The sequence below is a fragment of the Halobacteriovorax vibrionivorans genome (assembly GCF_003346865.1).
GTDB classification, from domain to species: domain Bacteria; phylum Bdellovibrionota; class Bacteriovoracia; order Bacteriovoracales; family Bacteriovoracaceae; genus Halobacteriovorax_A; species Halobacteriovorax_A vibrionivorans.
Genome location: NZ_QDKL01000003.1, coordinates 115,343 through 230,685, shown reverse-complemented (window position 1 = coordinate 230,685; position 115,343 = coordinate 115,343). Strand labels below are relative to the sequence as shown.

Genomic DNA, 115,343 nt, shown 5'->3' with positions numbered 1-115,343 from the left:
GTTTTAGATATTGTCTTTGGACTACTGGCAATACCAATAACAATGTGGTTTTCACGCTTTCGCGAATATAGGGCCGATGCAGGAAGTGCGCGCCTTGCTGGACGTGAGAAAATGATTGCTGCTCTTAGAAAGCTGCAACAAAGTACTAAAATGGTTGATAATAGCAACCCTAATATGAGTGCTTTTAAAATCTCTAGTGGCACAACAATGGCCGAGATTTTTAGTTCTCACCCTACATTAGAAAAGAGAATACACGCTCTTCAAAGCCGTTCTAACATTTAATAACACTATTTGTGCAAAATCTCCTCATGGCGGATAATTATATAATTAACACATGAGGAGTTATAATGAAGAAGTTAATCTTGGCAGCATGGATGCTGTCTCAAGTGACTAGCTATGCCCATAGCAGTTCTACAAAAGCATCAAAAGTACTTACCATCAACGCTAAATCAAATTACGCTAAAACTCTTAAAAGCCTGCAAGAAAATGGTTTTGATGTTCTTGGTGTGGATATTAAAAATGAGCTAATTGATGTGGCCCTAACGAAAGACGAATTCATTGAATTTAAAAAATATAATTTCAAAATCAACGAATCTCGAAATGATCTTCTTACAAGCTCTATTGATGAGCGCTATTTAAACTCTGTAGAAGTTGAAGCGCTTATGACTGAGTATGCTGAAAAATACCCCGCAATTGCAAAGAAAATCAAGATTGGAGAGACTCTAGAAGGACGCTCGATTTATGCAATGAAGATCTCAGATAATGTAGATGAAGATGAGGTTAGTGAGCCTTCTGTTTTATTTAATGGTATGCACCACTCACGTGAGATTATGACAGCAGAAGTAACGACAGACATTATTAAAGAGCTTTTAACGAAGTATAATAAAGATCAAAAGATTACTCATTGGGTAGATTCGAATGAGATTTATGTTCTTCCTATTGTGAATATTGATGGAAATATCAAAGTATGGGAAGGTGAGAATATGTGGCGCAAGAATGCGAGAGGTGGCTACGGTGTAGATATCAACCGAAACTATCCAACTAATTGGAATGCTTGTCGTGGTTCAAGTGGATGGAAATTCTCACAAACATATCGCGGAAGTGAAGCCGCAAGTGAGCCTGAAACTAATGTTCTTATGAACTTTGTCTCACAGATAAAACCAGTATTTAATATTTCTTATCACGCCTATTCAGAACTTGTTATTTACCCATATGGTTGCCGTGGCCAAAGAACTCTTAATCGTGAGGTTGTAGAGGGAATTGGAAAGGAGCTTGGACGTGTTTTAAATTATACTCCAGGGACTGCTTGGGAAACGCTGTATTCAGTAGATGGATCAGATATTGATTGGATGTATGAAGAAGAGCAAGTCATCCCTTATGTTATTGAGGTTAGTCCTCGCTCTGATGGCTTTCAACCATCTTATGATAAAAGAGATCCAACAGTTGCCCATAATCGTTTGGGTTGGCAGCTTCTCCTAGATCGTCTTGATGGCCCAATGGTAAGAGGAATTAATAAGAATGCAACAACGATAAAAGTTGAAAATGAAGATTTCTCAACAGAGTATCGTATTAATCCTGACGGAAGCTACTTTATTGTTCTGCCAGAAGGTAGTAAGGCTTCAGACTTTAAGCTTAGCTTTAAGAAGTAAAATTTGTAAAGGCCTCTAATATATTCATGCCCCTTTTCACATTTGAACTTGGGGCATGATTTATGACGATGCCATCAACTGGGGCCAAAATAGGGGTTATGACCTCTTCTGGCCTCTCCATCTTATCAAAGTGGTATAGACTCATAATCTTTTCACCTTTTTTAAAGAATTCACCAGGTGACTTATGGTATTCCACAAAACCTGACTTTGGTGCAAAGAATGATTTGTAGTCTTTAAGTAAGCAAAATGTTGCTTCATTTTTTGGACATTCTATTTCTTTATCTTCGATGACACCTTTTTTAACTAGGTAGTTAAATATATTGATCGCATCGGCCTTGCCTGCTTTAGAATCGATGATCTCTTCACTTCCTAATTCGAGAGTGTAGGATTCAAATGTATTTTCACTCTTATGAATTTCATGAAATTTTACCCATGGATAAAAAGTTGCCTCATCCATGGCCCCACCAAATTCTGGAGGAATAACTAGGTTAAATGGAAAGTTTAATTCTTTCATTTGTTCTTTCAAGTAATCTGGGCCATAGACATAACGACATCCAACACCGGCCGTGTGAAGATCTAGGACAATGTCGGCATCACTGGCAAGTTCCTGGAGAGTGATAAAGAGATTCTTATTCTCATTTATTCCATACTCTTGGTGATAGCGACGATACTCATTAACTTTATTTTTTATAAGAATTTTATAATCTTGTTTTGATTTGCACTCCTTGATTTCATCATCACTTATAAGGCCTTGTCCTTGTGACTGTGAGAAGAAGTCCAAATACATGCGATTCCAATTATCACCGGTAATAGGGTTGAATCGTCCATAAGTGTAGGTTCCCATTTTTACAGAAGTTGCATAAGGATTAGCATTTGGAATTAGGGTGATCTTACTATTAATCTTTTTGTCTTCTAAGAGATTTAAAAGTTTTAATATGGCCATATTCCCTTGAAGTTCTGCGCCGTGAACATTTGCTTGTATATAGACTATCGGTGCATTTTCATTAATTTTTTCTGGTGTTAATTCATAGATATTGAGTGCGTATTGCCCTTGATTGGTTTCATCAATAATTTGAGATCTTTTCGTTAACATCATCTTTCCTTTTTACTCATAGCCAATTATTTAAGCCGCTGTTTTCACACCCTAATTAGTATAAGTTATTGAATACAGAAGAGGGGATTTCCTAAAATTTAGTACTATTATAACATACTAATAATATTAATATCTTCAGTAATATTTATTAAGTATTAAGAAGAAATTACCGATAAAACTACTATGAGAAAGCCTTGCCTTAAAAGCGTCATTCATCTTGTTTTTTGTACTGTTGTGTATTTAACGGCAAGTAGTGCGTTTGCAAGTAATTTTGTCGTTAAAAATAAAACAAAGAAGGCCGTCATTACAGGAGATGTTCCTAAGGACTGGCGTTTTGAAGAAAATATCTTAGGCTTCCCATATGTTCTAATGTCAAAGAAGCATGCAAGTGGCCATCGAAGTATCATTTCATTTACACCAACTAAAATTAAAAGCAAAAGTCTTGATCGCCAGATGATTAAATCTCAAGTTAACGATTATAAGAAAGGAAGACTGAGTTGGGTTGAGAAATATGAAGGTGAAAGCGTAAAGTTTTTAAAATTTCGTGAGAATTCTATACCTAAAATAAGCTCATTTTCTGTCGGTCATCAATACATTGTTTCTAAAAAACATTTTGAAGAAAAGAGTATTTATGCCAATTGTAGTGGAGAAGTATTCCACATAAAATATTTAATGAATATGACTGATGAAAAATCAGATCGTCAAATAATTAATAGTGTCCTTCAAAGTCTATCGTGTAGACGTGGAGGAGAGTCTTGATTAGAAACTCAGTTAAAACAATATTCACTAGTTTATTATTACAACTTACTTTAATTGTTAATTCATATTCATTTGCGCAATTATCACTACAAGCTGAAAACTCAGTGCCAGATGAAGTCGTTGTTGAAATCACTCAATTATACTTAGCTTCCGCTAAGTCTCTCTGTACAGATGCATCTGGCCGTTGGCGCTCTGATGCTGTTGCACTACCATCTAGTATTGTTGAAAGTATTGAGAGTTCATCTGAGCGTAAATTGGGTGACGATGAAAAAGCGATAAATTGTCCTGATTTTCTAGCACTTGAAGTCGCATCAATTAAAGATGGCGCTCAAGGTTTAGAGGCAGAAGAGTTTTATGCTTGTGCTACTCAAGACTGGAACGTGATGGATCAGCTAACTCTTGCAAGAGATATGGATCTAGTTTTAGAAGAGATTTATGAGTGTAAGGGTAAGTCACAACCAACTTCAGAATGTGTAAACGATCTAATTTGTAACGCTGCAAGTACAGTTTCATTTGGTCTTGGCGACGTTATAACTGAAAAGCTTGGAATGGAATGTCCAAAGTCTACTGATACAAACTGCCTTTCTACTGCATGGAATGGCCTTGTTAAAAACTTAATAGGTACAGCGGAATTCTTTTGGGATGTCGCTGCTGGTGGTTTCAGTTGGATTGGCAATAAGATAGGAAATTTCTTTAGTGGGTCTGAGGAAGCTGAAGATGCAGCTTCAGACAAGCTCCACTTACTTTCTTCTGCTGAAGAATCATTTGTTGATAAGCTCTTAGATGATCCAGTGAATACATTAAAAGATGGTTTTGCCAATTTAATGACTGGTATTGGAAATTATATTACTGAAAGTATTTATGATAATTTTGCATGTGCAAAATTTGAAAAAGATGCAAATGGTGAAGATACTTGCGTCGAACCAGTGACAAGTTTTGAATGTGCAACTTGTGGCCAAAAATTGAATATGGCATGTGGTATTGTCGGCGTTGTAGGCGGCGAAGTCCTAATAGGTTTATTAACTGCTGGTACGATCAATGCTGCAAAAGTTGCAGGTAAAGGTATTATGGTCGGAGCAAGGGCCGTATCAAAGTCACGTTTATTTTCTCCAATGGGTAAGGCGATTAAGATTGCTGGTGTTGCCGGGGCCAAAATCGTTCAAACAGGTAAGGGATTCGCAGTTAAAATAGGCCCGCGCGTAGTTAATCTACAAAAAAATAAATTAGTAAAAGCCTTCTCTATGGCCGCTAAATTAACAGGTAAAACTGCGATGTATGGTGGTAAAAAAGTAGCACAAGCTGTTCAAGCATATGGTTGGGCCGCTGATAAACTTACTGCTATGACAATGAGAGGTGTGGCAAATCAACTTGATAATATTCCAACGGCCTTTAATGGCTACCTTGGTAAAACTCTTGATTTTGCGACAAAAAGACGAGCTTCAACTGCACTGGCCACTTCTTCAGATGCACTAAGACGAGGAGCTAATTACTTTGATGGTGCCTCTAGCGTTTCTTCTCAAGCCTCAAAAGCAAGTGATGCAACTGATAGCACTGCAAGCGCTTCACGAAATGCAGATGATTCTCCTAAGCAGGGGGAGTTATTTGATGAGAATGGTAAGGCAACAGCACAGGCCGATAATGGTGGAGTACAAGCAAAAGAACCAGAACAAGGTCGTCTTTTTGATGAGAATGGTAAGGTTACTGCACAAGCTGATAATGGTGGTGTACAAACAAAAGCACCAGAGCAAGGTTCATTATTTGATGAGCATGGTAACGTTACAATGGAAGCTGATAATCGTCTCTCAAGACAATCGTCTAACACTTCTATTACATCTAGCTCTAGGCCAATAAGTGAAAATTTCAATGGTGTCGACGACTTTAGAACAATGGTATCACGTGATGATGTTGTTAATCCAAATATTGACTTTCATTTCACTGATGATTTTCCAATGGATATGATGGCCGTTAAGGATGTCCGTTATACTGCTGATGGATCAGGTATTATGATTAGTAAGTCATCACATCCTGAGCATTATAAATTATTAGAAGAAAAAGGCTTAAGTCCAAACTTAAACGGTGATATTGTTCTTAAGTTTGGCGATGATATTGACAGTTCAATTGTCCGTCATCAAAGTACACCTGGAGCGGCCAAAGATAATGCAAGAATACAAAGGGCGTACCAATTTAATAAACCAGATAAGAGTATTATCGAACGATTAGATGAAACACAACCGACAATGGCAAGGCCTGTTCAAGATCGAGCAAGATTGGATTCTGTTTTAAGTGATATTGATAATATGACACAACGAGAGCTAAATGCATTTTATGCTCGTGTTGATAACAAGATTCAAAATGGTGTTCGCCTAAGCGATTATGAAGCGGCCGGAGCTCTTTTTAGAGCAGACTTAATTAATCCTAGCGTAAGATTTAATGGAGCGGCCGGCAACCGCATTTCTCCACAAGCATATGATAGTGCATTAGATGTTATTAGAAATAGATCACAATCTTCTTTAACGGCCGATGAAATTGCTCGTGGACCAAGTGGTAAATCTCAATCAAGAAGGGCCGCTATTGAAGAAATAATGGATAACGATAGAAGAAGCGCAACTGTTGCTGCTACAGATAGTGTTCGCAATACAAACCCTCGGCCATCTCCTACTGAACAAATTGGATTATTCGATAATGTAGATGATGCTGTTAAGCAGAGTGATAATGCAACTTCTGCTTCCACAAATACGAATAACCCGCCACGACAACTTGATATGTTTGAAGATGGTACAGATGCACTAAGACAATCAGATAATAGCGCTACTAATGGAAGTGTTGGCCTTTCAAGAAATCGAAACACTCCTCAAACTTCAACTACTAGAAACAGAGGACTTGAAGATAATATTAGGGCAACAGTTGTGGCCGCACCTGCTATCAGTGTGAATACGACAACATCTAATAATGAAAACGTTGCAGTCGTTGAACCTGAAATTCAACCAGTAGGGCCAACAAATGTTGATGAAAACCCTGATAATAATTCAGATGAAGATGCTGAATTCAATATTAAAATTGAATATAGCGACAATATTATAAAAGTAACACATGTTGAACCTGTTACGGCCTGTCGACTTCAAAAGAATATTCCAGCATCAGTTGATGATGATGGTGAGGAAGTTGACGCTAAAACAACAACTCTTGGTGCTGTTGAAAATGGCGAAGAAATGGAAGTGGCTAAAGAAAGATTTAATTTTACAGTAAGCGTTGAATGTAAAACTGATGGTGATTACAAACTTGCAACGACAGCTTCATCAAACTTTCCAGATCTAAAGATCAGTGGAGAAGCAAGAATTCCTATCTATAAATGTGATGGAGATGAGTGTGAAACGGAAACTGATGCGAGTGGGAAACCATTCCAGCTAAGACTTAATCCAGCACCTTTAAGACAATTTGCTCCACCACAAGGAAATATTCCAGGGGCCCCTGTTTTAAATACACTTTAAGGATTTACTCAATCCAATCTGCACTAGTTTTAATTGTACGTGGGATCATGATATCACCTTTGTACTTAACAACTTCTGCAGGTAGGTTATGGCATAGGAAAAATGGCATACTTTCAGTAAAACCGTATGCTCCGCATTGGGTGAACACTAACCAATTTCCATAATCGCAATCTTTTGGAAGATCAAATACGCCAAGCTTATCTAGAGATGTACACAATGGACCATGTACATGAAATTCTTGATTCTGCTTAGATTCACATTCTTCAAGAACTTCGCAGGGAAAGGCCTGATTTGTGAGTGCGGCCCTTGCAATATGATTTATTCCACCATCAAGTACGAGAATTTCTTGTCCTCTAACGTTTTTGCGATCAATAACTTGGCTTAGGTATAGTCCACACTCACCAACGGCGTAGCGGCCAAGCTCCATCCAGATCTTTTCAAGTTTATGCTTTTTCTTAAGGCGCACTAGAGCTGCATTAATATCCTTGAAATCAATTCGCTCACTTTCGTTTTGGTAAGGGATACCAAGTCCTCCGCCGAGATCAATAACTTGAGGTCTTACACCCATATCTTGAGCTAGTTTGTTAATTCGAGCACATGTGTGATCCCAAATTTCTTCAAGCTTTGATGCACTTAAAATATTCCCCCATTGGAAGACGTGGTAGCCAATCACTTCCACATTTTCATACTCGCTTAGATCTAGTGATTTCCACCCTTTTTCATCTAGGCCAAATGCGGTGATGTCATCGCCACCAAGAACAGATTTTTCCTTGCTATCCCACTCTAGTTGAACTCTTAATAGAGCGCGTGCCTTTATTCCCATCTCACTGGCCTGTTCATTTAGCCATTTTAATTGATAGATACTTTCAACCACAACGCAATTGATTTCATGTTCTAAGAGAGTTCTTATATAGCCGCGAGATTTACTTGGGCCTGTTGAGATAATATCGCTAGATTTAACTCCACTTGCAACAACTTGAGTTAATTCACCCTTTGATGCCACATCAATTCCAATTCCTAAATTTCTAATGAGCTTTAAGATAGATGATAGGGGATTTGCTTTACATGCATAGTAAAGTTTAATGCTCTCATCTTTGTTCTCTACGATGTAGCGTAAGTGATCTTCAAGTTTGTCTAAATCATAGAAGTAAAACGAAGAGTCGATTCTCTTCGTTAACTTCTTTAATTCTTTTGTGATATTTTTATCTAACATTATAATTTATCTATCTTAAAAATGATTCGAGTTCTAGTGATGCATCTGATTTCTCATCACGGTATTTGATAATCATGGCACAATTCATTGAAAGGCCCTGATCCTTTGCCCAGGCAAGTTTATCGTTTACCGGTCTTGTTCCCGGTACAACAACTGCACCTTCTGGAATAGGCTCACCTGGTTCAAGTCTTCTCTCATTTACACAGTCATAAATAGGTACACCTTTTGAAAGGATAACACCTGGTGCGATTACAGCGCGTTTTAAAACTTGAATACCTTCAACGATAACAGCACCTGCTCCAATAAAAGCATCGTCTTCAATAATAACCGGAGCTAGTCCAATAGGCTCTAGTACGCCACCAATTTGTACTCCAGCACTTAAATGGACGTTCTTTCCAATTTGAGCACATGAGCCAACGAGAGCGTGTGAATCAACCATTGTACCTTCGTCAACATAAGCTCCAATATTGATGTATGCAGGAGGCATGATAATAACGCCTTTTGAAACATAAGCTCCTCGGCGAACACTTGAGCCACCTGGAACGATTCTTACACCGCGATCAGTATCAAATTTTTGAGCTGGAATATTGTGTTTATCAACAAATCCTTCATAACCAAATTTTGATTGTTCAACATTCTTTCCGGCCTTAAAGACCTCAAGAATCATTTGCTTAACTTCTGTATTTGCTTGCCACTTACCATCAACTTTTTGTGCTGATCTAAGTGTTCCACTTTCTAGGCCTAGTAGTATTTCATCAACTGTCATTTTTATTTTCTCCAATTCTTAATTTTATCATTTGCTGATTTTACGATTGATTCTTTTGTCATATCTTTTAGTGATAGTGGTGGCCTAAGAACGGCCGTCTCAATTTGTCCCTGCTCTTTCATGAGCCACTTTGCCGGCACAGGATTTGAACAAACAAACATCGTGTTACTTGCTTCAATCCACATTTGAGCATCGCTTTCATTTAATTCACCATTTAGGCAGTCTCTTACATATTTATTAGTCTCAGCTGGCCATGGGTTTGCTGCTACAGAAACTAATCCCTTTGCACCTAAAGGCGTAAAGGCCGGCAGCATTGCATCGTCACCACTATAGACTCGTCCACCATTTGCGGCCTCAACATATTTGGCAAACATCTCAACTGAGCCACTGGCCTCTTTTATTGCCCAAAATGCACGGTGCCCATTAAGTCTTTTAACTGCCTCCAGAGACAGTCCAATACCTGCACGAGATGGAACATTATAGAGCATAACCGGCTTATTTGAGACATCCATTAGTGTTTTAAACCAGTGGTATTGTCCCTCATCACCAGGCTTTGCATATAAAGGTGTAACAAGAAGGTAAGCATCGATATCAAGGCCATCAAGATAAGAGACCCATTCACATGTCTCGTTTAGATTGATACCACCAACACCACACATAAGTGGAACCTTAAGGTCTAGATCGATTGTGAAATTTAGGATATTCTTTCTTTCTTCTAAATTTAGATTAAGGGCCTCTCCCGTTGAACCTAGAATTAGTATCCCATTTCCGGCTTCTTCTTGAGCTCTTAAAATACGCTCTAATGAGTCCAAATCAACTGTTTGATCTTCATGTAAAGGCGTAATTACGGCCGTCCATAGGGGAGTTGAGTTTAAAAATTCAAGGTCTTTCTCATTTATATTATTCATTTAATCTCCAGTTATTATTCATTTTCTTTCATTACTTGAAGGGCAACTTCACTAAAATCATAGAGTCCTGGCCCAAGAGTTTGCATTTGCTTTACTGCCCACAATGCTCCAGCGGCAAATATTCTTCGATCTTTTGCTTCATGTTTAATTGTAACAATTTCGTTAGGGGTATCAATAGTTAATTCATGAATTCCCACGATATCTCCAGTTCGCTCAGAGCTGATCTCGGCGTCATGATCTAACCATTCTTTCCATGAGAGGGCAGTACCACTAGGAGCATCAAGTTTCTTTGTATGGTGAATATCGTTGATGTGGAAGCTTAATTGTTCTTCATTAAAAAGAGAATTAGCTTTGGAGGCAATCTTAATCATCTCTTTGACCAGATTCATCCCAAGACTAAAGTTCGTGGCCTTTATCCAGGTTCCACCACCAGTCTTTATTTTATCTAGCATTTCTGGTTTCCATTCAAATCCAGTTGAACCACAAACTACGCAGATTCCTGAAGTGCTTAATAAATCAAAATAATGCTCTAAAAACGTATCCCCATTTAAAAAAGAGAGAACCATATCAAATCTATTAAGATCATCTTTCTTTAAAGGATTTTTTGAATCAAAAACACTTAATTCAATATCACTATATTCGCCATTTTTATTTTCTTCACAAAGCTCAATAACTTTAGAACCTGTTTTTCCTTTCCCTAGTAATGCTAATTTCATTGAATGAATTCCTGATGTAGTTTTTGAATTGCTGAATCCGCTTGATTCTTATCCACTAAAAAGCAAAAGTTATGCTTACTGGCCCCTAGACAAATCATTCTAACGTTGATTCCTTCTACAGAGTTAAAAATTCGCTTTGCAATATCTGGTGTATGGTTGATTTCATTTCCGATTAGACTTACTAGTGTTAAGTCAGTTTCAACTTTTACGCTACATAACTCCGATAACCGACTAATTATCTTCTTATTTAATAGGGCGCTATCGTCTAATGTAAGTGCTACTGAAATCTCAGACGTTGTAATTGAATCAATACTTACTTTAAAATCATTAAATATTTTAAAAATCTCAAATAAGAAACCATGTGCATGAAGCATTTTTGGCGTTGATAATGTCACAAGGCTTTGTTCTCGACGTAAGGCCATTGCTCTTATTAATGGTGCTGAATCAGTCTTATCAACAATCCAAGTCCCTGGAGCATCAGGTTCATAGCTCGATCCAACAAAGACCTTAATACCTGCACGTAATGCAGGTGTTAAGGTCGTTGGATGAAGTATTTTTGCACCAAAAGTTGCCAGCTCGGCCGCTTCAGAAAATGTTATTTCATTTAATAATTTCGCTTCTTTTACAATACGCGGATCTGTTGTGGCGATACCTGCGACATCTGTCCAGATTTGAAGTGTGTCAGCACCCATGGCCTCTGCAACAAGTGCAGCGGAGTAATCTGAACCTCCACGCCCTAGTGTTGTAGTTAAGCCTTCAGAGGTCGATCCCATAAAACCTTGAGAGACATATACGACATCTCCATACTTTGCGTTAACTAGATGTTGCTGGGCCTTTTCCTTTGTTGCAACAAGATCAGGTGAAGCTTTTGTAAATTGATCATCAGTTTTAAGAACTTGTCTAATATCAAATAACTCAACATTCTTCTTTTGATGGATTCCTGCTAGAACTTGGCTAAAAATTAATGAAGACATTCTTTCACCAAGACTTACAAGTGAATCGTATGCTCGGTCTGAACATTCTCTTAATAGAAGCATTCCATTGGCAATCATATTTACTTCTGAAAGAAGCTCAGAAACATCTTCTTTTAGTTCTTCTGTTGCATTCATATCAATTAGTATTTGATTATGTTTATCAGCAATTTCTTCAACTAGTGCTTCTACCTTTTCACCTTCACCAAGTGGTGCCTGTTTAGATATTTCTACTAAGAGATTTGTAACACCGTAAACGGCCGATACGATAACCATATTAGCGTTCTTGGTAGCACTGATTTGAGCACTTCGAGTCATGGCCTCTAGGTTTGCCATAGATGAGCCGCCAAATTTTGCAACAATGATTTCTGAATTTTCATTACCCATACTTAAAATCCTATATGTGATTCAAATAAATAAGGTAATTGTATGAAGGAGTGTGTTTAAATGCAAAAAAGAATTGTGAAATATAACCGACTTAAACAGTTGTATAACATAGGATTTGCATTCGAAGCTCTCCACATAACAAAGCAAACTTATTTGAAGTTAATAATTTGTTAAGCGACAGTCCTAAGGCTTCTCCCTTAGTGACCAATAGTAAGGCTTGCGCTAAACCAAACTATTTCGGCAATGCTTCCATCGTAGTGATTCGTAACGGACTTATTCGTTGCGCACCCTGACCACTAGTTACTAAGCAATGCTCCTCTTCGTAATCTTACAAGGAATATTCTAGTGGATAGACACATTGATGTCTATACTTTTATAATTTGTGTGAATTTAAAATTACATCCTAGGGGTATAAAATGAAAAAAGTTGGAATTATCGGTTGGCGTGGAATGGTCGGATCTGTTCTTTTAGAAAGAATGGAAATGGAAGGAGACTTTGCAAAAATTGATCCATACTTCTTTTCAACTTCTCAAGCAGGGCAAAATGGCCCATTAATTTATAATAAAACACATACCTTAAGAGATGCTAATGATGTAAATGAACTTGCTGATATGGATATTATAATCTCATGTCAAGGTGGTGATTATACAAAGAAGGTTAGACCGGCGCTAGATGAAGTGAGCTGGCAAGGGTATTGGATTGATGCGGCTTCCGCAAAACGAATGGATGATGACTCACTTATAATCCTAGATCCTGTTAATAAAGATATTATTGATAAAGCACTTAATGATGGAGTTAAAAACTTTATTGGTGGTAATTGTACCGTTAGCCTTATGCTTATGGGGATTGGAAGTTTATTTCAAGAAAACTTAGTAGAGTGGATGACATCGATGTCATATCAGGCGGCTTCTGGTGGTGGTGCTCGTCATATGAAGGAGCTTCTAACGCAAATGAAGGTCATTGGCGATGTGGCCAATCCGATAATGGAAGGGCCGATTCTTCAGCTTGATACAGATATTTCTAATTTACTTAAAAGCGAAAAACTTAATGCTGATTGTTTTGGTGTTCCGTTGGCACTTAATTTGATTCCTTGGATTGATAGCGCTGTTGAAAAGGGGCAAACTCGTGAAGAGTGGAAGGCCTTTAGTGAGACAAATAAAATTCTTGGCAGAAAAGACAATCCAATACCTATTGATGGTACTTGTGTAAGGGTTGGTGCACTGAGATCTCATTCACAGGCATTAACGATTAAATTGAATAAGTCTGTCGACATTAAAACGATTGAAGACATGATTAAGAACTTTTCAGAATTTACTGAATTTGTTGAAAATACTCCTGAGGCCACACGAGAAAAACTTAATCCACGTTATGTGTCTGGTACCCTCAAAACAACAGTCGGACGTGTTAGAAAAATGAATCTAGGTGATGAATATTTAAATATTTTCACATCAGGTGATCAACTTCTTTGGGGAGCTGCAGAACCTCTTCGTCGCATGTTAAATATTGTGTTATAGTCATTATATGGAATTAGATTACGATAAATTAGTAAAAGATTTTTATCAACAAGGCTATTGTGTAGTCGAAGGACTTTTTGATCCCAAAGATCTTAAGAATATTGAAAAGTCTTTTGATAATTTATATCAAGCAAGTCTCTCTCTTGATGAGACACAAATGTTAAAGCTAGCTCAATTTGTCTTTAATGAAGATGCACTAAATCGCATTGTTTGGTGTGGTGGTTACGATGAATTTCTTCTTGATATAGGTGCTGATAAACGAATACTGAATATTGTATCAAGAATCCTTGAATCTAATGAGATGGTTCAATTAATTAATCAGGCCCACTTTAAACTACCTGGTCAAAAAGTAGAATTCAAATGGCACCAAGATAGTGAACACCGTCGCTATGGAACACATATGTGGGAAGATGTCGATGGCCGTGGAAGTTACGTTCAAACTCTTCTTGCCATTGATGATATGAATGCGGACAATGGCCCTCTTAAATTTATCCCTAATTCCAATCAAGAAGGTCATCTTAATTATAAAGAAGATCCTAGTATTATCGATGAGATGCTTGAGAAATATGAGGCCGTTGATGTGATGCTAAAAGCAGGTGACGTCGCATTCTTTGGGCCATATGTTTTTCATTCTTCGAGCTTAAATAAAACCGATTCTCCTCGCCGTGTCCTTATTAACGGTTACGCTCAGCCAGGTGCTAATAAAAGAGAGTATCCAGGTGTAGGCCTTGGAAGACACTTGAAACTAAACTCTTAAGAGAGTTTCTTTACCTTTATTCACGATATTTAAGAACATGTCTTTGATAGATCCTCTAAAATTAATGCATACAGTCGTTAGTCGAGGAAGATTCTATGTCAGATAAAAAGAAATCAAATTATGGAAAGTATCGCTATCCTGCTGTTGCAGTAGCGGTGTTATTAACATGGGTTTTTTCTGTAACCTATCTTGTTCAAAGTAATACTCCAGAGGGACAAGTTACCAGGCTTCCTGCTTCTGCTACTCAGAAAGATGGTGTTTCTAGAGGTGTTGCTTCAATTGCTCCTGCTGACGATCCTCTTTTAAAAGAAACATATGCGTTAGGTATAAATGCATATTTATGGGGATCGACATTGGTTCGAATGGAGCAAGTTTCAAGGCAATACACAGAAGTTTCTCAAAGTGAAAAAGATACAAGTTATCGTGCACCTGTTGGAGAGTTTGGTCATGCAAGAAGACTTCCTGGCCCAGAAGATGCTGATATGCCAACACCTAATCAAGACACTTTGTACTCAAGTGCTATTCTTGATCTTTCACAGTCTCCGATGGTGTTATCTGTTCCGGCAGTGAAAGATCGATACTATGTTATTAATGTATTTGATATGTGGCATAACCTTATCCAATATGTTGGTACGAGAGTTACTGGTACAGATGCACAAAATTTTCTTATTGTTCCACCAAATTGGAATGGACGAAGTAGCGAGAAGTTAAAAGGCCTTAAAGTTGTTCGTTCACCAACAACAAAAGTTTGGCTCTGGGGCCGTACTGAAGTATTAAAAAAGACAGAGCAGGATCTAAAAAAAGTCCATGAAATACAAGATCAATATAAGTTAACTCCATTAGCAGAATACACTGATGGTAAGAAAGTACAATTATTTGGTTTATCAAATCGCCCAGGAGATGAGAAAGATCCATTGAGATTTTTTACTGAACTTAATGAATATCTCTTAGATAATGTATTAAATGATATTGATAAAGCGCAAATGCAACAATTAGAAAAGATAGGAATTACATCTGAAGGCTTTAAAAAAGAGATGCTAACTCCCGCTCAACAAGACATCTTAAAACAAGTTCTAAAAGATGGCGTTGAAATCGCTAATGCTCAAATTTACAATCCCGCACATACAAAAATAGTAAATGGCTGGAGCTATGTATTTGATTTAGATAATTTTGGACAGGATTATGCATTAAGATCAATGGTTGCTCATCCCTATTTGGGAGGTCAAGGAGAGAAAGAGGCCATATATCCAATTCGTTATAAAGATTCTAAGGGTAATACACTTGTTGGAAGTAAGCAGTATCGTATGAAGTTTAATTCAAATCCACCTAATGATGGTTTTTGGTCAATAACAGTTTATGATGCTGAGACTAAGCTTCTTGTATACAATGCCTTAAAACGTTATTCTCTTGGCGGTGAAAGTGATTTAATGAAGAATCCAGATGGATCATTTGAAATTACTTTTTCTAATCAAATGCCATCAGACTCAAAAAAGCGTGCTAACTGGCTGGCCGCACCTGTTGGAGCATTTTACATCATTACTAGGATATACATTCCCCATGAGGATGTATTAAGTCTTAAGTGGAAGCTGCCAGAAGTGGAACCAGTTGAAACTAAAGTCCTTTCAATGGTTTCAAAATAAATAGTCTGTTCTAACTTTTTACACCTTTTGAATCTTTACAATAGGGGCCTAGAAATAGGCCCTTTTTTGTTACATTGATAGATATGAAATATCTTATCTTTCTCATATTTATCGCAATAATTGGCAATCATTCTGTCAATGCACAGGAATATGGTTTTCTAAATATTGCTGATGGAAAGGTTTCATATAAAAAAATTGAGAATTACCTACGTCCATTTAAAACAGATGGCTGCTCTAGTGTTTCACCAGATGGAACGATTGGCAGGCCTACCCTATGGCAACATTGTTGTGTTGAGCATGATATTGCTTATTGGTATGGTGGAACTCTCCAAGATAAGAAAGATGCAGATAGTGCTTTAAATCAATGTGTTTCAGAAGTTTTTTCTGGAATCTTTGGAAGAGCAATGGAAGTGGCCGTTTATATTGGAGGTGGCCCTGATCTTCATACTGGTTATGCTTGGGGCTATGGTTGGAATCATATCCGAGGCTATCATGAATTATCACAACAAGATCAAGATGAAATTCAAAGAATGATGCCAGCAGATCCTCATGGACAAGAAATAGAAGAAATTGAGTTTGATAAAGAAGTAATTCCATCTAGAAATAAAAATATTTGTTTAGATGAGATACAAGATCATCTCGAAAAGTCTTTTAAAGAAGATGATGTTGAAATCTTGAGATCAACTGAAGCATTAAGTTTCTTAAATCGTGTTTATGTTGTTGAAACTAGCTCATGTGAAGGACAAATAAAAGTAATATTGAATAATTTTGTCAGCTTTAATGATTGTGAAGAGCTTCCTTATAAGAATGAGTGGGAGCAAAAAATAAAGAAAGTTGAAGCTTTCGGTGAGTGTGCCGATAAGTTTGAGAGTAAGGAATAAGAGAGGTAAGGCATGAATAGAGTATTTATCCTAAGTGGAGCATTTCTTGTATTAGCAGCAATTCTGTCTCTTAATGTTGAGCATGACGATCTTAAAAGCCTCAAACTTCAACATAAGAAAGCTCGTTTAAGTCGAAATACATGTGGAATGCAGGATCTAAGTTGCCACCGCCACTATTTAAACCTTATTAAAAGACTCGAGGGGCGTATTGATCTACTTGAGAAAAAAGTCATTAATACGAAAGAGGGCTAAGCTGCACTCTTTCGAATATACTTCTCATAATATTCATCAAATTTATGCTTAACCTTAGGCGCTAGTGCAATAGTGGCAATCATATTTGGTATGGCCATCAAAGCAAATCCGATATCCATTGCATTTACCATGTCTGTAGGAGCAGATACGGCCCCTAGTAGTACTGTCGAAGCATAGAATAGAGCAAAGGTAAGCCTTGCTCCCATTATTGGTACGCCACCAAATAAGAAGTCCCAACATTTCTCACAGTAGTTAGCAGATCCAATGACAGTGGATAAGGCAAAAAGAATAATTGAAATTCCTAGAAGATGCGATCCGGCCATTCCAAAGTTTTTCATAAAGGCCATTTGAGTAATCAGTACACCATTTGATTCTTGTAGCTCAGCAGGAGAAAGTGAACTTAAAATTACTATTGAAGTCATTGTACAAACGATAATTGTGTCAATGAAAGGGCCAACCATAGCAACTAGACCTTCGGCCACGGGTTCACTTGTTTTTGCGTTTCCATGGGCCATTGGAGCAGAACCGACACCTGCTTCATTAGAATATGTTGCTCGTTTGATTCCTGTTTTAAAGATATGGATTACCGCTAGACCAGAGACTCCACCCACTGCAGCTCGCCCAGCGAATGCTTCTTTGAAAATTAAAGCAAATACATCGGCAACGTTACCAAAATTCATAATGATAATAATAAGAGCACATCCAATATAAAGAGTACACATTGCCGGCACTAGTTTAGAAGTGGCCTCTCCAATTCTTTTAACACCACCCATTAGAATATAGACAAGAAGAACGGCCGCCAATATACCTGTGATATGTGTAGGAATGCTATAATTAGAGGCCATGAATGTTGCCATTTGATTTGTATTAAAGACACCTAATGAACCTATTAAGCCTGCTCCAGCAAAGAAATAAGCAAGAAAGTGCATATACTTTGGTAGCGCTTCGATAATCGTATACATAGGGCCACCTTGAATTTCTCCGTGGTGATCATTGCGTCGATACATAACGGCCAGAGTACACTCGAAAAACTTCGTATTCATCCCAATTAGGGCCCCAACCCACATCCAAAAAATAGCACCTGGTCCACCTTGTGATATTGCAACTGCAACACCTGCAACATTTCCCATTCCTACGGTAGAGGAGAGGGCATTTGTTAAGGCCTTAAAGTGAGAGATCTGTCCCTTACTTTCATTGTCGTTCTTGTGATGGAATTTACCTGAAATGAGTCGAAAAGCGTGAAAGAAACCTGCTAATGTTTTTAAACGTGAAATGGCAACGAGATATATCCCACCACCAAGTAATAAGATAATAAGTGGCAGGCCCCAGACGATCTCGACGGCTTCCGCAAGAAATGCAGAGAAATTCATGTAAATCCTTTGTAATTAATTGAATTATCAATAATTTTTCCATAGCTTCGTCGAAATTACAACAAGGTGCGCTTTGAATATTCTTATAGACAATAATTGGCATTTAGATTGCAACCTATATCTACAACATACAAATGAGAGAGGTATAAAGTGCTTAAATCAAGGATTCTGTTGGCCATATTTTTGACACTGTCGATATTTTCGACACAAGTTCACGTCTACGCTAAGCGTACACACAGCGGGGCTATCTATAAAGCTGCCGATGAGGAATTTGGAAATGAAGAGGCCCTTGTTTCACTAAAGTTTCCTTTAAAGTTTTTAAGACAAGACCTTCAAGATGTTCTAGTTAAGCCAGAAGATTCTTACTTTAAAGAGATCAGCAAGATTGATTTAAATCCTATTGATCGCACTCTTCATTTAGATGCCACTATAATCATGCCAGATTCGATGCTTTTGAGTATGGAAGATAAGGCCGGTGATAAATTATTAAACGAGCACACAATCTCTCTAGTGCTTGGTTTTCCTTCGTATGTTCGCGGCCAGTATATTGAATTAGAAATTAAGAAATTTGTCCTTGATGACGTTGATTATACAAATGGTATGCACATGGTAACTAATGTTACAGCTGCACTATTAAAAAACCGAAGCCTATTGAATTATTTTCTAGCAGATCATAAAGCTCCAACTGATTATTCTGATGAAGACTTATCAAAAATGATTCGTGAATTATTCGACAATCAAGATATTGTGATTAAAGACAACCGCATACGTGCGCGTTTTAACTTTACAAAAATTACTGGATTCACTCGTTATAGTGACTTAGAAGATCTACAGATTTGGTATATTGGACCAAAGAAAATGAAGGGAACAGCTCAAGGTGCTGCCTTTATGGTGGAGGCCGGAATTGGTAATCCATCAATTAGCTATATTAAAGGGATTCGTGATGCTGGAAAAGTTGCCGCTAATGAATTGCTTAAATTAAGAGAACAAGAATATATTACTTATGGTTTTAATAAAGACGTTGAAACGAGATTAACAAAGCTTCACTCACGCTTGATGGAAGCAACAGGTATTTTTAATTGGAACGTGCGTGAAGAGAGAATTATTGATGAAATCCGCTCAACTCTCATCTCAAAAGCTCGCAAGGCCCTTTCTAAAGACGACTTGTACTTTATTGATGAGCCACAAAAAGCAAATATTAACTTCTTTGTCGCAGCTGAAGAGTTTTTAAGAGTATCCATTGCTGACTTGAAACTTAGACATGTTATTGACATGGAAAATAGAAATGGTGGAAGCAAGGCCAAGACAATGCCATTTGTTGAAACTCGTGTTTCTCAAAATGCTGTATCACAATTCACAAACTTTTTTAGAGATTTTAAATTAATCGAAAAAGAACCATTGTTTAAAGAATTAAATGTTGTGTTAGCACCACACTTACCAGGTGTTGTTTTAAAAGGGAGAGTTAATCTAGAGTTAAATTCTCTTTTTGAGATGGGACTTGAAGGTGAAGGAATTGATTTTAATAATCCAGATATAAGACTTGATAGTAAGACATATGGGGACTCTGTTCCATTTGAATTATCACTATATGTATATATGAGAGATAATGGTGTCTTAGAGCTTGATATTAAGGAGGCCGTACTAGGTGAAGGAAGCCAAGGCCGAGTTCATTTAACACCTAAGACAGATAAAGGATACTTTCTAGAAGAGTTCACAAAACTTGCAACTGCAAATATCTTAAAAACATATTTAATTAGTGATCCTCTTGCATCAAAAGAAGGTGATGAGCAAAAAACTGATCCAAAAGAGATTAAAGAAGATCTAATTAGAAAACTTGAAAGCTTTAAAAATAACTTTGCTTCTATTAACTCTGTAAAAACAGTTGATAAACTAATTGAAGTTAAAAAACTTGATCTACAAGGGCCGTTTACGTCGATTCCTGAAGAAATGACTGAAGAGAATCTTGTTGAATTCTTTAACAATATATTAGGTATCGATCGTCATACAGGACGTTTACAAATTAACCTTGATCCAAAGATATTGAGTGAGAAGATCCTCTATGCTCAAAACAATATTCAGGTTTGGAATATTGAGCCAATATTCGACAAGTTAATGGATAAGACATACCTAGATCTAGCGATAGGTAATGGAGTACGTAGTAAGGAATTTTTAAATACAATTTATAATCGCCAAGAAAAGAAAGATAGTCTGACTTTTGTTGGAACAAGCGGAAATGTTAAGAATGAAGGCCCTGTTGATTATTCTTTTAAAATTAAATTAAGAGAGTTTGAATCAATGGTTAATTCGATTTTAACAGCTTCAATAGCGCCACAAGTTAGAGATGCAAAAGCACAACTTGCAACACTTGAGGAAGGTAGCGTTAATATTCTTGAAGACCTGACTGTAAGAACACAAGGAGATAACCAACTTTATCTATCGATTGCATTAAACCAGATTGAAAAGAAGAAGAATTGGTTTGGCCGTAGAGTATTTGACAGTATTTTTAATCGAGATGCTAAGAATTATAAAATTATTAATAATCGTTCATCAATTACAGCACGTATTAAATTGCATGCTGTTGCCTTGGATGAGAATAAGAAGGAGCTTCTTGAAAAGAATGCAGATGAAATCTTTCTAGGAAATACTCTACTAAAGATTGAACTTGAGTCTATTGGACGATCGGTTAAGAACCCAGGACTGTTTGGGTCTATTCTTAACGCTATGATAGGGGATGTTAATCTTAAGAATGGACTAATAGGTTCAAACTTAAAGAAGCTTGTATTGAAAATTGCAGGGCCAAAGCTAAATCCTGTTGGTAGAGAAAACGGAAGTGCAACTCTTGCTGGTTTTGCTCTTAATAATTATTTAAAAGTATTTACTACTAAGAATGATATCTTACTTCAACTTAACCCACGTCTTGCTGGACCTGTCTGGGATTTACTACTTGTTAAAGACCAAAACTTTAAGGGAAGAAAAGTTGGTGTAGGAATTGATTACACAAAGAAAACAATTAACTTTGATTTTAAAATGGTATTTAACCCATCTACAGTTGATAAGCATGAGCTATTTTTAATTATGAATGAGGCCAATGCAATCGTTAAAGATGTAAAAGCTGGAAACGTTAAGACAGTAAAAGATTTTATCACAGTTTATGATCGCTTATATTACAATAGCGATGTAACGAAGAGATCATTAGTTCACCGCTTAAAGAAAGTTGTAACAAATTATGACTCTCTTGCACTATTAAATGAGAATAAGTCTCATTATGATAATTACTCAACAACAGGTGCAGAAATTATGCAAATAGCGACAGCTGCTAAAGTTATTGCTGATGCAATTGATTCGGTTGTAGCTCTTAAACAGCCTAGTGGTGTAAATTATAAGCAACGTGCTAAGCAAATCGTAAACGAGCTTAATGAAGCATATATTGGTCCGTTCTCACGCTATTATGCAAAGAGATACCACACAAATAATTTAAAGATTATTAATGGTGAAATTAGTGATTGGACTTTATATATTCTACCAGATGCTCTTTTTGCTCATAAAGCATACGAGTTCTTAAAGTAATTTCTTACTATCTGGTAGACTTGCCTAAAATATAATTTAACCCAAAAAATATACTTGAACGATAGCCTCTTTTAGTTAAGGGGCTATCTTCTACGGCCGAAGAAAATACCGTATACGAATAAAATGTATTTAAAACATATTTTTCAGTAATAGGGTAGTTACCTATCAATCGTAATGTCCATTGGTGAGAATCTTCAGGTGTATACTTCGGTCGGTCTGCCCTTGCTTCAGTGTCAGTAACTCCAAAATAATAACGACTCCATTCCTTAGAGTGTTGAGAATATGAAATACCTGGCAGCAGGCTAATCTTTTCACCTTTCCAAGGTTCAAATTGGAAGGCCTTAGAAACTGAGACACTGTATTTATTTGCTTCAGAGCGACCACTGATATCTCTTTCATAAGAAAATCTTGTCATAAACCACTTAGAAGGCAGTAAGAAACTTAGACCTAGATCAAGTGAGCGATTTCTCTCTCTTAGTCCTTCATTATAAGTTCCTTTTTCGGCCTCTACTTTATTAAAGTCTGGCTTTAGAGTAAGTCTTGTTAGAGGAAGTAGCTTAAAACTTGCGGCAACTCCACGAAAAGAGAAGCGTTTGTAATTATAAGTGATTGAAGGAACAACTGGAATATCGAAACTATCACCAACTTTATATAGAGATGTCGAAATACTTGAGCCCAGACCTATCTGATTAGTTGGCTCAGGCCTTTTTGATCGTTGCTTTTCAAGATTATCGATGCGATCAGTGCGACCATTGGAAAAGACTAAGGCCTGTCCAAAGAGAGCAGGCCCTATAATCAATAATTTTATGAATTTGAAAAGTGTTTCTTTACTACTTGGCAAACATATTCGCATTCTTCTTCCGTGATATAAGCGTAACAAGGTAGGTTTAGTACGGCCTTACTTATATAGTCCGCATTTCCATTATCAATTGATCCGGCCATATACTTTGGAGCAGCTTCTTGCTTACTCATTGCACCTGGATAGATTGTTCCAAAACCGACATTGGCCGCCTTTAGTGATTCAATTAATGGTCCTCTAAGATCTGGATCAATTAAGGCCACACTACAATATCCATTCTCTTCAACGTGAGAAGGAACTTCTTGTATTTTTAAAGGTAGGCCTTGTAAGTTTTCTTGATAGTATTTAACTGCTTTTCGTCTTGAATCTAGTCTTGCATCAATGTGCTCAAGTGACATATTTAGAAATAGTGACTCGTAAGCACCAATTCTAGAGTTCCAACCAATAAGTCCATGTGAGTAATGGCTTGTACGACCATGATTGATTAGAGTACGACAAGTATTAATAATTTGCTCATCTGTTGAAAAGATTGCTCCCGCATCACCTGAAGCTCCCAGGACCTTTGCAGGATAGAAACTTGTTGTTGCAACTTTTGCGCTTCCTAGTAGAGACTCGCCATGAACTTTAGTTCCAAAGCACTGAGCACCGTCTTCTATTAGAATAACTCCGTTATCTTCCGCAATTTTTCTTATTTCCATCGTGTCTGGACAACCCCATCCATATAGGTGAACAAGAATAGCAGCCTTTGGTTTAAATTTTTCAACAGCTTCTTTAAAAGTTTCTTTATCCCAGTGAAGTGTCTCACGACTTACGTCAACTGTAACAGGTTTGGCATTAACATTAACAACAGCTTCAAATGTTGCCCAAAAAGTCATATCTGGAATTAGAACAACATCATCTTTATCAATACCGACACCACGTAATGCAATTTGAATTGCATCTGTACCGTTAGCACAACCAACGACATGTTTTGCTTCTGTTTTCTCTTTTAGTTTTTCTTCAAGTTTTGCAACTTGAGGTCCACCAATAAATTGTGTGTTATCAAATAGAGTTTCTACTCCAGCTAAGAATTCTTCACGAAAGCCATTTTCGAAACGATTTAGGGTAATAAATGGTACGCCGTTAATTGACATATTTCCTCGCAATTTTATGTGTTTAGCACATTATATGACAAAGAATATGACTTAGGAATAGCGTAAATGGTATTTTTTAAGCAATAGGGGAGCGTATAACTCTCCTATTGCTTAATATCAAATGTCCAGGGCACAGAAACTAACTTTTTAAAGCTTACCTTTACCTGTGCGGGAACGTCATCGTCATCTAAATTTATTGTTGCTCGACGAGGTGTAATTCGTAAATTTCCAATAACAGGGAAGTTCCCTTCGACTTTAATCCCGTCGATTTCTACTTTCTTATATCGTCCAATATGACCATCAGACTTTTCATAAATAAGTGTTGCTCCATCTTCTATTTCTGCATAGTGGAGAGTTTCCGCAAGGGCCTCTCGCTGCTCTTGTGTATTCATTGGTATATCTTCTGATCTGATTTTTATATCACCATTGAAAGTATTCAATTTAACGACAGTATTTCCCTTGCGATCTTTTTTAAATTCTATATTATCGATTTGATTAACAATATCTTCTAAGAGCTCAAGCTCCTTTGGTTTTAATTGGTCTTGAAAAGTTCCAACTAAGTAGGCGAGTTGTGTATTTGAAATCTTCTCGACTCCCATAAGAGATATTTTCTCTAATAAGATCAGTGGTAGGGCCATTGAATTTGCCTGGGATCTTTGCGGGTTCATATTGGCAAACATATCAAGCATAGCTCCTTGAAAGTTAGCAATCTGCTCATCATTAAATCCGGCCATATGCTCAAGAATATCCCCAATTTCATTCATTGTTGGAAGCATAAACATAGTAGGTGTACTTGTGTTAGTTACATCACAAATACAGCCATCATTCTTATCACTTTTTATACTAGAAATAGCTTCTTCAGATGAAAGGTATACCTGACTCGTTCCTCTATTTGCACTTATTAAGGCACAGGCATATCCACCTAATTCGATATCAAAATAACGATTCTTACTTTGTGATGCCCATAAAAGCATCTCTTTAATTGACTCTTGTGTTGGTGTTAATTGTTGTGCATTATTAAAGACTAGTCCTGACTTGTCTCTAAGGTTCTCAAATCCAATATAAAGCTTCCCTTCATGCTCTTGAACGTAATTAACTCTCGCATTATTGATATGGCAGCTTGATCCAAATGAAGCGAGACTATTAGCAGGTGAAAAAATAAGTAGAATTAGTGAAAATCCTAGTAATAGCTTGATGTTGTTTAACATTTGGTCGACTCCTGTCGTTTTATTAGACAAAATGGCCATAAATTGGCCTTATAAACGTTTTATACTGTTATATTTGCAAGCTACATACCAAAGAGGGGATTTTGGTGATAAAAAGCATTTATGAAAACACTTATTCTTATGCTTTTAATTTTGCCATTTAGTATCCAAGCTCAAATTTCTCAAGGAGAGTTTGCACAAACAATTAATAAATTAATTGAAATCTATGATAAGGATCTTCCAACTCAAAGAGTTGTGGATATTAACTGGGAATCAGAAACTGAAAATGCCTCTGTCTCATACAAGAATGGTAAGCACAATTTAGCTTTCATGGTGGCTTTGCTCGTAATTTAAACTTAAGTACGGATGCTTTGGCCCTTGTTACTTGTCATGAAATCGGACACCTAATAGGTGGATACCCAAAAGTAATGCCCACACAAAAGTACACAAGTGAAGGCCAGTCAGACTATTTTGCAACAAGAACATGCTTAAAGAAATACTTTGTAGAAACTGATGATAGCAATTATTCACTAAGTTATATCAAGCAAGAGTTAATTGAAAAATGTGATAATAATAGATTTTGTCTAAGAGGTTTAGCGGCCATAAGAGATGCATCTGTAATCTATTCAGAAAATGCTCATATCAATCATAAGACGGCCCATATAAGTCCATATACGATCTTTAATGATTATCCAAAAGGGCAGTGCCGTGTTGATACGTTAAGGGCCGGCCTATTTAATGAAAAAAGGCCTTCATGCTGGTTTAAAGACTTTCAAAGTGATCGATACGAATACGATGAAGAATATATTTATGAAGAAGCACAGGCCGTTGCTGATATCACAGAAGTGACAATGACTAGCTTCGGTTGTCATGTACGCACAGCATATCCAAATGCATGGATGGGAAGTTACTTCAATCCATTATCTGAGTCTGAATTAATGATGAAAGGAGTAAATGTTGTCGGTGCTTGTCCATATAAGAAGGGACAGGTTATTAGTGGCTCAATGACGTTATTTCGAGGATCTCTATACTTAAACTTAAGAAATACAGATAAATAAAGAAGAATTTTTACTTTTTTTTAAGTGTTAAGTCTCTCCTATTTCCGATAAAAATTGTTAAATAATTTTTATAGTTGGGGGAGTTATGAGAAATCTTACAAAGTTTGGGATATTTGTTTCTATTTGTCTTTTAAGCGCAACAGCTTATACAGCAACAATCGATTTTGGAACGACAAATTATATCTCGTTTCGTTGCCAAGTTGATATCTTTGAGAAAAAAGTAAATCCAGTCACATATCGTGCGTATGCTGGGCGTCTTTTAAATACAGTATTTCATGAGCAATACAATGCCGTATATGGCCCTGATATAAAGTTATTAATTGATTTAGACAATGATCGCTCATTGTTTTCAAATGTCTTTATTGGTGGCAATGGATACCTGAAATGGTCGGCCGTTGAAACAGATCACGATGCAACTACAATTGATGATGCAACATGGCCTGTCACACCACGAGTTATCTATAGTCCAAGAGCATATGATAACGCTAATAATAGAAAAACATTTGGAGAGTCAGATCATTACTTATTTCGTATCGAATGTTTTGAAGTTAAAGAATTTAGCGATGATTATTACTATAATAAGAAATAATCAGATTTGATGAAAAATTTTGTAAATTTTAGCCGTAGTACCCACGGGGCAAAATTACATGATATGTAGTAAAAATTCACTATGATAGTAATTTTTCAAATTCTGGGGGGAACTTATGAAAAATCATCTAAAACTTGCCGTAGTTAGCACGCTAATTTTATCAAATCATGAGTCTAGAGTTACTGCTGTAAGCTTGGTTTGTGACAAGATTTAGCATTTCAACACGTTAACATATGCCTTACCCGATATAACTGATATTATTAAAGCACATATTTTAGCAATTTTCTCAATTTGTTAAAATTGCTAAAGCTCTAATGATAATAGGTGATTCAAGTGTTCTTCAATCGTTGAATTATTTCTATATTTTCTATTATTCCTCATAAAAGTCGCACGAATAGTCGCATCAGAGCAAGATTTAGATTAATGTTAAGCTTGTTATAAATTATGAAAGAAACAGTGGCACTATCATGTAAAAGTATTTGCTGAGCTATGACGAGAAGACCAAGGATTCGTAGTTGAATTGTAATAATTAACATTGATTCAGATTGAAGGCTAAGCTTATTCTATTGACATGCATAGCGATACTTGCTATGAATAGATGTTTTTAACAAGGAGGTTCATCTTGAACGCCATGTTTAAATACCCAAGCTTAGATACGAGATTGAGCTACTAAATCAATCAGTTCTGTTTTTAAAGGGTTAAGGGATAAAAGTAGCCGAATTCCATGGTAAGGTTATTAACTAAGTTCTTGTTTAGTAGCTAGATCTTAAGTTTGTAACATTAAATATTCATAGGCTACTGAAACGTAAAAATAGACTGTAGAGTAACTTTTAAGTACCTTTTCTAAGGCTAGACTTTTAAGCGAAACCAGTAAAGCTGAGGCGTTTCCCCTTTTTTGTATTTTTGGAACTATAGATTTCTGCTAACGCTTCTCTATTTACCCAATATTAATATTCATTATCCTTTGGTGTGCGACAAAGGCACTACAGATGGCTCTAGTTTTCTTCCTAGTGAAGAGGTTGTTATGGATCGAGTTGTAGAGCTGTTTAAGTGCACTAAGTAATTACAGATAGTTAGGTTTCTAGTCCCTGTAGTTTTATTCTAACAACTATGAAAGTAGTTGATTTCACATGTCTATGATTAAGTATTTATATATTTATGACGATATGCTATAATGTTAGGTGAGGTAAACCATGAATGAAAAAGTGTATACACTAGTGTTCAAAAATATTGAGATTGGCTATATCCGTGAGGATGTAGATGGTGATCTAGTATTTGAATATTCGGATGCCTTTAAAAGCTCAAAAATGCGTGCTTTGCCACACTTTCCGAATGTGAATAAAAAATACAAGAAATCATCAGTATTAAACTTTTTACTGAATCGAATTCCATCAAAAGCTTTTAAGTCACAAAAGTTTACTTCAGCAAGTGAGCTAATTGGTTTTGGTCGTAAGGTTGGCCATAGCCCTATTGAACTGGTTGGTTAGGTAGCACCTTAAGTTTGTTGAAAATTTCTTTATGTATTTCTTAATATTCACGTGACTTTGCTTAGTCGAGACAATTTGATCTAAGGTTTGTATTCTATATTCCAAAATCTCTTTAATGATTTTTATTCTTTTTGTGCAAATGCTAGTGCTAAGTAGAGGGTCATTAGAAATTATTGAATTAGTATCTATTAATTTGAACTCTTTAATTATTCTTATATAACTATTGATAATATTAGGATGAGAATCTAGGATATGTTCAACTAACTCAAAATGATTACATTTTTTTCCATGTATAAACCCAATGTGAGGAGTGCTTTTTATACAATACTTTTCAACTTGATTTGATTGTAGCTTTTCATCTGTCTTATTCCACATAAAAGATCTGGCAGTATCGTAGATTGGAGAGAAGTACGGATAGTGGTCGCTTTTAAGCGAGGTTATAATACCCCAGTTTTGTAAGTGACGGTCATTATTTCCAATGACCGCATCCCATAAGCACATATTTAAAAAGTCTTGGTATATTTCATAAGCTTCCTTCTTGCTTAGACTTTGAGATTTTAAAAATTTATAGAGATGTTTTTTGATATTAGATAAAATATAAATAGATGGATATCTTTTGTGTCTTGGGCTTTCGAGGTCGTCAGATGCATATGCTTCAGAAAAAAGTTCCATGCCATGGAATAAGTTTTCATGACTTTCAAGAAAGCTTTCTGAAAATATTCTTAACATTTTTTTATGTTTGCCTATATAGTATTTACATATTTTCAAAGATGGTATTTGTGTTCCGATAAGAGATATTAAGTACTCTGTAAGAATATCATTTATAATTTGCTGCTCTTGAGGAGAACCTTGTGCAATTAAACCAATATCTTCTTTTTTAGATTTTTTTATAAAGTAATACTTGTCGTTTGCTGGGTCTTTGTACATACCCAATGCAGAGTCTCCAAGAGACTCCTTTTCTTTTTCAAAACTTTGTAAATCATGTTGTATTTTATTTAATAAACTTTGCACTTTATTAGTTTATATCAAATATTAATATTTTCAATTAGGCACAGATGTTTACACTTATTTAAAGGATGATGAAGCTTGTGAACGACTCTAGGCGGAAGGAATTCTTTAATTAAATATTCTCTATATTTATTATATATAATTAATAACCTACTCTTGATAAGAGTTTAATAAATGAGGATTTTTATTTAAGTACTGCCATGCCCAAGGTTGAATGTTAAATTCAAAATAAGGTCCTCTAATTGTTACATTTGTTGATATTGATCCTGATCGATATATAATTTTATGTGCAACAAGACCTTGAACGACACCACTATTCAAGAGAAACGATTTAGATTTAGTGTTTCCGTATATAAATTCTTTCAAAAGCTCTTTTTCTTCATCTGATAAAGTTTTTAAATACCCTGTTAATTTCTTTTTAAGACTTATATTTTTAAATTTATACTTACATTGAATTATTATCTCAACTGCTAGTTTGCACAAAGCGATGGCACCAAAAACATGCAAAAATGAATCATAATCTTTAAGGATTATATATAGCTTATAGTTTTCTGGAACAATCACATAAATAATATAAAACAATGCAACTACAGAAGATGTCTTTGTATTAGAAGAGAATTCTTTAATGAGATTAATTATTGAGTCCATCTTTCTCTTGAAGTTTAGTTACCCACCAGAACCGTCACCAAGTAATCTGCGATTAGATATCCCACCGCCTAAGTCACCACCAGACTGGATAAGATCAGAGAATCCACCTCCGCCATCAACGCCTTTTCTAGCTCTATCAATTAGAATTTTACTAATTTCTGAAGCATCAATAATTTGGCCGTTTTTTAGAGTTGCTTCTTTAATGAAAGGATATTGCTTAACTACTTTTAATTCTTTGATGTCTTTTTGGATATTGAAGACTTCAGCATTAAAAGTTGTGAATGATTTAATTGCAAGTTTATCTGTCGCAAATGAACTTGCTGAAGAGATAAGTGCTAATGTAAATAATATGTTTTTCATCATTACTGTAACCCCTCGTTTTCCGTGTACGGTAAGAACGTACTTGAGATTGAAGCAGTATATGCTTTGATATCACCTTTGTACATTGGATTGTCGAAGATTTGATCTTTTCTTTCATTAAAATGCTTTTGATTCAATTTCTTCAAAGCCTGTAAACCATCAGAATTTATAGACTCAGTTTGAAAGCTCATCCAGTTATTAATTGACCCTGCCTCTTCAAGTCTATAGTGATTCATCGAGAGCTTGATACGCTTCTTTGTCTCGGCAAATGTGAGCTTATAGTTTTGTGTAGAGCCAAGGTAGCGGCCTTTTGTGTCTTCGATTATGAGGCCTTGCTCTACAAGGTGATCTAATCTTTCAAGTCCAACCATTCCAAGTTGATAAGAGACTTCATCTCTTGTCGTTCCAGACCTTGTAGAGGCCAGATTCAATATAAGAAAAAAGCTTTCGTTAGAATAGTATTCTCTATTTTGGTCTTCAATAAATGTGTATTCTTCATTGTGGCTGAATGAATTATTTATTACCTTAGCGATGTCTGGGTGAAACTCTTCCATGTACTTTCTAAGTAGATGGTCTTCTCCAAGTACATTTAATATCTTAATCACTGTTTCTGGTTGTGGGTTACCCTTGAGAGTTGTAAGTCTTCTTACAGTCGAATAGGGGACAGATGATTTATCTGCAATAGTCTGAAGATTAAAGGCCTTTCTCGTTGAAAGAAAGTTATCAATAGCATTCTTAATAAGAATGCATTTTCTTTCTTGAATATCGCCAGTAATAGTCGTTTCTATTTCAATCTCACTTTTTGAATTTATTTAGGCAATACGTATCAATTTTCGGCGTGTAATGTCAAATTTTGTTCACAGTTTTTGTGAAGTTGTTAACTGTCTTATAAGTGCCTGAAAACATGAATGAAGTTATTACCTCCTTAAAGCTAATAAGTTGAATAGGTGTACACTTAGTGGTACACTAATTTAAAGTGAGGTATTTATGGAAACAACAAACCCTAAAAAACTAAGAGCTGAAATGAAAGATTACTTAGAGCTTGCTAAGAATGAGCCTGTAAGAATTCAAAGACGTTCGGGTGAGAGTTATATACTTTTAAATGAACACGACTTCACGAAGATGCAGGCTGAGATAATTTCTTTACAAAGAAGATTGCTTTCGATGAGCAATGTATTAGATGACGAAGTTTATGATGAGCCTTCAACGGAAGATCGTTTAAGTAGATTTAAGGCTTAGTAGTGATTAATATAAAAGTAACTGCGAATTACCTTAAATCACTTACTGAAATAGAAGACTATATTTTTAATTTAAATAATTTAGTTTATGATGTAGAGCAATTTCATTCAGAGCATGACAGAGTAAAAGACTTCATAAAGCAAAACCCAACAACTCCAGCACCTCACCCCTTAACTGGTGATCAATCTTGGCCATTTGCGAATGGCCGCTATCGTATATTTTTTAAGTTTCTGACAACTAAAAATTCTAAACTAATATATTTACTCGATATTATCGACAACCGTATGCTTAACGATAAGTACTACCCACATAACTCAATTCCTACTTATAAAATTACAGATTAACGAAGAATGTTGTTAAAGGGTATAAAACCTTGATTAAAGAGATATGCCAAGCAGTTAGTTGCTTGGCATTTATGTATTAGAAGTTATTAATCATGTACAGGTAGTCCACTCGGTACACTTGTTGGAATTAGCTTTGATGCATTTGTGAACTTTGGATCTGTTAATGTGTGTAGGAAGTCAATTATTAAATTGATTTCTTTATTTGAAAGATCAATGTCTACTGTATCTTTAGTTGCTAAAATTTTACCTTTAATCTCATCTGATAAACACATTACATCAGTTTTGTCTAAGTCACTACGACTTTTCAATAGGCCCATTTTAATATTATAGTTGTATAACATTCTTTCACCGTCGACATGATGTTTGATTATATCCTTTAGTGAGTCATATGCTCCATTGTGGCCATATGGACCTGTGAGAGCAATGTTTCTAAGGATTGGTGTTTTAAACTTGTAAAGGTCCTCTTCTTTTCCTGTTACGCCAAATCTTCCAAAGTCTTCTAGCATATTTGAACCATGTCCTTTACCTGGGCCAATTTGAGGGAGTGCAATTGAATGAAACTTGTTATCACTGAAGTTTGTTCCATTGTGACAACTGATACACTGTCCTTTCCCTTTGAATAATTCATATCCTTTTTTTGCTCGTCTGGAGATTGCCGTTTCATCACCTCTGATAAATTGATCAAATGGCGAATTTAAAGATAAAAATGCTTTTTCTTCAAAAGTAGCAATGGCGTTTGCAATGTGAACTTCTCTAATGTCATTTGCTGTTTTAATTTCTCTAAATGACTTCTTAAACATATCAACATAAATACTATTATTACGTATTCTTTTTACAAGGCGATCCCAAACACCGTTTTTACCAAACCAATTTTTATTAGTTGCTGCATGACCAATTGGGTTTTCATTATGGTTACCTGCCATTTCAGTATTAGATGTAGGTGGAAAAAGAGCTTGAACAGCAAGAATACTATTTAAGCCCTCTGGAAGATCATGGCCTGCTGGAGACTTGAATCCATTAGGGTATTCAGGATTTACTTCAACACGTCCGTCATGAAATACAGTCGTTACATATTGATCTGTAAGGTTAAATAAATGTGGTGCATTTCTAGGAACTCTTTCATGAATTGCGTTTTTTTTAGTTCCTAGTGTTCTGGAAAATCCTAAACCAGTTCCACCTTCTCCAACACCTAGTGAAAGCCAGTCAGTACTTCCTGTAAACGGATGGTGGCAAGTTGCACATGAAATATTTTTATTTCCAGATAAAATTTTATCAAAGAAAAGAGCCTGGCCAAGTTTATAGCGGGCAACTTGGGGCCTTGCATAGACATCGAATGATAAAAGTAATGATAATAAAATAATTGCTTTCAAAAAAAACTCCCTTTTCTCTCATGTAAATTAATTGACAACTTTTAATGTTGATCATAGTCTTTTTGTCGAGTTAAGAAAAGTTTAAATTTGGGACAAGGAACACACACAATGTTTAAATTTCTATTAATGCTACTAACAGTAGTATACGCAAACACGTCTTTTGCAATGCCAACGATTGATATTCAGGATCATTATTCAGTAGTTGCAGGTGATTTAGTCACTATTACAAACAATCATGATGTTACTGACGACTATGACTGGACAATTGTTTCAGCACCTAAAGAGAGTCAAAAGAGCATCGAGGTAATTGAAAATAACTCTATTCGATTTTTAGCCGATCGAGTAGGTCAATATACCTTTCTTGTTAAAGTTACAAACTCAATCGGTGAAGTGTCTAAGAAGGTATTTAATATTGCAGCAAGATTACCGCAGGGAAATATTGTGTATGGGCCAAATGATTATTTAATAAAGCAAGAATGTGTAGGAGCAAGTTCAAAAACGAAATCATGCAATAGTACATTTGTTGACTTTGATGTGCTCAACCCAAATGCATCTCATAAAATGATCATCGAGAATAATAGTGTAAATTATGCGCAAATTAGTCTGAACGGTAGTCAAATTACTAACTCTTATGACTTTTCTGGCGAAGAATCAATATTAGTAAAAAACATAGATGTATTACAATCAAATAACTTAGAAGTACTACTGGGTGGTCGCTTGAACGACTCTCTAACAATCACGGTCGTGGAATATTCATCAATACCTGACTCTAATACACCTCCTACTTTGGCAGTTAATGATTTAACTTATTATGGTGACAGTGGTGCTTCGGCAGTTGTTGCTGTTAGTGATAATGAGAACCATGAAGTAACTCTAGAAGTACTTAGCCAACCAGTAAATGGTGTTGTCACAATTGAGAATAACCAAAAAATTATTTTTAGGCCATATTCTGGAGTCTATATTAATAGTAGTTTTGTTTTAGGTGCTCGTGACAATGGTGAACCATCAAAACAAACATCAACTTTAGTTGATATTAATTTTTCTAATGGTAATAGAGCACCAGAACTTGATTATAGTGTTGATGTTTCACATGGTGAAATTGTTTCAGGCGAAGTCGTAATTAATGACAATGTTGGACAATCTCATCAAGTAGAAGTCATGACTGCTCCAACAAATGGTTCTGTTAGTATTAATAATGAAGGGATATTTGCCTATCAGCCAAACGGTGGTTTTGTTGGTGTCGATACATTTTTAGTAAAAGTTACAGATGACCAAGAACCTGCCCTCTCTAATGAGATACAAGTTGAAATAACAGTTTTAGAGAACAATTTACCGACGATTTTTCCAATTGAGGATATAATAGTTGAGCAAGGTGTTTCTACATTTAGAGTGATTGAGTCAAATGATCTAGATATCAATCAAGAATTAAGATTCTCTGTTAAGGAGCAACCGCTTAGCGGTTCCGTGTCGATAAATCAAATTACTGGTGCATTCACTTATACACCAAATAGTGACTTTTCTGGTGATGATCAGTTCGAAATAGAGCTCCGTGATAATTCGATCATAAACGGCGTTGCAACTAAAGTTATAAGCACAACTGTCTTAGAGAATGATGCTCCTGTTATAAGTATTAGAGGGGATAGGAGAACATTAAAAGAAGTTACGCCTGGTCAAAGTGTTAGTTTTTTCTATCGTTTTGAAGATGCAAATGAAAATCAAGTCCATGATGTTAGTGTTGTAAATGAACTAGTTGGTGGTTCTGTATTAATTACTGGAAGCCAGATTGTTTATACAGCAAGAGAAGACTTTCTAGGGATAGAAACAATCATTGTCGAAGTAAAAGATAATGGATATCCTGTAAAGTCTGGACTCGTTACACTGGAAGTTGTTGTTAAAAATAATCAACCTCCTGAACCAGTTGCACATTTCCCTGACGAGGTCACTTTTTCTAATGATTATACAATAAGTATTGATCCTAATGATATTGATTCTACTATAGACTTTAGATATGAGGTAATAGAAGGCCCTTCTTTTGGTGAGCTAAACCAACTAACAAGAGATAATAGATTTAGGTATATTCCAAGGGCCGGAGAGTATGGGCAAGAACGTATTGTAATTCGAGTCTGGGATAATGGTTCTCCTTCGATGTTTGGCGATGTTGAAATCCTTTTTAATGCGGTAGAAAATGTTGAAGCTACTATGGCAGATGCTACCTTTGAATTCTTGCCTTTTTCTCCTAAGAATTTCTTGCTTCGATGCCAAGATCCTGATAGTAGAAAAAACTGTAACTTTGAATTTTTAGATACTCCAGAATATGGAACCTTAGAAAAAGTTTCAGACAGATATTTTAAGTATACTTCGAATGTACAAACTCCTGTTCAGGAAACTTTAAGAGTTCAGTATACTGATGCTGGTTATCCTCCTGTTTCAAAGATTGCTAATATTACTTTTGTAACAATTGCAAATACACAACCTGTTGCACAGGAGTTTAACACAACAATAAGTTCAGGACGTGCTCAACACTTATTCCTACGATATACTGATGTTGACAGAGATCAAGATCACGTTGCTAATATTATTACTCCACCAAGTAACGGTAGTCTTCGCCGTAGTTACAACGACACTACTTTTCAATATACACCAAACTTAGGCTTTTCTGGCCTCGATACTTTTACATTTGAAATTTGTGATAATGGAACACCTGTACTTTGTAGTACAAATGTTGCCAATATTGCAGTTACTGCCAATAGGCCACCAAATGTATTTGCATCTGATATTAGATTACTAGAAGGAAAGAGTTCTACGATAAGAGGGGTAGCAAATGACCCAGATAACGATAGTTTAAGTCTTTCTCTTCTTGTAAACCCTGTTGGTGGAAACGTAAGAAGTTTTCGTTGGCGCTGGAATCAGATAAGTGCCATCTACACTCCAAATGAAGGCTTTGTCGGTAGTGATAATATTGTATTTAGAGTAAAAGAATCTAATACTCGTGACGAGCTGTTTTCTGATTTAACGATGAATATTCAGGTTGTTGAAAATGTTGCACCTGAGTTCTCAATCGCTAATGAAGTCTTTGTTCTTGAAGGTGAAGTCGTTGACTTTGAAGGCCTATTATTTGATGAAAATGATGAAGAGTTTAATGAAAATTACAATGTTCAAGTAGTTGCAAAACCAAATTATGGTACGCTTGAACTTGATATTGAGCAAAGCTTCGCTGAAAAAAGAAAGTTTAAATATCAGTCAAGTATTGGTTTTGTCGGAACTGATTATTTTACAGTCTCTGTGAGTGATTCAAATGGATACGCTTCTAAAACATCAAATTTTACGATACCGATCAACGTTATTAAAAATAGTGTGCCAGAGTCTACAGCACAACCAATTTCAGTTATTGCAGGTGATACTGAATCAACACAGATTAATGTTGCTGATCCAAACATTAATCAATCACATACGTTTACTATCAAGGTTCAAGCTGAGAAAGGAGAGGCCGTTGTAAATGAAGATGGTTTTGTTACTTATGCCTCAGATGTTGGCGCTACTGGTTTAGATTCATTTGTTATTACAGTAAAAGATAGTGGTGTTGTAAGTGAAAGCTTCGACTTAACTATACCTGTAGAGATTATTGGAAATGAGCCACCTTCTATAAGTATTTCAGATATAAATACATTTGAAGGTGAAATGAATAATGTGCCATTTACACTATCTGATCCAAACGAAGGGCAAATTGTCTCAGTTGAAATTTATGAAGGGCCAAGTCAAGGAACATCAAGTATCTGGGAAAATAGTCTACTTTATCGTTCTAATCTAGTTGGTCAAACTAGTGATTCCATTGTACTAAAGGTAACAGATGACGCGAATCCTCCGCTAGAAACTTTTCATACTGTAAATATTACGATTAATGAGAATCATCCACCATCAGTCTTAGCAAACCCGTCTAGCTTGAGTATTTTCCAAAGTGGTGTCGGCAGTTCTGAATTATCGTATTCAGATATCGACGGTCATAATGTCACAGTCGGTATTGAAGAAATAGGAGAAGGGGTTAAAAGCGCAATAATAACTGATAATAGTTTAAATATTGAGTTAGTCGAAGGTTATGTTGTTGATACATTTGTTGATGTATATGCTCTAGACTCCTTATCCCTCCCTAAAAAGTCTATTTTAAGAATACCTATTTCAATTGTTGCCAATACAGTTCCTGTAATTTCTCTTGAGGACTTTAGTGTTTTAGAAAATTTAAGCTATAGCACTAATATCGATATCGTTGATCCTGATGTTGGACAAACACATTCCATTTCCATTGTTGAAGGAACCAGTTTAGGTTCATTGAACATTAGCGATAATAATCTTCATTTTCAAAGCAACGGGGTCATCGGCGAAGATACAATAACTCTGGAAGTTAGAGATAATGCACTTCCTGCAGGAGTATCAACTAAAACGATAAATATTTCTGTATACGAAAATACCCCACCAACCGCAGGTGACTATAGCCTTAGCTTTAACTGGCTGGATCCTGAAAAAAATGTAGATATTGTCGTTATTGATCCTGATCCAAATCAATCCCACTATATCTCAGTTAAAAGCAGCACTGGAGGATATGCTTGGGTATCGGAATCTAAATTGTATTACACTCCATCTTATCAAGAGGTGGGAGACTTTGAAGTAGTCTTAGAGATAAGTGACAACGCAAATCCTCCAGGGGTTTCTGAGTCTACTGTAAATATTAATGTTCAAAACCATATGCCATCAATCTCAGGCCCTTCTGAAGACTCTACTCCTTGGGGCGTTGCTGTTGAGCACATTTTTCAGGTATCTGATCTTGATGTAAATCAGGAACACGAGATTTTTATTGATACACATCCTACTAATGGCCATTTAGATCTTGATTATCAAACAAATATTGCTACTTATACTCCGTTTTTAGACTATAGCGGGTCCGATAGTTATACAGTTTCTGTTTGCGAAAGTGTGCCATCAACTTTTTGTGCTGAACAGATTGTTCAAATTGCGGTTACTGAAGGTAATCACGCTCCTAGTGTAAATGCTGATGATATTAATCTCATTGGTTCAAAAATTGGAACAACACAGATTAACGTCACTGATTATGAGTTTGGCCAAGAGCATACTTTTGAAGTTATAAGCCAGCCTGACCAGGGGGTTTTGACTGTTGATGAGAATGGACTTGTTACGTTTGACGGTACAAGTGCTGGTGACGGATATTATTATGCCTCTATTAATGTTACCGATAACGGAACACCAAATAGATCAGCGACTGCATTTATTAATATTCTTCTTCAGTCTAATACGGCACCTATTGCAAACGATATTTTTACAAATGGTGTAGAGAATACATCAATAACTCTTGATGCTGATTTTGATGATCCAGATATCGGACAAACACATCACTTAGAGGTTATTTCTTCACCTTCAAACGGTAGTGTAGAGATGTCTGAGACATCATTTACATACACTCCAAACTTAGGCTTTACGGGTTATGAAAATATAACATTAAAAGTTATTGATAGTGCTGTGCCTGCTGGTGAAGGCATGTTTTCAGTTGAAATCTATGTTGATCAAAATTATCCGCCATTTATTTCAACTAGTGAGTTGAGTGGTTTAAAGAACTCATCTTCATCTACTGTAGTTGACTATTCAGACCCTAATGGCGATTTACAGGAATTAACTCTTTCGATTGTAGAGGCACCGGTTAATGGAACTGCAAGTCTAGATGGGGATAATTTAACATATATACCAAATTTAGATTTTGTAGGAACTGACTTTGTCACTCTTTCAGTATCTGATAACGCCAACCCATCTTTAAGCTATCAAAAGCAAATAATTATAAATGTTGAAGATGGTGATGCTGTTCCTGAAATTGGATTTATGTTCTTAGAGTATCATAATAATTCTCTTCCGTTTGAGTCTTTATTATTCTTAGAGGAATTAGTTAATGCTGATCAAATTTCTAAAGTCGAGATAGATTTTGGCGATGGATCTGAGCTTATTACTATAAATGGACCGATTTATGACGAAAGCTTAGAGATATTTAATTACTATTTTTCAGAAGATGATTTTACTGTAAATATCGATCTCTATGATTATTTTGGCCAGAAGTATAACTATACGATTGATACTTCAACAATAAGTTTAGAAGTTCCTGTCTCTAAACCTTTTGTGTCGACAAATACATTTAATCTTGGTGAATCAGTTACATTAGATGGTTCAGGCTCTTTCTCTGATTCAAATGATATTGTTCTACAGGCTTGGGGAATTTATTCTGATTTTGTCGACGAATGGATTGAACAGCCTATTGTGAACTTCACTTTTAATAATTCTGGACCTGTTGAGTTATGTCACCTTGTCCTTACATCTAAGGATGTTATAAACGAGAAATGTATTGAAGCATATGTTGACATGGAGCCTGAGAACTCTGATTTTTTACCTATCGTTAATATTGGTGGAAATAATCATTTCACTCAAGTAGGTACTAGCGCAACTCTTGATTTCAGTAATACTTACTCAATTAACTCTACAATATCTTCAATCTCACTGAAGAAGAAAAACCAGTATGAGCCAGGCTTAGCAGGTGAGTTAAATAATGTAGCGTTCGACTACCCTGGTGTTCATTCTGTTATTGCTTCTATCGTTGATGAAAATGGCCTACGAAAAACCGTCGATAAGAAGGTATATGTCGGCGACAAAGACACAATCGATAATTTTGATTTCTACGTCTTAGACAGTGGTGGAAGCTGGATGAACATAAGAATGGCACATTCTAATGCTCTTTATATGACACCATCTCTATATTGGGAGACAGATAATGACGATGACGATGGTACTGATCGCCCTATCTTTTATCTACCGTTTGGCCAAAATGATGTACGTTTAGAAGGTCAAGACTTTAATAATAATAGATTTGAAGTAGTGAAGACTGTTGATACTGATAGAGCACCATTTGTCGGCGTTATTACATCGAACCTTAATGAGGTTCTTCCATCACAGGAATTTACAGTTTCTTTTAGTACAAGCTCTTTAAGTCGAAGCGAATATGATCTTGTATTTGATTTTGGAAATGGCGATTGGAAAAAGATGGTAGGCACAGAGTCCTCGACTTCATACTCATTCTCTAGTCCTGGGTACTATGATGTGACGGTGTATGCTACGGTCCATGCAACAAATCTAACTTATACATATGATACAAATATATATGTTAGAGGAGTAAATGCTCCAAGTGTAGTGTTTGACAGTATTTCTTCGGATTCAGTTATTCCATACAACTTATTAAATAGTCTTTCGGCTTCAACTGATGATCAATCAATTGTTCAGTACAAATGGAGGATTGAAGGGCCTGAAGGTGAGTTCTATGTTGTTGATGGGCCGAATATTGATGTTCAGTTGTTAAACGTTGGTTGGTATGAAGTCCTTGGTTTTGTTTGGGATAATGAAGGTAACGTAAATGCCGATTACTATCAGTTCTACTTAGGTGAATCAGACCCTCTGATAGGCAAACAAACTCAAAAGATGAAGCAAGATAAGATTGTACCGTTTAGGTATCGATCTAAAAGCTCATTTCGTAAAGTAAGTAAGAAAGTAAACATGTTAAATAAGAAGGTTAAATAATGAAGTCTGTGATTAGCTTAATCCTAGTGTTGTTAACAAGTATCTCAGTTTATGCTGAGTGTAGTGTGCCAGATAATTATGATCCAAGTGTACGATGTCGATCTAACAGTGTCGTTGTAACAAATACTCAAGAACTAAATGATTACCTTAATGATTTTGGTCGAGATAAAAACCGATATCAGGCTTTAACAATTGATGGGATTATTGTTGCAAGCCAGCTCAATATTTTCTCGCCTTGTGGGATCAAGATTAAGAGAAACTCAATTATTCAAGCAAATAACCTCTGTGTAAAATCAGGAAAAAAATTAACTCTTGAGGATCAAGTTAATGTCATGTCCAACGTTATTGATTTAAGTAGTAATGTTCAAAAGCTTACTATTGGTAAATCAAATACATTTCAATCGGGACAAATGAATATCTCTTCAAATGATATTATTAGCGTTGGAGACTCAACATCACTTCAGGTTTCTGGCGAACTTTCAATAGCAACCACGAGCAAACAAATTGCTTTCGGTAGCTCAAATATAATAAAAGTAGGTACATTAAAAATAGTATCTGGTGACAATATTTCTTTTAATAAAAGTGCAAATATAGATGCCTCTGAGGATATTGAACTAATTGCTGACGTGGAAGATAATGCATTCATTAAAATTAAAAATGATGCAAATATCAAATCAAAGAATTTTACAATGAAGTCAAATGGACTTGCGGTAATATCAAATGATTCACACTTTACAATCGAAGATTCAATTCTAATCCAGTCACTACAAAGTTATGACTCTTCTGCTGTAAGACTTCATCGAGGCGTTGAGTTTAACGCGAAGAAGATTTCATTACTATCAGACGTTGAGGTTAATCTCGGAGCAGGTCTTGTTATAACAAGTGATATTGCTCACCTTGACGCTGAAAAATGTGTCATAAGGCCAACAAGTATTATAAACGCAGATGTAAAAACAGGGAGATGTTTTGGCGTTGTTGATATAAATTCCAAACCTGTTGCAAAGCTAGGATTTGATAAGAAGCTTATATTAAATAATAAATACATCTTAGACGGTAGTGAGAGTTACGATTTAGACTCAGAGCCTCTTAGTTATAATTGGACTGTACTAAGTTCTCCAACAAATGCAGACTATGATTTCATAAATGTAAATACACCATTTGCTGAATTTGTCTCAAGAACGTTAGGTGAGTATGTTTTTCAATTAGAAATTTCTGATGGCAAAGATGTTGACTCAAAGACAGTGACTATCTCTTCACTAAATCTTAGTCCTCAAATTACAGAATTAAACTATGTTAATTCTGAATTAGGAACTCAAGTGCAGCTTTCACCTGAAGTCGTTGATTACGAGGAAGATAACCTTACTTATAGTTGGAGTTTAATTGAATCACCAACAGGAAGTACTGCACAGGTAATTGATGGAAATTTAAAAAATGCAAAAATAACTCCAGATGTTGATGGACAGTACATACTTGAGCTTTCGGTTAGTGACGGTTCTCTTGCTAAGACTTCTAAATTTATTTTAACTACCCAAGGTGAGTCTTATGATATGTCTTTAGAAGATATAAGAGATGCCGTCAGAGGCGTAGATTATAATGTCACAGTCACTGGTGAATTTAATAATTTCAAGTGGAATGTTCTATGGAGTGAAGTTGGTGATATCTTGTCACCATCTGATACGACTCTACCAAATGTGACATTAATTTCATCTGCACTTGGAAAGGCAATTATTCAAGTTCATGCATTAAATAGTTTAAGTAAGGACGTTGTAGAAACTTTTGTTTTTGAATCTATTAATCAGATACCTTTAGTTAATATTGTAAATGTAAGTAATAGCACTATCTTTGAAGTTGGCTCAAGTGTTCAATTAGATGCATCTTCTAGTTCAGATGCTGATGGTGATAACTTAACCTTTTCTTGGGAAGTGCTTGAAAGGCCAGAGGGTTCTACTCTTGATTTAAGTACAAATACAAGCTCGGTAACTTCTTTTGTAGCGGATCAAGCTGGTGAATATACGATAAAATGTATAGTAAATGATGGATTCGATACCAATTCCTCAACAATAGCTTTTTCAGCTAATACTAGGCCAGTTGCAAACTTCACAATTGAATCTAAAGCTTATCTTGGATATTTTGTTGATGTTCTTGGAAGTGGAAGTGATGCTGATGGCGATGGCCTTGTTTATACATGGAATATTGAGTCTGCACCTGATGGTAGCATGACATCATTTAGAGATAATGGTCGAGATACTTCTGGCTTAATATTTGATAAGGTAGGCTATTATACTATTTCACTTGTTGTAAGTGATGGAAGCTTTGATTCTCAAAAAGTAAGTAAATCTATTCAAGTATTGGAGTTTGTTAATAATCCTCCTGTTATTGAGGTGCTAGATGCAAAGACTATTTCCCTTGGTGATGAATTTAACTTTAATGTTCCTGTTGTTGATTCTGACACACAAGCTCTATCTTTTGGATTAGTTGGTGATGTTCCTGAAGGAGTAAAGTTTGATCCTCTCACTGGTCATTTTAAGTGGCATCCTGGTAAGGATCAGGCCGGAGAATATAATTTTAGATATTATGTATATGATGGAGACAATAAAGTATTTGGTGACATTGATCTTATTGTAAATGGAGTGAGTTCTATTGATCCAACTATCATTGTCGGAAGTGTCGCTGACTCTAATGCTACAACTGGTGACGGTGTTGAAGTTCCTGTTGTGGGAGCAACAATTTCAATTATTGGAACTGATATTGTCACGACAACAGATCATAAAGGTCAATTTATTTTAAAAGATTTGCCAATTGTTGATCAGTATATTTTTAAAATTGACTCATCAACTGCTGAACTTGCTCCTGATGGCAGCAAGTATGCAAACTTCATTGAAGCAATTCACGTTATACCAAATGCAACAAATATCGTTCATAGACCATTCTACGTTCCAAGACTTGCAATGGATTCGATTACTGATGTCGTTCCTGATGAAGAGACAAATGTAATAAATGATGACTTAGGAATTGAGGTCATTGTACCTCCAAACTCAGCTAAGAATAAAGATGGAACTCCATTTACAGGGCAATTGTCTGTATCAGTTGTTCCTAAGAATTTAGCACCAGTTTCGTTGCCGGATAAATTCAATCCTGCAATGCTAATTACGGTTCAGCCTTCAGGTGTAAAATTTGAAGAGCAAGCAAATATCACGTATCCAAACTTAGATAACCTTCCTCCTGGCCTAATCGTCGACATCTATCAGATGAATGATGCTTTAGGACGATTTGAAGTTGTTGGGAAATCTAGAGTTAGTGACGATGGAAAAAGGTTGGAACTCGTAGAGGGTGGGCTAGTTAATACTAGTTGGGGTTTCACCGCTCCGAGACCTCCTGAACCACAAGAAAATGATCCTGATGAAGATGACGATGATCCAGGTGATTGTACTAAAATAGATAAGAGTAAAAGAAATAAGCCAGAAGAAATTGAAGACTGTGGTAGTACTATCCTAACAACTACTGGTGAATTATTTCAAGACTTCTCTATTGATAGCTATAAAACATTAGGCAAGGAAAGAACTCTCACGTTCTCTTATGGAGCAAAACAAGCGCATGGGATTGATATTTATGAATTTGAAGTTCAAAGACCTACGGCTGCTCCTCTTAAATATAATGCAAATGTTACATTAGGTGGAATGGAGTCTCCTTTTACAATTGAGGTCCCGATATTAGAAGGGGATGAGTTTTTCGAATATGAGCAGTTTGATGTTAAAGTCCCTTTTGATTTTAGTAATTTCAATACAGGACTCCATAAAATTAATGCTAAGATCGAGTATCATTTTAGTGAAACATCGATGGTTTCGGCCAATGTGCATGAAAATAACGACCGTTATTACCATGTTGTAAATTATCGAGACAGTGAGTTTGGAAATGGATGGACGATTTCTGAGCTTGAAAGAATCATTCCAAGCGATGGCGATGATTTTATGTATCTTTATAATGGCTTTAGTGCTGCAACAATCAGAAAGAAAGATTCTGGCTATACTCTGCCAAGGGCCTTTAAAGGGGAAATACGTCTAGAAAATGGAGTATTTGTTATTGAGTACACTGATAAGACGAAGAAAGTTTTCAATACGGAAGGATTTCTATCGTATGTTGTTACCAGAAATGGAGAGCAAACTTCTTATATTTACGATAGTGAAAATAGAATTTCTAAAATCATCGACCCAACGGGTAAGGCATTTGAGTTTGAATATCAAGACAACTTACTTTCAAAAGTTACTGATCCATTTGGAAGATTAACTGAATTTGTATATTCTGAAGATAATACTCTTATTGAGGTGAGGAAACCTGGTAATCGAGTACTAAAGTATAATTATGATAAAAATCTAATGATTTCTAAATCGGATGAGGAAAATCATGTAACTCAATATTCATTTAATGAATACGGTCAAGTCATTTCAATGATTAAACCAGATGGCCTAAGGACAGATTATTTTACTCCATTTAATATTAATTATCATAAGAGAGTTGATGAAAGTATTGCACATGCCTATGAGGCAAAGCATGCAGTTTCAAACTTTTACAAAAAACCTGCTCGAACTGTACTAGATTATTCAGGAATTAAAACTTATGCAAGAAGGCCCGAGCAATTAATCTCTAATCTAAGAGCAGTAAAAAGAACACAAGAGTATTGTCTCCAGGATACTAGACCTATTTACGGAATGAAGGGGGAAGGAGATAATCGTCGATGGGGAGTTGTTGGTCATAGCTCAATTCCTTATTGTATGAAGCGTGATAGTAATGGAAGATTAACAAATATCATCGATTCAAACGGTGGCGAAGAATACCTAGCATATGATGCCGTTGGGAATACAACACTTAGAGTTGATAAAACTGGGCGCTCTAAGAGGTATGTGTACGATGATTTCAATAATCTTATTCAATACGCTCCTAATGTAGACCTCGATAATCCTGTTATTATTGAATATAAGAATGGAACTAGCTTTGTTAAGTCCATAACTGACAGAAATGGTAATAAGACAATTTTTAACTTAGATGATCGAGGAAATGTAAGGGAGATTCTTGATAGCAATTATAATGTGACTAGGCTTAGTTACAATAACAAAGGACAAGTTACACAAGTTTCTGATGCAAAAGAGAATAAGACACTAATAGAGTATGATGAATATACAGGAAATATGACGAAGGTTACTGATTCTCTAGGTAATTCTGTGGAGTATTCATTTGATCTTAGAGGTAATATTAAGACGATTACTGATCAGCTTGGGCGAACAACTACAATGACGTATGATATTGTCGATAATTTACGTTCAGTCAAAGACTCAGAAGATCGTCTTACATACTTCGAGTACGACAAGAAAAACAATCTTGTAAAAGTCACTGATTCAAAACAAGGGGTGACTCAGTTTGTGTACGACACTAGAGATAGGGTTGTTGAAAGAATTGATCCTATGGCACAGTCTGAATTTTTCACTTATGATGATGAAAATAATGTTACTTCACATATTGATAAAGATAATCGACTGACGATTTTTGAATATGATGATCAACAAAGACTTAAAGAAGCATCGTATTCTGATGGAAACTTTTTAAAGCTAGACTATGATAGTGAAGGCAGAGTGATTAAATCAGAAAATAGTAACTCTAGTTATACAATCTCGTATGATAATGAGGGACGTGTAAAAACGGTTTCAAACGTTGCTAATGAGTTTACACCTGAGTTTTCATATACAAATACTTATGACAACAATGGAAATATTGAAGTTGTTAATACATCTTTAGGCCAAATTCTAAATGAGTATGATAAGTTAAATCGTCTTATTTCAATTACTGCTTTTAATCAGAATCCAATTAAGCTTACATATGATAAGCTTAGTAGAAGAACAAAACTTGAAAATATAAACTCTACTGTTGATTACAGTTTTGATAAGATTTCAAGACTTGTTAAAATTGCTACAAATAATGATTTTCTTCAAGAGTTTGGTTACGACAAAACTGGAAACAAGACTTCTATTTCTCAAACAAGAACTCCATTTAGTAAGTTAAATACAAGCCTAAGTTTTACATACGACAAAACAGGACAGATCTTGACTGCAACAGGACCTGTTGCAGGCCAAGCTGATGAATCATTTGAGTATGATGAAAATGGGAACCGTATTTATTATCCGGGCAACACAAGTCCTGCACAATATGATGCAAATAACAGACTTACTGAAACTGAAGATGAACTACTAACTTACGATAACTCTGGTAATACAACTTCTATTGTTGAAAAGGCAACTGGTCATACAACAATGTATGAGTGGAATAGCTTAAATCAGTTAACAGGAATAAAGTTTTATAACTCTCTTCCAGAAGGTGCTTATAAGTCCGTTGAGTACAAGTACGATAGCTTTGGCCGAAGAACTTATAAGAAGATTAATGATCTCGAGTGGTCTTATGTTTATCATAATGAAGACATAATTGCTCAGTATAGAAAGACTGGAACAGGATTTGAGCTTGTTAAGAAGATCATTCATGGACCAGGAATTGATGAACCGTTAGCGGCTATAGGCGATGGTTATACTCAGACATATGTTGCCGACTCGCTTGGTTCGATTGTGAAAGTAGTAAAAGATAATGGAGAGTCTGTCGATATTGCATATAGTGCATTTGGAAAAATGAATGTATTCAACTCAAATGGAGAAGCAATGCAACTATCAGAAACTAGTGACATGATTTATGGTTACACTGGACGTGAAGTTGACCCAGAATCGAATTTATATTACTACCGAGCGAGATATTACAATCCTAGCGCAGGCCGGTTCATGAGTGAAGATCCGATCGGGTTCAGTGGCGGAGACTTTAATAAGTATAGATATGTTTTTAATAACTCAAAAAATAATATAGATCCGTCAGGTCAAGTTACTATCGGTGCTATTTTGTCATTGGTAAATGGTATTGCAACTGCTGCTACGGTCTATCAACTATATGAAGTCTATAGTGATATAAAAAGAATAGAGAGCATGGCAAATAGTAATAGTTCTTTGATAAACGAATTAAAGAAGAAGTTAGATGATAATTGCTTATCAGAATCTGAAAAAGCAAAGATTAAACGACAGATTTTATCATTACAAGCCTTGGTTGATGCGTCAGATATTGAGCTGTCGTATAGAAAGAAGTCGTTTTTTGCTTTGGCGGCACGAGAGGCAACAGTAGCTAAAATAGCATCTATGTCTAACTTTAATCAACTAGATGAATTTGCTTCGTCAGTTTTTACTAATTTACTTGGTGATTAGAATGTTGACATATCAAATAGTACCATCAAAGAAGAAAAGTTTATTATACCTTGTAGCATCTACTAGTTTAGTGCTCTTGTTATTCTCTGGTAATCTTGATTCTTTTAAGGACTTATTTCAGGATCACGGCCTAGAAAAGTTGTTTTCCTGGGGCTACCGATTCATTCTTGGTATGTTTGTTTTTCTTTATTTTGAAAATAGAATTAGAAAAGGAACGATTGTAGTAGATAATATTAACTCACAAGTTGAAGTTACCAGCGCTTATCAGTTAGGAGTTGTTGAATTATCTGAGATATATGATTTAGAAAAAATATATACGCAGCTTGATCCGATATGGGGTTATTATGTATTTTCTCAATCTGGAAAAAAGACTTTAAAACTCAAGATCAATAAAGTGTTTCTCAATGGGAAAGTTTGTGCTGTCGCTGATCTTATTAGCTGTTTGCGTAAACATTCCTAATTATAATTTAAGAGGTAGAGCTACTTGATTATTGAAAACGAACAAATACATTCTAACTTTCGCAACAGGGATTACAATCCTGGCGTCGGTCGGTTTATGAGTGAAGATCCGATTGGGTTTAAAGGCAAAGACTTTAATCAGTACCGTTATGTAAACAATCGTACTCTTGATTTTAATGACCCGAGTGGAAATGGGCCTGTGGCGTATGGTGTATGCCTTGGAATATCGTTTTCTGCTGCTTTTATTGCAGCACTACCAGATTTGATGCATTACTCAGACTTAATCGAGATATATAATTTAGAAATTAAAAGTAAATTATCCCTTATTAAAGACTTAGAAAACGAGAGTGAGAAACCTACTTGTTCGGAAACTGAAAGACTTAATAATGATGATATAATATCTGACCTTGAAGATGAGATAAAAGTTTTAAAATCTAAAAATGTAATTTTAACTTCAAAGCTTTATGGGACCGGGACGGCGGCTGCAGTGGGTGTTGGCTTACTAAATAAAGCATGTAAGATACTTCTTCCGATACCGGGTCTGTAATGAGTATACTACAGAGGATAAAATGTCCTAGATGTGGCCATGTCGTAGAATATAGGAGTGTAAAACACTTTATATATTTGATGGGACAAGCAAACGATATCCTGTGTTCAAAATGTGGATATAAGTTTTCATCTAAGGCAAATATGTTGTTTTATATAATAGGTTTCTCTTTGTTTTTTTTAATTACTTTTTATTTTTTTGATGGACTGTTTTATATAATACGTATCTTTTGATAAGAGCTAAGAACTAACTGATAAGCTGATTATATCAAGAAAAGGTTTGGATATTTTATAGATGTTTTTTACAAATAAACAAATAAATTCAAGTATTCTCAACAGGAATTACAACCCTGGCGTAGGCCGGTTTATGAGTGAAGATCCTAAGGACTTAAAGGGCGGGGATTTTAGTAATTTATATCGTTATGTTACAAATAATTCACCTAATCTAACTGATCCATCAGGTGAGTCTCTTGTTTTAGGTATTGCTTGTGAAATTGCTGCTGGTATCGATGCAATTGGTACATCTATAGAAATTGGGAATATGACTGATGTAATTGATAAAATAAATGAAAGACTTAAAGCTTTATCAGAAACGAAGTATGACCTAAATGTTTGTAGTGAGAAGCGAAAAGCTGATAAGGAAGAAAGAAAGTATCTAGAGAAGCTAAAGAATGACATGTTGATGAAGAAAGCAGCCGCAAATGCTGACTGGGGTTATAGAGCCGTAGCGACACAGGCAATATGTGCTGGATTATTGGCCTTACCGACAATATAGGACTTTTTATGAATGTAAGTATTTATATAGCCTGTGTTGTAATTATTATTACCTTGATGATTTGGGCCGAAAAGTCTTATCCTAAAGAGATTGATAAAAATCTTTCTTTTACTGATAGGTTTATAATTAAGCTGCCATTTTGTATGTTTTTATTCAGCTTGCGATATACAAAATTTAATGGCTTGAACAGGTATAAATGTAGAAAAACAGTGCTTGATGTTTTTATGTTTATAGTAATCGCTGTTCTTGTAGGAAGCTTGAGATATACTTAGTTATCACTTGAATTTAATGGGAAGTTATAGTTGAAGATTACTAATGTTTACATTGGAACAATATATAGCAACAGGTATTACAATTCTAGCGTCGGTCAGTTTATTAGTGAAGATCCGATCGGGTTCAGCGGTGGTGACGCAAATATGTACCGCTATGTTAAAAATAATCCATTAGTTTATTTTGACCCTTTTGGTCTTGATAAGGCCATTTATAAAAAAGGTGTACACAAAGTAATTCGAATCTTTAAGGAAGGAGAATATGACTTCTATATTGATTTTTACCCTGAAGATAATCCATCTGAATTGGATATTTTAACAATACTAAGTGGTAAGGCAGTTGTTAACATAACAGATGAGTTCGATTTAAGTGGTTATGAATTAGTTGATTATAAGAAAACTGACGTTGATGAAGACATAGAGACTCTAAGCGAAGCGTATGATCTTAGGGAAAGAGCTGAAGACGGTGAATTGAAATACAGCATTTTTGGCGGTGGACCTGCTGGAGACTATGCTCAATGTCGAGGTGTCAGCAATGAACTTTTCAAGTAAGACTCTTGAAACGAAAACATTTAGTAATATATTAAATATTGTTCTTTATGTTTGTTTATGTTTCACGTTTTATTTTCTAGGTTATGTTGGTGAGCTCAGTTTTATATTGGATGATAATCTAGTTTATATTTTTACGGTTGTACCTGTTTTAAGTATTATTACTTTATTGGCATTGTTAAAAGTTAGAGCATTGTATCGACTAGGAGTAGTTTTTGTATTACTGATAACGATTTATCTCTCTTTATCAAACCTAGCGGATCAAATATTAAGAAAGTAGGAATATGGGCATAATACATAGTTTTAGTATGAATTATAATAACTCTCGCAACAGGTATTACAATCCTGGCGCAGGCCGGTTCATGAGTGAAGATCCGATCGGGTTCGCCGGTCGTGACATCAATTTTTATAGATATGCTGGAAATAATTCAATTAATAAAAATGATCCTAATGGAAAGGTTTCCGTGCAAGCAGTTTGTTTTGCTGTAATAGGTGGCTCTGGAATCATAAATACTGCATTTGATATCCTTGAATTACGACAGATCCTAGAAGATGGTGAAATGTTAGCAGATTACTATAATTCTCTTGCTGATGAGTTAGAAAAAGAAAAAAATGAATGCACTAACAGGTTACGGAAAAGAAAACTTGAGAAATTGATAAGAAAATATCGTGATGCTGCAATAGATTCGATAAACGATTCAGTTGATGAAGCTCTTAAGCGTGGAAAGGATTTATTACCAGGAGACTTACTACAAACAGCATCTTCCTTGTCTTGCAATGGGGTAGGAAAACTTCTTAAGAGGCTATTTTAATGTCTCTTAAGTCAGTTGGAGTCTGGGAATTTGTTTTAATAGGATGCGTACAGTTGGCCATGCTTTTTATTGAGAAGAAGGTTGAAAAAAATTCTTTTTCCCTTAATGCTCTGAAGTACTCCATGGTCTTTTGTTACTGTGGAGCAGTTTTGAGTTTTTTCAATAGAGACTATGAAGTATTTATAATTCTTGTCGTCACATTGAGCTTTTTTGTAATTTCTTTACTGTGTACATTATTTAATTATATAAAATACAAAAAAGATATTTGATAAGCCATGCTAGATTATAAAGGGTTATTTCTATATTTTCACAACAGGAATTACAATCCTGGCGCAGGAAGGTTCATGAGTGAAGATCCGATCCATTTTTGGGGTGGGGATTCAAATTTATATAGATATACTTATAACAGACCTCTTTTGTTTATTGATAGCTTTGGCTTAAGTGCAAATGATGTAAAACGTATGGCTAAAATTTTTAAAAAAGCAGTTAAAGAATTGGACGATAAGGGTTTGAGAAGAAAAGGTACTGGTTATTTAAATGGTATTTTAAATAATATTGGTTCTACTTTACAATGTGGTTATATTGGATGTGGAGCTCAGGCAGAATATGTCGCAGACATAATGGTTACTGATGCTCTAGAGAATGCATTTGATGACAACTGGACATTTGAGGTTGTAAATGTGACACCATTTCATCAGAGACTTGAGATAAAGTCTTCTAATCCTGATGATCCAAAAATAATTGCTGACCCTTGGAAAAATGAATTTGAAGAGAAGTATAAGCCAAAGACTTGCGACCCTAACAGGAACAAAAGATGAGTCGTGCTAAGCTTTTTATTCATATATTTATAGATGTTTTTTTTCTTTTATTTATAGCAACTATTCTACCAAACTTACTTGGTCCTAAGGAGCAATATGAGTTGAATCAAATCATATTATTTGGTGGACGGTTTTTAATGTTATTTTGTTTGTTTGATTTAGCTAGAATAATATTTAGATACTTTAAATTAAAGAAATAGTTGGTGAGTTAAGATTGGAAAAATTAAATATTCAGTTACATTCATACTTTTGCAACAGGTATTACAATCCTGGCCTTGGCAGGTTCTTGAGTGAAGATCCGATCGGGTTCAAAGGTAAAGATTTGAATTTATTCCGATATGTTAACAATCAAGCTTTAAGTAAAATTGACCCTAGTGGCTTATTTCACTTCGACCCTTGGAGAGAAAAAGAAAGTTTAATTGAGCAATTTTTTAATGCATTATCCGACTTCTTTAATGAATACTTTAATATGCGTGAGAGAAACGTAATTAACTCAGATAAGTATTTTCATTGCATGGCAAATTGTAGAGCTTCAAATAGAGGAGATATTGGAATGTCTACCGCTGAAGACTTAGGTGACACAAGAGAATTTTTAGATAAACATTTAAAAAACGATAGTGATAAAGATTGTGATGCAGATCAATTAGCTAATAGGACAGGGCGAAACCCTTCAAGAAAACAAAGTTGCGAACAAACTTGTAGAGGCTATCGTGTCGACGGTCTATAGAGCCTTAATTTTAATTTTGTTCTTTTTATCCATGTTGAGCTGCGATAAAAAAGATAAATGTCTAGATAGTGGGGGCTGTTGGGACTCTAATAACAAGACTTGTAGGTTTAGTAAAGATGAACAGAAGTATTGTGATAAAGAAAAATAGGTGTATTAATAGAAGAAGTGGGGAATGGTCAGTTTGATTAACCATATACATTCATGCATTCGCAACAGGAATTACAATCCTGGCCTTGGTCGGTTTATGAGTGAAGATCCGATTGGGTTCGAAGCTGGTGACTTTAACTTCTATAGATATGTTAGCAATCAGCCCGTTCGTTATACCGACCCAAGTGGAAATGTGTCGCCAGCTTCCTTAGGCGTTTGTGGTGTAGCTCTTGTTGCAGGTGGGTTGTATGACTATATTTCTAATATTAAAAATGCATTAGATTTACAAAAGGAGTATGAGGCTAAATTAAAAAAGCTAGAGGATGAAGAAAAAACATGTAATCCATCTCGAAAAGATGAAATCCTAATAGAAAAGGCAGAGCTCCTATTAGAGTACGAAAAAGCAGGGCTTTTGAATGCGGCATTTACATTTCTCCCAGGTGCTGGCTCTTATTCCGCTGTTGGTGTTTGTATCGCAAGTTTTCTTTTCTAGGTAGATTATGAAGATTAAATACTTTTTTTGTTTTTTTATTATGATATTTTTTTTACTTAATGTTCTAACTTATGTGAAATTAATACTGATGTATAACGATTTTGCAAATGGAATGTTTTTTAGACTTGATAACTTTTTAATACGTTTAATATTTTCTTTTTTGATGGCGCTACCAATATACTTCATTAAGGATAGACTTAAAGTTAAAGTGTTTTTAAAGCGCTACACTGTATTTGTATTGATTTCAATTACAGTAGGGATGTTGTTTATTATATCCTATAGCATATAAAAAGGTTCTTAATATATTATGTTAAGTTTTCTAGATTTAAATTCATATCTTTACAACAGGGATTACAATCCTGGCGTAGGCCGGTTCATGAGTGAAGATCCGACTGGCTTTAAAGGTAAAGATCTTAACCTGTATCGATATGTTTCTAATAGTCCCTTTCTTTATATCGATCCATTCGGTTTTTTTGGTACAAGTAAATGTGATTATTACGATCAAGCTTGTCGGGCAAATGGTGGAACTTATGAATGTAAAGTAGCTCCATTTCTCTGTCCAAAGTTTCCAAGTGGTGAAACTGGTGCAGGAAATGTTTCTAGTTGCATGAGACAATGCCTTCAAGAGAAGCATAGAGATAGAATGAGTAATCGATATCAATGTAACCCTGATAATAACATTAGTGTTACTGATAATACTGGAGACCATCTTAGTTGTGCATTTAGTTGTATTGAGAATTCTGAAAACCCTTATGATTCAGATGGTATGGATCTGCCTGACAATGATATAGACCTGTTTGATATTATTGGTACGAAGTAATGTTGTATTATAGGATTTGGAATGGATCGTATCTATTTATTGTTTTAATATGTTTTATTTATAACTTTTTAAATAGTTCTATTGTCATCTCTATGGATACTATAGTTCTGTATATAATAACAGTTCTGACATTGCTCGCAAGTTGGTATTTGTTAGAAGTAAAAAAAAGATTAGGTTATGTTTTTAGTCTATTTATATCTGTTTCTAGAATGCTTTCAACTATTTTAATTATGAGTTTAATATTTTCTTATATAATTGGATATCTTCCGACGGGCCCTGTTTGGTATTTTTTATTACAAAAGTCTTTATTACTGATGGAGTTTGTCTGTATTGTTTATTTAATATTAGAGATTTTCTATTTTAGATACTTAAAGAAAAATCTCAAGGTAGAGTAAATGATTTTAGATCTAAAGCAACCACATTTAAAATGTCGCAACAGGTATTACAATCCTGGCATTAGCCGGTTTATGAGTGAAGATCCGATCGGGTTCAACAGTTCTGATTACAATAATTACAAATATGTAAAAAATAATCCTGAGCGATTCGTAGACCCTGAAGGTAGTAAGTATGTCTCTGTAACTTGCTCCGTACTTAGCGCTGGGCTTGCAGGATCTTCTTTTGTTGATGCTGCTGAACTATCATCTGAGTACAGTCTAAAGGTTAAACAATTAACAGAGATACAAGAGGAGTTAGAACTTTGGCGTTTGAAAAAACGAAGAAGTGATAAAATGTGTACAGATAACGCATTAGTAGATATTCGTATTAAATATCTTCAGAAGCAGTCTCTAAAAATATTAAAAGACCTAAGTTCAATTACTAGAGAAAAGGCAATCAGTAATGCAATTGGAGTTGGATTTAGTATTGCTGCAGCTGCTTGTGTTCTTTTACCATTTTAAGGTTTTGTATGCAGGATTATATATCAATTTTAGTAATGGTTTTAGCTTTGTTAAGTCAGATATATCTTATAAAATATAAGTATGGAAAATTTGAAGGGGTGCATCTTTTTGCAATTTTTGTTACATCTTTGATTTTTACATTTTCCATATATAGGATCTTAAAGATTATATATAGGTAGGGGAATACTCATAAAATTAAGTGTAGAAAGAATCCATTTAAGTAATCGCACGAGGAATTACAATCCTGACACGAATTTTCATAGAGTACTTACACGAGAGTCTTAGTTATATATTATATGGAGATATATTCTCAAGTGTAGAAGATTGCAAATTACCATAAAGATCAATTGTCATACGTATTGATTTATGGCCGAGTATAGACTTAAGTTGATACATTTCTCCTTTGTTCTTGAGGAAGTTATATGCAAAAGAATGCCTTAAATCATGACAACTCCAATCCTTATACTTAATAGGGTGTTTCTCTTTGAACTTAGCTAAGAAGCGCTGCACCTGGTGTCTAGACTTCCTCTTTCCTTTCTTATCTGCAAATATATAAGTTGTGCATATGGAGTCTTCATAGAGTTCTTTGTACATTCTTGTGATTTCTTTGCTTATTTGAATTGTTCTATTATCTCCATTTTTGGTCTTGTAAAATGTAATTTTATTCAGTGTTATATCAATATCAGACCATTTTAATCTTAAGACTTCCGACATCCTTGCACCAGTATGTATTAATGTGCTGAAATACAGCTTCCAAACCAATGAGCAATAATTCAAGTTTTTACTTATGTAATGTATGTCTTTTGAACTAAGGATTACTCTTTTTCTTCTCGGCATTTCATTTTGCTTGAAGTTAATGTCTTGTAGTACATTTCTATTAATTATTTCATTTTCTAATAGCCATTTGAAATAACAGTTTATTTGACACTTTATATGGTTCATATTTCTTTCTGAATAATTATTTATAATGCTATATTCTTTAAGCCAGCTTTCCAGTAAAGTAGTAGTTATTTCTCTACTTAGAAGGTCGCCAAAATATAAAGTAAATGCTTTAGTGTGATTTTTTCTTGTTGTAAACTTTGTATTAGGGTGTTCGAACACAAAAAGCTTTAATAATGTTTTTGTTTTTAATAGGTTCAACCTATATAAACTCTTAAAGTTTGATATATGCTTAATTCCTTCTTTAGAAGAGAATATGTTTGAATATCTATTCATCGATTAACCTTTGTCATAAATTTTATTTTCTCAAGACATTAAATTATTACTAGTTAAGATTATTAAAAATCAATATGTGCATTTGTTGTTCAAACTTAAATCTTCAATAAGGATGCACTGCTGAACTGTGAAAGAAGTAATAAGTCTCTTCTGTATATCAAGGTCTGAATCACCATGATGAACATTACCTACGTATTTATAGGTAATTAGGCTTAAGCTACATAGTCCAAAATAACCATGGTGAACAAAATTACTCTTTAAAAGCATTTGTTTTGTTTTTTCAGTCTCTATTTCATAAAAATCCTTCACACAAATTTAACAACATCGATAGCGAGTAATTCGTTTGGGAGAAATTATGAATTGGAAAAAAGAAGACTTTATTAAGCATTACTTCATGGACACTTTTGATGTGGAGGAGAAAGAAGCTGTGTTTGAGTCTCTCGATAGAACAGCATTAGTTGACTACTTTTTAAGAACAAACAGATGTGCATTATAGGATCAACGATGAAGATAATACCAGTACTAGCTTTAGTCTTATGTGTTTCATGTGGATTCTCAAGCGAAGACAAGAATGAAAAAAATCTTAATATAGAGAGTTTGAAAGTTAATGATCTTGATGGGGATTTAATTGAGGATACGTTAGAAAACGAAATTGGCCTTGATAAGTACTTAGCAGATGTAGCAGACGTAAATATTAAGTTTGAACAAGGCTATGAAATCAAGCTAATCCTTGAAGACGAAGCAAAGAAGGGAGTAATTGTTAATTTGGCTGAATCAATAAATCAAGATGACGTAGGTTTTAATTACACATACGGCTCAAGTCTTTTAAAAACAAAAGCTTTTGTCGAATCAGCGAAAGTAGCAAGGTTTGCGACTCATAGCTATGGAGATGTTACTGATTTTGAATTAAGTAAGTACGTTTATCCACTTACGAATGAAAACTATCGATTCCAAAAACAACTTGATGTTAAGAATATTATCGATAAAGATAAATTTGTAGTTAAGAATATTTCATTAAACTTTAAGGCGAATCTGTATTTAGAAAGCCATCCATTGATAAAAGAAATTCGTAATCCTGTATTTGAAGTCTATTACTATGACTATAGAAACAGAACTTATAAATTAATTAAAGAAGAAAAGATTGATCTTGTTTTAAAAGAAAATGTGCTGGAATCATTTCAGGTGAACATTGAGAATATTCCTAATGAGTTCATCTTTGATAATTACTTTAAAAGAGGTGAGTTTCTTATCATCTCTCTTAAAGATTATGAAGTTCCCACTATTGGCGCAAATTACACAAATCAGATGGCCAGTATAAAAGAACGAACTACTCCTGTACAGGTTTATACTCCGAATTATCAAAGGCAATACTTCGTATCAAGCAAGAGTCCAAAAAGCCTTATCCAAATGCTTGATCATATCTATAAGGAAAACTATGAGGTTTCAAATAATGAAGTTACTAAGATTGGTCAATTTGAAAATAATCTTAGTGATTATGAAGAGCTTTCGAAAGTGGCCCTAGAAAACAAGAAGGGTAAGTGGTTTGCTTATACTAATAAGCTAAATCAACATTTTTTAACATATAAATATTCACCCAAAGATACTATTACATTGGCTTACATAACGGGCGAAAAACTAGCAAGTCAGGTTAAAGAAAAGTCTCGTTTACTTAAAGCCGTAGTATCAAATGAAGACTCTATTAATAGTTTAGGAACTATCTCGAAACGTTCAGATCTAAGCTTTTCAATAGATACAGGAAATTACTGGGGAGAAAGAGTCATAAAGGATAGCGGTGAGTTCTGGACTAGGCCATGTAGAGGGAACTGCAGGGTATCTGATTATAGATGCAGAATTGATGTAAGAGACTTTACTGGAGAGCAGATAAATGAGCCTTTTTCAATGGAAGCTGGCAGACGTTTCTTTAGCTTAAAAGTCGGTGATTCGATATATTCGTTGAATGATCTAATTAGCGTAGGTGTATTAGAAGAGTCTAGGCTTGAAGAATATTACTTTTACCACTTAAAAAAGTCAGAATACTTCTTTAGTGAGGAAGAAAATACAAAACAAGAAAAACCGGTCTCTCTTTATACACCAACTTTTAGAGAATCTGGTTATCACGGCTTTAAGCTTGTATCAATGAGTGGAAAGACTGCTCACTATGAATGTCCTATGCATACAATGGGCATGGCCCAAGGAAATAATCTTCCAGTTTCAAATGAGTCATTAAATTTTAAAAAGTGGAAACATTGGGTTCATCAAAGAAAGTTATCAATCGGTACTCAAAAGGATGAAGTCTTAGACTTTAATTATACCGTAACGAGTGAAATAAAGAATTACTATAATTAGGAGTAAATAATGAAATATCTAATAGTTTTAATGGCCTCTCCTGTGTTTGCTAGAAGCTTAAAAGCAAGCGCTGAAAAATTCGCAGAAGGAGCAAGGAATATTGCATTAGCATTTGCGGTATTTGGCTTTGTCTATGCCGGTGTTGCTTATGTAACGGGGCAAGGTGATGCACCAAAGAGATTAACAAGTACAGCAGTAGGTACGTTTTGTATTATCGCAGCTTCTCAAATAACTGATTTTTTCAAGGGGATTGTCTAATGAAATATGTCTATCATCCTAAACTACTTCGAGCTAAACCAACGCTATTTGGATTATCAATTGATGATATAGCCATTGGGGTAATTATATTCTTTATCGGTCTTCTTTTTAAATGGAATGCCCTAGTTCTTCTTGCTTCGGTAGTTATGGGAACTTTTGGTATTCGATTATCAAAAAAGTACATTGATTATAAGGCAATATTTTTGCCAAGGATTAAGCTATGAAACACGTGTCTATTGAGAATGACCAATACGTATCAAGAGAAGGCGATAGATCCTCTTTGGAAAAGATTGAGCTAGTTGATTTAGAGGCAATGAATATTCTAGATAAATTAATACATGATTTACATAAAAAAAATGATCTTCAACATTCAGACTGTATCTCAAAAGTATATTACAAGAATGGTGCACTCTATATAAATAGATTTAACAACAAGACTGGAGTTTCTGACTTTTCATTTATTGATTCAGAAAAAAGCATGGATGTATTTGAAGACTTCTTTATGCAGGATTTAAATTATTTTAGACTTCTTAGTGTTAAGGATTTCCCTCCTAAGATTTCTAGAAGATCAAACCTTGTCTATGGCCATGATTTTGTCATTAACTACAGACCAATATCCAATATAAACGCAAAAAGAAAATTAGAGCTTAGTAGGAGGCTACATTTCTCTTCTCTTTCTAAGGATATGAAAGATATTGAGTCAACTAATGCCTATGAAGAATGTGAAGAGTTATTAGAAGCTCTTTCAAGAGATGAAGTCGAGTTATTTGACGTTGAGATGTTTTATCTCGTAGTGGCTAATTCAAAAGATAGCCTTGATATTAAGACAAGAAAGCTTTTGGATATTTATAAAGCACAGGACGGTGAGCTACGTGTGGAGTCTAGGGCCTTAACTTACTTTATTCATAACTCTTTTGTTGGAGTTATGCCAAAGTTTAAAAGATTAATTTCAACAACGACAGACTATTTAAATATGCTTATTCCAGAGCACAGAGACTTCTTATATGAAAGTGGAATTGCATTTAATAATGACGTAAAGATAAATTTATTTGACCGTGGAGCTACAAATTTTAATGCTCTCGTTACAGGTGCTTCAGGACAAGGAAAATCGATGCTAGTTAATAAGCTAGTATTTGAAGAAATATCTAATGGAAAGAAGGCCGTCATCGTTGACCTTGGTAATTCATATCAAAACGTAACCAAATATCTAGGTGGTGTTACCAGATCATTAAATATTAACCCTCTTGAGTATCGATGTCCTCATTATCTAAAGGCCTTTATCCTTTCCATTATGGGAAAAAACCTTTCCAAAGTGGAAAACGGTAAGCTTTTTGAACGTATTTCTAGTGCTTTAGCTAGAAGTATTTCAGATTGGGATGATTTTATTTCATTTATAGAAGAAGAATTTGAAGGGATTAGATACTACTTTTCAGAGGTTCGTGAGTATTTCACAAGTCAAAATTCAAGTGAGAACGATCTAATTTATTGCGACTTTTCACTATATCCTGAGTCAATGAAAGCGCCTATGCTCGTTTATCTTTTAGAGACATTTAAAAGAATGAATGGACAAAAATTACTTGTCTTTGATGAGTGTTGGTTTCTTATGGATCAATGTGCTGATTACGTTATGGAGTGCTTTAGAACATTTAGAAAGCATGATGCTTCAGCAGTGGCCATTTCTCAAAGTATAGATGATTTTGCAGAAAATGAGCTAGGTCGAGTCATCATTCAAAACTGTTTCCATAAGTTTGTTTTTAAACAGCAAGTAAAGGATACAGTCTTTCTTAATAAGGATCATAAAAAAGCATTATCAAGTATCAATTCTAAAAAAGGAGAATATAGTGAATTCTTATACATCAATGACGAAGCATGCAAACCTCTACGTTTTTATCCTACTCATTTGGAGCTTGAGTTATTTCGTAGTGATAAATCAGGTCGAGAGAAGTTTAATTATTACATGAATGAAAAAGGCTGTTTCTTAGACTTCAATGAAGCGGTCAATAATTACGTTAAGATTAAATACCCTGTGAATAATACAAGTGAGGTGAGTCATGTATAAGCACCTCTTGATATTTATTAGCTTAAGTTCCCATGCATTTATTTCAACTGATACAGCAGTCTTAATGGAGCTTGTTACAACAACGGCCAGTCAACTAAATGAGCTAGAAAAACTTGTATCTAATGCTGAAAGATATACTGAGAAAATGCAAAGATATAATGAATTGGCACAAGATGAATACTTTAGGGCCCAGCGAGTTGCATACCTTGCTGAAGATATAGCCTCAAAGAAGAAGATTGAAGATCTTGGAACACTAAACTCTGCAATCAAGGACTTAAAATATTCAATGAGTGATCTTAAAACACTACTTGATGAATATAAAGTCATTCAAGAAGATGAAGGTAAGACTAAATCGGAACTTAAAATAAAGGCCCAGCTAAATAAACATAAGAAAGTAAGGGCCAATAATCAGATTAAAAGATCTATTAGTGTCAGAACACAATCAGGAGCGAATAGATTAACAGCTCAAAACACCGCTATTTTACTAGAACAAGGTGTCGAGGCCCAGAATAATCAATTAAAACTTATCGAGCAAAATGCTGTAACAAATCGTTTATTAGCTGAAGAGTTAGAGATTAAGCGTAAAAAAGAACTTGAAAGAAAGCGTTTTTATGGAGTTGCCCATGAAGAGTAATCTTATCCAAAATATGCTTCTAATAAAAGAACCTAGTGTGATGAAGCTCTTTCAAGAGATAAATGATATTTCACTACAGCTTATTCCTGGAGTCTTTATTTGTTCTCTAATAGTTGAGTATTTTACAAATCTCGACTTCATTGGTGTTGTAAAAAAGCTTCTTATTGCTCTTGTCATTATTGCAAGCTTTCAGAAGATTCATGTTGAGGCTGTTGATTTATCACTAAGTGCTGCAACACAAACCTTAAACAAAGTTAGTCCTAGAAATCTCTTTGTTAAGAGATGGGCGACGGCCAAAGTTAATACTAAGGATAAGAAAGATTGGAATATCTTAGAGTCAGTCTCAATTCCAAACTTAAATGATCTCTTAGGAACAGGTTTATTTCTACTTTCTAAGGTCTTCATTTGGCTTTTAAAGCTGATTTATTCAACTGTATATCATCTAACCTATGTGTTCTCTGGAATTACGGCAGTTCTCTATTTATTTGGTTGGACTAAGGACTCTTTAAAGGGAACAGTACAAGCAAGTATTTGGTGCATGCTTCTACCTTTTGTTCTCGTAGGAATTCTATCATTAGTAGGAAATAGCGTAGACACAAGGGCCATGAGTGGAAAGTTACTGATTGTCGATGTTGATATGGTTATTTGGCTATTTGGAATCACATTGCTTCTTCTTATGACTCCAATGATTACTTTTGGACTTGTAAGAGGTGATGGTATTCAAGCATTTGGTGCCAGTATGGGGAATATGGTTGTGTCTAGTGGATTAAAAGCTGGAGCAATTATTCCGCTAGCTCAAAGAAGTACGCAGAAACTTAATAAGTATAGAGCGAGAAAGAAATTTCTTAAGGAGAGGGAGTCATGAAATTTGAAAGTTTTAAGGCCGACTTTGAAATTAAAAATAATTATTTAAAATTAGCATTGGTTGTATCAAGTATTCTTTTTAGTGTGAGTACCTTTCTGATTGCAACACAAAGAAGATACTTCCTCTACTCTGGTGGTGAAATTTTCAAAGATGCACCTTTATCTGTTGAAGTGTGCAGACTTGGCTTTATAGGTATAACTAATGGAGAGCCAAATCCTTACGTCATTACAGAAGGGATAATGGATCTAATTAAAAAAGATCCATTTCTAATTCAAATTGATGAAGTGGTAGCTTTAAAAACTATTAATGAGGGTCAATGTAAAATTATATTCAAGTCTAATCATGAACTATTAGCCTTTAAGATTACACTAGATAAGGATGATTCTTATCCATTCATTTACAAGCTTGCTCAAATTGATGAATTGGCACCAAGGGATGAATTATGATTTTTTATATTTTAGCTAATCAAATCACTACGTTATTTCTTAGTATGAGCTTACTTACAACACTAAGCTTTGACTCAAATGTTGAAAGCTATATCTATGGTGGTTCTAAAGAAGATATATATTTTAAAGTCACAGGGAATTCTAAGACTTTAGTCATTAAACCAAAAATTAGCCCTGTAAAAGATAGGTCATTTTCAAACCTTCTCGTTGTGACCAAGAAAGGTAAGTACTACTTTAACTTAAGTCTTGATGAGAGAAATCCTCATCAATTTCTTGAAATAAAGGATGCTCAGATTAATAAGGCGATGAAAGAAGTCTTATCGACTAAAGACTATAAGATTTTAGAAGGAGCTTCTTCGAGTCTAATTATTAACCAAAGTCATAATGAGCTTAGGGTTAACTCAATGAATATTGGTAGAAAGAAGTATCTAGGAAAAGGTATTCCAATAATAATCGAGAGTAATCGAATTCTAAACTAGAAGAGAAAACAATGAAATTTACATCAATAATGATCACATTTTTAAGTGTGCTGGGACAACTTAACTCAAATTCAATGGAAGCACGTATTACGAGGCTTAAAAAAAAGCAAGAGCTAGAGGTTAAACCAATTACACAATCTATAAGTAAGAAGTATTCATCGGTAAAGAAAGGAGAAAATGATGAAGCAATTAAGAAAATTAAAGCACAGGGAGAAAGAATTGAAGAACTACTTAAGAGGAGGACTTCAGTACCTGTTATATGGGAGCAAAGAAGAGAGTTTAAAACCGGATCAGTCGTCCGTGGTACTCTTCTAAATTCTATTGTTTCTAGTAATTTAGCAAGTCCGGTTCTTATTCAAGCAAGGTCAATGCAAGGGTTTAAAAATGGAACTTTATTTTCATGTAGTGCAACAACAAGGAACAAAAGAGTTTTAACAATATGTAATCGAATGATTGAAGAAGGTGTTGAGCACGAGATAACGGCCATGGCCTTAAATCTTGATGGAAGTGCCGGACTTGTTGGAATTTACGATGATAGAAAAGAAGAAATGATTGAAAGTGCAGTAATAAGTGAATTTGCAAGTGGAATGCTTAGTGCTGCTCAAACGAGAGTCGCTATTCCTTATGGAGATCTTAGAGATTCAAGTTTGAAAAACCAGTTACTAGAAGGCTTAGTTCAATCAGGAAATAAGACTTCAGATATATTGATTGATGAAGCTAAGACATTGGAGCCAATTGTAACAGTTAATGCAGGAACAGAGGTTTTAATTTATTTCATGGAGGCATTAAATGAGAATCCTTAAGATGATTTGTTTATTAACGACCTTAGTTTCATGTTCGACGTTAAAAAGATCAATTACAACAGGAACCATAATTGGAACAAGTGTCGGTGCTACAGGAGGTTATCTCTTTTCACCTAATAAAGAATCAAAAGATAAGAACGCTTACGTCTTTGGAATAGTCGGTGCTCTAGCGGGGGCAGGGCTTGGATATCTACTTGATGAAAATAAGCCTATAGAGACAAAGAAAATGATCTTACCTGCTGATATTGGCAATGGTGTTGAGGAACAAAATCAAGCGTTACCACTTTTTGATTTTGCCCCTGAATTAAAGGGAATTAAGCCAGAAGTAAATTTTAAACCAATTTCTAAGTACGAGGTTCCAATAACAAAACTACCTAAGGCATTAGAGGGAAAAGTCAAAAAACAATATGTCATCGAATACGAGGCCCCTGAGCAGACGATTAATATTAACAATAGAACGATAAATATAGGTTCGTTTAAAGCGTGGGAGCATATCTATGAAGAATGAAAATAGTAACGGACTTGATCTTGTAACCCCTTTTGTTGTGGTTTTAGAACAGATCATTACTCAAGCAATTAAGCTAATAGGACTTTTAATAAAGTGTGCGTATCAAAAATTAACAGGAGCAAGTATGCCATTAAAGAAAATTGAATCAAAACAACTAAATATTAAGAAATATACAAACAATATCGAATCTCTTGGAGTTCTAACAAGCTCGAAAAAGGATATCAAGCTTTCAGAAATTGATTTTAGAAGACATAGCTTTATTGTGGGAGCGTCAGGCTTTGGTAAAACAAATCTCATAAGTATCTTACAAGAAGATAACTTAAGGTCAGGAAAGCCTGTAATCTTCTTTGATCCTAAGGGTGACCATGAGGCATTAACTACATTTAAGAGCTTATGTGAGGCACATTCTAGACCTTGTTATATCTTCTCAGAGCATTACCATGATTCTATCTCTTTGAATCCTATCTATGAGGGTACAGTTAACCAAGTAGTTGACCGTATTATGCGATCTTTTGAGTGGAGTGAGCCTTATTATCGTGATGCCTCAAGAAGGTCACTTACCAAGGCGCTAAATATCATGAAAGAGCGAGGTGATGAATTTACTCTAAAGCGAGTCTTTGATGAGCTTGTCCAGATGGAGTCTAAAGAGAATATCGGTCTAATTGCAAAGCTTGAGGCCATTCTAGTATCTGACTTTGGCCGTATTTTAAATGCAGAAGATGGAATGTGTTTGTCTAAGGTTCGAGAAGAAGGAGCTTGTCTCTATATCGGTTTATCAACTCAGGGTTACGGAGAAACTGCCATGAGTGTTGGAAAGTTATTTCTAGGGGAGCTTTTATATAATTCATATACTTCCCTTATTTCAGCTTCTGACACTGAGAGGCTAGAAAATCCTATCAGTGTTTACTTTGACGAATTTGGTGCTCTTGTAACTCCTGAGTTTATCGAGCTTCAAAACAAGTGTCGAGGTGCTGGGATTGAACTTACTATGGCCGTTCAAACGGCATCAGATATTGATCGAATCAACCCTGACCTAACTAAACAAATCATTGAGAACTCAGGAAATCTCTTTGTCATGAAGCAAAGACTTGATACTGGAGCCTCATTATTTTCTGATTCAATTGGAACAATTACGAGTACGAAGAAGACTGCTCAAATTGAAGACGGAGTTGAGCAAAGCAAGGGAAGCATCAGAGAAGTAAATGAGCTTATATGTCACCCTGATATCATCAAGAACTTAAAAATTGGCCAATGTGTTCTTTTGCGACAGTCTCCTACAAGGGTTGATCTTATCAATATCAGAAATAGAGAGACAACTAAGCTAGTAAAGCAAAGACAAGTCAGAGAATTAGCACCGGCCCTATAGGAGAAATAAATGAGTGAAGTAATTAATATTAACAATCGTTACTTTGATTTTTTAGGACCTCTTCAGAAATGGAGAATACTTGACCTTAATTCATTAAGAGATGAGCTATTCCCAGCTCCAAATTACCACAACTTTGCTAGATACATTAGGAAGCTTGAAAAACTAAACCTAATCGGTGGTTATATTGATCCTTTTACGAAAAAGAAGTTTATTTACTTGTCACCAAAAGGAGAAAAGTACTTATCTGTTACTGGGAATCCTAGTGCTATAGCTAATGAAACTTTAGTACATGACATCAAAGTCACAGAGTTGACTAAAGAACTCTCCAAGCTTGATCTTGTAGATGATGTTGTTCTCGAACATGAAATATCTGATAAGAGGAACTTTAGGACAACATATAAAGTAATTCCTGATGCCATCTTGAGTTTTAAAAAGAATAACTTTAATTATCGTGTAGCCTTGGAGCTTGAACTGACAAGAAAAAGTAATTCTAGGATCATTGAAAAAGTTAAACAGTATCAATCAACTGAGTACTATCACTACTTAATGTACGTATTTCCATCAATTAAGCTTATGGATAAATATAGGGAAGTGATCAGGAATCAACTAGGAGATAAGGCATTAACTAAGATTATGTTCTTTTATCATGATTCACTTACAAGGAATGTTAGGGATGTTAAGGCTGTAAAAGGCTGGATTGGAGATAAGGAATCAGAACTAATTGAAGTGTTCAAATGAACGTTAAATACAAGTTAAACATGAATCAAATAAGGTTAAATATGAATTTCAAACCCTCGCTAACCTCTTAATATTTATCACTAAACGCGTCTTGCTAATTTGACTCCCTCTCTCTCACGTAAACATGGATAGATGGAGTCAATTTAGCAGACGCGAGAGATATTATAATAAGTGGTTAGCGAGGAAAGATAAGTAATAAAAGGGGGAAAGGGTGGAGAAACAAACAAGCCTAGTAAGTGTCAAGAAACGAGGAAGAAGGCCAAAGAACGAAAAGAAAGAGTACCAATTAAATAAGGAGCAAACAAAGTTCTTTGTGGACTTAAGTAATGATAACGAAAGTCTTGAGACAGTTTTTAACGTCCTAGAACAAGTAAATCAAAAGGAATATGGCCGAGATATTATATTCAAGGATTTGGCCTTGTATGGACTTAGCAAACTTAATGAAAAGGATATTGAGAAAATTAAGGACTCAAGCCTCAATGAAATGGAACGTGTTGAGCGGGCCTTAGTTGAGCACAATAAGAAAACTGGGAATAGCCTAAATATGGGTGAGTTTCTCATTAAGAAATTAGGAATATAGAGGGAGCAAGTATGAAAAATAACGATGTAGAACTTATTTTTGGACGTTTAGGGCGTGATCCTGAGCTTAAGTATACAACGAGTAAGGAAGCAGTCTGTAGCTTTTCTGTAGCCATAAATAAGGACAAGGACTCTCCACCTATTTGGAAACAGGTTTCAGTATGGGGGGAGCTTGGAGAGAGATGTAGTTTATTTCTCAAGAAGGGGAGTCAGGTATTTGTGCGAGGCCAAACAAAGTTCAAAGAATATACGAGTAAGAAAGGAGAGTTGAAATCCTTTGAAGAAATGAAAGCATGGGAAATTGGATTTATAAATTTCTAGTAACTTGCCGCATGGCCCAAGTTTAAAGTAAGGCCTTGTTAGAATTCAAGGCCTTCTATTAGTTAACATTAAGTTGTATAAAGGATACATAATGAATGGTTCAAACTTAAATGAATTACTTAACGTAGCCGAAATATCGGCAATTTTAAAAGTTTCAAAAGCAACGATTTATAGACTTCTAAAAAGTAAATCAATCCCACATGTCATTATTGGAGGAAAGATGCTCTTTATACCTAGTGATATTAGAGACTGGCTAGAAGCAAAAAGGATATAACCATGGCATATATAAGGAAGATTAAAACAGGATATAGAGCCGAGGTAAGTCTTGGTTACAGTCCTTCAGGTAAGAAGATTTCTAAATCACAAGTCTTCAAAACAAAGAGAGAAGCCAAGGAATGGGCCGATCATATCGAGATTAGCAAAGAACTTGGTTTTAATAGCAATCTTGATAGTAGAACTCTCCTAGTTTCAATTATGCCAATTTACTTAGAACACATTAAAACCTACAAATATAACACTTATATTAATTACAAAAGTGATATAGAAAACAAATTCCTTAAACATTTTAAGAACTTTCCTATAGGAAAGATCACTTCATCAAAACTAAAAGAGTTTATTGAGTTACAAAAAGAACTCTATGCACCAAGAACAGTTTCTAGACTTTTAGGTGTTATTAAAGATTTTTATTCATTTATAGAAACTGAAAGAGCTGTTCATCTTCCCGACAATCCGACTAGAGCAATTAAAAGAATCAATATTACCAATGAGAAGAAGTTTAAGTATTGGGATGTTGAAGATGTTAAGTATTTTCTAGAAAACTGTAAAACTCATGTTAATTATGACATTTTTAAGTTGATTATACATACAGGATTAAGACCAAATGAAGCATTAAGCTTAGTTGTAGATGATTATGATAGCAGAAACCGAATCTTGCATATATCTAAACAAATTCAAAAGTCAAAAGCTGAAAAAGGATTATATTTGTTTGGTGAACTTAAGAACGAAAATCCAAGATCTGTACCGATAGGGGATGTTGCTGCCGAAATCCTAGAAAGAGCATCCGATGGAAAAGATAAAAATGATTTTATTTTTCAAACAAAGCTAAAAATCCCAAAAAATGCAAAAAGATTACGTATAATTGATCGTAAACGATCTGTAGTTAATGCTTATTTCATAACGACAACTACAATATCTACAGCATTTAAAGAAATGGCCGAAGATCATGGCTTACCCAATATAACAACACATGGCCTCAGACACACCTTTGCTAGTCATTTTGTCATGAATGGGGGAAGTATAACTGCCCTTCAAAAAATTCTAGGCCACAAAAAGATTGATAATACTATGATTTATGCTCATTTAAGTAAGACTCATATGGATGGCGTTAGGAATTTAGTGCAGTTTTAGTATATTTCTAATTAAATGCTATAATCATTAAGTTGCCTGACTTAAGTTTTCGCATGTGATTTCTGATACGACTTTTCTATCATTTTTCCCCGTATGACCCACGGGAATTTTTAACGACAATTTTATGCATTTTTGACCCGTATGACCCACGGGAATTTTTAACGACAATTTTATGCATTTTTGACCCGTATGACCCACGGGCGTTTTTTACGAGATTTTTATGTATTTTTGGCCCGTGTATACCACAGACCTTTTTTGCAGAAATATAGCGTTTTTTGGACTTTGAAAATTGATTCTAAGACGTTCTATGAATTAAGGCCTGCCATTGGTATGGGCAAAATTAATTCTTATAATAGTCCTCAGAACGATTTAAAGAATAAAAATCATATTTGAATGCAATAAGGTTAACTTTGATATTTTTAAAATGATTTAAGAGACTATAGAATTTCAAAGATCTATGATGTTGAAAAAGAGTCAGGTATTATCTTTGAAGATTCTCTAATAGAAACTCTTGTTAAAGACTTTAATATATTAAATACGTTCTTTGAGCTTACAGATGTAGATTTAATTTCCTAGTCGCAAAATAGTCGCACAAGTGATAATCTAAGATCTCAATAGCTTATCTAGACTAGATATACACCCTTACCCAATATAACTGATATTATATCGCATGAAACATTTTCCCTTTCTCTCTAGTTGCCGTGTAATTTAGTTTGGTTTTCGTCATCTTCAAATACATTATACCCATAAATTATCTTATGCATTTCATTGTATTTGTTATTTGCTTCAACTTCTTTGTGATAAGATCCACCATTTATTTGTATAACTGCTTTCCATTTTTTCTGACGTGGACAAAAATTTGCACCAAATGTACCATTTGAATTTCTTTGAGAGCGTCTAATGTGATTTTGCTTATGAGATACCCATTCTAAGTTATCAGATTTATTATTTCCTCTGTTTCCATCGATATGATTCACACTGTCTAGTTTGCTAGGGTTTTTGACGTGAAATAATGCAACTAAGCGATGAACATACATAGATAAGTTGCTATTGTGATTTAAACTGATTGTGCACTGAATATAGCCAGCAGGAGTTGGCCTCATTTTTAAATAACGTCCTCGCCTTTTGCTGAATACTTTACCATTTTGAGAGACGTTATATTTTTCAGAGATTTCATCTTTTAAATCATATAGATTCATACTTGTTGTGGAGTAATTATTCTTCTCCTTTCTTAACTGAAGGATGTATTCACATATCTCATACATTTCGTCATGAAAATCTTTGTAGCTTTTAAGTTCGCTCCCATATTGTTCGTAAAGCTTTTTAATATCTTTCATCTAACACCTTCTGAAAAATATTAGATTAACTATATGTCCATGAATAAAAAAGTAATTTAAGACTAATTACGATAGAAGTTCGATTTTTAACTAAGGTGTTTAATTATTCACTTGGCATTTAAATCGCAATTCAATTTCTACCCAGCAAAAAATATAGCCAAACTAAAGACTACGACCAAGCTAATGACGATTACTTCATAGAAGTAGCTCTTTTTTGTTTCTGGTGCTTTGAACTCACCAGTTAAGCGAAAGTGTGAATCATTGATATTGTTAATCACGTATTGAATCTTTCCTAGGGGTGTAAGTCCTGTGAAGTCATAAAGAACGTCCCTATTTTCACAAATGGCCGTGTATGGTACGCCACGCACTCCAAATTGATCTGCAATTTCAGGACTCTCCATGGTATTTACTTCATATACATTTATATCTGGATTATTGTTATTTAAGGCTTCAAAGACAGGTGCCATTGTTTTACATGGGCCACATGTATCAGAATAAAATTTGATAACGAAAACACCCTTTTCACTAGAGACAACAGATTCAAAGTTTTCATTATTTATTTTCTTTATATTCATTCAATACACCATACTAAAAATAACGAATATTCATGCACTCATCTTCTTATCTTTATCATTATTATCATACACTTCATCTTTTGAATATAACTCAATACAATTGTCTGGGTTAAATTGAGTAACATTATCCCCTAGTGGCATCCTTAAAGCTTTGGGCCTTGGAAACATAATGAGCATTAAGGCAAGACTTGAACCATAAGAAAAGTAGAATTGTGTTGAGCTAATTCCATGAGTGATAACACCAAGAACTCCAAGCATTGTTATGGTACTTGCCAGCGCCCAGGCGTTAGTCCACATTGCTACAACTTCAAATCGAGCGATTTCCTCGCAATTGAGTTTGTCATGAGTCTTTATGAGTTTATCTGATGAAATCCTTTTTCGAATCTTACTCTGCGATCCTAAAACAAAGAAGAATATTAAGGACATAGCTATAGGAACAACCCCAAGCGATTGTATGATGGCACCGTCAAACGCATTTGCCACTTTAGGCCCATATTTCTTTATAAAATAATCATTCCATACCAAGTAACATAGAAATGACTGCAAGAATACGAAGAGGCCATATAAATATCCTGCAAATATCTTCCCCATTTCCAAATTCATTTAATCTCCAAAGCGTCCCTATCGATTTGTTGATTGATAATTATCTCTTAGTTTACGTTCTAAATGACCTCAAATATGGGCGAACATATTCATATTGATATGAAGCCAATGATTTCAAAGTATTATGCATAAGAAATATTGAGATTATTCTAAGTTTTTAAGAAGAAGGGATTTCCCAAATTTGAGCATTTTTGTGAAAGTGACAGATTTATTTGTCAAAAAGACCAAATGTCGTCTTATTAATTAGGCCCACACCTGATAAAGACATTTCTAATGACGTGTACATTTCTACGTGCAAAATTGAAGTACAAGAAGTACCCGCGCCCCTTTAAGACTAAATGAAATAGGCGTCTAAGTTGTGTTTATATTTTCACTGTTGATTACTTCTATCTCTCCAGTTCCATCAGGACGTGTGTCATAAAGCCACATATATCGAACTGCCACTACAATAAAGCTTAAACGATAGAAACAATGTAGAAGGATAAGTGGCATATAAGCACGATTACCAATTGATGTTAACGATGATAGATTCATAAGAGTGAACAACATTGAAAAAATGATTCCTGCTATCAAGGACTTCTTAGGTGTTTCATTGATTACAAGAAGAGTGCCGATAGTGAGATAAATAATTACATTTAATCCCCCTATTATGGTTATCATTGTTAGTCCTGCACCTTGGGCCAATAGCAGAATATTTCCTAAGAGAATCCAAATAGCATGACCTATAAGAATAGAAGCACTAACTATCTTCCAGCTCTTAAGCGTATTCTTATCTGGATTATATGATTTCATTAAAATCGCACAAGTGATGGCCATTATAGACAAGGGAACAAAGGGAACAATTCCCATATATTTTCCTGCGATAAAGCCAAGTACACCACCCAGAATAGTCGCTAATCTTGTCTTTATTGATACATCTTGATTTTCTTTCATAAGAAAGCCTCTCTTAAAAAAATTACAGCTTTAATTATGAAGGAAGTAACGATTTACGACACAAAGATTTTCTTTTGAAAAATATGTGGTTTATTTTAGGCCATGAGATTTTTACATGTTATCAAGCTTCATTAAATTTATGCTCAAGAATTAACTTCACAAGCACATTATTGAATTTAATAATTATTGCCAATAATTTAAGCAATGAGACCAATCTTCCTCTCAACACTTCGATCATGTAAAAAGAATTTCACTTGGCTTTGGTAGAATTCCATAATGGTTTTCTCCATACTTGGATAAACATTCTTTTTTAAATAAGACTCTAACTCTCCTATTTGGATCTGCATATCTTGGTTGTCTTGGACATATTTAAAATAGATCGTGTCTTTGACTTTTTTATAGCTGATATCAAATTTGATATTTTCTGCTGGCTGCATATTCTTATTTCCATCAATATGGAGTCTAAGTAAAATCGAAAAGATCCAATAACCGTTGTCGGCCAATTTAACGGCACCATGAGGAGTGTAAGAAATATCCTCATCTATTGGTGAGAAATATTCCTCTTCCTCATCAGGCTCAAGTTGCAAGGTTGGAACAAGCTTTATGAGATCATATTCGTTCTCACCAAGGCCTAAGTACGAACGAAAACCATTGAACACAGTCGTTGCAAACTCTGTAGCATCATCGTGAGTCTTAAAGAAGAGCTCTCTTGATTTCTTATATTCATTACATAGATCAGTATATGACATTATTTACTCCATATTCCTTAGATATCTTTACCATTGTTAATCGATAGGACACCTGACTCAAATGGATTAACAGTGTTGATAAAATAGTAGCACCTCGAATTATCGATCACAAAACCACCAGGTCTCCTAGAAGACATTTGCACCCTCCAGCCACGGGCAAGTAGTGGCACATCAACTTTAACAAGTTCGCTATCGTGATTATAGTAGAAGTTTATAAGAGTTACTTTTAGTAATCGATAATCTCTTACTTGTTCGCTACTATGAAGAATATTTAAAGCGTAAACAATCCCATCTTCTTGGGTTCCACGAATGGCCTCGTTATGTTCAGGTATAGCATGAAAGAAGAAGCTTCTTTCAAAGTCTTTAATACACAAGTCCTGGAGAGTTCTCTTATCCTTAATGCGCTCGATATTGTCTTTGGCAACCATTCCCCTATCATGCCAATCTTTATCAAGCTCTTGATAGTCTTGTTCAACCTTGCCTTCCACAGAACTGAGTGAGCGTGTATTCGCTTTTGTATCACTTTGCTCTTTATTACTGGAACAAGAAAAAGCGCAACTTAATAAGTAGATGAGAAATAATGTAGGAAATGATATTTTTCTTTGCATAAGTAACACATCGACATGTTACATGTGCCACACAAGTCGATATATCTTGTTTTAAGAAATCTTAAGCTTTAATTAGCGACAGTCCTTATGCAGGAGATACTTTGAATACTTTTCATACTTATCTCCTAAGGCCTCACAGCGATCTGGCTCCACTGGACATTCCATACCTATATTATCCAAATGCTTCTTAATTTGCTTTCTCATAAAGCCATTTGTATATGAATTACAGTTTAGGCCTTCATCCATTCCATCATCAACATAGTCGATAAAGCTTATTTCTTTAACTTTCTTAAATTCACCTTGGACACATTTTATAACGGCCAGGTCTTCATAACTTTCGCCAGTTAAAGGATCAACTCCCTTACCAAAGAGCTTCATAAAGAAGCGTAGCCCTTGAAAATTTGCCACAAGATCACCATTAGAGATGATTCCATTAAAGAAACCTCCCCAGGTAATGGACTCAGACCTCTTACCATATTTGAGTATTTCTTTAACACTTTGTCCGTGACGGATATGTTTTAGATAATATAGATATCCAATATTAAACATATGACTAAATTTGTCGCTTCCAATATATGCGTTATTAGTCAAAATGAGTGGTGAATAAGGGGTAAGCTTCAGTATAGGTTTATAAATAAGAGGAATATATTGGTATACCGACTCACTCTTTTTTGTCTCAACAGAGTATCCATCTCCTAATTTCCCCTTATCAATATAGACCTGTAAGGGATTAGCAACAAATAAACCTCTAAGAGAGGCAACTAAGTTCTTCTTCACTTTTCTTCGTAATGTCCCTTTGTGACAAATATTGCCAAAGATATCATCAGCGTGATTAGCTTCCTTTATAGCATCCTCCAAGGCCTTATTAAGGTAGATATCAAGCTTATCTAAAGAGTCTAGTAAAGGCACATGTCGATGGGTAAAACTATCAACCTCTAGAGCGAAAGAAGATAATTGAAAGCTGGCAAATAGCATTGTTAAGATATATTTCGATTTCATAAACAATACTCTACATTTTACTCTCACATAGAAGAAAATTAAGAAAGCTAAAATGCTGGTAAAGAAAGTTAACTGACTATGGAATTTTAGGAGAAGGATTAGAATCTGTTTGTTGAAGTGGATTTATATAATTATAAAAATCAATTTCATAGCTTCCGTTATGATCCTTGTCGACTTGAGTCCTTATTTGAATTTTTCCAGCATTCTTATTATTTGGTGACTCTTTAACTTTCTTAAAGGTTTTAATACGATCATACTTGCCATCAAAGTTTGTATCTTGACGTACTTGCTTTGAAAACGTGGCACTCTTATGTATTGTAATAACGTCTATTTTCCCATCTTGGTTTCTATCTTCTCTGACTTCGATAAGTTCTTTGTCTTCATAGATTTCAATTCGGTCGATCTTGCCATCGGCATTGATATCAACTTTTTTCTCCACACGAGATGCACTAAGAACATTGAGGCATAGAAATATAGGAATAATCAACTTCATTACTCCATTTTAGCATAGCTTGGCCCCTATATAGAAAATGAACATAGAGTATAAATATTTCCTCTTTTGCCCATTAAACACCTTGAAAATGGTAGAAAAAGCTATGAAGAACCGAATTCTCTATCCTATTTTAATCGCGCTATTATCAACTCAGGCCTTTGGTTTGGACCTTACACAAGAGCAGGCCCAGACAGAGCCTCAGATGCGTATTGGGGCCCTTCCTTTTCCTTTCTTTATCTACTCAAGAGCTGATGATGATCTTGGTCAACACAGCTATCTCGAAAGTAAGAAGGAAGAAGACCGAGGATTAATATACACATGTCGTGGTGGATTTATTGATATCGCTCACTTAAGAACCGGCAGTGACTATACTGCTTTCTACGTGAGTAAAATAAAAGAGGCCATTAAAAATGGTTCAAAGGAAATGGCGCTAAAAGCACAAGGGCCAAGCTCTATTATCGCAAAATTGCCACACTTAAATCTGAATGAAGATGAAATTATAGAAACGGCCCAGTATATGGCCCATAATATTCTTACTTGGCATGAGTTTACGACTTGGTATGGATGGTCTGCATTAAAGATTAAAAATGCTGAGAAAATGTCAGGTTTCTCATATGAGGATATCTATTCTCACTTAATTGGTATTGAAGCCGCAGGCAGGGCCTTAAAGAATAAGAAGCTAAGCTATGACCAGGCCATGACTTTTGAGCTAGACAAGATGTTAAATCAGGAAAATGGAGAACTTGAGCGAGTATCGAGGAAGCTTACTAAGAAAATAACAAAAAGTGTAAAAGGAGAGTTCTATAAAAGACGATCGATATTTACATACTTTCTCTATAAGCAAACAAATATAGGTAAGAAATCAGATACCTTATCACCTCTTCTTGTAACTAACGATAGTGTATCAGGCTGTCAGTCGACACAAGAGCGCAAAGCACATTTCTTTGGTGAAAACAAAGGTCTCGTATCTATTGAAATCAAACCTAAGATTAAGCAGGCCAAAAAGATCCTAAAAGATGCCGGATCAATCGATGGCAAAATCATAATTGAGCGCGATTACGAAACACTCATTGAAGCGGTTGAAAGAGATATCTTAAATTACTACGACAGAAATGCTCTTTTACAGTATTAACGTCTTGTAAATTCTAAATCAATTGCTCGGTCGCTACTAAAAACAAATTTCTGTTTTGGCTTCACTAGACTTAGATCACATGCTGGTGTGACAACGAAGTTCTTTATGAGATGGGCCAAGATAATTTTGACCTCAATATTTGCCATCTCACGCCCAAGGCATGTCCTAGTACCTGTAGAGTAAGGAATATAAGACTTCTTCTGTTCATTTGTTAGATTATTGAATCGTTGTGGATTAAATTCATTATGGTCACTTCCCCATACTTTCTTATTATTTAGGATCTTACCTAATAACGTAAATACGATCGTACCTTTTTTAACATCGATAACTTTCTCATCTTGGTTAATTTGAGCATCTTCACAGGCCTCTCTAAAAAGAATTGGAAATGCTGGCCTTAACCTTAAAGTTTCATCCACATATGTTTGAAGTAATTCATTATCAATAAAGGATTTCGTATCTTTTAAATCATAATTTTTAAGTTCTTCATACAAATCCTGTTGAAGCTTTTGGTTTTGCGCTAGAAAGTACAGTGCCCAAGTTAATGAAACCGCTGTAGACTCAAATGAAGCGCCGACAAGGCCATATATCTGACCAATGATAGACTCTGTATCAACCCATTGATCCTTGAGATAGGTGATCAAGGTATAATTCTCTGTTCCTTTTTCAACTTTTTGTCTAACAAAGTCCTTTCCTTCTTTGATAAATTTGGAAAAACGTAAATTACTAATTGTTGGAAGATACTTCCACAATGGGCCATAATTCATTCTCTTAGTTAATTCAGCAATGAGAAATTTTTGAAAATAATAAAAGCTGTCACATTCTGCTTTTGGATTAGTTATTTCTTCTTTTGATATTTTAAAATCATGCTCGATAAAGAATTCACTTGTAATTGATAAGGCCAATTTCCCCATGAGAACTTCTACATCTCTTACACAGGCCTTCTCACCAAATAGAGGCAGTTGTTTTTCAAGTCTATTATTTGCTATTGAATATAGTCCTTCAAGAATCTTCGGTGTGAAGAATTGGATTAACTCTGCTCTTAACTTCTGCCAACTTTCGCCATCAGCATCTAATATGGATGGCCTACCTTTATTAATATGCTTTATTTCATTTAGAGTGCTACCCTTTAAGAATGTATTTCTCTTCTTTACAATAACTTCTTTAAAGCTCTCAAGCTCAGAAACAACTAAGACATCTTTATGGAATAATTTAAAACGAAATGAATCCCCAAGATCATATGTTCGATCTGTTAGTTGCTCAAAGAGACACTCTTTAAAATTTAACTCTCCAATACTTCCAATAATAGGATATGCCTTTAAGCTTGGGATTCTTGTCACTACTTATCTCTCCCCTTTACACGAATAACTTTCTTTCCGGTGTCTGCGACATCTCGGCCAGCTTTCTCTTTAGTTTTTGGGAGTTCATACTTAGTACTATCCATTGCTTGATCAGCAATTGAAAAAGCAGCACTTGCACTTATATGCATAAGTCCCACAAGAGCAAAAATCGATAACGTCTTCTTCATAAGAGAGTCTCCAAATACGTCTAAGCAGCAATCATTTGTCTAATAAATGAACACTGTCTAGGGCAATATCACTAGTGAATTGCGCTAATTAAGTTGTAATGGAGTATTAATTTGCAAGTGAGGTGCCAATGGGTCGAGCTCTAACCAAACACCGTTCCACATATTCTCACGAGTTAGAAGAGTCGGGCCAAGAATGGCCTGGTTGAGATCATTTGAAGATATTTTTTCTCTCTTATCTTTAATTAATAGATATAGATCTGGATGAGTTCTATTTAGCCTTTTAAGAATTATTGTAAAATCAGATCGAAATTCATGTCCGTTTTTTAATAAACCTTTTAATAGTACAGTAATATACGAATCTATTTTGCAGCTACTTTTTATAAGTGATTTAAGCACACTTCTATGCTTATCTAGTTTTTCAGCAATTGAGCCTAGGTTTACACTTGTGTTTCGTTCCAGCGAAATTCTGAAATTATTTTTTAAAGTATATGGACGAAAATGCTCATTCTTATCAAAGCGATTATAATAGGATTGATGACAATTTTCTTTAGAGAATCTCGTAAAAGGCCCATCTTTCGTTACTGTAACTATTTGTGCTCTGGCCTCAATAATCTCCTTAATATGATAGCGGTTAACAAAGGTTTCATAGTATTCGAAATTAATAGAGAGATCCCTGTCATCTGTATTAGAATATGAGTTTGATGCTAGAAAGCACAGTAAATATAGAATAAGAGCTCTTGTGATCATATCAATGAGATATGTTTACCACATGTGCCAATTGTTACAAGTAAGTATGAAAAAGGTATCGGAACAAAGAGGCCTCTATAATTAAGAGGCCTTGATTATTTAATAATTTGATTGTGGATTTCCAACAGCAGGATCAAGATCGGCCCAGCGTTTTTGCCAATTTTTTCCATAAAATACGGTTGGTATAAGATCTATTACAAGCGTTTCTGAGGCCTTTAATTCAACTTGATATGAGCTTGCTGCCATTACTACTTTATTGTCCTTGAAGTAGACTGTGAAGTCAGAATGCGCTTCTGTTCCATCCTCAAGCTCTGAAACTACAAGGCCAGAAAGATACACATCAGTACTACAACCTAGTTTTAGATCAGACTGAAGTTCGTCTTTAAATTTATTAAATAGTGGAATTAATTTAGCGAATTTTATTGTTGTTTCTTGTGTCTCGAAAGTTAGATTTTGACTTAAATAATATGGATTCTTTTGTGGAGCGTATGGGAAGTTTGACTCATAATCCTTATAACAATATCGAAGGATTCCACCTTTACTTGTTGCCATCACTTGAAAACGCGCTTCTTTAATTTTTGCAATTTTATAATCATTTGAATAAGTTGAAAGTTGCTTAAAATTAACTGAATAATCAGCCGCTTGCGTGCCAAAAGCTAGAAAGATAGCAAATACTGCTACTAGTGTCTTCATGGGGATACTCCTATTTTGTAGTTAATAGGATTTACCATGGTGAAACAAGCAGACAAGGTGTTAATAGAATTTATGTAATTATTGCATATTTTTATTGAGCAGGTCTTTGACCATATCAGTAATAATACGTACTTGCTGGCCAGTGCGAACAGAGTAATCTATACCTGAATATCCCCACCAGTCCCAGCACGAGTTAGGATTTTGAAAGTCTGATAATGACTTTTTGGCCTGAGGGAAAAGAACGATAAGTCCAAGCTCTTCAGAGGCTTCTATAAAACCAGCCTTATCAATATAGTCAGTTCCAATATCATCTAGCGATTGCTTACAACCGTGAAAGGCAATATGAAGTTCACATTGATGATCTTTACAATACTTTGGGATATACATATATGCATCTTCCATAAGAAGTGGCCTATATAGTCCAATGTCAAAAGAAGAGAAGTATTTTCGCTGACTAACTTTAGTAAGTGTACCGCCTAAGACATTGTTTTCTTTTCGTCTATCTGGATAAAGAGTACGTAGTGATTCTAGCGCACCATTGTAATTACAATTTCCGATAAAAGGCGTCTGCGATTTAGTACATTCTCCACCTTGGTCTAAAGTTGGAAGCGTGTGAGCAACCTGAAGATCCTTTACGTATTTAAGCTCTTTAACACCTAGCAATTCATAGAGACTATTTAACTCATTTGTCACTTCTTGATGAACCACTTTATCTAGAACTCCAGAGAATAAGAAAACCTTGTCATCCTTAAGATTAAAGGTAGGATCAATGAGCCCACTAAACTGGAGAGTATTTATATATTGGTATGAAAATAAAGAAGTGCCACTAACAAGTTTACCTTCCATACAGGTTTTCATTGCTGTAATTGCATTTCCTCTAGCACAATAAAAAGGGCCAGCTGCAAAGATAGCTGCGCCATTTACAAGTCCACTATTGATTATATGAAATTGATGGGCAAAATAGCCACCTGAAGAGATACCAGAAACGGTAACATTCTTACCTAAATTTAGGTTATTAGAGGCAAGTCCATATTGGAGAAGTGTAAGTATTATTAGTGAGATATATTTCATTAAATGAACTTATAGAATAAATTTAAAGAAATGCAAAAGGAATTAGAAAAATTATAGGAAAACAGCAGTCTCCTCACAAAACCACTGTCTTCCTTTATGCGCGCTGATTACTCAACAACGATAAAATTAAATTCACATACGTGCTTTTTCTTCTTTAAGAATCCACCTTCTTTATAGAAGTCTACATCACCAAATACGTATCCTAGAGTTGTATTAATGATTCTATTTCTCATTTTCATACATTCTGTATAAGACTTGTCATAATCAGTTGTAAGTTTCTGCTTAAGAGTCTTTTTTGCTAATACTTGGTCATAGCTATCTAGAGTTGCTCTTACTCGACAGTCCCAGCTCTTTTTACTTTGAGCAATAATAAATTCAAAAGCAAGGCCATCAACCTTTATGTCTTTAAGTTCATCATATTCCACTTCTGCCATTAGGCACGATTCCTTAGCTTTATCCTCTGTATCAAATGAATCGATAATAACGCTTGATTGTTGCATCTTCCCAAATGCCGTTAGTGAAAATAGTGCACATGTAATTAAAACTAAGTTCTTCATAAATTCTCCCTTTATCCTCAATTGTTAAAAAAGTTGTAATTTTATTGAACAATCTTATATCGAGGGAAAATGAAGAGGTCAGTTTAAGAAAGGTTAAAAATAGAGTTGTACTAAATTAAGAAAATCAGATCTTTGCAATAACTCATTTCGATGTCATGCGCTCTCTTGTGAAAGAAAATGTAAAAAGGATCAAACCTAGGCAAAAGATTAAAAAGAACGTTGTTTTTGTGGATCTTAGCTGATCTCTAAAAACTGACACCTTAACTTCGCGGGCCTTAGAGTCCAGCTTATTTAATCTAATATAATAGTCTAGAATCTCTACCAGATCACCTTTTTCTAAAGTATATTCTTTCCCATTTAATATCAATTTCGCTTTGTTACCACTTAGCTCTTGGAGATTAATGCTAAAAGGTAGTTTATAGCTTTTATATTGAAAGCTCATATCGTGAAAATCGCCGGCCACATCAATGATCTCTTGATCTTGGCCTGGTTTGATAAAACGTACATGCTTTGGACTTTGCTTTTCGATATATTTAATAACATCAGTCCTATCAAGGCCAAGGTCTCGTTTATAGTGATAATCCTCTTCTAGCTGTTTGTCAGTATAGTACTTAACAAGGGAGACGATCTTATCATCGATAATTAAGCGATCCATTACTTCATTTAATCGACATGAATCGGCAAGAGAGATGAATCCACTTTTAGTGATTAGATAATTGCCCTCTTTGCATAAATCATTCTTTAGATCATTTAATGATCGCCTCCTTAGCATAACAATACATGAAGGATTAATATTACTTAGGTTCAATAAACAATTTAACTTCTCTTGATTATAAAGAAAGATCTCTCGATTATTTGAAACAAAGAAGTTCTCATAATCATAATTATTTGTTGAAAGTAGATGTTTCTTAGTTTCTCTAGACTTCTTATCTAGGACTTCAATAATGGCACTTACCTCTCCCTGGGCATCACGTAGATTATAGGTCCTTTGACTAAATGGAAGATAAGTCAGTAGATATGTCGGCCCAAAATCAAGATTTAAGCCTTGTGGGCGAAGGGAGTAATTAATATCGACAAAGACTTTCTCTTTTGTATTTCTATTTAGAATGGAGATTTCAAATTTTTCAAGCTTCGCTTCGTTAGTAGATTCACCAGTTTTAAGTTTTAAGCTTGCTTGAATATTCTTATATGGACCTTCAACATTTGAGATAGAACTAACTGTGAACAATCCAATTAGTCCAATATGTACAAGTAAACTAGGCCAAGAAAATTCTTTTCTTATAAGCTTTCTAATTAAATTTAATAATAAGGATAAACTAACTGCAGTAAGTAAGAACAAATAGAAAGGTCCACTTAGCACAAGAGACTGCGATACTTTAGGGCCATAGAGATATTCAACAGCTTGACCTATTAATAAATAGGAAATAACAACGATAAATAGCGATAAAGGCTTGAAAATACTACGAATAGAACTTGAAACCTTTTTGATGGCCTGACTCATATCAATAGAATATATCGGCATCAAGTCTGCGTCTAGAAAATTAAATTTTTCTTAATAAAAAGCCGATAAATTTCATATGGTTATGAGATTTTTACTAATAAAGATATTTATACTTTTTCAATTTCAACTATATGCAAATGGCAGTTGGGTGAAAGACCTCTCTTTTGACAATATTGATATTTGGAAAAATGGATCAAAACGAATAAGCGTTGAAGTCAAAAATAATAAAAATAAGCTAGAAAACTACAACAAAGAAAAAGTTCAAGAATATCTTGCACGTAGAAATAAGATTTTAAAATATGCAGATTTCTCAAACTTTCAAACATCATCCCTTAAGTTTCAAAAGGATAAAGATGAAATTAGAATTGATAATAATGGAAGCTATCTTAATTCAAGAAGTGTAAAAACATTCTTTAAAGAGATTCACATCTTATCAAAGAATAAGTCCATCATCACGATGATTACATCTCAAAAAAAACTAACCAAAGAAGATATTAACGATTTCAAGAAAAAGCTAAATTATATTGAGGAGACAAATAAATGAGAATCAAACTCACTATTGTATCCTCTTTAATTATAGCTCTATTGGCGCAATCAACACTCGCCTTTGTTCCTACAAGTAACTATGAGCTAGACCTAAATGTAATTGAAACTCGCTGTCTTGAATTTGGTGACCTTGATATACTTGACCAAACTAACGAAAGAGCACTTTGTGAGATCGTTACAAGCTCCCCTGCATGTGAAAATATAGAGGCAGAAAGAAAAAGGCAATGTGACCCTAGTTTAATTGTAGACACAAATGCAGGGGTTGAATTTATCTCATGCTTAAAAGGTCTATGGGGATCTGCTGTTGAATTCATGAAGTTTATCGGCTCTGTTATTGAATACGCTATTGACTCTGAAACTAGACAAGAAAAAAATGAAGAACTTGTTAATACAATGGAAAGTGCAAAGCATTTTCTTGCTATGGAATGGTCTCGCTCTTTAAGTGAAACAGATGGCTGGGGACCAATTCATTATATGAATGCCGCTAAACACTTTTCCGGCACAATGGGAAAAGTCATTTATAATATGCTAGAAGAAATGTATTTTTCTATGCAAGAAAATTACGCATGTTTAAACCCTGCTGCAAGAACACAGGCCCTTTGCCAATTTGCAGGCTCTGTTTTAATACCGCCAGCTATCGTTATGGCCAAGGTTGCAAAATTTCTTATTAATCGAGGTAGAACGATTTCTTCAATATCAAAAAGATCGGATAATTCTCATAATGAAGAGCTAGATAGTACACTATTATCAAAAAATGAATTAGACGATAATAAATCAGAATTTAATAATTATGATGAAGAAACGGCCAATACGACGATGCCTTTTAAGCATGAGGCAAACCTACTCTCTCGTCTTGAACTAACGTATGCTCGACGTGTTGAGCAGAATCCAAAAGATATTAATCGACTCTCAAATAATGCTGTTTCTGTAATTGAAGGAGTAACAAGAAAGCTTGGTATACCTACTCGAAAAGATACGATTACAATTGATGGAAAAAACTCAGACAGACTAGTGGTTACAAAAGATGACCTCTTAAAATCAAGTACTCCTGCTGCTAAGCAATTATTAAAGCTACTTGAAGAATCCAAGCTAAGTAACTTAATCATCGCACCTGAAGCAATGATGAGAATGAAGAAAGTTCTTTATCGAAGTGAAAAAGGCCCTGAAAATATGTTCTTATCTGCAAAAGGCCTACAAAGTGCACTTCTAAAAATTGGTAATGAGAAAAGACAGTCACTACCTACGACTCCATATTTGCAAAGAGCGATGAAAAGTCCTGGAGATAAAGAGATTGAAGATCTTGCTTCTAAATTAAATGAAGAAGGTTTTGCTGTAAGAGTAATTACTTTAAAGAGAAAAGTTAAAGATAAGAAAACAAATGAAGAGCGCGAAATAAGAACAAAGGCCCTTCAATTTAATCAATATGCAGCAGATCGCAATCATCCAGGTGTTTTAAAGCTTCAACGTTTTAGAAATGATGACTTTAGACAAAAAATCCTATTCTACCCTGATACATATGTTGGAGCCGCTGGACAATCAAATAGAGGAACAAGGGCCGTATCATTCAATTTTTCAAACCTAGATGAACTTTTACAAGGTCACCATCAAAACACTGTTCCGCATGAATTTAGACATGCAAAATTTGAGTATAACCGTTCAAAAGGTAGAGAGTCTGTTTATGATCTTCGAGTAAAACACGCAAAAGAAGATGGAAAGCTTCATGATGGTAAGGCATATACTAATTATTTTTCTATGGAAGAAGTTTATAATCATTCACAAGATATCTATCATGTAGCAAGAAGTATAACTCGTAATGCTGACCCCGAATCGGCACTAAAGCAGATATCAGGGAAAACAAATGTGATCTCAAGTATCACAAGAGGATTTCGCGCGCAAAACGATTCTCTAAATATGAATATGGCATTTGATATTGAGAGTGCTCCATTAAAATTTCCAGAAAAAAATAAAGGTTTTACAGTTCAAATTGGTAATGACAGTGCAATTACTGCAATAAAAGATAATAATGGCTATTACTCAGTTGTTGTGAAAGATGCTGATGTCTATCATACGATACCAATGGTATCGCCAGAATCACAACAGGTACTTAATCGATTTATAAATCAGACAATTGCAGCAAAGTCGAAAAATGATTTTAATGGTCTTCGCCAAGAGCTAAAGACGATTTTTGGCCATGTGAAAGAAAAAAATGAAAAACGACGAGATTTATTAAATAAGCTTGAACCTAAGGCAAAGGAATTAAGAGAACTCATTGCCTCAGGTGATATAAATGATCTAAAGATTGCACAAATCAAAGAGCTATCACGCCAAATTGCTCAAATATCTAAAGGTCGCGCGCCTTAAGGACGGCCTTATAGAAAGCATCGGGATTAACAATCCCACCACTTTCACATGGAAGCTTTCCACTCTTTGGTATGTAGGCCGTTTTTAATAACAACTCTTTAAGCTCTAGTGGTGAAAGGCTTGGGTTTAATTGATGGGCCTTTAAAACAATATTTGTCACAAAAGGTGCGGCCATAGAAGTTCCATTTAACGGTATTGTACCGCCACCGGATTGCGCTGATACAACACCTTGGCCAGGAGCAAATATTTGAACTTTTGTTTTACCATACTTTGAAAAGCTTGCTGGTTTATAGCTGTCCATTTTATCTTTTTCTAATTTAGAAGTATTTAACGCTCCAACCTTAATCATATTTTCATAATCATAACTTGCTGGATAATTATCATTACCTTTTAAATCTAAATCAAGACTTCCTCGTCCATTTCCGGCTGCAACAACGAATAACGTCTCAGGGTTATCGACAAAGATTTTCTCTAGGAAATGAAATGAATCACGAGGTGCAGACATTGGTGCACCAGGAAAGCCTATAGCAAAACTCATATTTACAAATTTAACATTCTTATCTGTTATATACTCACCGGCCATTTGCAAATGATCGCTAATTGCCACATCACCAGCAAATCCCACTAGTCCGTAATTATCGAGGTCTTTTAATGCAAGGGCCGCAACATGTGTACCGTGAGATACAGGATATGGAGTATGGACGAGAGAATGTGTTTCTCTAATATTATTATCATCACGTAAAAGACTTAGGCCTGCATCGTCTTGCCTTTGCCATCCCCATGAGTCGTCAACTCTTCCGTTGCCATCATTATCAACACCATCCCCAACAATATCATATGGTGAATTATATAATTTATGAGTTAATGAAGGGTGCATAATATCAAAGCCTGTATCAATAATAACGACTGGCTCACGAGTCTTATCATTAAATACGTTTAATCTTCTTTCATATTCATTCTTTGATAAATTGAACTTCTTTAATTGTTTTGCAACACTAAACTCTCCATCTTCACGGTAACTTCCAACAAGATTGCCATTAGGTGTATATGCCTTAAACTCACTTACTAGATTAGCAAGGGGCGCTTTCATATTATAAGTAACTTCATAATACTTTGTTACTTCACCCTGCTTGTTTAAAACATCGATACGATACGGCTTATATTCGAGTTCATGATAGTGTCTTATTCCCTGTTGGCGATATGAGGATTGAGTAATGACCCAGTCCTTAACTAAAGTAGGATCTTGTGGATCACCAGTGTACTCAGCTTTTTCTTTTATTTTATTTGTGATTTTATCATCTTCAATTACATAAACTGATTTTACAAAATTTCCATTTTCTAAATAATTATGAGTCGAATGATATGTATATATTCCATCTGTACTCCATGAATCACTTGATGTCTCTCTACCCAATTCATCATAGGTTTTCTGACCTGTACGGGCGCCAGTTTTCATATATATTTCATAAGAAGAAAAAAGAGATCCATTATTGCATTGATAAATCGTTTTCCAGCTACCATCAATAACTTCTTTTGGACTTGGGCACTCAACAGCTAATGTATTGATATTAAATAAGACAATAAGGGGAAATAAGCATTTTTTCATATATGCTTTATATCATTATCAGAGATTCATGCTATTTGATTGTAGAGATTACTGTGAAAGATAAATTTTTAGACAGCTTTCTCAGCCAACTTGAAAGTCTTTGAAATTTGCAACAGCTGGCTGTTCAATCAATGTTACTTTCTCAACCTCTGCAGTCTCAGGGCCTTCTTTTAGGAAAGCTTCTAAATTATTAATATCCTCGAGATCACCACAGGCCAAAACTTCAACACTGCCATCTTTAAGGTTTTTAACATAACCAGTAATATTAGGCGTATGGTGGTTAACATATTCAAGAGTACTTTTTCGAAAGAATACCCCTTGAACCTTACCTTCAATTCTATATCTTCTATTTATCATGAACAAAGTATATCATATCCACTTCGACGAATAATTTAAATATGTTAAAGTTTATCTATGTGTTTTTCTATCCAAGCGGCAAGTGACTTAAAAAGAGTTTCATCGACGATGAATGCGGATTTTGATCGCTTATCCTACAACCAATTTAAGGCCATGCAAGAGCTTGAATCAAAGCTTGGGGCAGATGAAATTAAGAAACAATTAAACTTAAAAAGAAAACCAAGTGGAAGCTACTTTAAGGGCCCAGATGAACTTGGTCGCATCTACCCGAATTATTTTACGAGTGTTATAACGGCACAAGAAAAGAAGCGATTAATCTCTCCTATGCGCTACCGTATAAGGCCAAATGGTTCTTCAGAAGAGATCCCAACTAAATTTAATGTCTTTAACGCCAGAGTCGACTCACTTGAAAAGAGAAAGACATGGTCACCTCTATTTATGAGAAATCATGGCATTGTTTGTTTTGATGCATTCTATGAATGGGTATTAAAAGATAATAAGAAAACACTAATAAAGTTTAAACCTACAAATAATGAATTCATGTGGGCGCCATGCTTGTGGGATGAATGGCAGTCTACAGATGGAAGCGTTAAATTTAAGTCCTTTGCTATAATTACAACAGATCCACCAAATGAAGTTGAAATAATGGGACACGATCGTTGTCCTATATTTCTAAATCATGAATATATAGATGATTGGCTAAATCCAAGAGACTTAAACCCAAGTGATGCATATGAGATCTTGGCCGCTCAAGAAAACGAAAAGTTTAGCTATGAATGGCCAAGTTAAAGATTAATTTACAGAGATAACTTCGTATTCTCGGGTAATATCACCCGTTTCAACATCAAAAATATCGCCAGCTTCAAGATCAAGAACTTCGTTTCCAATCGGAGAAAAAACCGAGATAACAAGAAGTCCATTACCGTCAACATTTAACATGGTTCCACCTGCCGTTGGTGTAATGAAATAATGACGAGTTTGATTATTAAATTTTAACTCAACGAGAGAGCCTATCTGAACCTTCTTACCTTGAGGAAGCTCTTCTATTAGCTCCTCAATCATTTTAACGTCAATTTCAAGCTCATCGACACGCTTTTTTAAGGCTCCTGCTAAATAACCGGCCTCAATGGCGCGAGTATCATACTTACCTTCTTGGGCCATATCAGCTTCTTGCGAAGCTCCACGTGAGTTTTCATAAACTTCTTGAGCCTTTTCAAACTCATCCTTTAAATGACCTAGTAAGGCCTGTGCTACTGTTTCTTTTTTCATATCCAACATATTATCCAATATTTATCATATTAAAAAGACTGTATTATTTTCAATTATTTATGCCTTGGTAAAGATTGAAAGTATAAGGCAGGTATGAAGTTTATCATTCTCTTATCAATTCTTCTGGTTTCCTCGTTCTCTGATGCCTCAATAAAGAGCAAAGAACGAAATTCTCATGAATATCAGATACTAGCTCATGAGGATTTGGGCTCGGAGATAAAGCAACAAGACTTTTACTTCATTGCAAGTACAGTCACTCAGCTATATCAAACAGAAGCTCGTCGCCAAGGGCGAACGATGGTTATTGCAACATTGGATTGGGAGACTCCTTATTTTAGTGCGTGGGCCAAATACGAAGAAAAGAATAACACTTATCAAGTAAATTTCTGGGGTGGCTTTGCAAGACTGCCTGATATGACCAAAAGGGCCTTTGTCTTTACAGCATGTCATGAGGTTGGGCATTTATTAGGAGAATATCCCCGCATTAAAATTAAGGGAATGCAACATATGAGCACGGAAGGCCAATCAGACTTCTTTGCGGCCAATAGTTGTTATAAGAAATTTGTTACCAAGTATCCTAAATACTTCGATGCACCTCTAGAGCTTGATCCATATGCCGCATCTCTTTGTGAAGAAAAGTTTCTAGAAGATAAATTAAATAAAAGACTTTGTTTTGAGACAATGCAAGTTGCTCGTGATTTCACCTTGGCCATCAATTATGTAAATAACGATGTACTTCCACAATTTCATACACCTGATAACCTCGTGGTGAAAGAGACAAAAGATAGTTATCCTAGTATGCAATGTCGTATGGATATTATCGTTAATAGTGCCTTAATGCCTTATGAAAGTGGAAAAATTGGCGAAAATGCCCTTTCTAAGAGGCTTCCATGCTGGTTTGCAAATACAGACACTTAGACACTTTTACTTAAGAAAATGTTAAGTGAATAAATAACCTACCTATAGAATTTCTTAACTTCTGCTATAATTTTAATATGCACGAGAGAGACGGAGAACTCTATTCAAAATTTGAAGAAATTATTAATTCTTCAACCCATTGCCTTGGTATAATCCTTGGTGTCGTTGGTACTGTCATGATGATCATGAAGGCCCAAACAGGTCTACATACTTTTGCCTATAGCGTATTTGGACTCTCCATCACTTTTCTTTATAGTATGTCGACTCTCTATCATGGCCTTGACAGCAAAAGAAGTCGTAGACTTAAAGAGATATTTCGTCGCATGGATCATATTGGTATCTATTTACTAATTGCTGGCTCGTATACTCCATTTCTAATGCTGGCCATTCGCGGTGAAACCGGAATGTGGATGATGATCAATATTTGGGCCTTGGCCTTTATCGGGATTCTCATTAAATTATTTGCATTTAACAAATCTGAAGTTTTAACAATTGTTCTTTGTCTTGCTATGGGCTGGATGGTTCTTGTTATTCGAAATGAACTTCAATCAAACTTAAGTTTTGACTGCTTAAAATGGATCGTTATTGGTGGAGCGTGTTACATGAGTGGAGTTCTCTTCTACTTGCGTGAAAGCCTTTATCTCGGTCATGCAATATGGCATATTTGTGTTCTTCTAGGGACTACATCGCACTTTTACGCGGTGTATGCATACGTTTAATAAACCTAAATTTCAATAGATTTTGACTATTACATGACATATATTCTTTATTGGATTCATATAATTCTTATTGTTATACTGATCACGTTAACAAAAAAGGAGAACGTATGAATACAATTAATCAATTAAAACTTATTCAAGCAGATGCCCAAGTATATTTCATGAAGCTACATAATATTCACTGGAATGTTACGGGGATGATGTTTCTTCCAATCCACGAGTTAACAGAGACTCTATATAATGAGTTCGCCGTTATCTTTGATGACCTTGCAGAAAGACAATTACAACTTGGTGAAAAACCAGTTCTAACAATGGCCAATGCATTAGAGATTAGTCGTATTAAAGAAACTAATGAGTCTTCATTTACTAGTAAAGAGTCATTAGAAATTATTTTAAAAGATAATGACTACTTCCTAAATGCATTTAAAGAATTATCAAGAACTGCTGACGAAGCAGGAGATGCTTCAACAGTAGCATATGCTGATGACAAAGTTGCTTGGCTAGAAAAGCAAAACTGGCAACTTAAAGCAATGCTCGAATAGTATTACTACGACATCCTATTTTTTCAATCGAGCCGGAAATCACCTTTCCGGCTTTTTTTTACTCTTTCCACAAAGACCTTAAATATATTCATCATATGATCTTTTACTTCACTTCCCTCTAAGACACTTAATGCGTGTGCAATTGCTTCATAAGTACATAAGAAGTTCTCTCCTGGAGACTTTCTTAATTCATAGATACTCTCACCAACATCTATTAAATGAAATTTTGGCATTTTTGCTAGAACATCTTCCCTTTTATGAAATTTCTTTGCTTTTGACCAAGATCCGTCCGGAACAACCAAACAAGTCTTTCGATGATCGGCCACAAACTCATTTAAAGGCAGTGAGTCTTGTGTCGGAAATAAGTAGATATAATTATTTTCTTCGAAATCAAAGGCGTTTGGATCAAAGGGGTCATACATATTTCCCCTTTCCATAATTTTACATTTATTAAGTACAAGGGTTGCAAAATATGCAGTATTACTCGTTAGCCATCGCTCTGTATAATGCATTGGGATAATGACTTCAGTGTTATTGTGAAAACTACTCAAATGCTCACAAAAGCACCAATGCGTATTGATGCGACAAGTTGGGCAACGTGATTCACGTGTATTTCGGCGTGGTTTTGACATGCTGTTTAACTATCATAGAATTGACACATTTACTCGAAAAATGTCTTAATATTAGTTAATAGTTAAATTATAAAAGGATCAATCTTTAATGAATTATTTTAGCGATGAAAAAGAATGGCAATGGATGTTAAAGAACGCAGTGGACTGGAAGGCCATAATCCCTCTTTATTATAAAGAGTTCCCAACTGCAGATGGATTTAACAATCAAGAAGAAGTGATAAGTTTTATTGAAGAACTTATGACACAAACTGGAAGCTGGGCAGCTGATGCTGTTTACAATCGCGCAGAGGCCATTGACGTCAATGGCGCTGGTGTTGTTAAGGATGGTCGCACTATTCCAGGAAAAGAATTAAGTGAGTTCTATCGAGAAGCAACTGAACTTGGTGCTTTTGGCCTATGTGTTCCGACAGAATTTGGTGGTATGGGTCTACCAGCTGTTGCCCTAATGATTCTCTTAGAGCAATTATCACGTGCATGTAATTCACAATGTACGCAACTTGCATTCTTTACTTCTATCGCAGATATGGTTCACCGCTTCTGTGATCATGAAACGGCCGAAAGACTTATACCTAAGATTGTTGCAGGTGAATTATCGGGATCAATGAACTTAACAGAGCCAGGTTGTGGTTCTGATCTTGGAATGATTAAAACAAGCGCAACACCAGTTGGTGATGGCACATATAAATTAAATGGCTCAAAAATATTCATCACTAATGGTGGTGGTGGAATTGGTTTTGTTCTAGCACGTATTAAAGGTGCACCAGAAGGACTTGAGGGTATTTCAATGTTTATCTGTGAACAAGATGATCCAACTGTAGAAGGCCTTAATTATACGGTTGCTAAGAACGAACACAAGATGGGAATGCACGGATCTTTCACATGCGAAATCGTATATGAAAACTCTGTTGCACGTCTTATTGGAGAAGAAGGAAAAGGTTTCAGATATATGCTTCACCTTATGAATGAGGCGCGTATTGCTGTAGGAATGCAGGCCCTAGGTGGAATTGAAGGATGTATCGGTTATGCAAAGAACTATGCTCAAGAGCGCGTTCAATTTGATAAACCGATATCTGAATTACCACTTATGAAAAGAAATTTAGAAGATTTTGAAACAGAAAGAGATGCTCTTAGAGCTCTTTTAGTTGATACAATTTCTTCATATGATATCTTCCAAAAACTTGATCTTAAAAAGAATGAAGTTGGAGAACTAACAAAAGAAGAAGAGGCCATCTTTAAGAATGCTTCAATTTGGACAAGAAAGAGAACTCCACTTGTTAAATACTATGCATGTGAAGCTTATACACAGCTTTCTACAAAGGCCATTCAAGTTCTAGGTGGTTATGGCTTCATGGAAGAGTATCCAGTAAGCCGTTATCACAGAGACTCATTTGGGCCACTACTTTATGAAGGAACAAGTCAAATTCAGGCCCTTATGGCCCTTAAGGATATGATTAAGTATGTTGCAAAAAATCCGCAAAAATACTTCTCAAATCTCTTTATCAAGCACCCTGCATTTGCATGGGTAGCAAGTGATAACTTAGGCCAACGTGAGCTTTCAGGTAGTCAATATACTTTTAAGAAGAATCTTATTAAGTTGATTATGAAATGCCTTAAACCAGAAAAGCTATCAGACTTAACTAATCCTAAAGCATGGATGAATGAAGATAATGTCGACAAACTCATGCTTCATGCTGAAACAATTTGTCAGGGACTTTCATATCTTGAAACTTTAAGAGTGTTAGCAAACCATTCTTCAATGGATAAGGAGCGCTATGACTTATTTAAGCGCTATCATACACTTGTTACACCTAGGCTTACTGGAATTTATAAAGATTGGGAAATTAGATAAGAAGAAATATTCTAAGGTCGGTATTCATTTAGTTTTTGGATATCGACCTTTGCATTCTTATTAGCACATTGAGACTGGTATTCGATTCTTTCAACTAAAACATTCTTATCAGCAATAGAATTTTCTTCGATAATATAAGTTTGCTTCTCAACTAATACTTTATTCTGAGAATTATCAATGACAACACTTCTAATGAAAGTATTTGTGTTTGGGAAGGAATATACAATTCCCTGATTTGCATAGTTTTGATAAACAGCATTAACATCACTATTACTTGCAAAGGCGCTACAAAAATCTGCCACCACACCATTTAAATCTGTTTGAACCTGTGATTCTAAAAGAGTACCTGGAACATCAAATTGATTAGTCTTTACAGATAGAGTTGCTGTTCCATTATAATTTGCATTTAATTCAGCAACAACATCACGAACACTATCACCACTCATACAAGAGCCAAACTTAACATTGAAGACTACACTTTCAATATCAGTAATCGTTTGGAGATCCATTCTCATGGCCCTAAGACGTGAACAAATTGAGCGAATATTACTAGCACCAAGTTCATCTAGAGATGATTGCACCTCAACATTATCACCGACATTTCGATTGGCCAAAGACGCAACTCCGCCACCATATTCTCCACATGAGCTTAAGAGTAAAATGAGAGAAATAATGAATGTTGGAAGCTTAAAGCCGATACTTTTCATCAGATATCTTATCGTCGAAAATTAAGAAAACTTAATGGGAATAGACCTTGAATCACTGAAATGTTAAGTTTTACCTATGAAATTCAAAACAAAATTTAGCGAATATCAAGCAGTTACAACAGATGATGGTTATATAACATTACACAGTGGCCATTTTGATGAAAATTGCCACTCAACAGCAGGTGCTCTGGAAGAAACACTCTATAATTACGTTGAAGGCTGTAGTGTGCTAGAGAGGGCCCAAGCTTCTAACATTACAATTTTAGAGATAGGACTTGGAGTAGGCCTTGGAATACTAGCAACTTTTGAGAGCACTAAAGAAATAGCTAATAAGATTAAATTTATCACAACGGAAATTGATCCTGAATTGGCCAATTGGGTAATTTCTCAAGCTTCAATTGGTAAGCATATAAGCAATCTAGAAAAGAATAAAGAATTCATAAGCTTTAATCTAAGTGAGAATTTTCAAGTAAAAGTCCTACTTGGTGATGCTAGAGAAACTATAAAGAAATTAGACTTAGAAGATATTAAGATAGATTGTATTTTTCAGGATGCTTTCTCACCTACTAAAAATCCAACTTTGTGGACAAAAGAATGGTTCAGGAATCTGCGTAGCTTATGTAATAAAGATTCTGTTATGACAACATATTCGGCCTCAGTTAAAATACGTAAGGCGATGTTAGAGGCAGGCTTTATCGTCACGAATATGAAAGGCTTTGGAAATAAGAGAAATGCCACAAGGGCCTATACTCTTGAGTCTTATCGAGATGAAAAATTAGAAAAAGAATTAATAAGGTCAAAGACCCCTGCTTTTAGTGATAAGGATATTTAATGAATTTTAAAGACTGTGGAAAAGATATCTGTGAATTATTTAATATCGACTATCCTATTATTCAAGGTGGAATGGTTTGGGTTTCTGGATCAAAATTAGCGGCCGCTGTAAGCAATGCCGGAGGGCTAGGTCTAATTGGTGCAGGCTCAATGAAGCCAGAGCTTTTAAAAGAGCATTTAAAGAAAGCACATGACCTATTAGAAGATGGCAAACATATCGGTGTAAACGTTCCACTACTCTATCGTTTGGCCGAAGAACAAATACAAGTGTGTCTTGATGCGGGGATAAAAATCTTTTTTACTTCAGCTGGCTCTCCAAAGAAATATACAAAATTTCTAAAAGACCAAGGATGCACTGTCGTTCACGTTACCTCAAGCCCACTACTTGCCAAAAAATGTGAAGACGCTGGCGTTGATGCCATTGTTGCAGAAGGATTTGAGGCAGGAGGCCACAATGGGCGTGATGAAATCACAACTATGTGTCTTATTCCACAAGTATGTGACACAGTTAAAATCCCAGTTATTGCAGCTGGTGGTATTTTTGATAAGAGAACAATAAAGGCCGCCCTTTGTCTTGGAGCAAGTGGCGTACAACTTGGTACACGTTTTCTTATGACCAAAGAAAGTAGTGCCCATCAAAATTACAAAGATAAAATCATTGCAGCAGGCCCAGGAGATACTCGTCTTCAAATGAAACCCCATGTACCAGTAAGGCTTCTAAAAAATAAATTTGCAACCGAATCTCTTAAATTAGAACTTGAATGCGCACCAGTTGAAAAACTCATTGAACACCTTGGAAAAGGACGCGCAAAACTTGGTATGCTTGATGGTGATACAGACGAAGGTGAATTAGAAGTAGGCCAAGCCTCAGGTGCAATAAACGATCTACCAAGCGTGAGTGAGCTCATGAAAGATTTCAGCACAATATTCTAATTTTGTGGCGCCGCTCTGATCCTGACTAAAATGAACAGTTACTTTTTATCTCCATAAATCATAATTTTTAGATGATAACCATCTAAAATTGTTATCTTTTTTGGCACATCCTTTGCAACTTATCTATGTGAGGAGGTCGAAGAAGTCCTAATAGGCACACAACACACATACACACAAAAAAACACACAGAGTAAAAAGACATTTTGACGGAGGTAAACGCAATGAATGCAATCGCGATGAATGGATTATCATTTAACTTCTATCGTGAACTGGCCATGACACTAGTATGGTACATAGGCTCTCTCTCGTTGATGTTATCGCTATTTGTTTTCGTTATCAGGCCAAAAATCGCAATACCTGAGATGGAAAAAGCTGATTTTCGTACGCAAATTGAAATTGCGAAGTTTATTCACACTAGAAAGTCCCAAGTTGCGTTTGGGAATGAAAAAAATTGGAAGTACCTACGCAAACAGGTATTTCGCATTCAAGGAAAGAAATGCTTAAAGTGCGGTATTGAACACGAAAATATGCATATCGACCACATTAAACCAAAGTCGATTCATCCTCACTTAGAGTTTATGATCGACAACTTACAAGTGCTTTGCCCAACTTGTAATAAAGAAAAGTCTAACAAAGAAGAGACTGACTACAGAAAAAGTCATCACTTAATGGCACTAGTAAACACAATTAAAGAGAATAAGCTTTTAAGAGAACGCTATACGTATGACTTTGAAAAACTAACTAGAATCACAAAAGAAAAAATGAAGTTTGAACTTGCCGCATAACCTAAATCAAAGGAGGGCCATTCAAGGTCCTCCTACTTAATCTAACAGGAGGAAGATAAATTAATGAGAAGAACAATCCCTATGAGAATTCAAAACAAAAGACAAATGATCATTCCCGTCGAACTCTACTCGATAAAGAGCATTAAAAAATTAAATGGGATTTCACTCTATGATATTTTATTTAATTTGTTTGAAAATCTCAGATAAAAAAGGGAGCTAAGCTCCCTATCACTATTTTAATCAAGATAATAAACATCACTTATATTAAGAATTAAAGCATCGTCATTGTCAGTGTTAATAATTGTTTCTTGTGTCCCAAGCTTTGGCGCTCTATCGTAGTAATAGAACTCAAGCATGCCTGCACCAAGAACTTTATATTCTTTTCCCATTTTTTTGAGCAAAGTTGAAACTAAACCATTAGCTCCACTTAAGTAATACTTAGAGTAAGCAACATTCTTTTGGTAACTAAAACCAATCACGCCATTTACACCTTTAATAAGAAAGACTTCAGAACTCTTTGTGTTTTCACATTTAAAAACATTAACTGCAGACTCCCATTGAAGAACCTGTCTTACTTCACAATTTATATCGGCGATATACTCTCCTGTCATCATGCTTTGAAGAGTGAAATTAAGTTGAAATCGAGCAACTGATTCTGCAAAAGTAAAAGATGTAAGCATCATCAGAAATAGTGCAAAGATTATTTTTTTCATATCGTATCCCCTTTTATTTGTTTTAAATCAAATTATGTGAGGATAAACAAATTGGATAGAACCCTTGGGTATGACAGATAAAAAACTATCTGTGATTTTGGAATATTATTTACAAAATCAGACACTTCTATGAAATATCAGTCATTTATATCGTCATCACCAGGGTTTATAAGGTTAAAATTTAGAATAAGAGGAATAAGGTCTTCATCCTTATCTTCCATGACAATCTTTTTAAAGTCTTCAAAAAAGCGTAAGTAAAGGCCAATAATATCTTTTCGAGCACTTTGACTTGCTATGAAAACCATCGAGCCATAGGCGTCTAATTCAGTTTTATCACTCATATTTGAAATGGCCTTCTCTAGCCAAAATTTACGAGTATTAAGCATCTGATCCCTAGATCCGCGATCACTTACGCGAATGCTTCCTGATTGATAGAGGCCATTTTTCATCTCAATTAATTCATTGGCCTCACAAAGACTAAGTATCTCGTTTACTTCTTTAAGAGGAATGCCTGATGCTTTTGAAATAAAACTATCTTGATGAAAAGAAAGCTTCTTATAAGCATTAAGATCAAGACATATAAGGACTAAGCCTATATTTGGATTACTAAAATAATGTTTTGTAATCTCAATACGCTTATTATTGCTTTCGTCTAAAAGTGGTATTGAATTATTAGCGGCTAAGTCATAGACCAAGGCCATTGACTCCATGTCATCAAAACCAAAAATTATTTGTAGAAAATTATTTAAGCTAAGGTTTGTTTCTCCATTTTTTAATCGACGAAGCTTTGATGTTGTTAACCCACAAGACTTAGACACGTCATTTAAGCTCTTATTACTAAAGAGAAAAGAAAGTAATTCTTTAACCTCATGAACTTCACCCTGAAAGCGTAAATATGAAACGAAGATAAACTTCATATCAATTCTAAAAACGTCACAGAATTTTAAAAAGTCCTCCCATGAAGCCTTTGCATGTCCCTTCTCCCATCGATGAACGATATTTGAAGTAGATCCAAGCCTTTGATTAACCCATTCCTGACTTTTATCTGCACGAATAGAGCGGATTAATTGCTGGGCAAGCAAATCATAATCAAGTTCTTTAGCTAAACCCATTAGACCTCTACCTTGTATGTGGGGTAGATATCCTCGTAAGAGTGAACTCCATGATTACTGTCACGCTTAAAGATATCTTTTCGTTTTAGACCTGTAACACAATCATAGCCAGCTGCTGCAACAATTTCTCTTACGGCCTCTAGTGTTGCATGATGAAAGTTAGCGACACGCTTGGCCTTTTGTTCAACATTAATTCCTTTTACTAGATCTGGATTTTGAGTAGTAATACCAACAGGACATTTATTTGAATTACAAGTTAATGCCTGTATACAACCAATTGCAAGCATCATTGAACGTGCCCCATAACATGCATCGGCACCTAAAGCGATGGCCTTGACAATATCAAAGCCAGTAAATAATTTACCCGCTGCTATTATTTTAATTTCATCTTTTAGGCCATACTCCTTTAAGATATTATAGGAATTAGTTAGTCCTTCCACTAGAGGTGTTCCAATAGAATCTGAAAACTCAAGTGGTGCTGCACCAGTTCCACCTTCAGCGCCATCAATTGCAATATAGTCCGGATAATTATCAAGTTCTTTAAATGTCTTTACCATATCAACGAACTCACTTCGTTTTCCAAAACACATTTTTATTCCAACGGGCTTTCCTCCACTCAACTTTCTTAAGCGCTCAATGAACTCAACCATCTCTTTTGCGTTGCTAAACTCTTTATGGGAAGGTGGAGAGTCAACTTCTGTTCCAACTTTTACACCACGAATCTTTGCAATTTCAGCAGTATTCTTCTTTGCTGGTAAAATCCCACCATGGCCAGGCTTGGCCCCTTGAGAGAGTTTCAATTCAATCATTTTAACTTGTTCCAAGGTTGCCTTATTTTTATAATTTTCTTCACTAAAATGGCCGTCTTCGTTTCTGGCACCAAAATAACCAGTCCCAATTTGCCATATTAAATCACCGCCACCACTTTGATGGTAATCACTAATTCCACCTTCACCAGTATTATGGGCAAAGTTATTAAGCTTAGCACCACGATTTAATGCTTCAACAGCACGTGAACTCAAAGACCCAAAGCTCATGGCCGAAATATTAAAAATTGATAAACTATAAGGCTTAGTACAATGCTTACTTCCTACTTCAACACGTAGGTCTTTTTGAACTTCACTAAATTCTTTAGGATACATTGAATGATTTATCCACTCATAACCAGTTTGATAAACATTCTTCTGAGTTCCAAATGGTTTAGTACTTAGAGCAAGCTTGGCCCTTTGATAAATAACATTACGAATTGTTCTTGGAATCGGCGTTCCATCTTCATCTGATTCAATAAAGTATTGATAGATCTTAGGTCTTAGATCTTCCATTACATAACGAAACCTTCCAACAACAGGATAGTTACTTTTTAGTGTATGTTCACTTTGAAATAGATCATAAAAACCTAAAAGGTATATTGGAACTAATACTAAGTATTGATAATAGAAGAATTCATTAAAGAACTCTCCCGCAAAAACTGTTGCTATATTTGTAACAAAAAAGAACCACCAAAATAATTTTCTAGGGCTAATACCGCGACCTAAGTAAGCCATTTTTGACCTCTACATTTACTATAAGAAATAGTTTTTATTTTATATTTACATATTATAGCTAACTTATCGTCAACATTTACATTAGTTTTACAATGAATCTGTTTGCCTCTTGTTAAAATAAATTAAGAAGAAGTACCACACGCAAATCAAGGATAACGCCAATGTGCACGAAAACTTATTCATTTAAGAACTTAAACAAAACAAATACAATCTTTCTCCTATTAACGCCTATTGTAGCTATTGCAGGAACTATTGCATGGCTTAAAGTTGACGGTTTTGATTGGAGAATCATGGCCCTTTCTTTGGCCTTTTATATTGCAACAGGACTAGGTATTACAGCAGGCTATCATAGACTCTTTGCCCACAGATCTTATCAAGCAAGTTGGCCAGTTAGGCTTCTGTTATTGATCTTTGGTGCAGCTGCTGTACAAAACTCGGCCTTAAAGTGGTGTAATGATCACCGAGTTCATCATGGAAAAGTAGATACAGACCATGATCCATATAATATCAATGAAGGCTTTTTCTACGCTCATATGGGCTGGATTCTTCTCTTAGAAGATGCAGATGAATACAAATTCTCAAAAGACTTATTAAAAGACCCAATGGTTATGTTTCAACATAAGTTCTATTTGGCATTTGTTATTATCTTTAGCTTTCTCTTACCGGCCTTTCTTGGTCATCTAATTGCAGGCTCTTGGCTTGGAGGACTATTTGTTGCTGGTGTTGCAAGAATCGTCTTTGTTCACCACTGCACATTCTTTATTAATTCACTATGCCATGTTGTAGGAACTAGGCCATATGATAAGAAGCAAACGGCACGTGATAGTTGGATTATGGCGCTTTTCACATATGGTGAAGGATATCATAATTTCCACCACACTTTTCAAGCTGATTATCGCAACGGTATTAAATGGTATCACTTTGATCCAACAAAATGGTTAATTCGTGGCCTAAACTTCCTTGGGCTAACTTGGAACTTAAAACGCACAAAAGCAGAACTTATCAAATCGCGCCTTCAAGCGCAGTAATACCTGATACGCGTTATGATTATGAAGATCATAGCGCGTATATTTTTCCCTCTTCTTACCCAATATAAAACAACTTAACATAGAAATATGTTCAGTCTTAAGCAGGTCGATCCTGGCCACAACTTTGATCTTGATGAAGAGTTTTTTGAAAACTTCACTTCATCACATACAAGAAAATCATATTTAAACGATATTAATCAATTCCTATGCTGGATAAGTGATTATTTCAAAATTGAAAACTTTGAAAGTATTGAAAGAATCCATGTCATTAAATATCGAAATTACTTATCAGAATTTGGCGGCCATAATCAGAATCCTTCAACTCCTAAGACGATCAATCGAAAGCTAGCAAGTCTAAGTGTTTTTTTTAAATACCTCGTTGAAAAAAATTCAATTAAAGCAAATCCAGTTTCAAGTGTCAGAAGACCACGTAGTGAAGTAAAGTCCCCTACTAATGCCCTTACAAAAGATCAGGTATTAGAACTCTTTGCTCTTATGGGTCAAAATAAGAATTCCAAATATCTTCATGTTGCTCTATTTGTCACTTTCTTTACAACAGGACTTAGAAAGAGCGAGGTCTTAAATCTCAAGTTTAAAGACTATCAAACTCAAGGAGACAATAAGGTCCTTCAATACCGCGCAAAGGGTGGAAAGCTTGGAAAGAAGGTCTTAAACCCTTTAGCAATAAAGGCCATCGAAGAGTATATTGATTGGATGAATGAGTGTGAGAGAGAAACGGGAGATAACGACTGGCTCTTTCAACCAACACGAAATCCAAGTAATCCAGAATTTCTTAATAAACCACTTCATCCAAGTACTATTAATGAGCTTCTTGATCGTTATGCAAAACAAGCAGGGATTGGTGTAAAGATTACTCCCCACTCAGCAAGAGCAACATTCATTGGTGAACTCCTAGAAATTGGTGTCGATATTTACACAATAGCAATTGAAGTTGGACACGCTTCTGTGAAAACAACTGGTGAATACGATAAGAGAAGAAATAAGATCAAAGAAGCACCGACTTTAAAACTTAATTGGGATTAAATTTGTAATTTTAATTACAACGCACTCCAATGTTCGTATATTTTCACAAGATGTAGTAGTGTCAAAAATCCTACGGCCACAAGATATAGTATAAGCACATAGCGTTAACACGCCCCCTCACCTCTAAAAATTAGATGACAGACTTTTTTAGACACGATTTTTTTTCTGTAAAAAGAACTTGCAAAATCTCGTCAAGCCCATATTTAATGGGTATTAAAAGCTCTACAATAGTGATCAAGAATAAAAATTAGAGGCGCAAAAAGCATATGTCAAAATCTTGGCCCATTGTATATTGATAAGAAGTACTCCATCGGCCTAAACTAGAATAGAACATACAGCACGATCTTATTAAATTAATTTTAAAAGATTTGATATTTTTTACTAATTTTTAAGTTACATGTAAGACGCACACACAAGATTTTAATGCCTCGCACATCAGCATTACTGTCCGTGTTTTTTACAAAGTTAAGGAGGAACTTGTGACTTCACCAATTCTAGCAGAAAACGATGACAGATTTGTTCTTTTTCCAATTGAGTACAATTCAATTTGGGAAATGTACAAGAGACACATGGCAGTATTTTGGACTGCTGAAGAAATTGACTTAGAACAGGACCTTGCGGACTGGGAAAAGTTAAATGACAATGAGAGGCACTTTATTACTCACGTGCTTGCATTCTTTGCAGCAAGTGATGGTATCGTTAATGAAAACCTTGCGGTTCGTTTTTACAACGACGTACAAAACCCAGAAGCGAGATGTTTCTACGGTTTCCAAATCGCAATGGAAAACATTCACTCAGAAACTTACTCACTACTAATTGATACGTATGTTAAAGACGCTAAAGAAAAAGATCGTCTTTTCCACGCCGTTGATCACTTTGAGCCAGTTAAGAAAAAAGCAGACTGGGCCATGAAGTGGCTACGTGCAAAGAATACATTCGCAGAAAGACTTGTCGCTTTTGCAGCGATTGAAGGAATCTTCTTCTCTGGATCATTCTGTTCAATTTTCTGGTTAAAGAAAAGAGGACTTATGCCAGGTCTATGTACTTCTAATGAGTTTATTTCTCGCGATGAAGGTCTTCACTGTGAATTCGCTGTTCTTCTACACTCTTTACTAGACAAAGATGAGCAGTGTTCAAAAGAGACAATTAAATCGATCATTACTGAAGCAGTAGAAATTGAAAAAGAGTTTATCTCTGAAGCAATTCCTGTTTCTCTAATCGGTATGAACCAAGACCTTATGAAGCAATATATTGAATTTGTAGCAGACTTCTGGATGCAACAATTTGGTCTAGAAAGTCATTACGGATCAGATAATCCATTTGATTGGATGGAGCTAATCTCTCTAGAAGGGAAAACAAACTTCTTTGAAAAGAGAGTATCTGAATACCAAAGACCGGGTATCTTATCAGAAAAGTCTGATAACACTTTCACTTTAGACGCGGAGTTTTAAGAAATGTACGTACAAACAAGAAGTGGCGAAAGAGAGCCAATTAAATTTGATAAAATTACAGATAGAATCAATACACTTGCTTTTGGTTTAGAAGATAACGTTGATCCAACAATGATTACGCAAAAAGTAATTGAAGGGATCTACGACGGTATTACAACTTCTGAGCTTGATAATCTTGCAGCTGAAACTGCAGCTTATCTAGCGACTAAGCACCCTGATTACAATATCCTTGCAGGACGTGTTGCAGTTTCAAACCTTCACAAAGAAACAAAAGGTTGTTTCTCTGAGAATGTTAAGGAAATGTATCACTATGTAAATAAAGCAACTGGTGAGCACGCACCACTAGTTTCAAAAGAATTATATGAAACAGTAATGGAGAATGCTGAACTTCTAGATAAAACTCTAGTTGATAAGCGTGACTTCAATTACGACTACTTTGGTTTTAAAACGCTTGAAAGATCTTACCTTCTAAAAATGGATGGGAAGATTGTTGAAAGACCAGGTCAAATGCTTCTTAGAGTTTCTGTTGGTATGCACATGAATGACATGGAAGCTGCTATTGAAACATACAACCTAATGAGTCAGAAGTTCTTTACACACGCAACTCCTACTCTATTTAACTCGGGAACAAATAAGCCACAAATGTCTTCTTGTTTCCTACTTACGATGAAAGATGATTCGATTGATGGTATCTACGATACTCTTAAGCAAACTGCACTTATTTCTCAGTCAGCTGGTGGTATCGGTCTATCAATTCACAATATTCGCGCAAAAGGTTCATTCATCAAAGGAACTAATGGTACGTCGAACGGAATCGTTCCAATGCTAAAAGTTTTTAATGATACAGCTCGCTACGTTGATCAAGGTGGTGGAAAGCGTAAAGGTTCATTTGCAATCTATCTTGAGCCATGGCACGCAGATATCTTTGAATTCCTAGAAATGAAAAAGAATACAGGTAAAGATGAGCAAAGAGCGCGTGACCTTTTCTACGCACTTTGGACTCCTGACTTATTCATGAAAAGAGTTGAAGAAGATGGACAGTGGTCACTATTTTGCCCACACGAATGTCCAGGCTTAGCTGATTGCTATGGTGCTGAGTTTGAAGCGCTATACACTAAGTACGAAAAAGCAGGTAAGGCCAAGAAAACAATCAGAGCACAAGACCTATGGTTTGCTGTTCTTGAGTCTCAAACTGAAACTGGTTCTCCTTATATGCTTTACAAAGATGCAGCTAACGAGAAATCAAATCAGAAGAACCTTGGAACAATCAAGTCTTCTAACCTTTGTACAGAAATCCTTGAGTACACAGCTCCAGATGAAGTAGCTGTTTGTAACCTTGCTTCAGTTGCTCTTAACAAATTTGTAAAGATCGACGACCAAGGCAAAGCAACTTACGATCACGACCACCTATATAAAGTTGTTTATCGTATGACAAAGAATCTTAACAGAGTAATTGATGTAAACTACTACCCTGTTGAAGAAGCTAAGAACTCAAATATGAGACACCGTCCAATTGGTCTAGGTGTACAAGGTCTCCAAGATACTTTCTTTATGATGAGACTTCCTTTTGAGTCTGAAGAAGCACTTAAGCTTAATAACGATATTTTTGAAACAATCTACTTTGCAGCTGTTACAGCTTCAAAAGATACAGCAAAAATTGATGGGCCTTACTCAACATATGAAGGTTCTCCAATGTCACAAGGACAATTCCAATTTGATATGTGGGGACACTCAGCACACTCTGGCCGTTGGGACTGGGATGCACTGAAGAAAGAAGTAAAAGAGCACGGAGTAAGAAACTCACTACTAGTAGCTCCAATGCCAACTGCTTCAACTTCTCAAATCCTAGGAAATAACGAGTGTTTTGAGCCAATTACTTCAAATATCTACGTAAGACGTGTTCTTTCTGGTGAATTTGCAGTTGTTAACAAGTACCTTGTTCGTGATCTAATCGATCTTGGACTTTGGGATGATACAATGAGAAATGAGATCATTGCTAACAATGGTTCAATTCAATCAATTGAAAGAATTCCAGAAGCAACAAAAGAGCTCTACAAAACAGTATGGGAAGTTAAGCAAAAAGCAGTTATCGATATGTCTGCGGGACGTGGGCCATATATTGACCAAGGTCAATCACTGAATATCCACATGGAAAACCCTAACTTCGGTAAGCTTTCTTCAATGCACTTCTATGCTTGGAAAAAAGGTCTTAAGACAGGTATGTACTACCTTCGTTCACGTGCTGCAGTTAACGCTGTTCAGTTCACAGTTAAGAACGAAACAAAGAAAACTCCTGAGCAATTAGAGCAAGAAGCAGCAGCAATGGTTTGTTCAATTGAGAACCCAGAAGACTGCGAGATGTGCGGAAGCTAGATTGCATATTTAAATTTCTAATTTAATTTGGTTTGTCACTAAATTAAACTGCTAGAATATGAGGGGCCAAGGGATTTGGCCCCCTATTCATTTTAAGATATAGGAACTTTTAATGCCTGATCAAAGAGATATCAAAAAAAATCAAATTGAAGATAACACAGGTTTTTGGCAAGAAGGCTGGGACAAAGGCTTTACTGGTTTTCATCAATCAGAATTCAACCCTGTAATGGAAAACTACTTTAACGAAAAAGATATAAGTGGAAAGAATATTCTAGTTCCCCTTTGTGGTAAGAGTTTAGATATGCTCTACCTTGCAAACAAAGGAGCTAATGTAATTGGTGTTGAAGTGGTTAAAGAGCCAGTAGAGGACTTCTTTCGTGAAAATGAAATTCCTAATATGACTCAAGAAGATGGAATATACCGCTGCCAATTGGATAAGGGAAGTATCACTATTTATAATAAGGACTTCTTTGCATTAGAGAATCTAGGGAATATTGACTATCTCTATGACAGAGCTTCAAACATTGCGCTTCCACCTTCTATGAGAAAAGAGAAGTACTACCCAACGATAAAACGATTAATTAATAATGAAACAAAAATACTCCTACTAACGATGGATCATAATGGGCCACAAGACTTCGGTCCTCCATTTGCGATTAAAAAATCTGAAACAACAGAATTTTATCCAGATATAAATCTTGATAGAGAATTAAGTGTAAAGGCAATGGATCGTTTCCAAGAAGCAGGAATAAAGAAAATTAAAAGACTAATCTGGACCAATTAAATAATTGGCCCAGATTAAATACTAGTCATCGTAACGAGCAATTTCTTTCAAACAATCTAGTTCATCATAACCGAAGTCATTTCCAAATGTTTCTAAACATTCATCAAGGCGAACTAGAAGTTCAACAGACATTTCATCTCTTTCCTGATCAGTAACAACACCATCAGCTGCAATTTGACCTGCTTCTTCGTACTCATTTTGAGTAAGCGCGTCTACAGTAGCCTCTGTAGTAATATAAAATGGTGCAATTGTAATGACAGTTGAAAGCTCTCTTTCAGAAATATCATTTGCCTGTGTGTTTAAGCTTAATAGTGCAATTGTAAGTAGTAATAATTTTTTCATAATACTCTCCTTAATTATTTAAAACTTTTCCTAGCTTTAATTATATTATTGGCCATAACAGCGATATTAGTTACTTCTTCTTTATAGTGCGTAAGGTAGAATTGATTCATCTCACCTATGACATCACTCTTTATAGGAGAAAGGCCAAGCCTTGCTCTTTTCTTATTTTCTCTTGCCCAGTCTTTATAACGATTTGCTAATTCCTCAAATTTTACTCTAAGTCCTTTATCACCAGACTTAAGCGCCAGTGTCGCTAGGTTTTCTTGCAATCTTATTAAGGCCATTTTCTCAAGGAATATGTAAGATGCTTTGGTAAAACGCATATCTTCTTTTGAGATATTTGCGGCTATCTGATAACGTTGCTCCACAGGAAGGTTATAATAATCTTCAAATGTTTTAAGGCCAAGGTGGGCCAAGTAACCATTCACCTTCTTAGACTTTTCTTTAAATTGTCTTGTCATCTCATCATTAACGAGATCATCTTCTTTCAAGTCTTTTAACAGTCCTTTTGGCGTCAAAGGTCTACTGCGAAGCTTATTTAAATCAAGTGTTGCCCTTAAGATCTTATATGACTCTGTAGCGCAATTAGCTGAGAAGAACTTATAGTCTCCCATATCCTTTTCTTCATAAAGCCTTAAAGCGTGAGAAGTAAAGCGATGGATTTCTCTTTGAGTTAGCTTTAAATCGTATTGGTAAAGATCTCTAAACTCGTCGTAATTGTATTTTTGCTTAACTTGGGCCAATGTCATGAAGTCAATCTTAGTTGCATATCCACCAAATATTCCCTTAAGTAGTCCCGGTGCTAAATCATCAACATCAGCAACAACACCAAGGATGAACTCCGTCTGATATTTGAGTGGGCAATTATCAATATTTTTCTTACAAGCACGAACGTAGAACATACTATGGCCAAAGCGACTCATGGCACTTTCACCATTAGAGGCCATAAGATATGAGATTTTTAAAACTCTGTTTTTATAAAAGCTAATTTCTTTATAACCAGTAGCAACTGGTATGAAAGTAGAAAAATGATTATCACATACCTGTGATTCAAATATTCTCTCACCTGTAATATCAACAAAGAATTCATAGGTAGCTAAGTTGTTACATTTGAAATTAGTATTTTGATAAAATTCACTGACAAAAGAATTGAACTCTTCTTTAGGACTTTCATACTTATTATTTTCTCTTAAAGAACGATAGAAAACTTGTCTTCTTAGGTCACCATTTACACGCACCATACGAGCATATCTCTTCCAATTGGTAAGTGCTAAGAACTGATCTCTCTCATTGCGATCTAAGTGCTTAAAAGCAATATCGGCCCCTATAGTGACCTGTGACACTAAAAGAAGACAGATAAATATTCGCACAGAGGTAATAAATTGCATGGATTAGTTTTATAATGAAAACGAAAATAATTGTTTGAAAGAGAAATAATGATATAGGGTGTTCATTTAGTAGACATAAGATAAGACGTTATAAGTATCTGTAAATAGGAAGATAAAAAGATAAATAAGATTTTACTCTTTATACAAGAAGAGAAATTTATTTAAGGTTTTTTTGAAAGAAAGAGAGGCCGTCAAATAAACTGACGGCCATTATTAACTAGCGTTTGCGCTTGCTTGTACAAAACTATAATAGAAAACAGCATTTGGATCATTTGAAACTTTCCTAAGCTCAACTCGCATAAGATCAACCGTTTCTTGATCAACTCTTCCCTCTTTTACAAGTTGAGGTGCAGCCGACAAGAGTAACTCACACCAATAATCGATAAATTCTTTTCTCTTATCAGGACGGCGATTATCTAAATGCCATGTCTTTGACTCTACTTTTATATTTTGAAAACCTTGTTGCATAAGAAGGTTTCCAAGTTTTGCTCCAATAAATGGATCTCCACCCATATCGTATTGGTAATCATTAAATGCCTGCCAATACTTCCAAGTGTTAGGAGAATAAGGATCAAGTAAGAAACTTGAATTCATAACTTCAGATATATATATTCGACCACCAGGGCGAAGAACTCTTCTGGCCTCAGACAAAACTTTTGCGGGCTCAGGCACATGCTCTAAAATCCAACAAAGAAAAGCTCCATCAAATTTGCGGGAACTAAATTGTAAATCCGTTGCATCCATTTGATGAAGATCGAATCGATCTTTTAAGGCCCCATTTAGAGTAGACTCTAAAAAGTCCTTGGCAGATGCAAGCTGGTGTTCACTACGATCCACACAAGTTATATGCATATCAGGAAAACGTCTAAGTAGAATCTCCGTTTGCGCACCAACACCACTACCTATTTCAATAAGTTCTTTAACTCGAGAAAGATTGATATTCTTATAAACTGTTTGCTCTGCAAATCTGGCCTGTGCTCTTAGTCGATCTTGTTCGGCCTTATCAAAGCCGTGAAGATATGGAAATTCACTCTTCTTTTTATCATCTTTAATATCTGTCATATTTACCTCAATAAGTTTTGCTCATTATAACATGCTTAGACTTTAAGGGGGATTTTTGCTAAGCTTGGCCACATAAGTTCTTTATAACACAGGAAATTACTATGCAATTAATATTAGGATCTTCATCACAATTTCGACAGAATCAGTTAAAACAATTAGGTTTAGATTTTACATGTGTATCCCCTAATATTGATGAAGAGGCCATAAAAAATGATGGTATCTCACCCCTTGAAGTCTCTAGACAGCTTTCACTGCAAAAGGCGCAAGAAGTTTTAAAGAATAATCCAGAAGCGATCATTATTGGTGGAGATCAGGTATTAAACTTCAATGGTGACATATTTAATAAGCCTGAAACAATTGAGAATGCTATCTCTCATCTAAAAAAGCTACAAGGTAAGACTCATGAGCTTATAACGAGTATTGCTGTTATCTCAAAGGATAAACAAGTAGTCGAAACAGTTGTCTCTAAAATGACAATGAAAGAGCTAAGTGATGAGCAAATTGAGCGATACGTCGTATCTGATGAGCCATTATGGAGCTGTGGAGCATACAAGCTAGAGACCCAAGGCATAGCACTCTTTGATCAAATTGAATGTCCTGATCATTCATCTATCATAGGACTTCCACTAATTGCTCTGTCTAAAATCCTTCCAGAGTTTGGAATTGATGTCCTCTAAGTACCCAATATAAGTAGAAAACAACATTTCCGACTAAATAACTCCACAAAGATTTCCGATAAGACCTATTGAAATCTTTGTGGGGGAATCATGTTTAAAAAGAAAACAATCGCTGTTGTCTTAAGCTCGCTCTTATTAATGGCAAGTTGTACCAGTAAACACGAAAAATATAATAATCGTGTTATCTCTTCGGTAAACCTCTATGGACCGGAGCTTGAAACCTATTATGATCATGAGCATCTTGAAAACTTTCAAAATCGCGTTGAAGAAATTCTGGTTTGGCGACACAAGGCCATTGATTTCATCATTGAACTTGAAGAGCAAAAAGTATTAAAAAGTAATCAGATCACAAAGATTCATGAAGAAGGAACTGAAACTTATAAGAGTTTCCGTGATGCTGTTTGGCCTAATGTGGAAAATGCAAAATGGATCACAGATAAGTATAACGAGATCAATATTATTGAACAAGGCCGCTCTGAAATTCTTGATAAGAGAAAGAAAGTTAAAAAGCCAGGGCCAAGAAATAAAGACCGTCATGATGATTACCGCTGGGTTAGATACAAAGAAATTAATATCAACCCACAAGATGAACTTGGAAAGAGTTTAATCTATGATATTAAAACTGCCATCGCTACTTCATTAGTTATGTATGATAATTACATGATCGTCTTATCTCAAATTCAGGAAATGAAGAAAATCAGACATCTTGTAAACTATGACAATGCTGATCTTAAAAACCAATTAGCAAAGATTACCTATAGCTTTAATAAATACGATAATTACAACCGTATTGAACGCGGGCTAAAACTTTATGATGATCTAGTAAATTACTATATTAAGCATGATGTAATACCAGATAGAGCAAATTACTATCTAGACTCACTAATTCAATCTTCACAATCTTTTGTTAAATTAGATAAAGAATTTAAAAGTGGAATTTTTGGAAGAAAAGTATCAATGATATGGCGTTATATTACTGACTACTTTAAAGAAAGTAAGAATAACGTTACTCACGTTGTCTCTCAAGGCTTTGGAAATACAGCAGGCCTTGTCCAAACAAGAAAAGGAAAATTATACGACCCTTCACCACAAAGAGTTGCAGAACTTGAAGCGCAGTTAGAACCGCTGGATATTCTTTTAGAAAAGACTCCTTTTAGACTTACAGATAAATTTATCCCTGGTCACTGGGGACACGTGGCGATATGGACCGGTAATAAACAACAGCTACAGGAACTTGGTATCTGGGATCATCCAGAAGTTGTTCCTTTTCATGATGAGATTGAAAATAAAGGCAAGAGAATCATTGAAGCTTTAAGGCCAGGTGTTCAATATAATACTCTCCACCACTTTATGGATATTGATGATCTTGCGGCCGTAAGGCATCAGATAAACCTCACTCGTGAAGAAAAGCAGGATTATCTAATCAATGCTTTTAGACAGATCGGAAAAGTATACGATTTTAATTTTGATGTTGAAACAGATGAGAGAATTGTTTGTTCAGAGCTTGCTTATGTAACTTTTGATGATATGGACTGGCCAATTGCAAAAGCAGCAGGCCGCTATACAATCTCACCTGATAACGTGGGTGAAAAAGTAGGGCCAGGCCTTGAGTTTAAAACTGTTCTACTTATACATGATGGAAAAGAAGTCGGTGGCGACCTCGACTCCAGCTTTAGAAAATTAATGAAAGATAGTACTTTATAATCGATTCAAAACGCAGAACCTCCACGCCGGTGAGTTCTGCGTTTTTTCAAATACCTTCTCTTCACTTACACTAAATTCACTTCGATCAAATTTAGGAAAATACACATCGGCATCTCCTTCAAAATCAACCTCTGTTAAATAGATGCGATCAACCTTAGGAAGATAGTATTCATAAATATAAGAGCCACCTATAACAACGGCTTCCTCAACGCCAGAGGATTTAAGATCTTTTAGGACTTCTTCAGGATCAGTAAAGACATCGCATCCTTCAATTTTTAATGAAGGATCACGAGAGATGACAATATTACGTCTCTTAGGAAGAGGTCTTCCGATAGACTCATAAGTTTTTCTTCCCATGATAATCGGCTTGCCACTTGTTATTTTTTTAAAATTCTTTAGGTCTTCGCTAATATGCCAGAGCAAATCATTGCCCTTTCCTATTTCACGATTCTTACCAATTCCAACAATAAGAGAGAGGATCAAACTGAAACCTCGGCCTTAATATGTGGATGGGCCTCATAGTCTTCAAGCTTGAAGTCCTCATAAGTAAATTCAAAAATAGAATTAATCTCAGGGTTAACCCACATTTTTGGAAGAGGATGTGGCTCGCGAGTAAGTTGGAGCTTGGCCTGCTCAATATGATTTAAATAAAGGTGAGCATCCCCCATTGTATGGACGAACTCTCCAAGTTTTAAACCTGTAACTTGAGCTAGCATCATAGTGAATAATGCATACGAAGCAATATTAAATGGTACACCTAAGAAAATATCAGCTGATCTTTGATAGAGCTGACAAGATAATTTCATATCAGGTGAAACGTAGAATTGGATAAAAGAATGACATGGAGGCAAGGCCATATTATCAACATCGGCCGGATTCCAAGCAGTTAAAATATGACGACGAGAAAAAGGATTCTCACGTAGACCTTTAACTAAATTTGCAACTTGATCAACCTCATCACCATTTGGAGTTTTCCAGTGACGCCACTGATAACCATAAACGGGACCAAGATCTCCATTCTCATCTGCCCATTCATCCCAAATGCGAACCTTATTTTCTTTTAAATATGCAATATTCGTATCACCTTTTAAAAACCAAAGTAGTTCGTGAATAATTGAACGAAGGTGACATTTCTTTGTAGTAACTAAAGGGAAACCTTCTTCTAGATTATAGCGGGCCTGATAACCAAATACAGAAATCGTACCAGTACCTGTGCGATCTTCTTTCTTTTGACCATTTTCAAGCACGTGCTTCATTAAGTCTAAGTATTGTCTCATCCTTGTGTCTCCCTATGTATAAGTATGTTTGTGTGTTTTGTTGTGTTAAGTTTTGTGTTGTTTGTCTAAAGTTTATTATAACCAAATATGCACAACTTTAATAGCTTGCAACTCGTCAAAAAGGCCCATAAAATATTACACATGATAAAAATAGGACTCGATAGATTAAGAGATGACGCATCTCTACAAAATAAGATTACTGGTAATATTGCTCTTTTGTGTCACAGCGCAAGCGTCGACTCAAATTTGAAAGTTGCCCCAATACTATTCAAGGAATTTTTTGGAGATCGATTCAAAAAACTCTTTGGCCCACAACATGGTTTCGTTAGTGATGTTCAAGACAATATGGTTGAAACTGATCACTATACACACCCGTTCTTCCAAGTTCCGGTTTACTCTTTATATAGCGAGACAAGAAAACCCACAAAAGAAATGTTAGAAGGAATTGATACTTTTGTGGTGGACCTTCAAGATGTTGGAACACGTGTCTATACATATATAACAACTGTAACCTACCTCTTAGAAGAGTGTTCTAAACAGGGAATTAAAGTTGTTATTCTCGATCGCCCTAATCCAGTAGGCCTTGAAAAAATTGAAGGCAATATTTTAGAAACAGAATTTAGATCTTTTGTAGGGGCCTTAGAGATCCCACAAAGACATGCTCTTTCCATGGGCGAATATGCAAAGTACGCTAAAAAGAAACTAGGTTTTAGTGTTGAATTAGAAGTCATTGAAGTACAAGGCCTAACAAGATCAATGTTCTGGCAAGACACAGGACTTGAATGGATAAACCCTTCTCCTAACCTTCCTACTCCACAAGGTGCTCATACATTTTGCGGTACAGTTCTTTATGAAGGAACAAATCTTAGCGAGGGCCGTGGAACAACACGAGCACTTGAAGTCATAGGTCATCCAGCAATAGAAGCCTATTCCTTTGTTGAGGGGCTAAGCGATACACTACATGAAATTGATAATAATAGCTTTATTCTACGTCCAGTTAATTTCATGCCTACTTTTAACAAGCATGCAGGTGTAGCTTGTGGCGGCGTCCATATTCATGTAACTGATCCAGCTAAATTTAATTCATGGCATGTTTCTCAATACCTTTGTCGAGAATTTAAACGTGTTTTAGGTGATAAGTTTGAATGGGACAAAAAGGACTATGAGTACGCATTTGGAAATCTTGCAATCGATCTCATTAATGGAAGTCTCTTTGTCAAAGAATGGGTAGAAAGATTAGGTTCAATGGATGAGCTTATAAGTTTTGAAAAGAAAGGCCACAAACAATACTTAGAAGAAATCGAAGATATAAAAATCTACAAATAAAAAAGGGGCCTAAGTGGCCCCTTTCTTTTTTAGAAGTATTCTTTCATTTGACCTGATTTAAATCGATCAAGATAATCTTGGGCCTTGGCCTTCAAGATTCCTGAGAAACAAACCATTCCAATGATATTCGGGAATGCAATTGACAGTAGCATTAAGTCAGCAAATCCAAGAACATTACCAATACTTAGTACTGGACCGAGAATAATAATAAATACATATGCAAATCGGTAGAAACGAACAGCATTATAACCTAAGCGTTTTTCAAATAGATAAACAGTTGCTCTCTCACCATAGTATGACCAAGAAATAACCGTTGAATATGCAAATACACAAATTGCAACTAATAAGAAATAAGGCATCCAACTTCCTAAATGAGAAAATGCGAGGGCCGTCATTTCAACACCTTGTTTTGCAACTTCTGGATCTTTATAAGCACCAGTGATTAAAAGTGTTAAGGCCGTAATTGTACAAACAACGTGAGTATCAATTACTGGTCCAATCATAGCAACAACACCTTCACGCACAGGCTCTTTT

The 115,343-nt window shown here is 35.3% G+C and carries 109 protein-coding genes and 1 riboswitch (2 of these 110 running past the window's edge); of the genes, 64 read left to right on the top strand and 45 right to left on the bottom strand.

The features are described from left to right. Together htpX and DAY19_RS11925 are read left to right on the top strand one after the other, a co-directional pair. A protein-coding gene (gene htpX, locus DAY19_RS11930; RefSeq protein ID WP_115362737.1) for a protease HtpX crosses the window boundary here: on the top strand, positions 1-282 show its final stretch. It extends 609 nt beyond the left edge of the window; the window shows 282 of its 891 coding nt (coding positions 610-891); the start codon falls outside the window, past its left edge; its stop codon occupies positions 280-282. A gap of 65 nt (positions 283-347) precedes the next feature. Next, a complete protein-coding gene (locus tag DAY19_RS11925) occupies positions 348-1,649 on the top strand; it encodes a M14 family metallopeptidase (protein WP_115362735.1) in 1,302 nt (433 codons plus the stop codon). Here DAY19_RS11925 and DAY19_RS11920 read toward each other — a convergent pair. Then, positions 1,639-2,742, bottom strand: a complete 1,104-nt coding sequence (locus DAY19_RS11920; RefSeq protein ID WP_158536892.1) for a succinylglutamate desuccinylase/aspartoacylase domain-containing protein — start codon at positions 2,740-2,742, stop codon at positions 1,639-1,641. The two genes, DAY19_RS11925 and DAY19_RS11920, sit on opposite strands and share 11 nt — an antisense overlap. A gap of 183 nt (positions 2,743-2,925) precedes the next feature. On the opposite strand from DAY19_RS11920, the gene DAY19_RS11915 reads away from it, so the two are divergent. After that, a complete protein-coding gene (locus DAY19_RS11915) occupies positions 2,926-3,501 on the top strand; it encodes a hypothetical protein (RefSeq protein ID WP_115362731.1) in 576 nt (191 codons plus the stop codon). Continuing rightward, complete coding sequence (locus DAY19_RS11910; RefSeq protein ID WP_115362729.1) at positions 3,498-6,989, top strand: hypothetical protein; 3,492 nt, start codon at positions 3,498-3,500, stop codon at positions 6,987-6,989. The genes DAY19_RS11915 and DAY19_RS11910 overlap by 4 nt, the downstream gene beginning before the upstream one ends. Before the next feature lie 4 nt (positions 6,990-6,993). Here DAY19_RS11910 and DAY19_RS11905 read toward each other — a convergent pair whose 3' ends face one another. From DAY19_RS11905 to lysC, 5 genes are read right to left on the bottom strand one after another with little or no spacing between them, the layout of a single operon-like run. Further along, positions 6,994-8,202 (bottom strand): PLP-dependent decarboxylase, encoded by a 1,209-nt coding sequence (locus DAY19_RS11905; protein ID WP_115362727.1) that lies wholly within the window; start codon positions 8,200-8,202, stop codon positions 6,994-6,996. A 10-nt stretch (positions 8,203-8,212) separates the two neighbouring features. Continuing rightward, a complete protein-coding gene (locus DAY19_RS11900) occupies positions 8,213-8,968 on the bottom strand; it encodes a 2,3,4,5-tetrahydropyridine-2,6-dicarboxylate N-succinyltransferase (protein WP_115362725.1) in 756 nt (251 codons plus the stop codon). Positions 8,969-8,970: 2 nt separating this feature from the next. After that, a complete protein-coding gene (gene dapA / locus DAY19_RS11895) occupies positions 8,971-9,876 on the bottom strand; it encodes a 4-hydroxy-tetrahydrodipicolinate synthase (protein WP_115362723.1) in 906 nt (301 codons plus the stop codon). Positions 9,877-9,890: 14 nt separating this feature from the next. Further along, positions 9,891-10,592: a 4-hydroxy-tetrahydrodipicolinate reductase gene (locus DAY19_RS11890; RefSeq protein ID WP_115362721.1), complete on the bottom strand. Its 702-nt coding sequence runs from the start codon at positions 10,590-10,592 to the stop codon at positions 9,891-9,893. Next, entirely contained in the window at positions 10,589-11,950 is a 1,362-nt protein-coding gene (gene lysC, locus DAY19_RS11885) for a lysine-sensitive aspartokinase 3 (protein WP_115362719.1), read from the bottom strand. Before lysC ends, DAY19_RS11890 begins: the two co-directional genes overlap by 4 nt. A gap of 116 nt (positions 11,951-12,066) precedes the next feature. After that, positions 12,067-12,279, bottom strand: a riboswitch (Lysine riboswitch). A gap of 87 nt (positions 12,280-12,366) precedes the next feature. On the opposite strand from lysC, the gene asd reads away from it, so the two are divergent. The 5 genes from asd (at position 12,367) to DAY19_RS11860 (ending at position 16,994) form a co-directional block, all read left to right on the top strand. After that, a complete protein-coding gene (asd, locus tag DAY19_RS11880; RefSeq protein ID WP_115362717.1) occupies positions 12,367-13,464 on the top strand; it encodes an aspartate-semialdehyde dehydrogenase in 1,098 nt (365 codons plus the stop codon). Positions 13,465-13,471: 7 nt separating this feature from the next. Continuing rightward, positions 13,472-14,221, top strand: a complete 750-nt coding sequence (locus DAY19_RS11875; protein ID WP_115362715.1) for a phytanoyl-CoA dioxygenase family protein — start codon at positions 13,472-13,474, stop codon at positions 14,219-14,221. 95 nt (positions 14,222-14,316) lie between these two features. Continuing rightward, positions 14,317-15,861: a DUF1254 domain-containing protein gene (locus tag DAY19_RS11870; protein WP_115362713.1), complete on the top strand. Its 1,545-nt coding sequence runs from the start codon at positions 14,317-14,319 to the stop codon at positions 15,859-15,861. An 83-nt stretch (positions 15,862-15,944) separates the two neighbouring features. Beyond that, entirely contained in the window at positions 15,945-16,742 is a 798-nt protein-coding gene (locus DAY19_RS11865; RefSeq protein WP_115362711.1) for a hypothetical protein, read from the top strand. A 12-nt stretch (positions 16,743-16,754) separates the two neighbouring features. Beyond that, complete coding sequence (locus DAY19_RS11860) at positions 16,755-16,994, top strand: hypothetical protein (RefSeq protein WP_115362710.1); 240 nt, start codon at positions 16,755-16,757, stop codon at positions 16,992-16,994. On the opposite strand, the gene DAY19_RS11855 is transcribed toward DAY19_RS11860, so the two are convergent. Beyond that, on the bottom strand, positions 16,991-18,364 hold the full coding sequence (locus DAY19_RS11855) for an alanine/glycine:cation symporter family protein (protein WP_115362708.1): 1,374 nt from the start codon (positions 18,362-18,364) through the stop codon (positions 16,991-16,993). The two genes, DAY19_RS11860 and DAY19_RS11855, sit on opposite strands and share 4 nt — an antisense overlap. A gap of 171 nt (positions 18,365-18,535) precedes the next feature. On the opposite strand from DAY19_RS11855, the gene DAY19_RS11850 reads away from it, so the two are divergent. Further along, complete coding sequence (locus DAY19_RS11850; protein ID WP_133296960.1) at positions 18,536-21,931, top strand: hypothetical protein; 3,396 nt, start codon at positions 18,536-18,538, stop codon at positions 21,929-21,931. Positions 21,932-21,938: 7 nt separating this feature from the next. Here the strand turns inward: DAY19_RS11850 and DAY19_RS11845 are convergent, their stop codons facing one another. From DAY19_RS11845 to DAY19_RS11835, 3 genes are all read right to left on the bottom strand, one after another. Then, on the bottom strand, positions 21,939-22,784 hold the full coding sequence (locus DAY19_RS11845; RefSeq protein WP_115362704.1) for a MipA/OmpV family protein: 846 nt from the start codon (positions 22,782-22,784) through the stop codon (positions 21,939-21,941). Beyond that, a complete protein-coding gene (locus tag DAY19_RS11840) occupies positions 22,736-23,863 on the bottom strand; it encodes a DegT/DnrJ/EryC1/StrS family aminotransferase (RefSeq protein ID WP_115362702.1) in 1,128 nt (375 codons plus the stop codon). Before DAY19_RS11840 ends, DAY19_RS11845 begins: the two co-directional genes overlap by 49 nt. 104 nt (positions 23,864-23,967) lie before the next feature. Next, a complete protein-coding gene (locus DAY19_RS11835; RefSeq protein WP_115362700.1) occupies positions 23,968-25,071 on the bottom strand; it encodes a hypothetical protein in 1,104 nt (367 codons plus the stop codon). A 120-nt stretch (positions 25,072-25,191) separates the two neighbouring features. Between DAY19_RS11835 and DAY19_RS11830 the strand changes: the two genes are divergently transcribed. From DAY19_RS11830 to DAY19_RS11815, 4 genes are all read left to right on the top strand, one after another. Further along, positions 25,192-25,422: a hypothetical protein gene (locus DAY19_RS11830; RefSeq protein ID WP_115362698.1), complete on the top strand. Its 231-nt coding sequence runs from the start codon at positions 25,192-25,194 to the stop codon at positions 25,420-25,422. A 74-nt stretch (positions 25,423-25,496) separates the two neighbouring features. Continuing rightward, complete coding sequence (locus DAY19_RS11825) at positions 25,497-26,126, top strand: hypothetical protein (RefSeq protein WP_133296959.1); 630 nt, start codon at positions 25,497-25,499, stop codon at positions 26,124-26,126. Positions 26,127-26,211: 85 nt separating this feature from the next. Beyond that, the gene (locus DAY19_RS11820; RefSeq protein WP_115362694.1) at positions 26,212-26,715 is read left to right on the top strand and encodes a hypothetical protein; all 504 of its coding nucleotides are present in this window, start codon (positions 26,212-26,214) and stop codon (positions 26,713-26,715) included. Between the two features lie 1,193 nt (positions 26,716-27,908). After that, positions 27,909-28,202: a HipA N-terminal domain-containing protein gene (locus DAY19_RS11815; RefSeq protein ID WP_115362692.1), complete on the top strand. Its 294-nt coding sequence runs from the start codon at positions 27,909-27,911 to the stop codon at positions 28,200-28,202. On the opposite strand, the gene DAY19_RS11810 is transcribed toward DAY19_RS11815, so the two are convergent. The 4 genes from DAY19_RS11810 to DAY19_RS11795 form a co-directional block, all read right to left on the bottom strand. After that, positions 28,149-29,213 carry a HipA domain-containing protein gene (locus DAY19_RS11810; RefSeq protein WP_115362690.1) on the bottom strand — a complete coding sequence of 355 codons (1,065 nt, stop codon included), beginning with the start codon at positions 29,211-29,213 and terminating at the stop codon, positions 28,149-28,151. The two genes, DAY19_RS11815 and DAY19_RS11810, sit on opposite strands and share 54 nt — an antisense overlap. 147 nt (positions 29,214-29,360) lie before the next feature. Further along, entirely contained in the window at positions 29,361-29,858 is a 498-nt protein-coding gene (locus tag DAY19_RS11805) for a super-infection exclusion protein B (protein WP_115362688.1), read from the bottom strand. Between the two features lie 18 nt (positions 29,859-29,876). Continuing rightward, positions 29,877-30,221 (bottom strand): hypothetical protein, encoded by a 345-nt coding sequence (locus DAY19_RS11800; protein ID WP_115362686.1) that lies wholly within the window; start codon positions 30,219-30,221, stop codon positions 29,877-29,879. Continuing rightward, positions 30,221-30,823 carry a hypothetical protein gene (locus DAY19_RS11795; protein WP_115362684.1) on the bottom strand — a complete coding sequence of 201 codons (603 nt, stop codon included), beginning with the start codon at positions 30,821-30,823 and terminating at the stop codon, positions 30,221-30,223. The genes DAY19_RS11800 and DAY19_RS11795 overlap by 1 nt, the downstream gene beginning before the upstream one ends. Before the next feature lie 382 nt (positions 30,824-31,205). Between DAY19_RS11795 and DAY19_RS11790 the strand changes: the two genes are divergently transcribed. Then, positions 31,206-31,457 carry a type II toxin-antitoxin system Phd/YefM family antitoxin gene (locus tag DAY19_RS11790; RefSeq protein WP_115362682.1) on the top strand — a complete coding sequence of 84 codons (252 nt, stop codon included), beginning with the start codon at positions 31,206-31,208 and terminating at the stop codon, positions 31,455-31,457. Between the two features lie 2 nt (positions 31,458-31,459). Beyond that, positions 31,460-31,801: a hypothetical protein gene (locus DAY19_RS11785; protein WP_115362680.1), complete on the top strand. Its 342-nt coding sequence runs from the start codon at positions 31,460-31,462 to the stop codon at positions 31,799-31,801. 86 nt (positions 31,802-31,887) lie between these two features. On the opposite strand, the gene DAY19_RS11780 is transcribed toward DAY19_RS11785, so the two are convergent. Further along, the gene (locus DAY19_RS11780) at positions 31,888-33,171 is read right to left on the bottom strand and encodes a cytochrome-c peroxidase (protein ID WP_115362678.1); all 1,284 of its coding nucleotides are present in this window, start codon (positions 33,169-33,171) and stop codon (positions 31,888-31,890) included. Positions 33,172-33,279: 108 nt separating this feature from the next. On the opposite strand from DAY19_RS11780, the gene DAY19_RS11775 reads away from it, so the two are divergent. The 12 genes from DAY19_RS11775 (at position 33,280) to DAY19_RS11700 (ending at position 55,382) form a co-directional block, all read left to right on the top strand. Next, positions 33,280-40,788 carry an Ig-like domain-containing protein gene (locus DAY19_RS11775; protein ID WP_115362676.1) on the top strand — a complete coding sequence of 2,503 codons (7,509 nt, stop codon included), beginning with the start codon at positions 33,280-33,282 and terminating at the stop codon, positions 40,786-40,788. A gap of 8 nt (positions 40,789-40,796) precedes the next feature. Beyond that, a complete protein-coding gene (locus DAY19_RS11770) occupies positions 40,797-48,071 on the top strand; it encodes a PKD domain-containing protein (protein ID WP_158536891.1) in 7,275 nt (2,424 codons plus the stop codon). Between the two features lie 70 nt (positions 48,072-48,141). Beyond that, complete coding sequence (locus tag DAY19_RS11765) at positions 48,142-48,531, top strand: hypothetical protein (RefSeq protein ID WP_133296958.1); 390 nt, start codon at positions 48,142-48,144, stop codon at positions 48,529-48,531. A gap of 24 nt (positions 48,532-48,555) precedes the next feature. After that, the gene (locus DAY19_RS11760; RefSeq protein ID WP_115362670.1) at positions 48,556-49,077 is read left to right on the top strand and encodes an RHS repeat domain-containing protein; all 522 of its coding nucleotides are present in this window, start codon (positions 48,556-48,558) and stop codon (positions 49,075-49,077) included. Positions 49,078-49,371: 294 nt separating this feature from the next. Beyond that, positions 49,372-49,851 carry an RHS repeat-associated core domain-containing protein gene (locus DAY19_RS11755; protein ID WP_115362668.1) on the top strand — a complete coding sequence of 160 codons (480 nt, stop codon included), beginning with the start codon at positions 49,372-49,374 and terminating at the stop codon, positions 49,849-49,851. Between the two features lie 302 nt (positions 49,852-50,153). Further along, a complete protein-coding gene (locus DAY19_RS11745) occupies positions 50,154-50,672 on the top strand; it encodes an RHS repeat-associated core domain-containing protein (RefSeq protein ID WP_199506659.1) in 519 nt (172 codons plus the stop codon). Positions 50,673-50,953: 281 nt separating this feature from the next. Next, the gene (locus DAY19_RS11735) at positions 50,954-51,481 is read left to right on the top strand and encodes an RHS repeat-associated core domain-containing protein (RefSeq protein ID WP_115362661.1); all 528 of its coding nucleotides are present in this window, start codon (positions 50,954-50,956) and stop codon (positions 51,479-51,481) included. A gap of 275 nt (positions 51,482-51,756) precedes the next feature. Then, entirely contained in the window at positions 51,757-52,299 is a 543-nt protein-coding gene (locus DAY19_RS11725; protein ID WP_115362657.1) for an RHS repeat domain-containing protein, read from the top strand. Between the two features lie 214 nt (positions 52,300-52,513). Further along, positions 52,514-53,026 (top strand): RHS repeat-associated core domain-containing protein, encoded by a 513-nt coding sequence (locus DAY19_RS11715; protein ID WP_115362653.1) that lies wholly within the window; start codon positions 52,514-52,516, stop codon positions 53,024-53,026. Between the two features lie 172 nt (positions 53,027-53,198). Then, positions 53,199-53,666, top strand: coding sequence for an RHS repeat-associated core domain-containing protein (locus DAY19_RS11710; RefSeq protein WP_115362651.1), 468 nt, complete (start codon positions 53,199-53,201; stop codon positions 53,664-53,666). A 307-nt stretch (positions 53,667-53,973) separates the two neighbouring features. Further along, positions 53,974-54,486: an RHS repeat domain-containing protein gene (locus DAY19_RS11705; protein ID WP_115362649.1), complete on the top strand. Its 513-nt coding sequence runs from the start codon at positions 53,974-53,976 to the stop codon at positions 54,484-54,486. Between the two features lie 395 nt (positions 54,487-54,881). Beyond that, entirely contained in the window at positions 54,882-55,382 is a 501-nt protein-coding gene (locus DAY19_RS11700) for an RHS repeat-associated core domain-containing protein (protein WP_115362647.1), read from the top strand. 285 nt (positions 55,383-55,667) lie between these two features. Here the strand turns inward: DAY19_RS11700 and DAY19_RS15400 are convergent, their stop codons facing one another. Then, positions 55,668-56,219: a tyrosine-type recombinase/integrase gene (locus DAY19_RS15400; RefSeq protein ID WP_233500280.1), complete on the bottom strand. Its 552-nt coding sequence runs from the start codon at positions 56,217-56,219 to the stop codon at positions 55,668-55,670. Positions 56,220-56,952: 733 nt separating this feature from the next. Here DAY19_RS15400 and DAY19_RS15260 point away from each other — a divergent pair. From DAY19_RS15260 to DAY19_RS11615, 17 genes are all read left to right on the top strand, one after another. Then, positions 56,953-57,093, top strand: coding sequence for a hypothetical protein (locus DAY19_RS15260; RefSeq protein ID WP_158536889.1), 141 nt, complete (start codon positions 56,953-56,955; stop codon positions 57,091-57,093). A gap of 8 nt (positions 57,094-57,101) precedes the next feature. Further along, positions 57,102-58,943 carry a hypothetical protein gene (locus tag DAY19_RS11690; RefSeq protein WP_115362643.1) on the top strand — a complete coding sequence of 614 codons (1,842 nt, stop codon included), beginning with the start codon at positions 57,102-57,104 and terminating at the stop codon, positions 58,941-58,943. Positions 58,944-58,952: 9 nt separating this feature from the next. After that, positions 58,953-59,201: a hypothetical protein gene (locus DAY19_RS11685; RefSeq protein ID WP_115362641.1), complete on the top strand. Its 249-nt coding sequence runs from the start codon at positions 58,953-58,955 to the stop codon at positions 59,199-59,201. Then, positions 59,201-59,425 carry a hypothetical protein gene (locus tag DAY19_RS11680; RefSeq protein ID WP_115362639.1) on the top strand — a complete coding sequence of 75 codons (225 nt, stop codon included), beginning with the start codon at positions 59,201-59,203 and terminating at the stop codon, positions 59,423-59,425. Before DAY19_RS11685 ends, DAY19_RS11680 begins: the two co-directional genes overlap by 1 nt. Then, positions 59,422-61,260: a VirB4 family type IV secretion system protein gene (locus DAY19_RS11675; protein WP_115362637.1), complete on the top strand. Its 1,839-nt coding sequence runs from the start codon at positions 59,422-59,424 to the stop codon at positions 61,258-61,260. Before DAY19_RS11680 ends, DAY19_RS11675 begins: the two co-directional genes overlap by 4 nt. Next, positions 61,253-61,894, top strand: a complete 642-nt coding sequence (locus DAY19_RS11670) for a hypothetical protein (protein ID WP_115362635.1) — start codon at positions 61,253-61,255, stop codon at positions 61,892-61,894. Before DAY19_RS11675 ends, DAY19_RS11670 begins: the two co-directional genes overlap by 8 nt. Further along, positions 61,884-62,759, top strand: coding sequence for a hypothetical protein (locus tag DAY19_RS11665; protein ID WP_115362633.1), 876 nt, complete (start codon positions 61,884-61,886; stop codon positions 62,757-62,759). Before DAY19_RS11670 ends, DAY19_RS11665 begins: the two co-directional genes overlap by 11 nt. Further along, positions 62,756-63,205 (top strand): hypothetical protein, encoded by a 450-nt coding sequence (locus DAY19_RS11660; RefSeq protein WP_115362631.1) that lies wholly within the window; start codon positions 62,756-62,758, stop codon positions 63,203-63,205. The genes DAY19_RS11665 and DAY19_RS11660 overlap by 4 nt, the downstream gene beginning before the upstream one ends. Further along, positions 63,202-63,684 carry a hypothetical protein gene (locus DAY19_RS11655; RefSeq protein WP_115362629.1) on the top strand — a complete coding sequence of 161 codons (483 nt, stop codon included), beginning with the start codon at positions 63,202-63,204 and terminating at the stop codon, positions 63,682-63,684. The genes DAY19_RS11660 and DAY19_RS11655 overlap by 4 nt, the downstream gene beginning before the upstream one ends. A gap of 11 nt (positions 63,685-63,695) precedes the next feature. Continuing rightward, positions 63,696-64,487, top strand: coding sequence for a TrbI/VirB10 family protein (locus DAY19_RS11650; protein WP_115362627.1), 792 nt, complete (start codon positions 63,696-63,698; stop codon positions 64,485-64,487). Continuing rightward, entirely contained in the window at positions 64,474-64,995 is a 522-nt protein-coding gene (locus DAY19_RS11645) for a hypothetical protein (RefSeq protein WP_115362625.1), read from the top strand. Before DAY19_RS11650 ends, DAY19_RS11645 begins: the two co-directional genes overlap by 14 nt. After that, positions 64,985-66,361 (top strand): type IV secretory system conjugative DNA transfer family protein, encoded by a 1,377-nt coding sequence (locus tag DAY19_RS11640; protein ID WP_115362623.1) that lies wholly within the window; start codon positions 64,985-64,987, stop codon positions 66,359-66,361. Before DAY19_RS11645 ends, DAY19_RS11640 begins: the two co-directional genes overlap by 11 nt. A 9-nt stretch (positions 66,362-66,370) precedes the next feature. Next, on the top strand, positions 66,371-67,099 hold the full coding sequence (locus DAY19_RS11635) for a replication-relaxation family protein (protein ID WP_115362620.1): 729 nt from the start codon (positions 66,371-66,373) through the stop codon (positions 67,097-67,099). Positions 67,100-67,310: 211 nt separating this feature from the next. Beyond that, positions 67,311-67,679, top strand: coding sequence for a hypothetical protein (locus DAY19_RS11630; protein WP_115362618.1), 369 nt, complete (start codon positions 67,311-67,313; stop codon positions 67,677-67,679). An 11-nt stretch (positions 67,680-67,690) separates the two neighbouring features. Next, on the top strand, positions 67,691-67,999 hold the full coding sequence (locus tag DAY19_RS11625; RefSeq protein WP_115362616.1) for a single-stranded DNA-binding protein: 309 nt from the start codon (positions 67,691-67,693) through the stop codon (positions 67,997-67,999). A gap of 91 nt (positions 68,000-68,090) precedes the next feature. Continuing rightward, complete coding sequence (locus tag DAY19_RS11620; protein ID WP_115362614.1) at positions 68,091-68,273, top strand: helix-turn-helix domain-containing protein; 183 nt, start codon at positions 68,091-68,093, stop codon at positions 68,271-68,273. Between the two features lie 2 nt (positions 68,274-68,275). Beyond that, positions 68,276-69,406 carry a tyrosine-type recombinase/integrase gene (locus tag DAY19_RS11615; protein ID WP_115362612.1) on the top strand — a complete coding sequence of 377 codons (1,131 nt, stop codon included), beginning with the start codon at positions 68,276-68,278 and terminating at the stop codon, positions 69,404-69,406. 692 nt (positions 69,407-70,098) lie between these two features. Here DAY19_RS11615 and DAY19_RS11610 read toward each other — a convergent pair. The 8 genes from DAY19_RS11610 to DAY19_RS11575 form a co-directional block, all read right to left on the bottom strand. Continuing rightward, complete coding sequence (locus DAY19_RS11610) at positions 70,099-70,743, bottom strand: HNH endonuclease (protein WP_115362610.1); 645 nt, start codon at positions 70,741-70,743, stop codon at positions 70,099-70,101. 137 nt (positions 70,744-70,880) lie between these two features. After that, a complete protein-coding gene (locus DAY19_RS11605) occupies positions 70,881-71,318 on the bottom strand; it encodes a thioredoxin family protein (RefSeq protein WP_115362608.1) in 438 nt (145 codons plus the stop codon). Positions 71,319-71,348: 30 nt separating this feature from the next. Continuing rightward, positions 71,349-71,921: a hypothetical protein gene (locus tag DAY19_RS11600; protein ID WP_115362606.1), complete on the bottom strand. Its 573-nt coding sequence runs from the start codon at positions 71,919-71,921 to the stop codon at positions 71,349-71,351. Positions 71,922-72,272: 351 nt separating this feature from the next. Next, positions 72,273-72,854: a hypothetical protein gene (locus DAY19_RS11595; protein WP_115362604.1), complete on the bottom strand. Its 582-nt coding sequence runs from the start codon at positions 72,852-72,854 to the stop codon at positions 72,273-72,275. Between the two features lie 197 nt (positions 72,855-73,051). Continuing rightward, the gene (locus DAY19_RS11590) at positions 73,052-73,603 is read right to left on the bottom strand and encodes a hypothetical protein (protein ID WP_115362602.1); all 552 of its coding nucleotides are present in this window, start codon (positions 73,601-73,603) and stop codon (positions 73,052-73,054) included. A 17-nt stretch (positions 73,604-73,620) separates the two neighbouring features. Next, on the bottom strand, positions 73,621-74,211 hold the full coding sequence (locus DAY19_RS11585; RefSeq protein ID WP_115362600.1) for a hypothetical protein: 591 nt from the start codon (positions 74,209-74,211) through the stop codon (positions 73,621-73,623). 72 nt (positions 74,212-74,283) lie between these two features. Continuing rightward, on the bottom strand, positions 74,284-75,210 hold the full coding sequence (locus DAY19_RS11580; protein WP_115362598.1) for a hypothetical protein: 927 nt from the start codon (positions 75,208-75,210) through the stop codon (positions 74,284-74,286). A 76-nt stretch (positions 75,211-75,286) separates the two neighbouring features. After that, positions 75,287-75,703, bottom strand: coding sequence for a hypothetical protein (locus tag DAY19_RS11575; protein WP_115362596.1), 417 nt, complete (start codon positions 75,701-75,703; stop codon positions 75,287-75,289). A 103-nt stretch (positions 75,704-75,806) separates the two neighbouring features. Between DAY19_RS11575 and DAY19_RS11570 the strand changes: the two genes are divergently transcribed. Beyond that, the gene (locus DAY19_RS11570; protein WP_158536888.1) at positions 75,807-76,835 is read left to right on the top strand and encodes a DUF4056 domain-containing protein; all 1,029 of its coding nucleotides are present in this window, start codon (positions 75,807-75,809) and stop codon (positions 76,833-76,835) included. On the opposite strand, the gene DAY19_RS11565 is transcribed toward DAY19_RS11570, so the two are convergent. From DAY19_RS11565 to DAY19_RS11535, 7 genes are all read right to left on the bottom strand, one after another. Continuing rightward, complete coding sequence (locus DAY19_RS11565; protein WP_115362592.1) at positions 76,832-78,172, bottom strand: cytochrome P450; 1,341 nt, start codon at positions 78,170-78,172, stop codon at positions 76,832-76,834. The two genes, DAY19_RS11570 and DAY19_RS11565, sit on opposite strands and share 4 nt — an antisense overlap. After that, positions 78,172-78,360: a hypothetical protein gene (locus DAY19_RS11560; RefSeq protein WP_115362590.1), complete on the bottom strand. Its 189-nt coding sequence runs from the start codon at positions 78,358-78,360 to the stop codon at positions 78,172-78,174. Before DAY19_RS11560 ends, DAY19_RS11565 begins: the two co-directional genes overlap by 1 nt. Positions 78,361-78,444: 84 nt before the next feature. After that, positions 78,445-79,107 (bottom strand): hypothetical protein, encoded by a 663-nt coding sequence (locus DAY19_RS11555; RefSeq protein WP_115362587.1) that lies wholly within the window; start codon positions 79,105-79,107, stop codon positions 78,445-78,447. 99 nt (positions 79,108-79,206) lie between these two features. Next, a complete protein-coding gene (locus DAY19_RS11550; RefSeq protein ID WP_115362585.1) occupies positions 79,207-79,800 on the bottom strand; it encodes a hypothetical protein in 594 nt (197 codons plus the stop codon). A 78-nt stretch (positions 79,801-79,878) separates the two neighbouring features. Next, positions 79,879-80,871, bottom strand: a complete 993-nt coding sequence (locus DAY19_RS11545) for an extracellular catalytic domain type 2 short-chain-length polyhydroxyalkanoate depolymerase (protein WP_115362583.1) — start codon at positions 80,869-80,871, stop codon at positions 79,879-79,881. Between the two features lie 107 nt (positions 80,872-80,978). After that, positions 80,979-81,428, bottom strand: a complete 450-nt coding sequence (locus tag DAY19_RS11540; RefSeq protein WP_115362581.1) for a hypothetical protein — start codon at positions 81,426-81,428, stop codon at positions 80,979-80,981. A gap of 142 nt (positions 81,429-81,570) precedes the next feature. Next, entirely contained in the window at positions 81,571-82,929 is a 1,359-nt protein-coding gene (locus tag DAY19_RS11535) for a hypothetical protein (RefSeq protein WP_133296955.1), read from the bottom strand. 82 nt (positions 82,930-83,011) lie between these two features. On the opposite strand from DAY19_RS11535, the gene DAY19_RS11530 reads away from it, so the two are divergent. Further along, positions 83,012-83,473 (top strand): hypothetical protein, encoded by a 462-nt coding sequence (locus DAY19_RS11530; protein WP_133296954.1) that lies wholly within the window; start codon positions 83,012-83,014, stop codon positions 83,471-83,473. Beyond that, positions 83,470-85,836, top strand: a complete 2,367-nt coding sequence (locus DAY19_RS11525; protein WP_115362575.1) for a hypothetical protein — start codon at positions 83,470-83,472, stop codon at positions 85,834-85,836. The genes DAY19_RS11530 and DAY19_RS11525 overlap by 4 nt, the downstream gene beginning before the upstream one ends. Here the strand turns inward: DAY19_RS11525 and DAY19_RS11520 are convergent. Both DAY19_RS11520 and DAY19_RS11515 read right to left on the bottom strand, forming a co-directional pair. Continuing rightward, positions 85,817-87,442 carry a S8 family serine peptidase gene (locus tag DAY19_RS11520; RefSeq protein WP_115362573.1) on the bottom strand — a complete coding sequence of 542 codons (1,626 nt, stop codon included), beginning with the start codon at positions 87,440-87,442 and terminating at the stop codon, positions 85,817-85,819. The genes DAY19_RS11525 and DAY19_RS11520 overlap by 20 nt on opposite strands. Before the next feature lie 81 nt (positions 87,443-87,523). Beyond that, positions 87,524-87,799: an acylphosphatase gene (locus tag DAY19_RS11515; protein ID WP_115362572.1), complete on the bottom strand. Its 276-nt coding sequence runs from the start codon at positions 87,797-87,799 to the stop codon at positions 87,524-87,526. Between the two features lie 57 nt (positions 87,800-87,856). Between DAY19_RS11515 and DAY19_RS11510 the strand changes: the two genes are divergently transcribed. Next, complete coding sequence (locus DAY19_RS11510; RefSeq protein ID WP_115362570.1) at positions 87,857-88,588, top strand: SOS response-associated peptidase family protein; 732 nt, start codon at positions 87,857-87,859, stop codon at positions 88,586-88,588. A gap of 3 nt (positions 88,589-88,591) precedes the next feature. On the opposite strand, the gene DAY19_RS11505 is transcribed toward DAY19_RS11510, so the two are convergent. Then, entirely contained in the window at positions 88,592-89,068 is a 477-nt protein-coding gene (locus DAY19_RS11505) for a GreA/GreB family elongation factor (RefSeq protein ID WP_158536887.1), read from the bottom strand. 93 nt (positions 89,069-89,161) lie between these two features. Here DAY19_RS11505 and DAY19_RS11500 point away from each other — a divergent pair, with 93 nt between their 5' ends. The 3 genes from DAY19_RS11500 (at position 89,162) to DAY19_RS11490 (ending at position 91,247) form a co-directional block, all read left to right on the top strand. Continuing rightward, positions 89,162-89,986, top strand: coding sequence for a hypothetical protein (locus DAY19_RS11500; RefSeq protein WP_115362565.1), 825 nt, complete (start codon positions 89,162-89,164; stop codon positions 89,984-89,986). Between the two features lie 77 nt (positions 89,987-90,063). Continuing rightward, positions 90,064-90,705, top strand: a complete 642-nt coding sequence (gene trhA / locus DAY19_RS11495) for a PAQR family membrane homeostasis protein TrhA (RefSeq protein WP_115362563.1) — start codon at positions 90,064-90,066, stop codon at positions 90,703-90,705. A gap of 107 nt (positions 90,706-90,812) precedes the next feature. Further along, a complete protein-coding gene (locus DAY19_RS11490; RefSeq protein ID WP_115362561.1) occupies positions 90,813-91,247 on the top strand; it encodes a Dps family protein in 435 nt (144 codons plus the stop codon). A 23-nt stretch (positions 91,248-91,270) separates the two neighbouring features. On the opposite strand, the gene DAY19_RS11485 is transcribed toward DAY19_RS11490, so the two are convergent. Beyond that, positions 91,271-91,879: a tRNA-uridine aminocarboxypropyltransferase gene (locus DAY19_RS11485; RefSeq protein ID WP_115362560.1), complete on the bottom strand. Its 609-nt coding sequence runs from the start codon at positions 91,877-91,879 to the stop codon at positions 91,271-91,273. A gap of 88 nt (positions 91,880-91,967) precedes the next feature. Here DAY19_RS11485 and DAY19_RS11480 point away from each other — a divergent pair, with 88 nt between their 5' ends. Further along, the gene (locus DAY19_RS11480; protein WP_115362558.1) at positions 91,968-93,728 is read left to right on the top strand and encodes an acyl-CoA dehydrogenase family protein; all 1,761 of its coding nucleotides are present in this window, start codon (positions 91,968-91,970) and stop codon (positions 93,726-93,728) included. An 11-nt stretch (positions 93,729-93,739) separates the two neighbouring features. Here DAY19_RS11480 and DAY19_RS11475 read toward each other — a convergent pair whose 3' ends face one another. Then, positions 93,740-94,435: a hypothetical protein gene (locus DAY19_RS11475; RefSeq protein ID WP_115362556.1), complete on the bottom strand. Its 696-nt coding sequence runs from the start codon at positions 94,433-94,435 to the stop codon at positions 93,740-93,742. A gap of 76 nt (positions 94,436-94,511) precedes the next feature. Here DAY19_RS11475 and mnmD point away from each other — a divergent pair, with 76 nt between their 5' ends. From mnmD to DAY19_RS11460, 3 genes are all read left to right on the top strand, one after another. Continuing rightward, positions 94,512-95,267, top strand: a complete 756-nt coding sequence (mnmD, locus tag DAY19_RS11470; RefSeq protein ID WP_115362554.1) for a tRNA (5-methylaminomethyl-2-thiouridine)(34)-methyltransferase MnmD — start codon at positions 94,512-94,514, stop codon at positions 95,265-95,267. Next, on the top strand, positions 95,267-96,199 hold the full coding sequence (locus tag DAY19_RS11465) for an NAD(P)H-dependent flavin oxidoreductase (RefSeq protein ID WP_115362552.1): 933 nt from the start codon (positions 95,267-95,269) through the stop codon (positions 96,197-96,199). Before mnmD ends, DAY19_RS11465 begins: the two co-directional genes overlap by 1 nt. A gap of 221 nt (positions 96,200-96,420) precedes the next feature. Beyond that, on the top strand, positions 96,421-96,984 hold the full coding sequence (locus DAY19_RS11460; protein ID WP_115362550.1) for an HNH endonuclease: 564 nt from the start codon (positions 96,421-96,423) through the stop codon (positions 96,982-96,984). Positions 96,985-97,220: 236 nt separating this feature from the next. On the opposite strand, the gene DAY19_RS11455 is transcribed toward DAY19_RS11460, so the two are convergent. From DAY19_RS11455 to DAY19_RS11445, 3 genes are all read right to left on the bottom strand, one after another. Then, positions 97,221-97,697: a hypothetical protein gene (locus DAY19_RS11455; protein WP_115362548.1), complete on the bottom strand. Its 477-nt coding sequence runs from the start codon at positions 97,695-97,697 to the stop codon at positions 97,221-97,223. 137 nt (positions 97,698-97,834) lie between these two features. Continuing rightward, complete coding sequence (locus DAY19_RS11450) at positions 97,835-98,809, bottom strand: helix-turn-helix domain-containing protein (RefSeq protein WP_115362546.1); 975 nt, start codon at positions 98,807-98,809, stop codon at positions 97,835-97,837. Next, a complete protein-coding gene (locus DAY19_RS11445; RefSeq protein WP_115362544.1) occupies positions 98,809-100,353 on the bottom strand; it encodes an FMN-binding glutamate synthase family protein in 1,545 nt (514 codons plus the stop codon). Before DAY19_RS11445 ends, DAY19_RS11450 begins: the two co-directional genes overlap by 1 nt. 161 nt (positions 100,354-100,514) lie before the next feature. Here DAY19_RS11445 and DAY19_RS11440 point away from each other — a divergent pair, with 161 nt between their 5' ends. The 5 genes from DAY19_RS11440 (at position 100,515) to DAY19_RS11420 (ending at position 107,033) form a co-directional block, all read left to right on the top strand. Then, on the top strand, positions 100,515-101,381 hold the full coding sequence (locus DAY19_RS11440) for an acyl-CoA desaturase (protein ID WP_115362542.1): 867 nt from the start codon (positions 100,515-100,517) through the stop codon (positions 101,379-101,381). 87 nt (positions 101,382-101,468) lie between these two features. After that, positions 101,469-102,425 carry a tyrosine-type recombinase/integrase gene (locus tag DAY19_RS11435; RefSeq protein ID WP_115362540.1) on the top strand — a complete coding sequence of 319 codons (957 nt, stop codon included), beginning with the start codon at positions 101,469-101,471 and terminating at the stop codon, positions 102,423-102,425. Positions 102,426-102,904: 479 nt separating this feature from the next. After that, complete coding sequence (locus DAY19_RS11430; RefSeq protein ID WP_233500267.1) at positions 102,905-103,876, top strand: ribonucleotide-diphosphate reductase subunit beta; 972 nt, start codon at positions 102,905-102,907, stop codon at positions 103,874-103,876. 3 nt (positions 103,877-103,879) lie between these two features. Beyond that, positions 103,880-106,249, top strand: a complete 2,370-nt coding sequence (locus tag DAY19_RS11425; RefSeq protein ID WP_115362536.1) for a ribonucleoside-diphosphate reductase subunit alpha — start codon at positions 103,880-103,882, stop codon at positions 106,247-106,249. A gap of 112 nt (positions 106,250-106,361) precedes the next feature. Further along, entirely contained in the window at positions 106,362-107,033 is a 672-nt protein-coding gene (locus DAY19_RS11420; RefSeq protein WP_115362534.1) for a class I SAM-dependent methyltransferase, read from the top strand. Between the two features lie 21 nt (positions 107,034-107,054). Here the strand turns inward: DAY19_RS11420 and DAY19_RS11415 are convergent, their stop codons facing one another. The 3 genes from DAY19_RS11415 to DAY19_RS11405 form a co-directional block, all read right to left on the bottom strand. Then, positions 107,055-107,375: a hypothetical protein gene (locus tag DAY19_RS11415; protein WP_115362532.1), complete on the bottom strand. Its 321-nt coding sequence runs from the start codon at positions 107,373-107,375 to the stop codon at positions 107,055-107,057. A gap of 14 nt (positions 107,376-107,389) precedes the next feature. Beyond that, a complete protein-coding gene (locus DAY19_RS11410; RefSeq protein WP_115362530.1) occupies positions 107,390-108,763 on the bottom strand; it encodes a lipoprotein N-acyltransferase Lnb domain-containing protein in 1,374 nt (457 codons plus the stop codon). 213 nt (positions 108,764-108,976) lie between these two features. Further along, positions 108,977-109,825 (bottom strand): class I SAM-dependent methyltransferase, encoded by an 849-nt coding sequence (locus DAY19_RS11405; protein WP_115362528.1) that lies wholly within the window; start codon positions 109,823-109,825, stop codon positions 108,977-108,979. Between the two features lie 101 nt (positions 109,826-109,926). On the opposite strand from DAY19_RS11405, the gene DAY19_RS11400 reads away from it, so the two are divergent. Both DAY19_RS11400 and DAY19_RS11395 read left to right on the top strand, forming a co-directional pair. Further along, on the top strand, positions 109,927-110,502 hold the full coding sequence (locus DAY19_RS11400; protein WP_115362526.1) for a Maf family protein: 576 nt from the start codon (positions 109,927-109,929) through the stop codon (positions 110,500-110,502). 90 nt (positions 110,503-110,592) lie between these two features. Further along, complete coding sequence (locus DAY19_RS11395) at positions 110,593-112,206, top strand: YiiX/YebB-like N1pC/P60 family cysteine hydrolase (RefSeq protein WP_115362523.1); 1,614 nt, start codon at positions 110,593-110,595, stop codon at positions 112,204-112,206. Here DAY19_RS11395 and DAY19_RS11390 read toward each other — a convergent pair. Continuing rightward, on the bottom strand, positions 112,201-112,689 hold the full coding sequence (locus DAY19_RS11390; protein WP_199506657.1) for a dihydrofolate reductase: 489 nt from the start codon (positions 112,687-112,689) through the stop codon (positions 112,201-112,203). The genes DAY19_RS11395 and DAY19_RS11390 overlap by 6 nt on opposite strands. Next, entirely contained in the window at positions 112,686-113,483 is a 798-nt protein-coding gene (locus DAY19_RS11385) for a thymidylate synthase (protein ID WP_115362521.1), read from the bottom strand. The genes DAY19_RS11390 and DAY19_RS11385 overlap by 4 nt, the downstream gene beginning before the upstream one ends. A 141-nt stretch (positions 113,484-113,624) precedes the next feature. Here DAY19_RS11385 and DAY19_RS11380 point away from each other — a divergent pair, with 141 nt between their 5' ends. After that, positions 113,625-114,809, top strand: coding sequence for an exo-beta-N-acetylmuramidase NamZ family protein (locus DAY19_RS11380; RefSeq protein WP_115362519.1), 1,185 nt, complete (start codon positions 113,625-113,627; stop codon positions 114,807-114,809). Between the two features lie 29 nt (positions 114,810-114,838). Here DAY19_RS11380 and DAY19_RS11375 read toward each other — a convergent pair whose 3' ends face one another. After that, positions 114,839-115,343, bottom strand: partial view of an alanine/glycine:cation symporter family protein gene (locus tag DAY19_RS11375; RefSeq protein WP_115362517.1) — the 3' portion only. It continues 1,025 nt past the right edge of the window; the window shows 505 of its 1,530 coding nt (coding positions 1,026-1,530); the start codon falls outside the window, past its right edge; its stop codon occupies positions 114,839-114,841.

What these genes read in the sequence shown, in the direction of transcription:
- DAY19_RS11395 (WP_115362523.1), top strand. Translation starts at nt 110,593, where the DNA reads ATGTTTAAAAAGAAAACAATCGCTGTTGTCTTAAGCTCGCTCTTATTA.
- DAY19_RS11905 (WP_115362727.1), bottom strand. Translation starts at nt 8,202, where the DNA reads ATGTTAGATAAAAATATCACAAAAGAATTAAAGAAGTTAACGAAGAGA.
- DAY19_RS11595 (WP_115362604.1), bottom strand. Translation starts at nt 72,854, where the DNA reads ATGAAAGAAAATCAAGATGTATCAATAAAGACAAGATTAGCGACTATT.
- DAY19_RS11675 (WP_115362637.1), top strand. Translation starts at nt 59,422, where the DNA reads ATGAAACACGTGTCTATTGAGAATGACCAATACGTATCAAGAGAAGGC.
- DAY19_RS11450 (WP_115362546.1), bottom strand. Translation starts at nt 98,809, where the DNA reads ATGGGTTTAGCTAAAGAACTTGATTATGATTTGCTTGCCCAGCAATTA.
- DAY19_RS11505 (WP_158536887.1), bottom strand. Translation starts at nt 89,068, where the DNA reads ATGAAAAAAGAAACAGTAGCACAGGCCTTACTAGGTCATTTAAAGGAT.
- DAY19_RS11735 (WP_115362661.1), top strand. Translation starts at nt 50,954, where the DNA reads ATGGGCATAATACATAGTTTTAGTATGAATTATAATAACTCTCGCAAC.
- DAY19_RS11690 (WP_115362643.1), top strand. Translation starts at nt 57,102, where the DNA reads ATGAAGATAATACCAGTACTAGCTTTAGTCTTATGTGTTTCATGTGGA.
- DAY19_RS15260 (WP_158536889.1), top strand. Translation starts at nt 56,953, where the DNA reads ATGAATTGGAAAAAAGAAGACTTTATTAAGCATTACTTCATGGACACT.
- DAY19_RS11920 (WP_158536892.1), bottom strand. Translation starts at nt 2,742, where the DNA reads ATGTTAACGAAAAGATCTCAAATTATTGATGAAACCAATCAAGGGCAA.
- DAY19_RS11600 (WP_115362606.1), bottom strand. Translation starts at nt 71,921, where the DNA reads ATGAATTTGGAAATGGGGAAGATATTTGCAGGATATTTATATGGCCTC.
- DAY19_RS11685 (WP_115362641.1), top strand. Translation starts at nt 58,953, where the DNA reads ATGAAATATCTAATAGTTTTAATGGCCTCTCCTGTGTTTGCTAGAAGC.
- DAY19_RS11575 (WP_115362596.1), bottom strand. Translation starts at nt 75,703, where the DNA reads ATGAAGTTGATTATTCCTATATTTCTATGCCTCAATGTTCTTAGTGCA.
- DAY19_RS11620 (WP_115362614.1), top strand. Translation starts at nt 68,091, where the DNA reads ATGAATGGTTCAAACTTAAATGAATTACTTAACGTAGCCGAAATATCG.
- DAY19_RS11420 (WP_115362534.1), top strand. Translation starts at nt 106,362, where the DNA reads ATGCCTGATCAAAGAGATATCAAAAAAAATCAAATTGAAGATAACACA.
- lysC (WP_115362719.1), bottom strand. Translation starts at nt 11,950, where the DNA reads ATGGGTAATGAAAATTCAGAAATCATTGTTGCAAAATTTGGCGGCTCA.
- DAY19_RS11405 (WP_115362528.1), bottom strand. Translation starts at nt 109,825, where the DNA reads ATGACAGATATTAAAGATGATAAAAAGAAGAGTGAATTTCCATATCTT.
- DAY19_RS11385 (WP_115362521.1), bottom strand. Translation starts at nt 113,483, where the DNA reads ATGAGACAATACTTAGACTTAATGAAGCACGTGCTTGAAAATGGTCAA.
- DAY19_RS11440 (WP_115362542.1), top strand. Translation starts at nt 100,515, where the DNA reads ATGTGCACGAAAACTTATTCATTTAAGAACTTAAACAAAACAAATACA.
- DAY19_RS11480 (WP_115362558.1), top strand. Translation starts at nt 91,968, where the DNA reads ATGAATTATTTTAGCGATGAAAAAGAATGGCAATGGATGTTAAAGAAC.
- DAY19_RS11515 (WP_115362572.1), bottom strand. Translation starts at nt 87,799, where the DNA reads ATGATAAATAGAAGATATAGAATTGAAGGTAAGGTTCAAGGGGTATTC.
- DAY19_RS11915 (WP_115362731.1), top strand. Translation starts at nt 2,926, where the DNA reads ATGAGAAAGCCTTGCCTTAAAAGCGTCATTCATCTTGTTTTTTGTACT.
- DAY19_RS11650 (WP_115362627.1), top strand. Translation starts at nt 63,696, where the DNA reads ATGAAATTTACATCAATAATGATCACATTTTTAAGTGTGCTGGGACAA.
- DAY19_RS11460 (WP_115362550.1), top strand. Translation starts at nt 96,421, where the DNA reads ATGAATGCAATCGCGATGAATGGATTATCATTTAACTTCTATCGTGAA.
- DAY19_RS11700 (WP_115362647.1), top strand. Translation starts at nt 54,882, where the DNA reads ATGATTTTAGATCTAAAGCAACCACATTTAAAATGTCGCAACAGGTAT.
- DAY19_RS11790 (WP_115362682.1), top strand. Translation starts at nt 31,206, where the DNA reads ATGGAAACAACAAACCCTAAAAAACTAAGAGCTGAAATGAAAGATTAC.
- DAY19_RS11855 (WP_115362708.1), bottom strand. Translation starts at nt 18,364, where the DNA reads ATGAATTTCTCTGCATTTCTTGCGGAAGCCGTCGAGATCGTCTGGGGC.
- DAY19_RS15400 (WP_233500280.1), bottom strand. Translation starts at nt 56,219, where the DNA reads ATGCCGAGAAGAAAAAGAGTAATCCTTAGTTCAAAAGACATACATTAC.
- DAY19_RS11835 (WP_115362700.1), bottom strand. Translation starts at nt 25,071, where the DNA reads ATGTTAAACAACATCAAGCTATTACTAGGATTTTCACTAATTCTACTT.
- DAY19_RS11475 (WP_115362556.1), bottom strand. Translation starts at nt 94,435, where the DNA reads ATGAAAAGTATCGGCTTTAAGCTTCCAACATTCATTATTTCTCTCATT.
- DAY19_RS11680 (WP_115362639.1), top strand. Translation starts at nt 59,201, where the DNA reads ATGAAATATGTCTATCATCCTAAACTACTTCGAGCTAAACCAACGCTA.
- DAY19_RS11525 (WP_115362575.1), top strand. Translation starts at nt 83,470, where the DNA reads ATGAGAATCAAACTCACTATTGTATCCTCTTTAATTATAGCTCTATTG.
- DAY19_RS11875 (WP_115362715.1), top strand. Translation starts at nt 13,472, where the DNA reads ATGGAATTAGATTACGATAAATTAGTAAAAGATTTTTATCAACAAGGC.
- DAY19_RS11530 (WP_133296954.1), top strand. Translation starts at nt 83,012, where the DNA reads ATGAGATTTTTACTAATAAAGATATTTATACTTTTTCAATTTCAACTA.
- DAY19_RS11710 (WP_115362651.1), top strand. Translation starts at nt 53,199, where the DNA reads ATGGTCAGTTTGATTAACCATATACATTCATGCATTCGCAACAGGAAT.
- DAY19_RS11755 (WP_115362668.1), top strand. Translation starts at nt 49,372, where the DNA reads ATGTTTTTTACAAATAAACAAATAAATTCAAGTATTCTCAACAGGAAT.
- DAY19_RS11890 (WP_115362721.1), bottom strand. Translation starts at nt 10,592, where the DNA reads ATGAAATTAGCATTACTAGGGAAAGGAAAAACAGGTTCTAAAGTTATT.
- DAY19_RS11425 (WP_115362536.1), top strand. Translation starts at nt 103,880, where the DNA reads ATGTACGTACAAACAAGAAGTGGCGAAAGAGAGCCAATTAAATTTGAT.
- DAY19_RS11580 (WP_115362598.1), bottom strand. Translation starts at nt 75,210, where the DNA reads ATGAAATCGAAATATATCTTAACAATGCTATTTGCCAGCTTTCAATTA.
- DAY19_RS11820 (WP_115362694.1), top strand. Translation starts at nt 26,212, where the DNA reads ATGAGAAATCTTACAAAGTTTGGGATATTTGTTTCTATTTGTCTTTTA.
- DAY19_RS11410 (WP_115362530.1), bottom strand. Translation starts at nt 108,763, where the DNA reads ATGCAATTTATTACCTCTGTGCGAATATTTATCTGTCTTCTTTTAGTG.
- DAY19_RS11585 (WP_115362600.1), bottom strand. Translation starts at nt 74,211, where the DNA reads ATGCAAAGAAAAATATCATTTCCTACATTATTTCTCATCTACTTATTA.
- DAY19_RS11545 (WP_115362583.1), bottom strand. Translation starts at nt 80,871, where the DNA reads ATGAAATATATCTCACTAATAATACTTACACTTCTCCAATATGGACTT.
- DAY19_RS11800 (WP_115362686.1), bottom strand. Translation starts at nt 30,221, where the DNA reads ATGATGAAAAACATATTATTTACATTAGCACTTATCTCTTCAGCAAGT.
- DAY19_RS11725 (WP_115362657.1), top strand. Translation starts at nt 51,757, where the DNA reads ATGCTAGATTATAAAGGGTTATTTCTATATTTTCACAACAGGAATTAC.
- DAY19_RS11625 (WP_115362616.1), top strand. Translation starts at nt 67,691, where the DNA reads ATGAAAAATAACGATGTAGAACTTATTTTTGGACGTTTAGGGCGTGAT.
- DAY19_RS11590 (WP_115362602.1), bottom strand. Translation starts at nt 73,603, where the DNA reads ATGTCATATACTGATCTATGTAATGAATATAAGAAATCAAGAGAGCTC.
- DAY19_RS11665 (WP_115362633.1), top strand. Translation starts at nt 61,884, where the DNA reads ATGAAGAGTAATCTTATCCAAAATATGCTTCTAATAAAAGAACCTAGT.
- DAY19_RS11925 (WP_115362735.1), top strand. Translation starts at nt 348, where the DNA reads ATGAAGAAGTTAATCTTGGCAGCATGGATGCTGTCTCAAGTGACTAGC.
- DAY19_RS11400 (WP_115362526.1), top strand. Translation starts at nt 109,927, where the DNA reads ATGCAATTAATATTAGGATCTTCATCACAATTTCGACAGAATCAGTTA.
- dapA (WP_115362723.1), bottom strand. Translation starts at nt 9,876, where the DNA reads ATGAATAATATAAATGAGAAAGACCTTGAATTTTTAAACTCAACTCCC.
- DAY19_RS11485 (WP_115362560.1), bottom strand. Translation starts at nt 91,879, where the DNA reads ATGTCAAAACCACGCCGAAATACACGTGAATCACGTTGCCCAACTTGT.
- DAY19_RS11555 (WP_115362587.1), bottom strand. Translation starts at nt 79,107, where the DNA reads ATGATCACAAGAGCTCTTATTCTATATTTACTGTGCTTTCTAGCATCA.
- DAY19_RS11500 (WP_115362565.1), top strand. Translation starts at nt 89,162, where the DNA reads ATGAAGTTTATCATTCTCTTATCAATTCTTCTGGTTTCCTCGTTCTCT.
- DAY19_RS11435 (WP_115362540.1), top strand. Translation starts at nt 101,469, where the DNA reads ATGTTCAGTCTTAAGCAGGTCGATCCTGGCCACAACTTTGATCTTGAT.
- DAY19_RS11490 (WP_115362561.1), top strand. Translation starts at nt 90,813, where the DNA reads ATGAATACAATTAATCAATTAAAACTTATTCAAGCAGATGCCCAAGTA.
- DAY19_RS11655 (WP_115362629.1), top strand. Translation starts at nt 63,202, where the DNA reads ATGATTTTTTATATTTTAGCTAATCAAATCACTACGTTATTTCTTAGT.
- DAY19_RS11465 (WP_115362552.1), top strand. Translation starts at nt 95,267, where the DNA reads ATGAATTTTAAAGACTGTGGAAAAGATATCTGTGAATTATTTAATATC.
- DAY19_RS11570 (WP_158536888.1), top strand. Translation starts at nt 75,807, where the DNA reads ATGAAGAACCGAATTCTCTATCCTATTTTAATCGCGCTATTATCAACT.
- DAY19_RS11840 (WP_115362702.1), bottom strand. Translation starts at nt 23,863, where the DNA reads ATGTCAATTAACGGCGTACCATTTATTACCCTAAATCGTTTCGAAAAT.
- DAY19_RS11605 (WP_115362608.1), bottom strand. Translation starts at nt 71,318, where the DNA reads ATGAATATAAAGAAAATAAATAATGAAAACTTTGAATCTGTTGTCTCT.
- DAY19_RS11540 (WP_115362581.1), bottom strand. Translation starts at nt 81,428, where the DNA reads ATGAAGAACTTAGTTTTAATTACATGTGCACTATTTTCACTAACGGCA.
- DAY19_RS11660 (WP_115362631.1), top strand. Translation starts at nt 62,756, where the DNA reads ATGAAATTTGAAAGTTTTAAGGCCGACTTTGAAATTAAAAATAATTAT.
- DAY19_RS11830 (WP_115362698.1), top strand. Translation starts at nt 25,192, where the DNA reads ATGAAAACACTTATTCTTATGCTTTTAATTTTGCCATTTAGTATCCAA.
- DAY19_RS11900 (WP_115362725.1), bottom strand. Translation starts at nt 8,968, where the DNA reads ATGACAGTTGATGAAATACTACTAGGCCTAGAAAGTGGAACACTTAGA.
- DAY19_RS11825 (WP_133296959.1), top strand. Translation starts at nt 25,497, where the DNA reads ATGCCCACACAAAAGTACACAAGTGAAGGCCAGTCAGACTATTTTGCA.
- DAY19_RS11860 (WP_115362710.1), top strand. Translation starts at nt 16,755, where the DNA reads ATGAATAGAGTATTTATCCTAAGTGGAGCATTTCTTGTATTAGCAGCA.
- DAY19_RS11670 (WP_115362635.1), top strand. Translation starts at nt 61,253, where the DNA reads ATGTATAAGCACCTCTTGATATTTATTAGCTTAAGTTCCCATGCATTT.
- DAY19_RS11615 (WP_115362612.1), top strand. Translation starts at nt 68,276, where the DNA reads ATGGCATATATAAGGAAGATTAAAACAGGATATAGAGCCGAGGTAAGT.
- DAY19_RS11865 (WP_115362711.1), top strand. Translation starts at nt 15,945, where the DNA reads ATGAAATATCTTATCTTTCTCATATTTATCGCAATAATTGGCAATCAT.
- DAY19_RS11805 (WP_115362688.1), bottom strand. Translation starts at nt 29,858, where the DNA reads ATGGACTCAATAATTAATCTCATTAAAGAATTCTCTTCTAATACAAAG.
- DAY19_RS11640 (WP_115362623.1), top strand. Translation starts at nt 64,985, where the DNA reads ATGAAGAATGAAAATAGTAACGGACTTGATCTTGTAACCCCTTTTGTT.
- DAY19_RS11535 (WP_133296955.1), bottom strand. Translation starts at nt 82,929, where the DNA reads ATGAGTCAGGCCATCAAAAAGGTTTCAAGTTCTATTCGTAGTATTTTC.
- DAY19_RS11455 (WP_115362548.1), bottom strand. Translation starts at nt 97,697, where the DNA reads ATGAAAAAAATAATCTTTGCACTATTTCTGATGATGCTTACATCTTTT.
- DAY19_RS11415 (WP_115362532.1), bottom strand. Translation starts at nt 107,375, where the DNA reads ATGAAAAAATTATTACTACTTACAATTGCACTATTAAGCTTAAACACA.
- DAY19_RS11845 (WP_115362704.1), bottom strand. Translation starts at nt 22,784, where the DNA reads ATGCGAATATGTTTGCCAAGTAGTAAAGAAACACTTTTCAAATTCATA.
- DAY19_RS11610 (WP_115362610.1), bottom strand. Translation starts at nt 70,743, where the DNA reads ATGAAAGATATTAAAAAGCTTTACGAACAATATGGGAGCGAACTTAAA.
- DAY19_RS11815 (WP_115362692.1), top strand. Translation starts at nt 27,909, where the DNA reads ATGAATGAAAAAGTGTATACACTAGTGTTCAAAAATATTGAGATTGGC.
- trhA (WP_115362563.1), top strand. Translation starts at nt 90,064, where the DNA reads ATGCACGAGAGAGACGGAGAACTCTATTCAAAATTTGAAGAAATTATT.
- mnmD (WP_115362554.1), top strand. Translation starts at nt 94,512, where the DNA reads ATGAAATTCAAAACAAAATTTAGCGAATATCAAGCAGTTACAACAGAT.
- DAY19_RS11635 (WP_115362620.1), top strand. Translation starts at nt 66,371, where the DNA reads ATGAGTGAAGTAATTAATATTAACAATCGTTACTTTGATTTTTTAGGA.
- DAY19_RS11560 (WP_115362590.1), bottom strand. Translation starts at nt 78,360, where the DNA reads ATGAAGAAGACGTTATCGATTTTTGCTCTTGTGGGACTTATGCATATA.
- DAY19_RS11705 (WP_115362649.1), top strand. Translation starts at nt 53,974, where the DNA reads ATGTTAAGTTTTCTAGATTTAAATTCATATCTTTACAACAGGGATTAC.
- DAY19_RS11870 (WP_115362713.1), top strand. Translation starts at nt 14,317, where the DNA reads ATGTCAGATAAAAAGAAATCAAATTATGGAAAGTATCGCTATCCTGCT.
- DAY19_RS11510 (WP_115362570.1), top strand. Translation starts at nt 87,857, where the DNA reads ATGTGTTTTTCTATCCAAGCGGCAAGTGACTTAAAAAGAGTTTCATCG.
- DAY19_RS11775 (WP_115362676.1), top strand. Translation starts at nt 33,280, where the DNA reads ATGTTTAAATTTCTATTAATGCTACTAACAGTAGTATACGCAAACACG.
- asd (WP_115362717.1), top strand. Translation starts at nt 12,367, where the DNA reads ATGAAAAAAGTTGGAATTATCGGTTGGCGTGGAATGGTCGGATCTGTT.
- DAY19_RS11445 (WP_115362544.1), bottom strand. Translation starts at nt 100,353, where the DNA reads ATGGCTTACTTAGGTCGCGGTATTAGCCCTAGAAAATTATTTTGGTGG.
- DAY19_RS11550 (WP_115362585.1), bottom strand. Translation starts at nt 79,800, where the DNA reads ATGAAGACACTAGTAGCAGTATTTGCTATCTTTCTAGCTTTTGGCACG.
- DAY19_RS11645 (WP_115362625.1), top strand. Translation starts at nt 64,474, where the DNA reads ATGAGAATCCTTAAGATGATTTGTTTATTAACGACCTTAGTTTCATGT.
- DAY19_RS11520 (WP_115362573.1), bottom strand. Translation starts at nt 87,442, where the DNA reads ATGAAAAAATGCTTATTTCCCCTTATTGTCTTATTTAATATCAATACA.
- DAY19_RS11380 (WP_115362519.1), top strand. Translation starts at nt 113,625, where the DNA reads ATGATAAAAATAGGACTCGATAGATTAAGAGATGACGCATCTCTACAA.